Annotated in this window: 80 protein-coding genes, 1 tRNA gene and 1 riboswitch (1 of these 82 only partly in view); of the genes, 33 read left to right on the top strand and 48 right to left on the bottom strand. The window is 72.6% G+C overall.

Annotated elements, in window-relative coordinates:
• Positions 1–337 precede the first annotated feature (337 nt).
• From proC to EV284_RS26520, 6 genes are all read right to left on the bottom strand, one after another.
• The gene (proC, locus tag EV284_RS26545; RefSeq protein ID WP_130338395.1) at positions 338–1,150 is read right to left on the bottom strand and encodes a pyrroline-5-carboxylate reductase; all 813 of its coding nucleotides are present in this window, start codon (positions 1,148–1,150) and stop codon (positions 338–340) included.
• Between the two features lie 63 nt (positions 1,151–1,213).
• Entirely contained in the window at positions 1,214–1,987 is a 774-nt protein-coding gene (locus tag EV284_RS26540; RefSeq protein WP_130338393.1) for an ABC transporter permease, read from the bottom strand.
• Positions 1,984–2,772, bottom strand: coding sequence for an ABC transporter ATP-binding protein (locus EV284_RS26535; RefSeq protein ID WP_130338391.1), 789 nt, complete (start codon positions 2,770–2,772; stop codon positions 1,984–1,986). The genes EV284_RS26540 and EV284_RS26535 overlap by 4 nt, the downstream gene beginning before the upstream one ends.
• 128 nt (positions 2,773–2,900) lie before the next feature.
• A complete protein-coding gene (locus EV284_RS26530) occupies positions 2,901–3,698 on the bottom strand; it encodes a class I SAM-dependent methyltransferase (protein ID WP_242625828.1) in 798 nt (265 codons plus the stop codon).
• Positions 3,699–3,773: 75 nt separating this feature from the next.
• Positions 3,774–4,286, bottom strand: a complete 513-nt coding sequence (locus tag EV284_RS26525) for an EamA/RhaT family transporter (protein WP_130338387.1) — start codon at positions 4,284–4,286, stop codon at positions 3,774–3,776.
• Positions 4,287–4,331: 45 nt separating this feature from the next.
• A complete protein-coding gene (locus tag EV284_RS26520; RefSeq protein WP_130338385.1) occupies positions 4,332–4,643 on the bottom strand; it encodes an SH3 domain-containing protein in 312 nt (103 codons plus the stop codon).
• A 205-nt stretch (positions 4,644–4,848) separates the two neighbouring features.
• Here EV284_RS26520 and EV284_RS26515 point away from each other — a divergent pair, with 205 nt between their 5' ends.
• Positions 4,849–7,008, top strand: a complete 2,160-nt coding sequence (locus EV284_RS26515) for a serine/threonine-protein kinase (RefSeq protein WP_130338383.1) — start codon at positions 4,849–4,851, stop codon at positions 7,006–7,008.
• A 37-nt stretch (positions 7,009–7,045) separates the two neighbouring features.
• Here EV284_RS26515 and ilvD read toward each other — a convergent pair whose 3' ends face one another.
• The 4 genes from ilvD to EV284_RS26495 all read right to left on the bottom strand — a co-directional run bounded on the left by ilvD (position 7,046) and on the right by EV284_RS26495 (position 11,507).
• Positions 7,046–8,899, bottom strand: a complete 1,854-nt coding sequence (gene ilvD, locus EV284_RS26510; RefSeq protein ID WP_130338381.1) for a dihydroxy-acid dehydratase — start codon at positions 8,897–8,899, stop codon at positions 7,046–7,048.
• A gap of 175 nt (positions 8,900–9,074) precedes the next feature.
• Complete coding sequence (locus tag EV284_RS26505; RefSeq protein ID WP_130338379.1) at positions 9,075–9,680, bottom strand: TetR family transcriptional regulator; 606 nt, start codon at positions 9,678–9,680, stop codon at positions 9,075–9,077.
• On the bottom strand, positions 9,677–10,489 hold the full coding sequence (locus EV284_RS26500; RefSeq protein ID WP_130338377.1) for a sugar phosphate isomerase/epimerase: 813 nt from the start codon (positions 10,487–10,489) through the stop codon (positions 9,677–9,679). Before EV284_RS26500 ends, EV284_RS26505 begins: the two co-directional genes overlap by 4 nt.
• An 85-nt stretch (positions 10,490–10,574) precedes the next feature.
• A complete protein-coding gene (locus EV284_RS26495; protein ID WP_130338375.1) occupies positions 10,575–11,507 on the bottom strand; it encodes a Ppx/GppA phosphatase family protein in 933 nt (310 codons plus the stop codon).
• A 71-nt stretch (positions 11,508–11,578) separates the two neighbouring features.
• Between EV284_RS26495 and EV284_RS26490 the strand changes: the two genes are divergently transcribed.
• Entirely contained in the window at positions 11,579–12,403 is an 825-nt protein-coding gene (locus tag EV284_RS26490; protein ID WP_130338373.1) for a hypothetical protein, read from the top strand.
• Between the two features lie 77 nt (positions 12,404–12,480).
• Here EV284_RS26490 and EV284_RS26485 read toward each other — a convergent pair whose 3' ends face one another.
• Positions 12,481–14,193, bottom strand: coding sequence for a sigma-70 family RNA polymerase sigma factor (locus EV284_RS26485; protein WP_130338371.1), 1,713 nt, complete (start codon positions 14,191–14,193; stop codon positions 12,481–12,483).
• Between the two features lie 242 nt (positions 14,194–14,435).
• Between EV284_RS26485 and radA the strand changes: the two genes are divergently transcribed.
• A complete protein-coding gene (gene radA, locus EV284_RS26480) occupies positions 14,436–15,845 on the top strand; it encodes a DNA repair protein RadA (RefSeq protein ID WP_086694091.1) in 1,410 nt (469 codons plus the stop codon).
• Positions 15,846–15,925: 80 nt separating this feature from the next.
• Entirely contained in the window at positions 15,926–17,050 is a 1,125-nt protein-coding gene (disA, locus tag EV284_RS26475) for a DNA integrity scanning diadenylate cyclase DisA (RefSeq protein ID WP_086694090.1), read from the top strand.
• Between the two features lie 101 nt (positions 17,051–17,151).
• Here disA and EV284_RS26470 read toward each other — a convergent pair whose 3' ends face one another.
• Positions 17,152–17,988: a hypothetical protein gene (locus EV284_RS26470; RefSeq protein WP_207229137.1), complete on the bottom strand. Its 837-nt coding sequence runs from the start codon at positions 17,986–17,988 to the stop codon at positions 17,152–17,154.
• A gap of 181 nt (positions 17,989–18,169) precedes the next feature.
• Between EV284_RS26470 and EV284_RS26465 the strand changes: the two genes are divergently transcribed.
• From EV284_RS26465 to cseC, 5 genes are all read left to right on the top strand, one after another.
• The gene (locus EV284_RS26465; RefSeq protein ID WP_130338369.1) at positions 18,170–19,045 is read left to right on the top strand and encodes an A/G-specific adenine glycosylase; all 876 of its coding nucleotides are present in this window, start codon (positions 18,170–18,172) and stop codon (positions 19,043–19,045) included.
• A gap of 271 nt (positions 19,046–19,316) precedes the next feature.
• Positions 19,317–19,856, top strand: coding sequence for a SigE family RNA polymerase sigma factor (locus tag EV284_RS26460; RefSeq protein WP_030811200.1), 540 nt, complete (start codon positions 19,317–19,319; stop codon positions 19,854–19,856).
• Positions 19,857–19,891: 35 nt separating this feature from the next.
• On the top strand, positions 19,892–20,497 hold the full coding sequence (locus EV284_RS26455) for a hypothetical protein (RefSeq protein ID WP_130338367.1): 606 nt from the start codon (positions 19,892–19,894) through the stop codon (positions 20,495–20,497).
• A 36-nt stretch (positions 20,498–20,533) separates the two neighbouring features.
• Entirely contained in the window at positions 20,534–21,238 is a 705-nt protein-coding gene (cseB, locus tag EV284_RS26450; protein WP_130338365.1) for a two-component system response regulator CseB, read from the top strand.
• Between the two features lie 8 nt (positions 21,239–21,246).
• Entirely contained in the window at positions 21,247–22,578 is a 1,332-nt protein-coding gene (cseC, locus tag EV284_RS26445; protein ID WP_130338363.1) for a two-component system sensor histidine kinase CseC, read from the top strand.
• 49 nt (positions 22,579–22,627) lie between these two features.
• Here the strand turns inward: cseC and EV284_RS26440 are convergent, their stop codons facing one another.
• Complete coding sequence (locus EV284_RS26440) at positions 22,628–24,220, bottom strand: MDR family MFS transporter (RefSeq protein ID WP_130338361.1); 1,593 nt, start codon at positions 24,218–24,220, stop codon at positions 22,628–22,630.
• Positions 24,221–24,342: 122 nt separating this feature from the next.
• Here EV284_RS26440 and EV284_RS26435 point away from each other — a divergent pair, with 122 nt between their 5' ends.
• Complete coding sequence (locus EV284_RS26435; RefSeq protein ID WP_130338359.1) at positions 24,343–24,942, top strand: TetR/AcrR family transcriptional regulator; 600 nt, start codon at positions 24,343–24,345, stop codon at positions 24,940–24,942.
• Positions 24,943–25,009: 67 nt separating this feature from the next.
• On the opposite strand, the gene EV284_RS26430 is transcribed toward EV284_RS26435, so the two are convergent.
• A complete protein-coding gene (locus tag EV284_RS26430) occupies positions 25,010–25,555 on the bottom strand; it encodes a M23 family metallopeptidase (RefSeq protein WP_130338356.1) in 546 nt (181 codons plus the stop codon).
• 441 nt (positions 25,556–25,996) lie between these two features.
• Here EV284_RS26430 and EV284_RS26425 point away from each other — a divergent pair, with 441 nt between their 5' ends.
• Entirely contained in the window at positions 25,997–26,599 is a 603-nt protein-coding gene (locus EV284_RS26425; protein ID WP_130338354.1) for an HAD family acid phosphatase, read from the top strand.
• A 50-nt stretch (positions 26,600–26,649) separates the two neighbouring features.
• A complete protein-coding gene (locus EV284_RS26420) occupies positions 26,650–29,739 on the top strand; it encodes an NACHT domain-containing protein (RefSeq protein WP_130338352.1) in 3,090 nt (1,029 codons plus the stop codon).
• A 69-nt stretch (positions 29,740–29,808) separates the two neighbouring features.
• Here the strand turns inward: EV284_RS26420 and EV284_RS26415 are convergent, their stop codons facing one another.
• Positions 29,809–32,331, bottom strand: coding sequence for an ATP-dependent Clp protease ATP-binding subunit (locus EV284_RS26415; RefSeq protein ID WP_130338350.1), 2,523 nt, complete (start codon positions 32,329–32,331; stop codon positions 29,809–29,811).
• 441 nt (positions 32,332–32,772) lie between these two features.
• Here EV284_RS26415 and EV284_RS26405 point away from each other — a divergent pair, with 441 nt between their 5' ends.
• Positions 32,773–33,423 carry an SCO3374 family protein gene (locus EV284_RS26405; protein WP_242625827.1) on the top strand — a complete coding sequence of 217 codons (651 nt, stop codon included), beginning with the start codon at positions 32,773–32,775 and terminating at the stop codon, positions 33,421–33,423.
• Here EV284_RS26405 and EV284_RS26400 read toward each other — a convergent pair.
• The 10 genes from EV284_RS26400 to EV284_RS26360 form a co-directional block, all read right to left on the bottom strand.
• The gene (locus EV284_RS26400; protein WP_130338348.1) at positions 33,402–33,737 is read right to left on the bottom strand and encodes an Lsr2 family protein; all 336 of its coding nucleotides are present in this window, start codon (positions 33,735–33,737) and stop codon (positions 33,402–33,404) included. The two genes, EV284_RS26405 and EV284_RS26400, sit on opposite strands and share 22 nt — an antisense overlap.
• A gap of 203 nt (positions 33,738–33,940) precedes the next feature.
• Positions 33,941–34,474 carry an amino-acid N-acetyltransferase gene (locus EV284_RS26395; RefSeq protein WP_086694982.1) on the bottom strand — a complete coding sequence of 178 codons (534 nt, stop codon included), beginning with the start codon at positions 34,472–34,474 and terminating at the stop codon, positions 33,941–33,943.
• Between the two features lie 9 nt (positions 34,475–34,483).
• A complete protein-coding gene (locus tag EV284_RS26390; protein WP_267881272.1) occupies positions 34,484–34,891 on the bottom strand; it encodes a BlaI/MecI/CopY family transcriptional regulator in 408 nt (135 codons plus the stop codon).
• Positions 34,892–34,944: 53 nt separating this feature from the next.
• Complete coding sequence (locus EV284_RS32840; RefSeq protein ID WP_165425646.1) at positions 34,945–35,121, bottom strand: hypothetical protein; 177 nt, start codon at positions 35,119–35,121, stop codon at positions 34,945–34,947.
• Between the two features lie 86 nt (positions 35,122–35,207).
• Positions 35,208–35,867: a hypothetical protein gene (locus tag EV284_RS26385; RefSeq protein WP_130338497.1), complete on the bottom strand. Its 660-nt coding sequence runs from the start codon at positions 35,865–35,867 to the stop codon at positions 35,208–35,210.
• A 137-nt stretch (positions 35,868–36,004) separates the two neighbouring features.
• Positions 36,005–36,802 carry a type III pantothenate kinase gene (locus EV284_RS26380; protein ID WP_030811239.1) on the bottom strand — a complete coding sequence of 266 codons (798 nt, stop codon included), beginning with the start codon at positions 36,800–36,802 and terminating at the stop codon, positions 36,005–36,007.
• Positions 36,803–36,807: 5 nt separating this feature from the next.
• Positions 36,808–37,788 (bottom strand): carboxylating nicotinate-nucleotide diphosphorylase, encoded by a 981-nt coding sequence (gene nadC / locus EV284_RS26375; RefSeq protein ID WP_130338346.1) that lies wholly within the window; start codon positions 37,786–37,788, stop codon positions 36,808–36,810.
• Positions 37,789–37,836: 48 nt separating this feature from the next.
• Positions 37,837–39,534, bottom strand: coding sequence for an L-aspartate oxidase (locus EV284_RS26370; RefSeq protein WP_130338344.1), 1,698 nt, complete (start codon positions 39,532–39,534; stop codon positions 37,837–37,839).
• Positions 39,531–40,532: a pantoate--beta-alanine ligase gene (panC, locus tag EV284_RS26365; RefSeq protein WP_130338342.1), complete on the bottom strand. Its 1,002-nt coding sequence runs from the start codon at positions 40,530–40,532 to the stop codon at positions 39,531–39,533. Before panC ends, EV284_RS26370 begins: the two co-directional genes overlap by 4 nt.
• The gene (locus tag EV284_RS26360; protein ID WP_130338340.1) at positions 40,529–41,524 is read right to left on the bottom strand and encodes a DUF2520 domain-containing protein; all 996 of its coding nucleotides are present in this window, start codon (positions 41,522–41,524) and stop codon (positions 40,529–40,531) included. The genes panC and EV284_RS26360 overlap by 4 nt, the downstream gene beginning before the upstream one ends.
• 166 nt (positions 41,525–41,690) lie before the next feature.
• On the opposite strand from EV284_RS26360, the gene EV284_RS26355 reads away from it, so the two are divergent.
• Both EV284_RS26355 and EV284_RS26350 read left to right on the top strand, forming a co-directional pair.
• A complete protein-coding gene (locus EV284_RS26355) occupies positions 41,691–42,842 on the top strand; it encodes a beta-eliminating lyase-related protein (protein WP_242625826.1) in 1,152 nt (383 codons plus the stop codon).
• Positions 42,843–42,925: 83 nt separating this feature from the next.
• A complete protein-coding gene (locus tag EV284_RS26350; protein WP_130338336.1) occupies positions 42,926–44,029 on the top strand; it encodes a DUF5937 family protein in 1,104 nt (367 codons plus the stop codon).
• A 25-nt stretch (positions 44,030–44,054) separates the two neighbouring features.
• Here the strand turns inward: EV284_RS26350 and EV284_RS26345 are convergent, their stop codons facing one another.
• Positions 44,055–44,726: a response regulator transcription factor gene (locus EV284_RS26345; protein WP_130338334.1), complete on the bottom strand. Its 672-nt coding sequence runs from the start codon at positions 44,724–44,726 to the stop codon at positions 44,055–44,057.
• 85 nt (positions 44,727–44,811) lie between these two features.
• Positions 44,812–46,017: a sensor histidine kinase gene (locus EV284_RS26340; RefSeq protein WP_130338332.1), complete on the bottom strand. Its 1,206-nt coding sequence runs from the start codon at positions 46,015–46,017 to the stop codon at positions 44,812–44,814.
• A gap of 151 nt (positions 46,018–46,168) precedes the next feature.
• On the opposite strand from EV284_RS26340, the gene EV284_RS26335 reads away from it, so the two are divergent.
• On the top strand, positions 46,169–47,155 hold the full coding sequence (locus tag EV284_RS26335; RefSeq protein ID WP_130338495.1) for an SAM-dependent methyltransferase: 987 nt from the start codon (positions 46,169–46,171) through the stop codon (positions 47,153–47,155).
• Position 47,156: 1 nt separating this feature from the next.
• Here the strand turns inward: EV284_RS26335 and EV284_RS26330 are convergent, their stop codons facing one another.
• The 3 genes from EV284_RS26330 to EV284_RS26320 form a co-directional block, all read right to left on the bottom strand.
• Positions 47,157–48,305, bottom strand: a complete 1,149-nt coding sequence (locus EV284_RS26330) for an NADH-quinone oxidoreductase subunit D (protein WP_086693747.1) — start codon at positions 48,303–48,305, stop codon at positions 47,157–47,159.
• A 52-nt stretch (positions 48,306–48,357) separates the two neighbouring features.
• Positions 48,358–49,536, bottom strand: coding sequence for a hypothetical protein (locus EV284_RS26325; protein WP_130338330.1), 1,179 nt, complete (start codon positions 49,534–49,536; stop codon positions 48,358–48,360).
• 94 nt (positions 49,537–49,630) lie between these two features.
• On the bottom strand, positions 49,631–50,761 hold the full coding sequence (locus EV284_RS26320) for an alpha/beta hydrolase-fold protein (RefSeq protein ID WP_130338328.1): 1,131 nt from the start codon (positions 50,759–50,761) through the stop codon (positions 49,631–49,633).
• Positions 50,762–50,982: 221 nt separating this feature from the next.
• Here EV284_RS26320 and EV284_RS26315 point away from each other — a divergent pair, with 221 nt between their 5' ends.
• From EV284_RS26315 to EV284_RS26290, 6 genes are all read left to right on the top strand, one after another.
• On the top strand, positions 50,983–52,797 hold the full coding sequence (locus EV284_RS26315) for a phosphatidylglycerol lysyltransferase domain-containing protein (RefSeq protein WP_130338326.1): 1,815 nt from the start codon (positions 50,983–50,985) through the stop codon (positions 52,795–52,797).
• A 138-nt stretch (positions 52,798–52,935) separates the two neighbouring features.
• A complete protein-coding gene (gene folP / locus EV284_RS26310; protein WP_130338324.1) occupies positions 52,936–53,796 on the top strand; it encodes a dihydropteroate synthase in 861 nt (286 codons plus the stop codon).
• Positions 53,793–54,335: a nuclear transport factor 2 family protein gene (locus EV284_RS26305; protein WP_130338322.1), complete on the top strand. Its 543-nt coding sequence runs from the start codon at positions 53,793–53,795 to the stop codon at positions 54,333–54,335. Before folP ends, EV284_RS26305 begins: the two co-directional genes overlap by 4 nt.
• A gap of 235 nt (positions 54,336–54,570) precedes the next feature.
• Complete coding sequence (gene folB, locus EV284_RS26300; RefSeq protein WP_030811277.1) at positions 54,571–54,930, top strand: dihydroneopterin aldolase; 360 nt, start codon at positions 54,571–54,573, stop codon at positions 54,928–54,930.
• A complete protein-coding gene (folK, locus tag EV284_RS26295; RefSeq protein WP_030811279.1) occupies positions 54,927–55,538 on the top strand; it encodes a 2-amino-4-hydroxy-6-hydroxymethyldihydropteridine diphosphokinase in 612 nt (203 codons plus the stop codon). The genes folB and folK overlap by 4 nt, the downstream gene beginning before the upstream one ends.
• A 60-nt stretch (positions 55,539–55,598) precedes the next feature.
• Positions 55,599–56,087: a DUF3180 domain-containing protein gene (locus EV284_RS26290; protein ID WP_086695539.1), complete on the top strand. Its 489-nt coding sequence runs from the start codon at positions 55,599–55,601 to the stop codon at positions 56,085–56,087.
• 46 nt (positions 56,088–56,133) lie between these two features.
• Here the strand turns inward: EV284_RS26290 and folE are convergent, their stop codons facing one another.
• The 6 genes from folE to dacB all read right to left on the bottom strand — a co-directional run bounded on the left by folE (position 56,134) and on the right by dacB (position 63,959).
• Positions 56,134–56,739 (bottom strand): GTP cyclohydrolase I FolE, encoded by a 606-nt coding sequence (folE, locus tag EV284_RS26285; RefSeq protein ID WP_130338320.1) that lies wholly within the window; start codon positions 56,737–56,739, stop codon positions 56,134–56,136.
• A gap of 111 nt (positions 56,740–56,850) precedes the next feature.
• Complete coding sequence (gene ftsH / locus EV284_RS26280; RefSeq protein WP_130338318.1) at positions 56,851–58,890, bottom strand: ATP-dependent zinc metalloprotease FtsH; 2,040 nt, start codon at positions 58,888–58,890, stop codon at positions 56,851–56,853.
• A gap of 194 nt (positions 58,891–59,084) precedes the next feature.
• Complete coding sequence (gene hpt, locus EV284_RS26275; RefSeq protein WP_130338316.1) at positions 59,085–59,645, bottom strand: hypoxanthine phosphoribosyltransferase; 561 nt, start codon at positions 59,643–59,645, stop codon at positions 59,085–59,087.
• Between the two features lie 86 nt (positions 59,646–59,731).
• Positions 59,732–60,835, bottom strand: a complete 1,104-nt coding sequence (gene tilS, locus EV284_RS26270; RefSeq protein WP_130338314.1) for a tRNA lysidine(34) synthetase TilS — start codon at positions 60,833–60,835, stop codon at positions 59,732–59,734.
• Positions 60,836–61,003: 168 nt separating this feature from the next.
• Positions 61,004–62,110 carry a zinc-dependent metalloprotease gene (locus EV284_RS26265; RefSeq protein WP_165425654.1) on the bottom strand — a complete coding sequence of 369 codons (1,107 nt, stop codon included), beginning with the start codon at positions 62,108–62,110 and terminating at the stop codon, positions 61,004–61,006.
• A 253-nt stretch (positions 62,111–62,363) separates the two neighbouring features.
• On the bottom strand, positions 62,364–63,959 hold the full coding sequence (dacB, locus tag EV284_RS26260) for a D-alanyl-D-alanine carboxypeptidase/D-alanyl-D-alanine-endopeptidase (RefSeq protein ID WP_207229136.1): 1,596 nt from the start codon (positions 63,957–63,959) through the stop codon (positions 62,364–62,366).
• 79 nt (positions 63,960–64,038) lie between these two features.
• Here dacB and EV284_RS26255 point away from each other — a divergent pair, with 79 nt between their 5' ends.
• Together EV284_RS26255 and EV284_RS26250 are read left to right on the top strand one after the other, a co-directional pair.
• Positions 64,039–64,530 (top strand): inorganic diphosphatase, encoded by a 492-nt coding sequence (locus EV284_RS26255; RefSeq protein ID WP_030811306.1) that lies wholly within the window; start codon positions 64,039–64,041, stop codon positions 64,528–64,530.
• A gap of 117 nt (positions 64,531–64,647) precedes the next feature.
• Positions 64,648–66,303 carry a threonine/serine exporter family protein gene (locus EV284_RS26250; RefSeq protein ID WP_130338310.1) on the top strand — a complete coding sequence of 552 codons (1,656 nt, stop codon included), beginning with the start codon at positions 64,648–64,650 and terminating at the stop codon, positions 66,301–66,303.
• On the opposite strand, the gene EV284_RS26245 is transcribed toward EV284_RS26250, so the two are convergent.
• Complete coding sequence (locus tag EV284_RS26245) at positions 66,300–67,385, bottom strand: VTT domain-containing protein (RefSeq protein WP_130338308.1); 1,086 nt, start codon at positions 67,383–67,385, stop codon at positions 66,300–66,302. The genes EV284_RS26250 and EV284_RS26245 overlap by 4 nt on opposite strands.
• A gap of 143 nt (positions 67,386–67,528) precedes the next feature.
• On the opposite strand from EV284_RS26245, the gene EV284_RS26240 reads away from it, so the two are divergent.
• Positions 67,529–67,894 carry a YbjQ family protein gene (locus EV284_RS26240; protein WP_130338306.1) on the top strand — a complete coding sequence of 122 codons (366 nt, stop codon included), beginning with the start codon at positions 67,529–67,531 and terminating at the stop codon, positions 67,892–67,894.
• 16 nt (positions 67,895–67,910) lie between these two features.
• On the opposite strand, the gene EV284_RS26235 is transcribed toward EV284_RS26240, so the two are convergent.
• Positions 67,911–68,672, bottom strand: coding sequence for a MerR family transcriptional regulator (locus EV284_RS26235; RefSeq protein WP_130338304.1), 762 nt, complete (start codon positions 68,670–68,672; stop codon positions 67,911–67,913).
• A 145-nt stretch (positions 68,673–68,817) separates the two neighbouring features.
• Between EV284_RS26235 and EV284_RS26230 the strand changes: the two genes are divergently transcribed.
• On the top strand, positions 68,818–70,104 hold the full coding sequence (locus EV284_RS26230) for an ion channel protein (protein ID WP_130338302.1): 1,287 nt from the start codon (positions 68,818–68,820) through the stop codon (positions 70,102–70,104).
• Positions 70,105–70,157: 53 nt separating this feature from the next.
• Here the strand turns inward: EV284_RS26230 and EV284_RS26225 are convergent, their stop codons facing one another.
• The 3 genes from EV284_RS26225 to EV284_RS26215 all read right to left on the bottom strand — a co-directional run bounded on the left by EV284_RS26225 (position 70,158) and on the right by EV284_RS26215 (position 73,228).
• A complete protein-coding gene (locus EV284_RS26225) occupies positions 70,158–70,706 on the bottom strand; it encodes a DinB family protein (protein WP_130338300.1) in 549 nt (182 codons plus the stop codon).
• A 122-nt stretch (positions 70,707–70,828) separates the two neighbouring features.
• Positions 70,829–72,289 carry an aldehyde dehydrogenase family protein gene (locus tag EV284_RS26220; protein WP_130338298.1) on the bottom strand — a complete coding sequence of 487 codons (1,461 nt, stop codon included), beginning with the start codon at positions 72,287–72,289 and terminating at the stop codon, positions 70,829–70,831.
• 114 nt (positions 72,290–72,403) lie between these two features.
• Positions 72,404–73,228 (bottom strand): helix-turn-helix transcriptional regulator, encoded by an 825-nt coding sequence (locus EV284_RS26215; protein ID WP_130338491.1) that lies wholly within the window; start codon positions 73,226–73,228, stop codon positions 72,404–72,406.
• Positions 73,229–73,561: 333 nt separating this feature from the next.
• Between EV284_RS26215 and EV284_RS26210 the strand changes: the two genes are divergently transcribed.
• A complete protein-coding gene (locus EV284_RS26210) occupies positions 73,562–74,083 on the top strand; it encodes an ATP-binding protein (protein WP_207229135.1) in 522 nt (173 codons plus the stop codon).
• A 100-nt stretch (positions 74,084–74,183) separates the two neighbouring features.
• On the opposite strand, the gene EV284_RS26205 is transcribed toward EV284_RS26210, so the two are convergent.
• The gene (locus tag EV284_RS26205) at positions 74,184–74,402 is read right to left on the bottom strand and encodes a DUF397 domain-containing protein (RefSeq protein WP_202440822.1); all 219 of its coding nucleotides are present in this window, start codon (positions 74,400–74,402) and stop codon (positions 74,184–74,186) included.
• Between the two features lie 456 nt (positions 74,403–74,858).
• Here EV284_RS26205 and EV284_RS26200 point away from each other — a divergent pair, with 456 nt between their 5' ends.
• Both EV284_RS26200 and EV284_RS26195 read left to right on the top strand, forming a co-directional pair.
• Positions 74,859–75,341 (top strand): hypothetical protein, encoded by a 483-nt coding sequence (locus EV284_RS26200; protein ID WP_130338294.1) that lies wholly within the window; start codon positions 74,859–74,861, stop codon positions 75,339–75,341.
• A gap of 98 nt (positions 75,342–75,439) precedes the next feature.
• Positions 75,440–75,967: a DUF4232 domain-containing protein gene (locus EV284_RS26195; protein WP_130338292.1), complete on the top strand. Its 528-nt coding sequence runs from the start codon at positions 75,440–75,442 to the stop codon at positions 75,965–75,967.
• 521 nt (positions 75,968–76,488) lie between these two features.
• On the opposite strand, the gene EV284_RS26190 is transcribed toward EV284_RS26195, so the two are convergent.
• Complete coding sequence (locus EV284_RS26190; RefSeq protein WP_242625825.1) at positions 76,489–77,598, bottom strand: DUF2786 domain-containing protein; 1,110 nt, start codon at positions 77,596–77,598, stop codon at positions 76,489–76,491.
• 134 nt (positions 77,599–77,732) lie between these two features.
• On the opposite strand from EV284_RS26190, the gene EV284_RS26185 reads away from it, so the two are divergent.
• From EV284_RS26185 to EV284_RS33435, 4 genes are all read left to right on the top strand, one after another.
• Entirely contained in the window at positions 77,733–78,512 is a 780-nt protein-coding gene (locus EV284_RS26185) for a Clp protease N-terminal domain-containing protein (RefSeq protein WP_130338290.1), read from the top strand.
• Positions 78,513–78,572: 60 nt separating this feature from the next.
• Positions 78,573–80,231, top strand: coding sequence for a bifunctional 3'-5' exonuclease/DNA polymerase (locus EV284_RS26180; RefSeq protein WP_130338288.1), 1,659 nt, complete (start codon positions 78,573–78,575; stop codon positions 80,229–80,231).
• A 28-nt stretch (positions 80,232–80,259) separates the two neighbouring features.
• Positions 80,260–80,323: riboswitch (guanidine-III (ykkC-III) riboswitch) on the top strand.
• 10 nt (positions 80,324–80,333) lie between these two features.
• Positions 80,334–80,648 carry a multidrug efflux SMR transporter gene (locus tag EV284_RS26175; protein ID WP_086696515.1) on the top strand — a complete coding sequence of 105 codons (315 nt, stop codon included), beginning with the start codon at positions 80,334–80,336 and terminating at the stop codon, positions 80,646–80,648.
• Between the two features lie 115 nt (positions 80,649–80,763).
• On the top strand, positions 80,764–82,440 hold the full coding sequence (locus EV284_RS33435; RefSeq protein ID WP_242625824.1) for a DUF4157 domain-containing protein: 1,677 nt from the start codon (positions 80,764–80,766) through the stop codon (positions 82,438–82,440).
• Positions 82,441–82,503: 63 nt separating this feature from the next.
• Here EV284_RS33435 and EV284_RS26165 read toward each other — a convergent pair.
• The 5 genes from EV284_RS26165 to topA form a co-directional block, all read right to left on the bottom strand.
• Positions 82,504–82,577, bottom strand: a tRNA-Thr gene (locus EV284_RS26165).
• Between the two features lie 105 nt (positions 82,578–82,682).
• On the bottom strand, positions 82,683–84,221 hold the full coding sequence (locus tag EV284_RS26160) for an alpha/beta hydrolase (protein ID WP_242625835.1): 1,539 nt from the start codon (positions 84,219–84,221) through the stop codon (positions 82,683–82,685).
• A gap of 154 nt (positions 84,222–84,375) precedes the next feature.
• The gene (locus tag EV284_RS26155) at positions 84,376–85,581 is read right to left on the bottom strand and encodes a DNA polymerase III subunit delta' (protein WP_130338284.1); all 1,206 of its coding nucleotides are present in this window, start codon (positions 85,579–85,581) and stop codon (positions 84,376–84,378) included.
• 142 nt (positions 85,582–85,723) lie between these two features.
• Positions 85,724–88,810 carry a dTMP kinase gene (gene tmk, locus EV284_RS26150; RefSeq protein ID WP_130338282.1) on the bottom strand — a complete coding sequence of 1,029 codons (3,087 nt, stop codon included), beginning with the start codon at positions 88,808–88,810 and terminating at the stop codon, positions 85,724–85,726.
• A gap of 162 nt (positions 88,811–88,972) precedes the next feature.
• Positions 88,973–89,276, bottom strand: the final stretch of a protein-coding gene (gene topA / locus EV284_RS26145) for a type I DNA topoisomerase (protein WP_130338280.1). The gene runs 2,528 nt beyond the window's last position; only the last 304 of its 2,832 coding nucleotides appear in the window; the start codon falls outside the window, past its right edge; it ends in the stop codon at positions 88,973–88,975.

Below are 89,276 nucleotides of genomic sequence, written 5' to 3'. Positions count from 1 at the left end.
TCCCTTTCCGGCGGTTCCGACTCTATCAGATCCTTTCGGCGTCTGATTCCCAGTCAGAGGGGGTTGTCTTCCCGGCCCGCTGGGCCGTTCCGACGAGTGAGACTTTAGCGGATTCCCGGCTCCCGAGCTAATCGAGGGCCGCGTCCTTTCGAACGCGGATTCCTCATTTCGCAAATGCGCACACGAGCATGCGACAGCAAGTGTCGATGAGAAGTGGGCCTTGCGAGATGGCTGTCCGGGGACCGACCGGAGTCGGCGCTCACGTCGGACAGCTCGGAGTACATTACGCATCCGGGGAGGGGGTGTCAACCCCCCCTCCCCACAGATCTTGCCGGAGTCAGTCCTTCTTGCCGGAGGCCAGCTCGCGGCTGCGGTCGCGGGCCGCCTCGAGGGCCGCGATCAGGGCGGCCCGTACCCCGTGGTTCTCCAGCTCGCGGATGGCGTTGATGGTCGTACCGGCCGGCGAGGTGACGTTCTCGCGGAGCTTGACCGGGTGCTCGCCGCTGTCGCGGAGCATCGTGGCGGCGCCGATCGCGGACTGCACGATCAGTTCATGGGCCTTGTCGCGGGGCAGGCCGAGCAGGATGCCGGCGTCCGTCATGGCCTCGACCAGATAGAAGAAGTACGCCGGGCCCGAACCGGAGAGCGCGGTGCAGGCGTCCTGCTGGCCTTCGGGAACACGGAGGGTCTGGCCCACGGCGCCGAAGATCTCCTCGGCGGTCGCGACGTGCTCCTCGGTCGCGTGGCTGCCCGGCGAGATGACGGACATGGCCTCGTCCACCAGGGCCGGCGTGTTCGTCATGACCCGGACGACCGGGGTGCCTTCGGCGAGCCGCTCCTCGAAGAACGAGGTGGGGATGCCCGCGGCGCCGCTGATGATCAGACGGTCGGCGGGGACATGGGGGGCGAGTTCGTCCAGGAGGGCGCCCATGTCTTGCGGCTTGACCGTGAGGATCAGGGTGTCGGCCCCCTTGGCGGCCTCCGTGTTGCTGACCGGGGTGACTCCGTGGCGGGCACGGAGTTCCTCGGCTCGCTCCGGGCGGCGGGCGGTGACCAGGAGGTCGGCGGGCGCCCAGCCGCCCCGGATCATCCCGCTGAGCAGGGCTTCGCCGATCTTGCCGGTGCCGAGGACTGCGACTTTCTGGCTCATGCGGTTCATCCTCGCACCGGCGATATGGCGAGTGGGGCGTTCGTCCGGTGGGCGGACGCGGCCTCAGTCGGTGCGGCGGCGCAGGGTGGCCGCGCCGAGGGCGAGGACCAGGAGGGCGCATCCGGCGACGATCAGTACGTCCCGTAGGAAGACAGAGGTCAGCTCGGTGTGGTGGAGGACCTCGTTCATGCCGTCGACCGCGTAGGACATGGGCAGTACGTCGGAGACGGCCTCCAGGAGGGGGTGCATGTCCGCGCGGGGCGTGAAGAGGCCGCACAGGAGGAGCTGGGGAAAGATGACCGCCGGCATGAACTGGACCGCCTGGAACTCCGACGCGGCGAAGGCCGAGACGAAGAGCCCGAGGGCGGTGCCGAGCAGGGCGTCCAGGAGGGCGACCAGCAGGAGAAGCCAGGGTGAGCCGGTGACGTCCAGGCCGAGGAGCCAGACGGCGAGGCCGGTGGCGAGGGCGGACTGGACGACGGCCACGGCGCCGAAGGCGAGCGCGTAGCCGGCGATGAGGTCGGCCTTGCCGAGGGGCATCGCGAGGAGGCGTTCCAGGGTACCCGAGGTGCGTTCGCGCAGGGTGGCGATGGAGGTCACCAGGAACATCGTGATCAGCGGGAAGATGCCGAGCAGTGAGGCGCCGATGCTGTCGAAGGTGCGCGGGCTGGCGTCGAAGACGTAGCGCAGCAGGACCAGCATCAGGCAGGGGACCAGGAGCATCAGGGCGATGGTCCGGGGGTCGTGGCGAAGCTGGCGCAGGACGCGGGCCGCGGTGGCGGTGGTGCGGGCGGTGCTGAACGGGGCGGTGGGGGCGGCCGGGGTCGTCGTGCTCATCGGGTCGGCTCCTTGGTGCGGTCGTCCGCTTCGTCGACGAGGCGCAGGAAGGCGGCCTCCACGGTGTCGGTGGCGGTACGGGTGCGCAGGTTCTCGGGGGTGTCGTCGGCGAGGACGTGTCCTTCGCGCATGAGGAGGAGGCGGTGGCAGCGCTCGGCCTCGTCCATGACGTGGGAGGAGACGAGGAGGGTGGTGCCACGGTCGGCGAGTTCGTGGAAGAGGTTCCAGAGGTCGCGGCGGAGTACGGGGTCGAGGCCGACGGTCGGTTCGTCGAGGACGAGCAGGTCGGGGGTGCCGAGAAGGGCGACGGCGAGGGAGACGCGGCTGCGCTGGCCGCCGGAGAGGTTGCCGGCCAGGGCACTCGCGTGGGTGGTGAGGTCGACGTCGGCGATGGCCCGGGTGACGTGTTCGCGGCGGCGGTCCGCGGCGGCGCGGCCGGGGTCGAGGATCGCGGCGAAGTAGTCGAGGTTCTGCTCGACGGTGAGGTCGTCGTAGACCGAGGGGGCCTGGGTGACGTAGCCGATGCGGCTGCGCAGGGTGGGGTGGCCCGCGGGGCTGCCGAGGACGTCGAGGGTGCCGGTGACCTTGGCCTGGGTGCCGGTGATGGCGCGGATCAGCGTGGACTTGCCGCAGCCGGAGGGGCCGAGCAGGCCGGTGATCCGTCCTCGGGGGACGGTGAAGCGGAGGTCGTTCAGGACGGTTCGGGTGCCGCGTACGACGGTGAGGCCGGCGGCGCGGACGGCATCGGGTGCCGGCGACTGGGGCGGCTCGGGCACATTATTCATCACCTGATGAATAATGTGCCCGAGCCGGGGTGTCGTCAAGGGGTGTCGTCGAGGGGTGCTGTCAACCGGCCGTGCCAGGGTCGGGCCGTTTCCGCCCAGGGGCGCGTAAGGGTCGGCTCCGGGGCTGGTCAGGGGCGGGTCGGGGGTTCCGGGGTGGTGGCGACGAGCAGAACCACCTCGTACGTCTCCTCGACCAGGCGGTCGGGGAAGACCTTGATCAGGTGGGCGCGCTCGGCTTCGAGGAATTCGGTGCGGGCGGGCTCGGGGGTGAGGAGGAAAGCGGAATGACTGCCGATGTTGGCCAGGTGGGTGTCGAGTGGCACGTGACGGCTCCAGCGGACCGAGCGCCGGGTGAAGTCGAGCCGGCCGCTGGGATCGGCGGCGGCGGCCCGGTCGGCGGCCTTGCGCTGCTCGGTGTGCGCGGGCAGACCGAGGAAGCGGGCGGCGCGCGCGGCGGCCGCGGCGATCCAGTCGACGTCCGTGGCGTCGGTGTTCCACCACAGCGCGAGCGCGCCGCCCGGCCGCAGCACGCGCAGTGCCTCCGGCACCGAGCGGTCCGGGTCGGTCCAGTGCCATGCCTGGGCGTAGGTGACGAGCTCGGCGTGGGCGTCGGCCACGGGGAGGGCGTCGCCGCTGCCCCGGACCAGCGGGATGTGCGGGTTCCGGCGGCGGAACTCGGCGGCCATGCCCGCGCCCGGCTCGACGGCGAGCACGTCGGCGCCCCGCCGGTGCAGCAGCTCGCTGGCGATGCCCGTGCCCGCGCCCACGTCCACGGTTCGGGCGCCGGTCAGGGGGCGGCCGGTGAGTTCCTCGACGGTGTCGAAGAGCGCGGGCGGATAGGAGGGGCGGTTCTCGGCGTACTGCGCGGCGGCCGTGTTGAAGGAGTGGGCGCGGGCGCGGGCGGTGGGGGCCTCTGGTGCGGTCATGCCGCCCATGGTGCGCGGCTCGGGGCCGGTGGGGACAGTGGTCCCGGGCCGGTCGCCCCTGCGTTGCCGCCGGGGTCAGGCGCGGCGCTTCTTGCGGGCCTTCGCGGGGTTGCCGGTGCGCCGGGACTGGGTGCGCTCGTACTCGGCGCGGGCCGTGTCGTACTCGGCGCGGTGCAGTTTCTCGCCAGGCGCCTCGGTGAGGGAGCGGGCGGACCAGGCGAGGAGGGTGCCGACGAAGCCGACGGCGAGCAGGCCGCGCAGGCGGGCCTGGCGCTCGGGGTCGGGGCGGCGCCCGAAGTTGTCCCAGGTGGTGCGGAAGGCGAGCGCGCTGCACACCGCGAACATGACGATGACCAGGACGGTCACGAAGGAACCGGTACCGGCGATCTGGAGGCCCTGGTAGGCGAGACGCAGGATCAGGCAGGAGAGGGCCGCCGCGGCGAGGGCACCGAGGGCGACGGCGGCACGGCGGGCCGCGTAACCGCCGGTGTGGTCCACCCAGGTCGTGCCGAAGAAGCGCAGGGGTTCGGGGCGGGGGCCGCCCGGGGAGCCCGCCGGGGTGGCATCGGTGCCGGTCTCGTCGCTCACGCGTCGATTATGGCTCCGCCGTCCGACGGGCTCCGGGGCGGGGCGTCAGCCGCAGCGGCCGGTCACGTAGCCGTCGCTGCCGGTGTGCACATAGGCGTCGGACACGTACTCGCCGGAGCCGATGTTGTCCCAGATCTTGGAGGTGCCGTACGGGCCGGTCACCGTGGTGCCGGGCGTCTGGCAGTAGATGGTGACGGTGGAGCCGGCGGGCAGCGTGCGGACGATGCCGTAGCCGGTGCCGGGGCCGCTGCGGACGTTCAGGGCGGCGCCCGGTGCGATCGGGAAGCGGGGCGCGGTGGCCGTGGCGGTGGCCGCCGCCGGTTCGGCCAGGATCGTGGGCGCGTGGTCGTCGGACATGAGATACCTCCCCCGTGACACCCCGTGACGGCCACGGGGTGGTGACGCCGCTCGCCGGGCATCGCGTACGGGTGCCGGACGGGCGGGCGGGCCACGGCTGCGCCGCGACTCGCAGGCGGAGGTTAGCAAGCCGCCTCGGTGTCGTACGGGCAATCGAATAGGCTCCTTTCGTCGCGCGCGCGGCCGATGAGCACGGGGGTGGTCCATGGCGCCACGGCACAGCACCGGAGCCGGCGCGGAAGCGGAACTTCCGGAGTACGCCGGCCACTACCGGCTGGAGTCGCGGCTCGGTTCCGGCGGGATGGGCGTGGTGCATCTGGCCCGCAGCGCCTCCGGGATGCGGGTGGCGGTGAAGGTGGTGCACGCGGAGTTCGCGCGGGACCCCGAGTTCAGGGGGCGGTTCCGGCAGGAGGTGGCGGCCGCGCGGCGGGTGAGCGGTGCGTTCACCGCGCCGGTGGTGGACGCGGACCCGGAGGCGGCGCGGCCGTGGATGGCGACGCTGTTCATCCCCGGGCCGACGCTGTCGCAGGAGGTGAAGCGGAACGGTCCGATGGAGCCGGCGCAGGTGCGGCGGCTGATGGCCGGGCTCGCCGAGGCGCTGCGGGACATCCACCGGGTCGGTGTGGTGCACCGGGATCTCAAGCCGGGGAACGTGCTGCTGGCCGAGGACGGGCCGAAGGTCATCGACTTCGGGATCTCCCGGCCGAAGGACAGCGAACTGCGCACCGAGACGGGGAAGTTGATCGGTACTCCGCCGTTCATGGCGCCGGAGCAGTTCCGGCGGCCCCGGGAGGTGGGGCCGGCGGCGGACGTGTTCGCGCTCGGTTCGGTGATCGTGCACGCGGCGACCGGGCGGGGGCCGTTCGACTCGGACAGTCCGTATGTCGTGGCCTATCAGGTGGTGCACGACGAGCCGGAGCTGGCCGGGGTGCCGCAGGGGCTCACAGCTCTGGTGCGGCGGTGTCTGGCGAAGGAGCCGGAGGACCGGCCGACTCCGGACGAGCTGATGCTGGCGCTGCGTTCGGTGGCGGCGTCGTACGACACGCAGGCGTTCATACCGGCGCAGCGGGAGGCGGTGGCGGACGGGGATGAGGCAGCCCCGTCGAAGGAGGAGCCCGGTCTCCCGCCCGAGTCGGCATCGACCGAGTCGGCATCGCCCGAGTCCGCCCCGCCCGAGTCGGCATCGCCCGAGCGGCGCCGGTGGCGTGGGCGGGTGGTGCTGGCGGCGACCGCCGCGGTGCTGGCCGTCGGCGGGGTGGTGGCCTCGGTGCAGTGGGCCGGGGCCGGACAGGGGGTGCGGCAGGGGGCGGCTCCGGCGGTGACGGCGGCCGGGTTCGACGGGTGGCGGTCCGAAGCGGTGGCCGGGGTGCCCGGTGCGCCCCGGTGCGTGCTCGGCGCGGGCAGGTTGCTGTGCACGGCGGACGGGGCGGTCTTCGCGCTGGACCCGGTGAAGGGGTCCGTGGTGTGGCGGCGGGCGTTCGCGGGGGCGTTGTGGAGTGATCCGCCGGTGCTGTCGGGCGGCGCGCTGCGGCTGCGGAACCAGAGCGGGCGGCTCACGGCGCTCGATCCGGGCACGGGGCTTACGCGTGGGGAGCGGGAGCTGACCGGGGACACCGGGACGCGGTACATCGGGGACACGCTGGTGACCACCCGCGCGGACGGGTTGGTCATGGGGGCGGAGAGCGGTTCGGGGAAGGAGAAGTGGCGGCTGCCGTTGCCGGACGCAACCCGGCCGCGGATCGACGCCTTCGGCGCCGGGAGCGACGGGTACGCGACGGTGACCTCGGCGGACGGGCGGAGCACGCGGGTCACGGCGTTCGACCCGGTGTCCGGTGACGTGCGCTGGAGCGAGCGGCTGTCCGGGATGGTCGAACCGGTGGGCGCGGAGGGCGGGTTCGTGTACTTCCTCGACGAGGACCCGGTGTACGGGGACACCAAGGGGCTGGTGCGGTACGAGGAGAAGTCGGGCTCGACGCGCCGGATTCCGCTGCTGGGGCCGCGGACGGACGCCCAGGCCACCGTGCGGGACGGGGTGGTGTACCTGCTCGCGGCCAACGGGGGGCTGGACGCGGTGGACATGGCGGCCGGCAAGCCGTCGTGGCACCTGGAGACGACGGTGAGCCGGGGTTCGGCGCCGGTGACGGACGGGCGGCGGGTGTACTTCTCGGCTGCCGACGGGCGGCTGCTCGCGGTGGACGCCCGCCGGGGCACCCTCGCGGGCCAGACCCGTCCCCGGCTCGGCGCGCGGGCGGACCGGGTGACGGCGGGGCTGCCGACGCCGGTGCTGGCGTCGGGCCATGTGTACGCGGGGGCGCCGGACGGGTCGGTGTTCGCGGTGAACACGGGGGATCCGGCGGCCTGGTGAGCGGTGAGCGCACCGGCCGCCGGAAGGCCCGAGGGGGTCAGCCCAGGAGGGAGACGTCGCGGACGGCGCCCCGGTCGGCGCTGGTGGCCATGGCCGCGTAGGCGCGCAGGGCGGCGGAGACCTTGCGGGTGCGGTTGGCGGGGGCGTAGACGCCGTTCAACTCGGCTTCGCGGCGGGCGAGTTCGGCGTCGTCCACCAGGAGGTCGATGGTGCGGCCCGGGATGTCGATGCGGATGCGGTCGCCGTCCTGGACCAAGGCGATGGTGCCGCCGGAGGCCGCCTCGGGCGAGGCGTGGCCGATGGAGAGGCCCGAGGTGCCGCCGGAGAAGCGGCCGTCGGTGATCAGGGCGCAGGTCTTCCCGAGGCCACGGCCCTTGAGGTACGAGGTCGGGTAGAGCATCTCCTGCATGCCGGGGCCGCCCTTGGGGCCCTCGTAGCGGATGACGACCACGTCGCCGTCCTTGACCTCCTGGGTCAGGATGCGCTGGACGGCCTCCTCCTGGGACTCGCAGACCACGGCGGGTCCCTCGAAGGTCCACACCGACTCGTCGACGCCCGCGGTCTTCACCACGCAGCCGTCGACGGCGAGGTTGCCCTTGAGGACGGCGAGGCCGCCGTCCTTGGAGTAGGCGTGCTCGGCGGAGCGGATGCAGCCGCCCTCGGCGTCGTCGTCCAGGGAGTCCCAGCGCTCGGACTGGGAGAAGGCCTCGGCGGAGCGGACGCAGCCGGGGGCCGCGTGCCACAGCTCGACGGCCTCGGCGGACGGGGAGCCGCCGCGCACGTCCCAGGTCTTCAGCCAGTCGGCCAGCGACGGGCTGTGGACGGAGGTCACGTCCTCGTTGAGGAGCCCCGCGCGGTGCAGTTCGCCGAGGAGGGCGGGGATGCCGCCGGCGCGGTGCACGTCCTCCATGTAGTACGTGCGGTTCTTCGCCACGTTGGGCGCGACCTTGGCCAGGCACGGGACGCGGCGGGAGACGGCGTCGATCTCCGGGAGGCCGAAGGGGACGCCCGCCTCCTGGGCGGCGGCCAGCAGGTGCAGGATCGTGTTGGTGGAGCCGCCCATGGCGATGTCCAGCGCCATCGCGTTCTCGAAGGCCGCGAAGGTGGCGATGGAGCGGGGCAGGACGGTCTCGTCGTCCTGCTCGTAGTACCGGCGGGTGATGTCCATGACCGTGCGGGCGGCGTCCTCGTAGAGGGCGCGGCGGGCGGTGTGGGTGGCGAGGACCGAGCCGTTGCCGGGCAGGGAGAGGCCGATGGCCTCGGTGAGGCAGTTCATCGAGTTGGCGGTGAACATGCCGGAACAGCTGCCGCAGGTCGGGCAGGCGTTCTCCTCGATGCGGAGGATGTCCTCGTCGGAGATCTTGTCGTTGACCGCGTCGGAGATCGCGTCGACCAGGTCCAGCGTGCGCACGGTGCCGTCGACCAGGGTGGCGCGGCCGGACTCCATGGGCCCGCCGGAGACGAACACGGTCGGGATGTTCAGCCGCAGCGCGGCCATCAGCATGCCCGGCGTGATCTTGTCGCAGTTGGAGATGCAGACCAGGGCGTCGGCACAGTGGGCCTCCACCATGTACTCCACCGAGTCCGCGATCAGGTCGCGGGAGGGCAGGGAGTAGAGCATGCCGCCATGGCCCATGGCGATGCCGTCGTCCACGGCGATGGTGTTGAACTCGCGCGGGATGCCACCCGCGGCCGTGATCGCCTCGCTGACGATGCGGCCGACCGGCTGGAGGTGGGTGTGGCCCGGGACGAACTCGGTGAAGGAGTTGGCGACCGCGATGACGGGCTTGCGGCCGATGTCCGCACCGGGTACACCCGAGGCACGCATAAGGGCGCGGGCGCCCGCCATGTTGCGGCCGTGGGTGACTGTGCGGGACCTCAGCTCGGGCATCGTCGCTCGCTCCTTCGTGAGAAGTCGGGTCAGAGAGACTTCTGACTGATGCCGAGCGTACGCCGGTCATCCACGTGGCGGGACGAGGTGTCCGGAATGCGGGACGGATGTCTTGGCGGCCGAGCTGCGCCGCGCCCCGCGTCGCCCTCCCGCACCGCTCTGCCCCGCGCCCCCCTCACTCCCCCGTGAGATGCCCCTGCACCACCGGTGCCAGCCGGGCCACGATCCGCTCCAGGTCGGCCGAGGCCAGCGGCTCCACCTTGATCACGTATCGCAGCATGGCCGTACCGACCAGCTGCGCGGCGGCCAGCTCGACCCGCAGCTCGGCGTCCGGCGCGTCCAGGCGCCCGGCGACGCGCCGGAGCAGCTGGGCGGAGATCAGGCGGCGGAAGACGGCGGCCGCGGTGTCGTTGTTGACGGCGGAGCGGATGATGGCCAGCAGCGGCGTACGGGTGGCGGGGTTCTCCCACAGGCCCAGCACGAACCGGGTCAGCCGCTCCCCCACGGCGTCCAGCGGGCCCTCGGCGATGGCGTCCGGCGCCGCCAGGGCGGGCGCGAAGGCGACCGAGACGGCGGCCTCGAAGACCTGCTCCTTGGTGCCGAAGTAGTGGTGGACCAGCGCGGAGTCGACCCCGGCGGCCTTGGCGATGCCGCGTACGGAGGTCTTCTCGTAGCCGCGTTCGGAGAACTCCTCGCGGGCGGCGCCGAGGATGCGGTCGCGGGTGTCGCCGGACTCGGCGCGCGGGGGCCGGCCCCGGCGCCGCGCGGTGGGCTCGCTCACGGCCGGGGCACCCGCGCGCCGGCCGCGAGGTGGCGGCGGGTGAAGGCGAGGGCCTCGGCGAGGTCGGCCTCGCGTTCGGCGCTGGACATGGCCCGGCGGGTGTTGACCTCGATGACGACATGGCCGTCGAAGCCGGTGCGGGTGAGGCGGTCCAGCAGCTCGGCACACGGCTGGGTGCCGCGGCCGGGCACCAGGTGCTCGTCCTTGGCGGAGCCCCGGCCGTCGGCGAGGTGGACGTGGCCGAGCCGGTCGCCCATGCGGTCGATCATCCCGAGGGCGTCGGTGCGGGCGGTCGCGGTGTGGCTGAGGTCGATCGTGAAGTGCCGGTAGTCGTCCTTGGTGACGTCCCACTCGGGGGCGTAGGCGAGCAGTTCGCGGTCGCGGTAGCGCCAGGGGTACATGTTCTCCACGGCGAACCGCACGTCGGTCTCGTCGGCCATGCGCCAGATGCCGTCGACGAACTCGCGGGCGTACTGCCGCTGCCAGCGGAAGGGCGGGTGGACGACGACGGTGGAGGCGCCCAGCTTCTCGGCGGCCGACCGCGCGCGGCGCAGCTTGGTCCAGGGGTCCGTGGACCAGACCCGCTGGGTGATCAGCAGGCAGGGCGCGTGCACGGCGAGGATCGGCACGCCGTGGTCGTCGGAGAGGCGGCGCAGCGCGTCGATGTCCTGGCTGACGGGGTCGGTCCACACCATGACCTCGACGCCGTCGTAGCCGAGGCGCGCGGCGATCTCGAAGGCCGTCGCCGTCGACTCCGGGTAGACCGAGGCCGTCGACAGGGCGACCTTTACGTCCCTTGGTTCAGCCACGGACACACCTTACGGGGTGGGGTACCGGGGACGAGGGGTGTCCCCGGGCCGGTGTGAGCTTCGCCATCGCGGGCCCGCGTACGGCTCACACCGGGCCCATGTGGTCCAGGCGCCGCAGGATCACGCCCTCGCGCAGCGCCCACGGGCAGATCTCCAGGCTCTCCACGCCGAACAGGTCCATGGCGCCCTCGGCGACCAGCGCGCCGGCGAGGATCTGCCCGGCCCGCCCCTCGGAGACGCCGGGCAGCTCGGCGCGCTGGGCCGCGGACATCGCGGCGAGCCGGGGCACCCACGCCTCCAGCGACTCCCGCTTCAGCTCGCGCTGGACGTAGAGGCCGTCGGCGTCCCGCGCGGCCCCCGCTATCCGGGCGAGCTGCTTGAAGGTCTTGGAGGTGGCGACGACATGGTCCGGGGCGCCGAACCGGCTGAACTCGCCGACGGTACGGGCGATCTCCGCGCGCGCGTGGCGGCGCAGCGCGCGCACCTCGTCCGTCGTCGGCGGGTCCTGGCGCAGCCAGCCCGCGGTGAGGCGCCCGGCGCCGAGCGGCAGGGAGGCGGCCGCGTCGGGCTCCTCGTCGATGCCGTAGGCGATCTCCAGCGAGCCGCCGCCGATGTCGAGGACGAGCAGCTTGCCCGCGGACCAGCCGAACCAGCGGCGGACGGCGAGGAAGGTGAGCCGGGCCTCCTCGGCGCCGCTGAGCACCTGGAGGCGGACGCCGGTCTCGTCGGCGACGCGCGCGAGGACCTCGTCGGCGTTGCGGGCCTCGCGCACGGCGGAGGTGGCGAACGGCAGGAGGTCCTCGACGCCCTTGTCCTCGGCGGCCTGGAGGGCGTCCCGGACGACGGCGACGAGGCGCTCGATGCCCGCGTCGCCGATCGCGCCGTCCTCGTCGAGGAGTTGGGCGAGCCGCAGGTCGGCCTTGTGGGAGTGGGCGGGCAGCGGGCGGGCGCCGGGGTGGGCGTCCACCACCAGCAGATGCACCGTGTTCGAGCCCACGTCCAGGACACCGAGTCTCATGGACGAAACGCTACTGCCAGAAGCCCCCTCCGCGGTGCCCGTACGGCCCTGAGGCGACTTACCCTGGACGGGTGCCAAAGACGAAAAAGGCAAAGGTCGACAAGACCGACAAGCCGACCAGGTCACGCAAAGCCGACAAGGCCCTCAAGGGCGACGAGAAGGGCCTCGACTTCGCGCGCGCGTGGGTGGAGTTCCCGGACCCCGCCGACGACGAGCAGGTCTTCCGCTGCGACCTGACCTGGCTCACCTCCCGCTGGACCTGCATCTTCGGTCAGGGCTGCCAGGGCATCCAGGCGGGCCGCGCGGCCGACGGCTGCTGCACGCTGGGCGCGCACTTCTCCGACGAGGACGACGAGAAGCGGGTCGCCGAGCACGTGGCCCGGCTCACCCCGGAGATCTGGCAGCACCGTGAGGAGGGGCTGGCGGGCGGCTGGGTCTCGGAGGACGAGGAGGGCTCGCGGCAGACACGCCCCTTCGAGGGCTCCTGCATCTTCCAGAACCGGCCCGGCTTCGCGGGCGGCGCGGGCTGCTCGCTGCACATCCTGGCGCTCAAGGAGGGCCGGGAACCGCTGGAGACCAAGCCGGACGTGTGCTGGCAGCTGCCGATCCGCCGCACCTACGACTGGATCGACCGCCCCGATGACACCCGCGTCCTCCAGGTCTCCATCGGCGAGTACGACCGCCGCGGCTGGGGTCCCGGCGGTCACGACCTGCACTGGTGGTGCACCTCGGCCACCTCCGCGCACGGCGCGGGCGACCCGGTCTACGTCTCCTACCGGGCGGAGCTGACCGAGCTGATGGGCAAGGCGGGCTACGACCGCCTGGTCGAGCTGTGCGAACAGCGGCTGGCGTCCCAGCTGCCGCTGGTGGCCCCCCACCCGGCGGACCCCGCCTAGAGCCCTTCTTCAGGATCTTGCCGGGGTCGCCCCGTACGCGCCGGCGGCCCGGGCCGGCCTGATCCGGACAGAAGGCCCTAGCTGTCGGCCGGACTCGGGGTGTCCTCGGCGTCGCTCGGCGGCGGGGACGACTCCGGCGGGCCGGACGGGGACGGGTCGGACGGGTCGGGGTCCGGGCTCGGCGGGGTGCTGGACGGCGGCGGGGACTGGCTGGGCGGGTCGGAAGAGGGCGACGAGGGCGGGCTCGTCGGCGGCGTCGGGTCCGGGCTCGGGGAGCCGGGCTGCGGGTGCGGGGGCGTGGGCACCGGGCCGTGGCCGTCGATGGTGACGACCGCGCCGGCCGGGGCGACGGCCACGCGGGCCCGCCAGTGGCCCGACGGCTCGCGCAGGTGGTCGACGTACACCTTGACCGTGACCGAGTCGCCGGGGTCGAGGGTGCCGGCGGACCGGCTGAGGTAGAGCCAGGGGGCGGAGGTGGACGCGGACCAGCGCACCGGGGTGTCACCGGAGGCGCTGAGGGTGATCAGCGTGGTGTCGCCGTGGTGGGCGGCGGCGACCGCGAGCCGCCCGGCGCCCCGGTCCCCGGCGCCGTTGACGCTGACGACCTCCACGGAGACGTCCGACTCGCCCTTCCCGGTGGGCCGGGTGCCGGGCTTCACGCTGGCGTTGCCCGCGTTCTGGTAGCCGCCCGCCGGGTCTCCGCCGAGCACGCCGGGGCCGTCCGCCTCGCGCGCGGCGCCGGGGCTGTCGTCGCCGCCGAGCGTGGGGGCTCCCCGGTAGGCGGCCCACAGGGCGAGCACGGGGGCGGCGACCACGGTGGCGACGACGGTCGTGGTGACGGCACGCGCACGGAGCTTGTCGCGGCGGGCCGCGCGGTCCTTGGGGTCCATCGGGAAGCCGCGCCGGTCGAACCGCGGCGCGGCGGCGGACCGGGCGCGCGGCGGGTGCGCGAGCGCGGAGTGCAGGGCGGCGCGGGGCGCCGGGAGCACGGGCAGCTCGGCGGGGGTGATCGCGGCGCCGGGCCAGCGGCCGGGGACGGCGCGCTCCGCGGTGCGGCGGCAGCGCGGGCAGTCGTCGACGTGCCGGACCAGCTCGCGGCGCAGGGCCGCGCTCAGCATCAACTGGCTGTCGCCGGTGAGGTGGGCCACACTCGGGCAGCCCCCGGTCTCCACCACGGCGAGGGCGGCGCGGGTGCGTTCGACCTCGCAGGCGGCGGAGGCCAGCAGTTCACGGGCGGCGGCGGGCTCCAGGCCGAGTACGGCGGCGACCTCGGGGGCGGTGAGCTTGTGCCGGACGGCCAGCTCCAGCGCCTCGCGCTGCTCGGGCGTGGTCCCGGCCGCCTCCGGCCAGGCCAGCAGGGCGAGTTCGCGGCGGCGCAGCTCCAGCACCTCGGCGGGCGGCGCGGGTTCGGGCGCCGGGGCGGCGGGGACCGCGCGGCCGGCGGCGTGGGTGGCCTGGCGTCTGCGGCGGGCCTCGGCGAGGCCGCGCAGACAGGCCCAGCGGGCCAGGGCGTAGAGCCAGGCCCGGCGGTCGCCGGGGGTCTGGGGGTCGCGGCGGCCGCGCCGGTCGGCGATGACGAGGACCTCGCTCAGGGCGGCGGTGGCCGCGTCGTGGTCGCACAGCACCGACAGGCAGTAGGTGAACAGCCCGTCCAGATACGCCTCGTGGCGCGACGACGCCCGCTGGGCGATGTTCCGCGCCGCGGATCGGTCGCGCGCCTCCCGATGCGCCCGTTGCGCCCGGTGTGCGCCGGTGGTGCGGGTCGTGGTCTCCGGAGTGCTGCTCATCACCCGTGCGACCGTAGGCGTCGACGGAGTGCCCCTTCTTGCACCTTGAGCACTTTTAATCCGTACGGGTGAAACGATCCCTCATAAGGGGACACCGGCCTCCGGTGAGCGGGCGCGCGGCCGGTGGGCGGCATCCGGAACCATCCGCTCCGTGTGCGCCCCGATACCCCGGCGTGCGCCCCCGCTCGCGCGCCGTCGAAGGGCGGGCGGCGGGCGCTGTCAGTGGCGGGGGCTACGGTTTCCGCATGGCCACCCGTACCAAGTCCGCCAAGGAGCGTCCGTCCTACCGCTGCACCGAGTGCGGCTGGCAGACGGCCAAGTGGCTCGGCCGCTGCCCCGAGTGCCAGGCGTGGGGCACGGTCGAGGAGTACGGCGCGCCCGCGGTCCGTACGACGGCGCCGGGCCGCGTCACCAGCTCCGCGCTGCCCATCGGCCAGGTCGACGGCCGCCAGGCCACCGCCCGCACCACCGGCGTCCCCGAGCTGGACCGGGTGCTCGGCGGCGGACTCGTGCCCGGCGCGGTGGTGCTGCTGGCGGGCGAGCCGGGCGTCGGCAAGTCCACGCTGCTGCTCGACGTGGCGGCCAAGTCGGCGAGCGAGGAGCACAAGACCCTCTACGTCACCGGTGAGGAGTCCGCGAGCCAGGTCCGCATGCGCGCCGACCGCATCAAGGCCCTGGACGACCACCTCTATCTCGCCGCCGAGACCGATCTGGCCGCCGTGCTCGGCCACTTGGACGCGGTCAAGCCCTCCCTGCTGATCCTCGACTCGGTGCAGACGGTCGCCTCCCCCGAGATCGACGGCGCCCCCGGCGGCATGGCCCAGGTCCGCGAGGTCGCCGGCGCCCTGATCCGCGCCTCCAAGGAGCGCGGCATGTCCACCCTGCTGGTGGGCCACGTCACCAAGGACGGCGCCATCGCGGGCCCCCGCCTGCTGGAGCACCTGGTGGACGTCGTCCTGAGCTTCGAGGGCGACCGGCACGCCCGCCTCCGCCTGGTCCGCGGCGTGAAGAACCGGTACGGGGCGACGGACGAGGTCGGCTGCTTCGAGCTGCACGACGAGGGCATCACCGGCCTCGCCGACCCCAGCGGCCTCTTCCTCACCCGGCGCGCCGAGCCGGTGCCCGGCACCTGTCTGACCGTGACCCTGGAGGGGCGCCGCCCGCTGGTGGCCGAGGTGCAGGCTCTCACCGTCGACTCCCAGATCCCCTCCCCCCGCCGCACCACCTCCGGCCTGGAGACCTCCCGCGTCTCGATGATGCTGGCGGTGCTGGAGCAGCGCGGCCGGATCAGCGCGCTCGGCAAGCGGGACATCTACTCCGCGACCGTCGGCGGGGTGAAGCTGTCCGAGCCCGCCGCCGACCTGGCCATCGCGCTGGCGCTCGCCTCGGCGGCCAGCGACACCCCGCTGCCGAAGAACCTGGTCGCCATCGGTGAGGTGGGTCTCGCGGGTGAGGTCAGACGCGTCACAGGCGTGCAGCGCAGGCTCGCCGAGGCGGCCCGGCTGGGCTTCACGCACGCGCTCGTACCGGGCGATCCGGGCAAGGTACCGGCCGGGATGAAGGTCGTGGAGGTGGCCGACATGGGGGACGCGCTGCGGGTGCTGCCCCGCTCCCGTCGCCGAGAGGCCCCGCGGGAGGCGGAGGACCGCCGGTAGACTTTGCGCAGGTCTCGCCCGTCCGTGCGAAACGCGTGCCGTGACGGAAGCGCGTCAGAACCTGCGACCGGAGGAGTGCAGTGGCAGCCAACGACCGGGCAGCAGCTCCCGGAAAGTCCGGTGGGAGTGCCGGTGCCGATGGCCTGATGCGCGCCTCGCTGAGCGCCGTTGCCCCGGGCACGGCCCTGCGCGACGGTCTGGAGCGGGTCCTGCGCGGCAACACCGGCGGCCTGATCCTGCTGGGCTGGGACAAGACGGTCGAGGCGATGTGCACCGGCGGTTTCGTGCTGGACGTGGAGTTCACCGCGACCCGGCTGCGCGAGCTGTGCAAGCTGGACGGCGGCATCGTCCTCTCCTCGGACCTGTCGAAGATCCTGCGCGCCGGCGTGCAGCTCCTCCCGGACCCCACGATCCCCACCGAGGAGACCGGCACCCGGCACCGCACCGCCGACCGCGTCTCCAAGCAGGTCGGCTTCCCCGTGGTCTCGGTGTCCCAGTCGATGCGGCTGATCGCGCTGTACGTCGACGGGCAGCGCCGGGTCCTGGAGGACTCGGCGGCGATCCTCTCCCGCGCCAACCAGGCGCTGGCCACGCTGGAGCGGTACAAGCTCCGCCTCGACGAGGTCGCGGGCACGCTGTCCGCGCTGGAGATCGAGGACCTGGTGACGGTCCGGGACGTCTCCGCGGTCGCGCAGCGGCTGGAGATGGTCCGGCGCATCGCCACCGAGATCGCGGAGTACGTGGTCGAGCTGGGCACGGACGGCCGCCTGCTGGCGCTCCAGCTGGAGGAGCTGATCGCCGGGGTCGAGCCCGACCGTGAGCTGGTCGTCCGGGACTACGTCCCCGAGCCGACGGCGAAGCGGTCGCGCACGGTGGAGGAGGCGCTGTTCGAGCTGGACAGGCTGAGCCATGCCGAGCTGCTCGAACTGGGCACGGTGGCGCGGGGGCTGGGGTACACCGCGTCTCCCGAGTCGCTGGACTCGGCGGTCTCGCCCCGCGGGTTCCGGTTGCTGGCGAAGGTTCCCCGGCTGCCGGGCGCGATCATCGACCGGCTGGTGGAGCACTTCGGCGGCTTGCAGAAGCTGCTCGCCGCGAGCGTGGACGATCTGCAGGCTGTCGACGGGGTCGGAGAAGCTCGGGCTCGTAGTGTGCGGGAGGGGCTTTCGCGGCTGGCGGAGTCCTCCATCCTGGAGCGGTACGTCTAGTTCTCGGGTGCGGGTCCGCCGTGGCTGTCGCGCAGTTCCCCGCTTCTAAAGGCACGACCCCTTACGCCCTCCGCAAAGCACCGGTGCCTCCAGGGCCTGTCCTAGTCGGCCGACAGGACGAAGGACGTCTGGGACTTCGTGAAGCCCGGTGCCTTCGCCTCCAGGAGGTAGGTACCCGGCTTGGCCTTGCCCGCGGGCGGGGTGGCGCACTTGGCGGCGCTCGGGTGGCGGTCCCACTTCACCGTGTAGGTGATGCTCTCGTCGGCCGGGACCCGGAACATCAGGCTCTTGGCGCCCTCGGGGCAGTCGTCGGAGGCCCAGTAGGGGTCGTCGCCGTCGGCCGGGGTGATCGCCAGGACCGTGTGCTCGGGGCCGAGGTCCACCTTGCAGTCGCCGGACGAGCCGTTGCGGACGGTGAGTTCGAAGGTGGGGGTCTCGTCGGGCGAGAAGGAGTTGTGCTTGCTGCGCAGGCTCACCGTGACCTTGCCGGGGGCGCACACCGGGAGCGGGGAGGACGCGGCCAGCGCGTCGCCCGCGCCGACACCGCCGCCGCCCGTGCCGGACGCCGAGCCCGAACCGCCCGTACCGGAGCCGGAGTCGCCGTCACCGGAGCCGCCGCCCGAGCCGGAGCCGTCTGCCGATCCGTCGCCCGAGCCGGAGCCCGACCCGCCGTCGTCCGAGCCGCCGCCGCCCGACTCGTCGCGCCCGCCGGGGTGTTGGCTGATCGCGGGACCGGAGGACGTGGGACCCGGCGTGATCGTGGACGCGGGGTTCTTGCCGTCGGGGCCGTTGGCACCGTTCTTGCCTCCCCCGCCGCCGGACACGACGATCCAGGTGACCACGAGCGCCAACAGGGCGACCACGGACACGATGACGACCCTCCGTCGCCAGTAGATGGAGGAGGGAAGCGGCCCGACCGGATTGCGCAGAGATCCCACGCGGAAACTGTACGAGAGATCATGCCCACGACTCGCGTCCCCCGCCGCCCTCTCATCAACTTTTCCGGATCATCATCCCGGTAACTTCCCTCACGCAGGGGCATCTTGTGCCGAGCGCGACGCTCCGTGCGCGGGCGGTGACCCCCACGGTCCGCGTGCGGCGTGGCAGGATCGGAACGCCATGACTGAGAAGCTTCACGCCCCCGTGATCGACTGGTTCGACTCCCATGCCCGCGACCTCCCCTGGCGCCGCCCGGAGGCGGGGCCGTGGGGCGTGATGGTCAGTGAGTTCATGCTCCAGCAGACCCCGGTCAGCCGGGTGCTGCCGGTCTACGAGCAGTGGCTCGCCCGCTGGCCCCGCCCGGCCGACCTGGCCAAGGAGCCGCCGGGCGAGGCGGTGCGCGCCTGGGGCCGGCTCGGCTACCCGCGCCGCGCGCTCCGGCTGCACGGCGCGGCCGTCGCCATAACGGAGCGGCACGGCGGGGACGTACCCGCAGACCACGCCCAGCTGCTGGCGCTGCCCGGTATCGGGGAGTACACGGCCGCCGCCGTGGCCTCCTTCGCCTACGGGCAGCGGCACCCGGTGCTGGACACCAACGTGCGCCGGGTCTTCGCCCGTGCGGTGACCGGGGTGCGCTACCCGCCGAACGCCACCACGGCCGCCGAGCGCCGGCTCGCCCGTGAGCTGCTGCCCGACGAGGACGGCACGGCCGCGCGCTGGGCGGCCGCCTCCATGGAGCTGGGCGCGCTGGTGTGCACGGCGAAGAACGAGGAGTGCCACCGCTGCCCGATCGCCGCGCAGTGCGCCTGGCGGCTCGCGGGCAAGCCGGAGCACGAGGGTCCGCCCCGGCGCGGGCAGACGTACGCGGGCACCGACCGCCAGGTGCGCGGGAAGCTGCTCGCGGTGCTGCGGGACGCGCACGTGCCGGTGCCGCAGACGGCGCTGGACCGGGTGTGGCACGAGCCGGTGCAGCGGGCCCGCGCGCTCGACGGCCTCGTCACGGACGGTCTGGTGGAGCCGCTCCCCGGCGGCATGTACCGGCTGCCGGTCGGCTGACCCACAGGAAGGTCACAGCCATGGGCCGCCCGTCACACCCCGGCCGGCCCGACAAGGTACCCCGCAACGGGACATAGTGGGCGCCTTCCTTACCCCCGGCTCACGGCTGTTACACAACCGACGGACAGCCGAGTGCCGGTCGCGGGCTTCCTCGGACAACGCCGTGACAACCGCTCCGTAGCTTCGTTCCGTGCCCGGCGGACCACCGGGCCTGCGGAAGAAGGCCCCGGCGTGGACCGGGGCGACGGGGAACACGGAAGGTGGTCGGGTCATGGCGCAGGGCGAGGTGCTCGAGTTCGAGGAGTACGTACGGACCCGGCAGGACGCGCTGCTGCGCAGTGCCCGCCGCCTGGTGCCGGACCCGGTGGACGCGCAGGACCTGCTCCAGACCGCGCTGGCCCGCACCTACGGGCGCTGGGACGGCATCGCCGACAAGCGGCTGGCCGACGCCTATCTGCGCCGCGTCATGATCAACACCCGTACGGAGTGGTGGCGGGCGCGCAAGCTGGAGGAGGTGCCGACCGAGCAGCTCCCCGAGGGCCCGGTCGCGGACTCCACCGAGCAGCACGCCGACCGCGCCCTGCTGATGGACATCCTGAAGGTGCTGGCTCCCAAGCAGCGCAGTGTCGTGGTGCTGCGACACTGGGAGCAGATGTCCACGGAAGAGACGGCCGCGGCCCTCGGTATGTCCGCGGGCACGGTCAAGAGCACGCTGCACCGGGCGCTCGCCCGGCTCCGCGAGGAGCTGGAGGCCCGCGATCTGGATGCACGCGCGCTGGAGCGTGAGGAGCGGGAGCGTTGCGCGGCCTGACCGGGGGGCCCAGGCGTGTCCGAGGCGTACGCGCGGTGATCCTGGCGGTGGCCGGGATCGCCGCCGTCGGCCTTTCCGCGACCGCCTGCGGCGCCGGGGGCACCGGCGCGCGGGACGAGGGACCGGCCCACGCCTCCGCCGTGGCCGGCGCGGCACCCGCCTCCCCCTCCCCCAGCCCGGCGGCCGGCTACCACCGCGTCGACGCGGTGAGCCTGCTCAAGCGGGACCCGGGGGTCTCGGCGGCCGTCAAACACGAGCTGAAGCCGTGCGGCAGCGGCGACGACTACCCCGTCGACGTCTCCTACGGCGACCTGACCGACGCGGACCGCTCCGATGTCGTGGTCAACGTGCTGACCTGCGCGGACGCGGTCGGTATCGGCGCGTATGTGTACCGGGAGAGCGGGGGCTCGTACCGGAACGTGTTCAAGGCCGAGGAGTCGCCGGTCTACGCGGAGATCGACCAGGGCGCGCTGACCGTGACCAAGCAGGTGTACAGCAGGGGCGACCCCATCTCCAGCCCCTCCGGCGAGGACGTCGTCCCCTATACCTGGAAGGCGGGCCGGTTCGTGGCGGGCAAGCCCGTGCACACGGACTACAGCGGGGCGGTGGGCCACGAGCCGACGCCCGTGCCCGGCGACTGACGCGCCGCCCTACATCACGAGGACTGAGAGCACCGGATGCCAGAGCACACGCACGTCCTGTTCGTGGAGGACGACGACGTCATCCGTGAGGCCACCCAGCTCGCCCTGGAGCGGGACGGCTTCGCGGTCACCGCCATGCCCGACGGGCTGTCGGGTCTTGAGGCGTTCCGCGCCGACCGGCCCGACATCGCGCTGCTGGACGTGATGGTGCCGGGGCTGGACGGGGTGAGCCTGTGCCGCCGCATCCGGGACGAGTCGACGGTGCCGGTGATCATGCTGTCGGCGCGGGCGGACTCCATCGACGTGGTGCTGGGCCTGGAGGCGGGCGCCGACGACTACGTGACCAAGCCGTTCGACGGCGCGGTGCTGGTCGCCCGCATCCGGGCGGTGCTGCGCCGCTTCGGGCACGCCGGGCACCCCGCCGGGGCCGGGGCGGACGGCGCGGCGGACAGCGACGGGGTGCTGACCTTCGGCGAGCTGGAGGTGGACACCGAGGGCATGGAGGTGCGGCGGGCCGGGCAGCCGGTGGCGCTCACCCCGACCGAGATGCGGCTGCTGCTGGAGTTCTCCGGCGCGCCGGGCACCGTGCTCTCCCGCGACAAGCTGCTGGAGCGGGTCTGGGACTACGGCTGGGGCGGGGACACCCGCGTGGTCGACGTCCATGTGCAGCGGCTGCGGCAGAAGATCGGTCAGGACCGGATCGAGACGGTCCGCGGCTTCGGCTACAAGCTGCGGGGCTGAGGGCGGTCATGCGGAGTCTCTTCGGACGTCCGGTGCGGCGGGTGGCGGGCGTGGGCCTGCGCACCGGGCTGCGGTGGAAGCTGAGCGCGGCCATCGCGCTGGTCGCGGGGCTGGTGGCCATCGCGCTGAGCCTGGTCGTGCACAACGCGGCCCGGGTCTCCATGCTGGACAACGCCCGTGACCTGGCCAACCAGCGGGTCCAGCTCGCCCAGCGCAACTACGAGCTCGCCGGGCGGCCCAACTTCCCCAGCATCAAGATCGACGACCCTGCCCTCCCGGCCGAGCTGCGGGCCAAGGTGGAGGAGGGGCGCCGGGCCAGTTACGTCAGCGACACGGGCAGCGGCGAGCCGGACATCTGGGCCGCGGTGCCGGTCAAGAACGGGCATGTGCTCTCGCTGCACGGCGCCTTCCCGGACAAGTCCGCGGACGTGCTGGCCGACCTCGACCAGGCGCTGCTCATCGGCTCCATCGCGGTGGTCCTCGGCGGCAGCGCGCTCGGCGTGGTGATCGGCGGCCAGCTCTCCCGGCGCCTGCGCAAGGCGGCCGCCGCCGCGAACCGGCTGGCGACCGGCGAGACCGACGTACGGGTACGGGAGGCCATCGGCGGAGTCGTACGGGACGAGGCCGACGACCTCGCCCGCGCGGTCGACGCGATGGCGGACGCGCTGCGGCAGCGGCTGGAGGCGGAGCGGCGGGTCACGGCCGACATCGCGCACGAGCTGCGCACCCCGGTGACCGGGCTGCTCACGGCGGCCGAGCTGCTGCCTCCGGGCCGGCCCACCGAGCTGGTGCTGGACCGGGCCAAGGCGATGCGCACGCTGGTGGAGGACGTGCTGGAGGTGGCCCGGCTGGACGGTGCCTCCGAGCGGGCCGAGCTGCAGGACATCATGCTGGGCGAGTTCGTCGCCCGGCGCGTGGCCGCGAAGGACCCGGACATCGTGGTGCGGGTGGTGCACGAGTCCGAGGTCACCACCGACCCGCGCCGGCTGGAGCGGGTGCTGCTCAACCTGCTCACCAACGCCGCCCGGCACGGCGAGCCGCCCATCGAGGTGACCGTCGAGGGCCGGGTGATCCGGATACGCGACCACGGCCCCGGCTTCCCCGAGGCGCTCCTCGCCGAGGGCCCGCTCCGTTTCCGCACCGGCAGCGAGGACCGCGCGGGCCAGGGCCACGGCCTCGGCCTCACCATCGCCGCCGGCCAGGCCCGCGTCCTCGGCGCCCGTCTCACCTTCCGCAACATCCGCCCCCACGGCGAGGGCGCGGTGGCCGTCCTCTGGCTCCCCGAACACGCCCCCACGGCGACGGGCAGCTACCCGGTGCCACCGACCCTGCGGAGCTGAACGCGAGAGGCCCCCCGACCAGCGGTCGGGGGGCCTCTTCAGTGCGGGGTCAGACCGCTTCGATCACCGGGGCCGGGATCGCGTCCGTGGGCTCGGTGGACGGCTTCTGGGGGCCGCCGCGCAGCGGGACCTCCTTGACGAAGACGGCCGCGACGAGGACCACGACGGCGATGGCGGCGCCGAGGAGGAAGGCGGAGTGGGTGCCCGCGGACACCGCGTGCTGGTACGCCTCCCGCGCCGCGGCCGGCAGCTTGGCGAGGCTGGCCGCGTCGAGCTGGGCGGACTTCTCGGTGATGCCCTTGCCCAGCGCACCGGCGCGCTCGGTCATCACGTCCTGCACCCGGTTGTTGAACAGGGCGCCCATGACGGCCACACCGAACGAGGAGCCGAGGGTACGGAACAGGGTGGCGGAGGAGGACGCGACGCCCATGTCCTTCATCTCCACGCTGTTCTGCGCGACCAGCATGGTCACCTGCATCAGGCAGCCCATGCCCGCGCCGACCACGGCCATGTAGATCCCGGAGGTCAGCCGGGTGGTGCCGGTGTCCATCGTGGACATCAGGTACAGCCCGACGATCATCAGCGCACCGCCGGCGATCGGGAAGACCTTGTACCGGCCGCTGTTCGTGGTGACCCGGCCCGCGACCATCGAGGTGACCAGCATCGCGCCGAGCATCGGCAGGAGCAGCAGCCCGGAGTTGGTGGCGGAGGCGCCCTGCACGGCCTGCTGGTACAGCGGCAGGAAGAGCGTCGCGCCGAACATCACGAAGCCGGTGACGAAGCCGATGAGGGACATCAGGGTGAAGTTCAGGCTCTTGAAGATGTGCAGCGGCAGCACCGGCTCGGCGGCCTTGGTCTGCCAGAACACGAACCCGACCAGCGAGACCACACCGAGGGCGGTCAGCTCCATGATCCGCGCGGAGGTCCAGGCGTACTCGGTACCGCCCCACGTGGTGACCAGCACGATCGCGGTGATGCCGACGGTCAGCAGGGCCACGCCGAGGTAGTCGATCCCCGCCTTGGCCCGCTTCTTCGGCAGGTGCAGCACCGCCGAGACCAGCGCCAGCGCGACCGCGCCGAGCGGCAGGTTGATGTAGAAGGTCCAGCGCCAGCCCCAGTTGTCGGTGATGGTGCCACCGACCAGCGGGCCGCCGATCATCGCCAGCGCCATGACGCCGGCCATCATGCCCTGGTACTTGCCCCGCTCACGCGGCGGGATGAGGTCGCCGATGATGGCCATGACGCCGACCATCAGGCCACCGGCGCCCAGACCCTGGACGGCCCGGAACGCGATCAGCTCGCCCATGCCCTGGGCCATACCGCTCAGCGCGGAGCCGATCAGGAAGATCACGATCGAGCCGAGGAAGGCGCCCTTGCGCCCGTACATGTCACCGATCTTGCCCCAGACCGGGGTCGAGGCCGCGGTGGCGAGGGTGTACCCCGTCACGACCCAGGACAGGTGCTCGAGCCCGCCCAGGTCACCCACGATGGTGGGCATCGCGGTGCCCACGATCATGTTGTCCAGCATCGCCAGCATCATGGCGATCATGAGCGCGAGCAGGACCACTCGTACGCTCTTCGGCTTCTTCTCCGGCTGCTCGGGCTCCGCCTGGCCCGCCTTGGCCGTCTGCGTGTCCGCCATTTCTCCCACTCCCCCTGGCGGCTGCTACTTACTTGCCGCCCGGCTAGTTCACTACACTGGAAGGTAGCCTGCTACTAGCCGGGCGTCAAGTAAGTTTCCGCGGAAGCGGGAGGAGTACGAGGATGGGCGACACCATGGACGGCACCAAGCAGCAGCGCCGCGGGAACACCCGCCAGCGCATCCAGGACGTCGCGCTCGAGCTCTTCGCGGAACAGGGCTATGAGAAGACCTCGCTGCGCGAGATCGCGGAGCACCTCGATGTCACCAAGGCGGCCCTCTACTACCACTTCAAGACCAAGGAAGAGATCATCGTCAGTCTCTTCGCGGATCTGACGCAGCCGATCGAGGACCTGATCGAGTGGGGCCGCAGCCAGCCGCACACCCTTCAGACCAAGCAGGAGATCGTACGGCGCTACAGCGCGGCACTGGCCGGGGCGCAGCCGCTCTTCCGGTTCATGCAGGAGAACCAGGCGACGGTGCGGGAGCTGCGCATCGGGGACACGTTCAAGGAACGCATGAAGGGCCTCAGGGAGATCATCATCGATCCCGAGGCCGAGCTGGTGGACCAGGTCCGCTCGATCAGCGCGCTGTTCACCCTGCACGCCGGCATGTTCGTGATGGCGGACCTGGAAGGCGACCCCGAGAAGAAGCGCGAAGCGGTTCTCGAAGTCGCCGTGGATCTGGTGACGCAGGCGCACGAGGGCGCCCGCGGCAGGAGGTAGTCCGGACATCCGTGGTCCGGACTACCGGCGGTGGCCGGTGAGGGCCGGGGGGGTGGTGACCCAGGGCTCAGACGTGGACGCCGTGGGACCGCAGGAAGCTGACCGGGTTGACGGCCGAGCCGTAGTTCGGCGTCTTGCGGATCTCGAAGTGCAGGTGCGGGCCGGTGGAGTTACCGGTGCTGCCCGACAGGGCTATGTGCTGGCCGGTCTTGACGATCTGGCCGACCTTGATGTCGACACGCGACAGGTGGGCGTACTGCGAGTACAGACCGTTGCCGTGCTTGATGACGATGGCGTTGCCGTAGGCGGGGCCGTCACCGGCGCCGTTCGGGCCGGCCTTGACGACGGTGCCGCCGTGGGCCGCGAGGACCTCGGTGCCGGTGGGCACCGCGAAGTCCTGACCGCTGTGCTTGTGCGCCCAGTGGCTGCCGCCCTGGTCGAAGCTGGCGGAGAGGGTGTACTTCTTCACCGGGTCGACCCAGGAGGTCGCGGAGGCGGAGGCGGCGCTGGCAACCCCGCCACCCAGCACGGCCGCGGCGCCGACACCGGCGGCCAGAACGGCCACGCGAGTGCGGAGCGCGGACGTACGGACAGACGTGGAACGCTTGAACATCGATACCTCGTGAACTCGGAGACAGAGAGCCACCCGGCGTACGGATGTTTCACCGTGTGCCGGGCGGGACTCCACATTGGTAACCCCTCACCCCAGCTCGGTTCAAAGGGCCCATCTACGGCACGAGGTAGTAGAAGTGTCCGGAATCGGTCATCTCTTGACAGGCCGGACGCCCCGGCGGGACCAGGCGGTACGGCCTGCCGGTATCACTCTGGGTTTCGGCGCGTACGTCCAGCTTTGCCCTGGTTTGGAATACCACTATCCCGGCTAGTACCGGACATTTCGCCTGTGCGGCATGTCACCGGCGGGCCGGGTCCGGCATCCCATAAATGTGACGCGCGCCTCTAGCAACCTACCGTTCGGTAACCCTACGGTTCCTCTCGCGCCACCCGCTCCGCAGAGCATGCAGTGCACCGCACGGACGCGAGAGGACCCCCCTTCATGACCAGACGCCCCCTGCCGCGCCGGATGGCCGCCGTCGCCGTCTCCACCGCCGCGCTCACCACGCTCGCCGCCCCCGCCGAGGCCGCCACCACGGCCACCACCGCCGCCGCCGTCGACTACGCCACCTGGCAGCAGGACTGCGGGCGGGTGATGGACGAGGCCCTCCCCTACATCCAGAGCCGCGCGGCCGCCGGCGCCGGCGAGAAGCAGGCCATCGTCCTGGACGTGGACAACACCACCCTGGAGACCGACTTCGGCTTCCAGTTCCCCCAGCCCGCCAACCGCCCGGTCCTGAAGGTCGCCCGGTACGCCCAGGACCACGGCGTCGCCCTGATCTTCGTCACCGCCCGCCCCGGCCTCCTGCACTGGCCCACGTCCTACAACCTCGAACACGACGGCTACCGGGTCACCGACCTCCGGGTGCGCGGCCTCATCGACCTCTTCAAGGACGTCGCCGCCTACAAGACCGCCCAGCGGGCCGACATCGAGCGCCAGGGCTACACGATCACCGCCAACATCGGCAACAGCACGTCCGACCTGAGCGGCGGCCACGCGGAGCGGACCTTCAAACTCCCGGACTACGACGGGCAGTTGTCCTGACCTGACCCCATATCCCTGGCTAGGCTCCCTCCTGACGACGGGGGTGAGGGATGGAGCCGACGGCCATCGGTGGCAAGGTGGCCTCCGGGCTGCTGGCCTCGCTGCTGAAGAAGGTGTTCCCGGCGGACGGACCCGGTGCCGGGCTGGCCCCGAACCCCGTACGGCTGGGCGCCCGGGTCTCCCTCGGCGGGGAGAAGCGGCAGCTGGGCGAGCGGGAGCTGCGCCGGCTCGCCACGCGCCTGGTCGAGGACGCCCTCGCCACACCGGGCGAGCCGCCCTTCGCCGACGACGAGCGGACGGCGGTCACGGATGCCCTGACCCGCAGGCTGCTCGCGCTCGGCGAGATCGACATGGACGCGGTGCAGTCCGCGCGGCTCGACGAGCGCGAGCTTACCGGTCGACTGACCGCCGTCGCTAAGCGACTTGACGGCCTCTCCGGTGACGCCGAACTGTTCCTGGAACGGGCCACCGGGTGGGCCTGCGCCCAGATCCTCGAGTACTTCAGCCGCCGCTCCACCTTCGTGGCCCGGACGGTCGTGGAACAGAGCCGTGCGCAGGCCCGTACGGCCGCCGGGGTGGAGGAACTGCTGGTCCGGACCCGCAGGCCCGATACGCGGGACCGCGACTTCGAGACGCGGTACCTGGCCCACCTGGCGAAGAAGCACGGCCGGCTCACGATCTACGGCATCGACCTCACCAATTCACCGGGGCGCTGGCCGCTGGACGCCGCGTATCTGAGCCTGGAGGCAGTACGGCACGACGGCGAGCCCCTCGGGCCGGCGTTCGGCGCCACCCCCGCCAAGCCGGTCCGCGTCCCCGCCGACGAGGCGCTGGCCGGGCACGACCGGGTACTGCTGCGGGGGGTCGCGGGGTCGGGGAAGACCACGCTGGTCCAGTGGCTGGCGGTGTCGGCGGCGAGCGGGGCGACCGGGCGGATGGCGCATCTCGCGGGGCGGGTTCCGTTCGTCCTCCCCCTGCGCACACTCACCCGCCACGGTGAACAACTCCCGTCCCCCACACGCTTCCTGACGGCCGTCGGCTGCCCGCTCGACGGGGCTCAGCCGGACGGCTGGGAGTACCGGGTCCTGGCCTCCGGACGGGCCATGGTGCTGATCGACGGCCTTGACGAGGTGCCGGAACGCGAGCGGGAGCGGGCCCGCGCGTGGCTACGGGACCTGGCGGACGCGTTCCCCGGCAACCGCTGGCTCATCACCTCCCGCCCCTCCGCCGTGGACGACGAGTGGCTCGCCGACGACGGCTTCACGGAGCTGGTCCTGTCCGCGATGAGCCCCTCGGATGTCGCCTCCTTCATCCACCGCTGGCACGGGGCCGCGTCGACAGGGGTTCCGGAGGAGGACGAGCTACTGGCCTCGTACTGCGCCCAGCTGCTCGACGCGGTCCGCACGAAGCCGGACTTGGGCCGCCTGGCCACCAACCCCCTGATGTGCGGCCTCATCTGCGCCCTGCACCGGGACCGGCGGGGGTATCTCCCGCACGGCCGCAAGGAGTTGTACGAGTCGGCCCTCTCCATGCTCCTGACCCGCCGCGACCGAGAACGGGACATGGCCGTACCGGAGTTGAGCGAGGAACCCCAACTCCAGCTCCTCCAACGCCTGGCGTACTGGCTGATCCGCAACGGCCGCACGGAGTTGGACCGCGACCGAGCGGAATCCATCATCGCGGAGGGCCTCCCGTCGGTCCCGGCCGCGTCCGTCCTCGGAGACGCGCCGGCCGTCCTCTCCCACTTCCTGATCCGCACCGGCCTCCTCCTCACCCCCTCCCCCGACACCCTCCACTTCGTCCACCGCACCTTCCAGGACTACCTGGGCGCGCGAGCGGCCGTGGAAGCCGGCGACTTCGGCCTGCTGGCCGAGCACGCGTGCGACGACCAGTGGTCGGACGTGATCCGCATGGCGGTGGCCCAAGCCCGCCCCAGGGAGCGGGCGGAGCTGTTGGGTCTACTGGCATCCAACCCCGACAAGCGCGCCCACCTCTTGGCGATGGCCTGCTTGGAGCATGCGACGGAACTGGAACCTGCGGTGCGCCTGGAGATCCAGAACCTGGCCAGGAAGCTGCTGCCGCCCCGAACGGTGGACGAAGCCGAAGAGCTGGCCCTCGCCGGCCCACTCGTGTTGGAGTTGCTACCGGGCCCCGACGGCCTGTCGGACAAGGAGGCCGAGGCGGTGACGGCCACGGCGGCACTAGTGGGCACGGATGCGGCGATCCCGCTACTGAAGCGCTACGTCGACCATCCCTACCCTTGGGTGCGATACCACCTGCTGAGAGCCTGGGGTCGCTTCGACCCCGCCGGATATGCCGACGAAGTGCTTGCTCAACTGGACGCCCAGAAATTTTTCATCAGGGTGTCCTCTCCGGAAACCTTAAGCGCTCTGCACCGAATCGCTTTGCGGAACCGACTGGTATTCGAGGGCCCGCACCGTCTTACGGACATCATTCGAGCGCTTCCGGTGGGGGCCCGCGAGATCAACGTGGTGGACAACCCGTTGCTTCAAGACCTGCGCCCGCTCGCTGCGCTGGGCTCCCTCGACACCGTCAGCTTGGCGGCCTGTCCAGGAGTGGAGGACCTATCGGCCCTGACGGAGCTCGAACTCACTGCGCTGCATGTGCAGGGCAGCGGAGGAATCTCCGGACTGGATCGCCTCACCACCTTGCGGGACCTCACGGTGCCGACCGACCTGATGGCAGGTCTGCGAGACCTGCCTCGCGGTGCTCAACTCACCGGGCTGAACCTCACCGGCAATGCGTTGCCGACAGGCGGTCTCCGGGGACTGGCCGAATGGCCGACCCTGGAGCGTCTCCAGTTGCACTGCGAGATCAAGCTGCTCGATTCGGAAGACTGGTCCGAACTTGCCTCGCATCCGTCTCTCACCACGCTCGTTGTCTCCGCGCAAGCGGCTCGTCAGTGCGGGGACGCGCCTGAGCTGTCCAACATCAAGACTCTTTGCATAGACGGAGTCCGAGGCGATGAGGATCTGTCCCCGCTGGCCAGGCTGTGCCCGAATCTGAGTGCTGTGGAGCTCGCTTCGTCGCGCGCCGTAAACCTAGATCACAGCGCATACGACCAGGACTTCCCAGGCATCGCGGTAACGTCCTCACGACCCCATACCGTTGCTTTCTGACAAACGCCGAAAGGGGGCCGTGCCATAAAGCACCGGCCCCCTTTCGGACCTACGCGAACCCCCGGAGGGCTACGCGTCCTTGCTCAGGTTCGGGCCCCCGCCGGCCGCCTGCTCGATCGGCGGGGCGTCCGGCAGGGCGGCCTTTTCCTCGCCGCGGAAGGTGAAGGTCTGGTTGTCGCCCTCGCCCTCCGTGTCGACGACCACGATGTGACCCGGACGCAGCTCGCCGAAGAGGATCTTCTCCGAGAGGGTGTCCTCGACCTCGCGCTGGATCGTGCGACGCAGCGGACGCGCGCCCAGCACCGGGTCGTAACCCTTCTTGGAGAGCAGCTCCTTGGCGGACTGGGAGAGCTCGAGGCCCATGTCCCGGTCCTTGAGGCGCTCGTCCACCTTGCCGACCATCAGGTCGACGATCCGGAGGATGTCCGCCTGAGTGAGCTGCGGGAAGACGACCACGTCGTCGACGCGGTTGAGGAACTCGGGACGGAAGTGCTGCTTCAGCTCGTCCGACACCTTGTTCTTCATGCGCTCGTAGTTGGTCTTCGTGTCGCCGGAGGCGGCGAAGCCCAGGTTGAAGCCCTTGGAGATGTCCCGCGTGCCGAGGTTGGTCGTCATGATGATGACCGTGTTCTTGAAGTCCACGACCCGGCCCTGGGAGTCGGTCAGGCGACCGTCCTCCAGGATCTGCAGCAGCGAGTTGAAGATGTCCGGGTGGGCCTTCTCGACCTCGTCGAAGAGGACGACGGAGAACGGCTTGCGGCGCACCTTCTCGGTGAGCTGGCCGCCCTCCTCGTAACCCACGTAACCGGGGGGCGAGCCGAAGAGCCGCGAGACCGTGTGCTTCTCGCTGAACTCCGACATGTCGAGGGAGATCAGCGCGTCCTCGTCACCGAAGAGGAACTCGGCGAGCGCCTTGGACAGCTCGGTCTTACCGACACCGGACGGACCGGCGAAGATGAACGAGCCACCGGGACGCTTCGGGTCCTTCAGACCGGCACGGGTACGGCGGATCGCCTTGGACAGCGCCTTGACGGCGTCGACCTGGCCGATGACCCGCTTGTGCAGCTCCTCCTCCATGCGGAGCAGGCGGCTGGACTCCTCCTCGGTCAGCTTGAAGACCGGGATGCCCGTGGCCGTGGCGAGGACCTCGGCGATCAGCTCGCCGTCGACCTCGGCGACGACGTCCATGTCGCCGGCCTTCCACTCCTTCTCCCGCTTGGCCTTGGCGGCCAGGAGCTGCTTCTCCTTGTCGCGCAGGGAGGCGGCCTTCTCGAAGTCCTGCGAGTCGATCGCGGACTCCTTGTCCCGGCGGACACCGGCGATCTTCTCGTCGAACTCGCGGAGGTCCGGCGGCGCGGTCATCCGGCGGATGCGCATCCGGGAGCCGGCCTCGTCGATCAGGTCGATCGCCTTGTCCGGCAGGAAGCGGTCCGAGATGTACCGGTCGGCCAGAGTGGCGGCCTGGACCAGCGCCTCGTCGGTGATGGAGACGCGGTGGTGCGCCTCGTACCGGTCGCGCAGACCCTTGAGGATCTCGATCGTGTGCGGCAGCGACGGCTCCGCGACCTGGATGGGCTGGAAGCGGCGCTCGAGGGCCGCGTCCTTCTCCAGGTGCTTGCGGTACTCGTCCAGCGTGGTGGCACCGATGGTCTGGAGCTCACCGCGGGCCAGCATCGGCTTGAGGATGGAGGCGGCGTCGATCGCGCCCTCGGCGGCGCCCGCACCGACCAGCGTGTGCAGCTCGTCGATGAACAGGATGATGTCGCCGCGGGTGCGGATCTCCTTGAGCACCTTCTTCAGGCGCTCCTCGAAGTCACCGCGGTAGCGGGAGCCGGCGACCAGGGCACCGAGGTCGAGGGTGTAGAGGTGCTTGTCCTTGAGGGTCTCGGGCACCTCGCCCTTGACGATGGCCTGGGCGAGGCCCTCGACGACGGCGGTCTTGCCGACGCCGGGCTCACCGATCAGCACCGGGTTGTTCTTCGTACGGCGGGACAGCACCTGCATGACCCGCTCGATCTCCTTCTCGCGCCCGATGACCGGGTCGAGCTTGGTTTCACGAGCGGCCTGGGTGAGGTTCCGGCCGAACTGGTCCAGGACGAGGGAGGTCGAGGGGGTGCCCTCGGCCGGGCCGCCTGCGGCCGCGGTCTCCTTGCCCTGGTAACCGGAGAGCAACTGGATGACCTGCTGGCGCACCCGGTTCAGGTCTGCGCCCAGCTTGACCAGGACCTGGGCGGCGACGCCCTCGCCCTCACGGATCAGGCCGAGCAGGATGTGCTCGGTGCCGATGTAGTTGTGGCCGAGCTGAAGGGCCTCGCGGAGCGACAGCTCCAGGACCTTCTTGGCACGGGGGGTGAAGGGGATGTGGCCGGACGGGGCCTGCTGGCCCTGACCGATGATCTCCTCCACCTGCTGACGGACCGCCTCAAGCGAAATGCCGAGGCTCTCCAGGGCCTTAGCGGCGACACCTTCACCCTCGTGGATGAGACCCAGGAGGATGTGCTCGGTGCCGATGTAGTTGTGGTTGAGCATCCGGGCTTCTTCCTGAGCCAGGACGACAACCCGCCGCGCGCGGTCGGTGAACCTCTCGAACATCGTTAATCGCTCCTCAGAGCGGTCAGGCAGTGGGGGGAACTTCCCCTCCCTGTCCTTCCGCAGCTTAGTCCCGCAAGCGGGGACCGCTCATTCCAACTGCCGACACCGTGATGGCCTCCTGACCCCGAACGCCGACATCTGCTCCAACTCGATGGTGCGAGACGATGTTCCCGCAGGCCAGGCAGTTACCCCACTCGCCGTTCCGCCGATGGCGAACGTGAGACGGCCTTTCCTGCGTGTCGCCCCCTCCCACTAGGCATGTCTTACCCGCGGTGACGGGCGGTCCATGCCGCGCGCACCGTTTCCCTCCGCTATGGGCGAACAACCTCACGACTCCGGGTGCGCCCATGCGCTCCCCCCGGTCGCACACATCGTGACCGTCCGGACGCTCAGCGTAACCCTCGGGCGTCTTCGCCGGTTGCACCTGGCATGGCTGGCTCAATGTCCGCGGCATCCGCGGAGCCCTTCCCGGCGTCACCGGCGCCGCCCTTCCCGCGCCCGAGGCGCCCGCACGGCGGGGCCCCCGAGGCGGCGGCCCGGCACTGGTACGAGGGCGTGCTGGGCTGGGCGACGGCGCCGGGGGCGCCGCTGCGGCTGGTGACGGGGGTGCGCTTCGACGTGCTGGACGTCCCGGCCGAGGCGGGGGCGGTGGCGCTCAGGCATCTGGCGCCCGCCTCCCCGGTGGCCCTCGTGGGCGGCCGGATGCGGCTGCTGGTGGCCGCGGGGAGCGCGGAGGAGCTGCCGGGGCTGCTCGACTGGCTGGAGTGGAGCGCGCTGGCGCTGGACCTGCGGGCGCTGGGCGCCGGTGGCCTGACGGAGGCACCGGCGCCGCACGAGCGGGTCGCGGGCGCGGCGGCGCCGCGGCCGGGCGCCGGAGCCTTGCAGGGGGCCGCCGTATGGCTGCGGCCCCCCGAGCCGGGGCGTGAGGTGGAGGCGGTGCTGCCCGCGCTGCCGTCCTTCGAGGGCGTCACGGGTGCCCCCGATCTCGTACGGCTGGTGGACACCGTGGCGGCGCAGTGCCACCGGGTCCGGCTGCGGCGGGGCACCGGGCCCCGTTCGCGGGGGCGTGATCAGCCGTTGGCCTTCTCGTAGGCCTCGCGGATGGAGGCGGGGACGCGGCCGCGGTCGTTCACGTCGTAGCCGTTCTCCTTGGCCCAGGCGCGGATGGCCGCGGTGTCCTGGTTGCCACCGGAGGCGGCGCGGGCCTTGCCGCGGCCACCGGAGGAACGGCCACCGGTACGCCGGCCACCCTTCACGTACGCGTCGAGAAGTCCGCGCAGCTTGTCCGCGTTGGCGGTCGTGAGGTCGATCTCGTACGTCTTGCCGTCCAACGCGAACGTCACGGTCTCGTCAGCCTCGCCGCCGTCGAGGTCGTCGACAAGAAGGACCTGAACCTTCTGTGCCACGGGATTTCCTTTCATCGAAAACGTGAGGGCGGGGAGGTCCGCGGCGTACGCCGTTTAGCCGCCCCTGTTATATGCAGTGCAGCAGTACGCCGGAAAGCAAACCGCTTTTGCCGGAAAAACACAAACCCTCGGGGAGAGGCCCCACGCCCTCTCGCGTCCGGAAACGTGCGCGTTTCGGACATAGGGAACCGGGGCATTGGCGATCACAGATGCAGAAGCATCCGGCTGTTGCCCAAGGTGTTGGGTTTCACTCGTTCGAGACCGAGGAACTCCGCGACACCCTCGTCATAGGAGCGCAACAGCTCCGCGTACACATCGGCGTCGACCGGTGTCTCACCGATCTCCACGAAGCCGTGCTTGGTGAAGAAGTCGACTTCGAAGGTCAGACAGAAAACCCGGCGAACGCCGAGCCGGCGTGCGGTGTCGAGCAACTTCCCCAGCAGCCGGTGGCCCACTCCGGCGCCCTTGAGTGCCGGGTTCACCGCGAGAGTGCGGACTTCCGCGAGGTCTTCCCACATGACGTGCAAGGCGCCGCAGCCGACGACCTCGGCGTTGTCGTCGCGTTCCGCGACCCAGAACTCCTGGATGTCCTCGTAAAGGGTGACCGTGGCTTTGTCGAGCAGGATGCGGTCGCGCGAGTAGGCGTCGAGGAGTCGTCGGACGGCGGGAACATCGCTGGTCCGGGCGCGCCGGACGGTGATGGCATTCGCGGAGACTTCGGGGCTCTTCGCTGACATGGGCGGACGCTATCGCCCGCCGGTCTCCTCCGCCGAACCGGGGTTCTCGCGCGTTTGCGGCCCTTGGACGATACGGATGGCGTCGCTGAGGGCCTGGCGCTGTTCCTCGCTCATCATCCCGAAGAACGCGACGAGAGCGGCGGCGGGGTTGTCGCTCTGCGACCAGGCGTCGTTCATGAGCGCGGCGGCGTAGGCGGCTCTGGTGGAGACGGCCTCATATCGATAGGCACGCCCTTCCGCCTCACGGCGGACCCAGCCCTTCTGATGGAGATTGTCCAAAACCGTCATGACGGTGGTGTACGCGATCGAGCGTTCCTGCTGGATGTCTTCCAGGACTTCCCGGACGGTCACCGGGCGGTTCCACTTCCACACCCGTGACATGACGGCGTCTTCGAGATCTCCCAAGGGGCGAGGCACAAAACAAACAATAGGCGGAGATCCGGTCAAACCGGCGCCGACGTGCGGGTGGCTCAGGCGTCGCCGCGGGCGGCCTGGCGGGCGTCCTCCGCGCGCGCGAGGGCGGCGTCGACGGCCGCGTCCTCCTTGCCCTTGGCCGCTCCGCCCTGGGTCTTCACGATCACCCGGACCACCCCGATGAAGAGGGCGGCCATGACGAAGGGGGGCACCAGCGCGGAGACGTAGTCCATGGCTCCAGGGTAGCCACGCGGGGCGGCCGGGCCGGGGCGGGGTGGGCCGTATGTCCTCCCCGCCCCATAGGGCCAGGTCAGTCGGGTCAGCCCGCGACGAGGTGGCGGGCGCCGTCCTGTCCGGCGGGCGGGGACTGCGGTTTGCGGCGCGGGAAGACCTCGCCGGGGGTGGGGACGGGGCGCTTGGGGGCGGCCGGCGGAGCGGGGCGCTCGCCGGGGCGCGGGGACGGGGGCCGGGCGGGCTCCTCGGCGGGCTTCTGGGCGGCTTTCCCGGACTCGTCGGCCCCGGTGGGCCCGGAGCCCTCCGCGCCGCCCGGAAGGGCCAGCAGGCGGGCGCGTGAGGGCGGTGCGGCGGGCGCGGGGACGGTGGGCGCGCCGCCGGTGAAGCGGGCGCGGACGCTGCGCTCGACCAGGCCCTGGCAGTGGGCCAGCAGGGCGGCGGCCACCGGGTTGCCGCGCAGGGCGCGCAGCGCGGCGAGGTCGTCCGGCGCGGGCCGGTGCCCGGCGCCGAGCGCCTCCTGGAGCAGGGCGAGGTAACCGGCCGCGGTGCCGGGCAGGGCGGCTCGGTAGCGGCCCAGGTCGGCCAGGAGGAAGGCGCGCAGGCGAGCCGCTTCGTCCAGTGCCTCGTCGACCGAGTCGGCGAGGCGGAAGCAGTCCTGCACGTCCTCGGCGGAGGCCGTGCCGGGGTGGAGGGCGAGGGCGAGGGCGCGGCGGAGCACACGCAGCTCCTCCGCGCCGAACGCCATGCCGCCGCGAGTTCCGTATGGCGTGGGCATGCGGCGACGCTACCGCTAATCGGACAAAAGTTACGGAATCGGACGCTTTGTCACGCGTGTCGGACTCAGGGTTCCCCCGCTCGGCCCTGAGTCCCCCACGGGCCCGCCTACCTGCGCGGCACGTTGCGCTCGTAGACCAGGCGCAGGCCGATCAGGGTGAGCCAGGGCTGGTGCTCGTCGATCACCGAGGACTCGCCCAGCACCATCGGCGCCAGACCGCCGGTGGCGATCACGGTGACGTCGTCGGGGTCGTCGGCCAGCTCGCGCGCCATCCGGCCGACCACGCCGTCCACCTGGCCGGCGAAGCCGTAGACGATGCCGGACTGCATGGCCTCGACGGTGCTCTTGCCGATCACGTTGCGCGGGCGGGCCACCTCGATCTTGCGGAGCTGCGCGGCCTTCACGCCGAGCGCCTCCACCGAGATCTCGATGCCGGGCGCGATGACCCCGCCGACGTACTCCCCGCGCGCGGAGATCGCGTCGAAGGTGGTCGCGGTGCCGAAGTCGACCACGATCGCCGGGCCGCCGTACAGCTCGTTGGCGGCGACCGTGTTGATGATGCGGTCGGCGCCGACCTCCTTGGGGTTGTCGAACTGCACCGGCACCCCGGTCTTGACGCCGGGCTCGACCAGCACCGCGGGCACGTCGCCGTAGTAGCGCCGGGTGACCTCGCGCAGCTCGTGCAGCACCGAGGGCACCGTGGCGCAGATGGCGATGCCGTGGATGCCGTCGCCCAGTTCCTCGCCGAGCAGCGGGTGCGTGCCCATCAGGCCCTGGAGCAGCACCGCCAGCTCGTCGGCCGTGCGGCGCGGGTCGGTGGACACGCGCCAGTGCTCGACGATGTCCTCGCCGTCGAAGAGACCGAGGACGGTGTGGGTGTTGCCGACGTCGATCGTGAGCAGCATCCGGGTCACTCCGCCGGGCGCAGGTCCAGGCCGATGTCGAGCACCGGCGAGGAGTGGGTGAGGGCGCCGACGGCCAGGAAGTCCACGCCGGTGTCGGCGTAGGCGCGGGCGTTCTCCAGGGTGAGCCGCCCGGACGCCTCCAGCTCGGCGCGGCCGGCCGTGAGGGTGACGGCCTCGGCGCACTCGCCGGGGGTGAAGTTGTCCAGCAGGATCAGGTCGGCTCCGGCCTCGACGGCCTCGTGGAGCTGGTGCAGGGTGTCGACCTCGACCTCGACGGGGAGGTCCGGGAAGGTCTCCCGTACGGCCCTGAACGCCTCGGCCACGCCGCCGGCGGCCAGGACGTGGTTGTCCTTGACCAGGGCGGCGTCGGACAGCGACATGCGGTGGTTGACGCCGCCGCCGCAGCGCACCGCGTACTTCTCCAGCGAGCGCAGGCCGGGGGTGGTCTTGCGGGTGTCGCGCACGCGGGTGCGGCTGCCCTCCAGCACGTCGGCCCACGCGCGCGTGGCGGACGCGATGCCGGACATGCGGCCCAGGATGTTCAGGGCGCTGCGCTCGGCGGTGAGCAGATCACGGGTGCGGGTGGTGACCGACAGCAGGCGCTGGCCGGCCTCGATCAGGTCGCCGTCCTCGACGTGCCGCTCGACCTCGAACTCGTCCTCGCAGACCACGGAGAGCACGGCCTCGGCGACCCGGAGGCCCGCGACCACGCCGGCTTCGCGGGCGACGAAGTCGGCGGTGGCCACGGCGTCCTCGGGGATGGTCGCCACGGTGGTCACGTCGACGCCGCCGGCCAGGTCCTCCTGGACGGTGACGTTGGCGATGTCCTCGATCTCCACGGGGTCGAGCCCGGACTCGGCCAGCAGCGCGGCCAGCGCGGGGTCGAGACCGCACTCCAGTTGCTCTGCGCCCTCCTCGTCCGCGCCACAGGCGCAGCCGTCGCCGCAGCCGCCGGTCGGGGCGAGGGGAAGGTCGTCGGTGCTCACGTTCGTCACTGCTCCTGGGGACGCTGGTTCACCCGGTGGACCGAGATGTCACCGGGTAGGGGGGAAGTCTGCGCTCTCGGTGGTGCGTACGGCCAGCGAGCGGTCCGCGCGCAGGGTCACCACCAGGTGGCGGCGCCAGTGCGGGTCGTCGCGGTCGGCGTGGTCCTCGCGCCAGTGGCAGCCGCGGGTCTCCTCGCGCAGCGCGGCGGCGGCGACCAGGACGCGGGCCACGTCCAGGAGGTTGGTGGCCTCCCAGGTGTCGACGCCGGGCTCGGCGGTCTTGCCCTCGCCGTCCAGGGTGTCACTGGCGCGGGAGTGCAGCTCCGCGAGGCGCCGCGCGGCCCGCTCCAGAGAGGCGGCCGAGCGCAGGACGCCCGCCCCCTCGGACATGATCCGCTGCACGGCGAGCCGGTCCTCCGGGGCCAGCAGGGGATGCGCGGGCGTGCCGTGGTGCGGTACGGGCGCCGGCACGCGCGCGTGCGGGCCGTTCGCGGTGTGCCCGGCCGCGATGTCGGCGGCGATGCGCTCGGCGTAGACGAGCCCTTCGAGCAGGGAGTTGGAGGCGAGCCGGTTGGCGCCGTGCACCCCGGTGCAGGCGACCTCGCCGCACGCGTACAGACCGGCGACGGTCGTACGGCCCCGGTCGTCGGTGCGGACGCCGCCGGAGGCGTAGTGGGCGGCCGGGGCGACCGGGATCGGCTCGGTGACCGGGTCGATGCCGTGGGCGCGGCAGGCGGCCAGGATGGTCGGGAAGCGCTGCTCCCACATCTCGGCGCCGAAGTGCCTGCCGTCGAGGTACATGTGCTCGGCGCCCAGCTCCTGCATCCGCCGCGTGATGCCCTTGGCCACGATGTCGCGCGGGGCCAGCTCGGCCAGCTCGTGCTGCCCGACCATGAAGCGCGTGCCGTCCGCGTCGACCAGGTGGGCGCCCTCGCCGCGCACCGCCTCGGAGACCAGCGGCTGCTGCCCCTCGGCGTCGGGGCCGAGGAAGAGCACGGTCGGGTGGAACTGCACGAACTCCAGGTCGCTGACCTCGGCGCCCGCGCGCAGCGCCAGGGCCACGCCGTCGCCGGTGGAGACCGAGGGGTTGGTGGTCGCGGAGAACACCTGGCCCATGCCACCGGTGGCGAGCACCACGGCGGGCGCGTGCACCGCGCCCACGCCGTCGTGCTGGCCCTCGCCCATCACGTGCAGGGTGACGCCCGCCGTGCGGCCCTCGGCGTCCGTGAGCAGGTCCAGGACGAGCGCGTTCTCGATGGTGCGCAGGCCCCGCGCGCGGACGGCGTCGACCAGCGCGCGGGAGATCTCCGCGCCGGTGGCGTCCCCGCCCGCGTGCGCGATACGGCGCCGGTGGTGGCCGCCCTCGCGGGTGAGCTGGATCGAACCCGCGTCGTCGGTGTCGAACCGGGCGCCGGTGTCGATCAGCCGCCGTACGGCGTCCGGGCCCTCGGTGACCAGGAGGCGTACGGCGTCCTCGTCGCACAGGCCCGCGCCCGCCACCAGGGTGTCGTCCAGGTGCTGTCCGGGGGTGTCGCCGTCGCCCAGGGCGGCCGCGATGCCGCCCTGCGCCCAGCGGGTGGAGCCGTCGTCCAGGCGGGCCTTGGTGACGACGACCGTCGTCAGGCCGGCCGCCTCGCAGCGCAGCGCGGCGGTCAGGCCGGCCACGCCGGAGCCGACCACCACGACGTCGGCCGGGATGGACCAGCCGGGGGCGGGCGCGTGCAGTCGTATGCCGGTGCTGGTCACAGGGCGGCTCCAGGGCTGCCGAAGGTGAGCGGGATGTTGTCGATCAGCCGGGTCGGGCCGACCCGCGCGGCGACCGCGAGGACCGCGACGCCGGTGAAGTCGTCGGCGATCTCGGTGAAGTCGGCCGGATCGACCAGGGCGAGATAGTCCAGGTCGAGCGGCGGGTCGTAGCGGGCTGCCTCGTCCAGGACCTGGCGGGCGGCCGCGCGGACGGCCGCCGGGCCGCCGGGCGCGGCGGTGGCCACGGCGTGCGCGTCGGCCGCCGCCCGCGACTCGCCTATGGCGCTCAGCGCCTCGGCACGCGCGTGCGTGGACGGCACTTCGAGGGCCCGCGCGCGCAGGGCCTCCTGGGCCGCGTGCCGGTCGCGGCCGGCGAACAGCGCGCGGGACAGGGTGAGGGCGGTGGCGCGCTCCTCGGGGGCGAGGTAGCGGTTGCGGCTGGACAGGGCGAGCCCGTCCTCCTCGCGGACCGTGGGCACGCCGACGATCTCCACGCCGAAGTTGAGGTCCCGCACCATGCGCCGGATGAGCGCCAGCTGCTGGGCGTCCTTCTGCCCGTACAGCGCCACGTCGGGCCGGGTGAGGTGCAGCAGCTTGGCGACGACGGTGAGCATGCCGTCGAAGTGGCCGGGGCGGGTGGCGCCCTCCAGCCGGCCGCCCATGGGGCCCGCGGTGACGCGCACCTGGGGCTCGCCGCCCGGGTAGACCTCCTCCACCGACGGGGCGAACACCGCGTCGGCACCCGCGCGTCCGGCGAGCCGGAGGTCGGCCTCCAGGGTGCGCGGGTAGCGGTCGAGGTCCTCACCGGCGCCGAACTGGAGCGGGTTGACGAAGACGGTGACGACGACCTCGCCGTCCGGCCCGGCGATCTCCCGGGCGGTGCGGATCAGCGTGGCGTGGCCCTCGTGCAGGGCGCCCATGGTCATCACGACGGCACGGCGGCCGTGGCGCACGCGGGCGTGCAGCTCGTCGGCGGTGCTCAGCAGGGCGGTGGTCATCGGTCGTTCCCCTCGGGGCCGTTCTCGTCGTCGTCCGCGTCGGTGCCGGTGGCGGTGCCGGGCGCGCCGCCGGTGCCGGTCTCCTGGTCGGCGAGCACGCCGAGGAGGTCCTCGGCCAGCTCGGCCTTGAGCAGGCCGTGGGCGAGGGCGCGGTCGGCGGTGGCACGCGCCATCGCCACGTACCCGGCGACGGTCTGCGGGGAGTGCTCGCGCAGCTCGGCGATGTGCGCGGCGACCGTGCCCGCGTCCCCGCGCGCGACCGGGCCGGTGAGGGCCGCGTCACCGGAGCGCAGGGCGTTGTCCAGGGCGGCGCCCAGCAGCGGGCCCAGCATCCGGTCGGGGGCGCCGACCCCGGCCGTGCGCAGCAGCTCCATGGACTGGGCGACCAGGGTGATCAGGTGGTTGGAGCCCAGGGCGAGGGCCGCGTGGTAGAGCGGGCGGCTCTCCTCGCTGATCCACTCCGGCTCGCCGCCCATCTCGATGACCAGGGCCTCGGCCGCGAGCCGCAGCTCCTCGGGCGCGGTGACGCCGAAGGAGCAGCCGGCGAGGCGCTGGACGTCGACGGGACTGCCGGTGAAGGTCATCGCCGGGTGCAGCGCCAGCGGGAGCGCGCCCGCGCGCAGGGCCGGGTCGAGCACGGAGACGCCGTACCGGCCCGAGGTGTGCACGAGGAGCTGGCCGGGGCGGACGGCGCCGGTCTCGGCGAGGCCGGTGACCAGGCCCGGCAGGGCGTCGTCGGGGACGGTGAGCAGCACCAGGTCGGCGCGCTGGAGGACCTCGGCGGGCGGCATCAGGGGCACGCCTGGCAGCATCTTCTCGGCGCGCCTGCGGGAGGCGTCGGAGACACCGGAGACGGCCACCGGGCGGTGTCCGGCGAGCTGGAGGGACGCGGCCAGGGCGGGGCCCACGCGTCCGGCGCCGACGACGCCGACGGTGAGCCGCGCGGGGCGGTCCTGGGTGCCTGTGCTGTCTGGGGGGTGGACTGTACTCACGCGACCGTGGCCTTCCCGTTCCAGTCCGCTCTGGGTACCGGACGATTTCTCGTCATGTTAACGCTATCCGGCGACCGGCCCCCGTTGTCCACAGGCTGTGGGCGGTCGCACCGGCCGGCCCGAAAACCGGGTGCCCGCTCGGGGCTCGCGCGGCATGATCCCCCGCATGAGCGACACGACCGAGGACGACCAGCGGCCTTCGACACGGGAGCGGCGCCGGACCGCGATACGCACCGCCCCGCGCGTGCTGTCGCGCGGCGGCTGGCGCGGCACCCTCCGCGAGCGCCTGACCGAGCTGACGGAGGCGGCCCCCGGGGTGTACGACCTGGACGAACCCGCCGACATCTACGGCGACGGCGTGGTGGCCGCCCTGGAGCGCCGGGTCGCGGATCTGCTCGGCACCGAGGCCGCCGTGTTCTTCCCGACCGGCACCATGGCCCAGCAGATCGCCCTGCGCTGCTGGGCCGCGCGTACCGGCGACCCGGCGGTCGCCCTGCACGCCCTGTCCCACCCCGAGGTGCACGAACGCCATGCGTTCAGCCAGGTCAGCGGGTTGCGCCCGGTCATCGTGAGCCAGGAGCCGCGCCCGGTGACGGCGGCCGACGTACACGGCCTGGACGAGCCCGTCGGCGCCCTCATGCTGGAACTCCCGCTGCGGGACGCCGGGTTCCTGCTGCCCTCCTGGGAGGAGCTGACCGGGGCGGTCGACGCCGCCCGGGAGCGCGAGGCGGTGGTGCACTTCGACGGCGCCCGCCTCTGGGAGGCCACGGAGCACTTCGGCCGCCCCCTGGAGGAGATCGCGGCTCTGGCCGACAGCGTCTACGTCTCGTTCTACAAGTCCCTCGGCGGCCTGGGCGGCGCCGCCCTCGCCGGCCCCGCGAGTCTCGTCGAGGAGGCGCGCACCTGGCGGCACCGGTACGGGGGCATGGTCTTCCAGCAGTTCCCCACCGCGCTCTCCGCCCTCGTCGGCCTGGACCGGGAGCTGCCGAGGCTTCCGGAGTACGTCCGGCACGCGCGCGTGGTCGCCGCCGCCCTGCGCGAGGGGTTCGCCGCGGCCGGGCTGCCCTGGGCGCGGGTCCACCCCGAGGTGCCGCACACCCACGACTTCCAGGTCTGGCTGCCGTTCGACCCCGAGGTCCTCGCGGAGGCGGCGGTACGGCAGGCCGAGGAGACCGGCACCCTGCTCTTCGCCGGCGGCTGGGACTCCTGCGGCCCCGGCCTGTCCCGCACGGAGACCGGGGTCCGCGCGGCGGGCCTTGAGTGGACGGCCCGGGACGTACGGGACGCGGCGGTGGACTTCGCCGGGCGGCTGGGCTGAGACACCGGCCCCTGACGGCCCGTCGATTGACGGCGGCCGTCAATCCGGGGGGCGTTGTCAGTGGCGGGGGGCACCATGGGCACATGAGCGTGACCATCGACGTCAAGGGGCTCCCGGCGGAGCGGATCTCCGTGGTGCCCTCACCGCTGGCCGAGCTGGGGATGGCCCTGCACGCGCTCAGCGAGCCCGGTCACCATCCGGACCTCCAGGGCTGGGCGACGGCCGTGACCGGCCGGCTGGACCCGTGCCTGGCGGACCGGCTCTGCGAGGCGGACTTCCTGTGGCGCACCACGTTCTCCGACGTGTTCGCCCCCTTCGCCGGACTCCCCGGCCGGCGCGAGCTGCCCGGCGGCACGCTCGCCGAGGAACTCGACCTGCTGGACAAGCTGACGGACGAGCAGTTCGTCGACGCGGCGCTGGAGTTCACCTGCCACTCCCAGTACTCCCGGCAGAGCCTCGGCCCGCTGGGCGACCCGGAGCTGCGCCGCCGCGCCCTGGACCTGGCCGCCGCGCGCGGTGCCGTCCAGGAGCGGTTCGCCCGGCGCCTGCTGGCGGACCCGCCGACGGTGCGCGCCTGGTTCCGCCAACTGGTGCTCGACTGCGACGAGGCGTTCTTCGCCGACACCTGGGCCCGGCTGCAGCCCGGACTCGCCGCCGACGCCCGGCACAAGACCGAGCTGCTGCGCCGCAGGGGTCCCGCCGAGGCCCTCTCCTCACTCTCCGCCGCGGTGTCGCTGGACGAGGAGGCGGGGCTCGTCACGATCGACAAGCTCCTGGCGGGCCGGGGCACCACCGGTGACGGCGGGCTCGTCCTGGTGCCGACCAGCCTCGGCTGGCCGCACGTGATGGTGCTGCACCGGTACGGCTGGCAGCCCGTCATCACCTATCCCGTCAAGGCCACCCGTCCCAAGGCGCCCACCGTCGAGCAGCTCACCCTGCGCATGGAGGCCCTCGCCCACCCCGCGCGCCTGCGCCTGTGCCGCCACCTCGCCCGCAGCCCGCACAGCACCAGCGAACTCGCCGACGCGCACGGCATGTCCGCACCCGAGGTGTCCCGCCACCTGGCCGTGCTCAAGAAGGCGGGCCTGATCACCAGCTGCCGCCAGGGCCGGTACGTCCAGCACCAGTTGGACCTGGCCGCCGTCTCGCGGCTGGGCAGCGACTTCATCGAGGGCGTACTGCGCTGAGCCCTGGGGCCGCCCGCCCGGAGCCCTACGGCTGCCCGCCCGCGCGGACCAGCCCCGTCTCGTAGGCGAGGACGACCACCTGGACCCGGTCGCGCAGCCCCAGCTTGGTGAGGATGCGGCCCACATGGGTCTTCACCGTGGCCTCGGAGAGGACCAGCCGGGCGGCGATCTCGCCGTTGGAGAGCCCCTGGGCGACCAGCACCATGACCTCGCGCTCGCGCTCGGTGAGCCGGGACAGCTCCGCGTGCCGGGGCTCCTCGACGGCCGAGGGCAGCATCGGGGCGAACCGGTCGAGCAGCCGGCGCGTGGTGGAGGGCGCCACGACCGCGTCCCCGCTGTGCACCGCGCGGATCGCGCTGAGCAGCTCCCCCGGCGGCACGTCCTTGAGCATGAAGCCGGAGGCGCCCGCCTTCAGCCCGGAGAACGCGTACTCGTCCAGGTCGAACGTGGTCAGGATGAGCACCTTGGGCGGCTCGGGCTCGGAGCAGATGCGCCGGGTGGTCTCCACCCCGTCCAGCTTGGGCATGCGCACGTCCATCAGGACCACGTCGACCGGGGTGGTCCGCAGCACCTGGAGCGCCTCCACCCCGTCGCCCGCCTCCGCGACGACCTCCATGTCCGGCTGGGCGGCGAGCACCATCCGGAAACCGGTGCGCAGCAGCACCTGATCGTCGACGAGCATCACGCGGATCGCCATCGGGGTCCTCTTCCGTGTCCTTCTCGGGGTGTGCGGGCTTGGGGCGTGCTTGCTTCGGGTGTGCGCGGCGCACGCGTGACAGGTGTCAGTGCGCCGGTTTCAGCGGGAGCAGCGCGCTGATGCGGAAGCCGCCGCCGGGGCGAGGACCGGCGTCCAGGGTGCCGCCGACCATGCCGACCCGCTCGCGCATGCCGATCAGGCCGTGTCCCTGGCCGTCCGCCCCGCCCTCCTCGTACAGCTCGTGCGGGGCGCCCTTGCCGTCGTCCTCGACCAGCAGGCCGAGCCCGTCGTCGAAGTACACCAGCCGCACGCTGGCGCCCGCCTCGGGTCCGCCGTGCTTGCGGGTGTTGGTGAGCGCCTCCTGCACGATCCGGTAGGCGGTCAGCTCCACCCCGCTGGGCAGCGGGCGCGGGGTGCCCTCGACCTTGAAGTCCACCGGCAGCCCGGCGTCGCGGCACTGCTCGATCAGGTCGTCAATCTGCTCCACGTCGGGCTGCGGGACGTACTCCCCGCCCTCCTGGTGCTCGCCGGTGCGCAGGACGCCCAGCAGGCGGCGCATCTCGGCCAGCGCCTGCCGGCCGGTGGAGGAGATCGTCTCCAGCGCCTGGCGGGCCTGGTCGGGGGCCGCGTCCAGGACGTAGGCGGCGCCGTCGGCCTGCACCACCATGACCGAGACGTTGTGCGCGACCACGTCGTGCAGCTCGCGGGCGATCCGGGCGCGCTCGGCGGCGACGGCGACCTTGGCCTGCGCCTCGCGCTCCTTCTCCAGCCGGGCGGCGCGCTCCTCGAGCTGGGCGAAGTAGGCGCGGCGGGTGCGCATGGAGTCGCCGAGCACCCAGGCCAGCGCGAACGGCACCGTCTGGAACACCGCGAGCGCGATCTGGCCGAGCCCGCTGACCTGCTCGTTCGGCCAGCGCAGTTGCGCCAGCGAGGCCGCGACCAGACTGGTGGCGAGCGCCAGCCTCGAGGCCCACAGGGCGCCGGTCGCGGCGACCGTGTAGACGACCACCAGCATGGTGAAGTCGGCGACGAGCGGCTCGACGTCCAGGATGAGCTGCGCCAGTCCGGTGGCCAGCACCGCGACCAGCATCAGCTCCGGCAGGCGGCGGCGCAGGGCCAGGATCACGCACAGCACGGTGGAGATCGTCCAGGCCGCGGCGAAGGAGCCGTGGTGGTGCGGGGCGCCGTCCATGTTCACCACGCTCACGCCGGAGAGCCCGAGCAGGACGACGGCCCAGAAGCAGTCGACCCCTGTGGGGTGGCGGCGGAGGAAGTCATAGAGGCGCTGCACGTCATCAGCGTAAGGAAACCCGGAGCGCGCACGGGTCAGCCGGAGGGGCGATCCGTGCCCGGCACACGTACGCCGCAGGGTGGATGCCCCGGTCCTCTGTACGCATAGGCCGACCCGGTGGGTGTGCGCCTAGGCTGACCCGGTGCGGGAGATGTCGGAGCAGGGCTGGCGGGACGCCACCGAGGCGGCGCTGTACGGCCCACGGGGCTTCTACCGGCGTCCCGAGGGACCCGCGGGTCACTTCCGTACCTCCGTGCACGCCTCGCCGCTGTTCGCCGCCGCCGTGGCCCGGCTGCTGTGCCGGGTGGACGGGGCGCTGGGACGGCCCGAGGTGCTGGACTTCGTCGATCTCGGCGCGGGGCGCGGGGAGCTGGTCCAGGGCGTGCTGGCCGCGCTGCCGGACGAGGTGGCGGCGCGCACGCGGGCGTACGCCGTGGAGGTCGCGGACCGGCCCCCGGGGCTGGACGAGCGGATCGCGTGGCGGGCCGAGGTGCCCGAGGCGGTCACCGGGCTGCTGTTCGCCAACGAGTGGCTGGACAACGTGCCCGTGGACGTGGCCGAGACCGACGGCGCGGGGATCCCCCGGCTGGTGCTGGTCGCGCCGGACGGCACCGAGCGGCTCGGGGAGCCCGTGACGGGCGCGGCGGCGGAGTGGCTGGCCCGCTGGTGGCCGCCGGCCGCCGAGGAGGGGCTGCGGGCGGAGATCGGGCTGCCGAGGGACCGGGCCTGGGCGGCAGCCGTCGGCCGGGTGGAGCGCGGGCTCGCGGTGGCCGTGGACTACGCCCACACCCTCGGCACCCGCCCGCCCTACGGCACGCTCACCGCGTTCCGGGCGGGCCGGGAGACGGCACCCGTGCCCGACGGGACCTGCGACATCACCGCGCACGTCGCCCTGGACGCCTGCGCGGCGGCCGGGAGCGGCCGCGGCACCCCTCGCCTGCTCACCCAGCGAGAGGCCCTGCGCGCGCTGGACGTCACCGGCGCGCGCCCCCCGCTCACGCTGGCCGCCACCGACCCCGCCGCCTACGTACGCGCCCTCGCCGGCGCCGGAGCCGCCGCGGAACTCACCGCACCGGGCGGCCTCGGCGACTTCGGCTGGCTCCTCCAGCCGGCCGGGCTGCCCGAGGCTCCTCTGTGACCTACTTGTCGATGTCGCCCACGACGAAGAACAGCGACCCCAGGATCGCCACCATGTCGGAGACCAGCGTCCCCGGCAGCAGCTCGCCCAGCACCTGGATGTTGTTGTACGACGCCGACCGCAGCTTCAGCCGGTACGGCGTCTTCTCACCCTTGCTGACGAGGTAGTAGCCGTTGATGCCCAGCGGGTTCTCGGTCCAGGCGTAGGTGTGCCCCTCGGGCGCCTTCAGCACCTTGGGCAGCCGCTGGTTGACCGGACCGGGCGGCAGCTCCGCGAGCCGGTCCAGGCAGGCGTCCGCGAGGTCGAGCGCGTTGTGGGTCTGCTCCAGCAGCACCTCGAACCGGGCCAGGCAGTCGCCCTCGGTCCGGGTGACGACCTTCAGGGTGTCCTGGAGGTCCCCGTAGGCGAGGTACGGCTCGTCGCGGCGCAGGTCGAAGTCGACGCCCGAGGCGCGGGCGATGGGCCCGCTCACCCCGTACGCGTGCACGGCCTGGGGGGTGAGCGCACCCACGCCCCGCGTGCGCCCCCGGAAGATCTCGTTGCCGAGGACCAGGTCGTCGAAGACGTCCATGCGGGAGCGGACGGCGGCCACCGCGTCCCGCGCGCGCCCGGTCCAGCCGTCGGTCAGGTCCTCCTTGAGGCCGCCGACCCGGTTGAACATGTAGTGCATGCGGCCGCCGGAGACCTCCTCCATCACGTTCTGGAGCACCTCGCGCTCGCGGAACGCGTAGAAGACCGGCGTGATCCCGCCCAGCTCCAGCGGATAGGAGCCGAGGAACATCAGGTGGTTGAGCACCCGGTTCAGCTCGGCGAGCAGGGTCCGGGTCCACACCGCGCGCTCGGGCACCTCCATGCCGAGCATCCGCTCGACGGCGATGACCACGCCCAGCTCGTTGGAGAACGCCGAGAGCCAGTCGTGGCGGTTGGCCAGCATGATGATCTGCCGGTAGTCACGGGCCTCGAACAGCTTCTCCGCGCCCCGGTGCATATAGCCGATCACCGGCTCGGCGCGCTCGATGCGCTCGCCGTCCAGCACAAGGCGCAGCCGGAGCACGCCGTGCGTGGAAGGGTGCTGCGGGCCGATGTTGAGCACCATGTCGGTGCTCTCGGCGGCACCGCCGATCCCGACCGTGGTCTCCGTGGCAGTCATGCGTCCCAGTCTCCCCTACGCGCGCGTGCGCGGCGGAAACGGGCGGTGCGGGTCAGGACGCCGCGCTGCGCAGCCCCTCCACGTCGATGTGCTCGGTCTCGTCGTGCGCGGTCAGGTCGATGACCTGGCCCACGTCGTAGGTGCCGGCGGGCTTGTACGCCGTCCCGGCGTCCGCCTTGTGCAGGGCGAGGGCCTCCTGTCCGACCACGTCGGCCAGGTCCTCGTTGCGCACGTCCAGCGCCGCCGAGGTGTCCTTCTGCGTACCGAAGAAGTCGAACCCGCCCTCGACGAGCGGGCGCCGGGAGGGCGCGGCCGGCACGACGGCGACGGCGGTCGGCACGGTGAAGTGCCCGGCGGGCCGCTGGCCGGTGGACCGGGCGGGCACCACGGCCGTTCCGGGGGTGTGCGCCTGTGCCTCCTCCGGGGTCTCTTCGGCGGTGGTGTGCGCCTCGGTCACTTCGCCTTCGGCGTCCACGGGTCCCAGACCCTCGGCGGCGGTGTGGTCGCCGGTGTCGCCGGCCCCGGTGCCCGCACTGTCCGGATCTCCTTTGGCGACGGCTTCCACCTCGGCCCCCGCCTCGGCCTCGGGCTCGGGCTTGTCCTCGGCCTCGGCCTCGGGCTCCTCCGCCGACCGCTCCAGCCGCGCCAGGGCGGTCGCGGCCTTCAGGTACAGCTCCTTGGCCGGGACGGGCTCCGCGGCCCGGGGGGCCTCGGTGGTGTCCACCCCGGCCTCCGCGCTCGGGCCGGCCGTCAGCGCGAGCGCGCCGGACTCCGGCACCGCCTCGATCTCCAGCAGCCGCCGCCCCTCCAGCGCGCTGGCCCGCTCGGTCTCCGCGGTCGCGTACCGGCGCAGCAGGGAGGCGTGTTCGTTGCGCAGCCCGGCCAGTTCGGCGCGCTTGGCCCGCAGGCGCCGCTCCAGCTTGGCGCGCAGCTCGCGCGACTCCTCCAGGTCGGTCTCCAGTTCGGCGACCCGTTCGTCGTACCGCCACTCGTCGCTGACCCGCGCGCGGGTCAGCTCGGCGACCTGCTTGCCCGCCTGCGCGTCCCACTGGCGCATCACGACAGCGCCGCCGACCGCCGTGAGCGCGGCGACGCCGGCCAGGGCGCGCACCACCCCGAGGGAGGTGAACACCCAGGGCGTCAGCGCGCAGACGACGGCGACACCGGCGATCGCGGAGGGAGGCAACAGCCGGTGCAGAGGCGGTGAATGGCGGTGGCGTCCACGTGGCATGGCCAGAAACTTACCGCGCGTAGGCACCTCATGGGCCCCCGAGGCCCAAAAATCCGGCCACGGCAAGGGCTTCACGGGGTTTCGGCACCCCGGCTCAACGGTCGCTGAGCTGCCCGCTGAGCCACTGGAGGGCGGGCGGGACCTCGCGCCGCCAGGTGTTGAAGTTGTGCCCGCCGCTCTCCAGGATGATGGAGGAGATCCTGGTCCGGCCGGTGGCGCGCACCTCCTTCACGAACCTGAGCGTGTCCCGGTAGTTGTGTTCGCCGATCTTGCTGCTGGTGACGAGCAGGGAGGTGTCGGGGGCCGGTTCGTGCGCGAGCAGCCAGTGCAGATCGGCGTGATCACGCAGGCTGCGGTCGCCGTGGAAGAGGTCGCCGGTGGTGGGGTCGACGGGCGCGGTGTAGTAGGCCGACAGGCCGGCGCCGGCCGCGTAGACGTCCGGGTGGCGCATGGCGACCTTCAGGGAGCAGTAGCCGCCGGTGGAGTCGCCGATGATGCCCCAGCTTCCGGGGCGGGCACCGGCCCGGTAGTGCGCGAGGACGGCCTCGGGGAGGTCCTTGGCGAAGAAGGTCTCGGTCTGCGGGCCCTGGGGGATGTCCACGCACTCGGTGTCACGCGGGGGCGCCACGGTGGGCCGCATCATCACCAGGATCATGGGCTGCGCCCGCCCGTCCTTGGCCAGACTCCGTGCGACGGCCGGGTACTTGAGCTTGGTGACGAGCGCCTGCGCGGTGCCGGGGTAACCGGTCAGCACCACCGAGACCGGGAACGTACGGGTACGGAACCGGGGCTGGAAGTACTCCGGGGGCAGATAGACGTAGGCCGGGGTGGCGATGCGGGAGATCCGGCCGACGATGTCGACCTTCTGGACCTGGCCCACCGCCGAGGCCCGCGAACCGCCGTCGCCCGGAGGGGACTTGATGCTCACCACCCGGAGCGGGCCACCCGCGCCGGTGTTCGTCGCCGACTGGTCGACCAGGACGCCCTGTTCGGTCTCCCGGCCCAGCAGGTCGTCCCAGCCCGCGTAGAAGCCGAAGCTCTGGTTGGCGGCCACCCCGAGGGAGCAGATGAGTGCCAGCTGGGTGGCGAGCAGCAGGCCGATCCGGCCGCCCAGGGCAGCCCAGCTCCGCCGGGCCAGGCGCGGCCACAGCCACAGCGTGGCCCCGAACAGCACCACGGCGACCGCCACCGCCAGCACCAGAAGTGAGTTGCTCGTGAGACCCATGGCTTTTCCTGCCTGCGCTTTCCGCCTCGGACACCGTGCCGTGACACGGACTTGCCCCAGGCTTTCCTTGACCTTTGACCCGACTTTCCGGAGCGGGAGGAACCTGTCTCCCCAAGACACCGTCCTAGAGGGCGCAATGTCACCGGATGCCCGATCGGCACCGGGTTTCAAGGTCTCTCGCAGAGCTACGGGATGCGATGTCTGTCAGGATAGATGGGGAATTGTCAGGCGGGGTTCCGCGGGGTTCGAACCGGGCGCGGCGCATACTGCGCGGCCCGCGCGCCGAGGCCGTCCCCACCGTGATCGGCCGGGCGTGCGCCCTCGTCGGCCTGATCGACATCGCGGCGGGCGTGTTCCCGCGCTTCCGTCACAGCCGTATGCACGCCATCGCGGAGGCGCTGCCCGGCTCCTTCGGGCCGTTCGCCGCGGCCCTCTCGCTCAGCGCGGGCGTGCTGCTGCTCCTGCTCGCGCACGGGCTCAAACGCCGCAAGCGGCGCGCCTGGCGGGCCGCCGTCGTGCTGCTGCCGGCCGGCGCGGTCGCCGAGTTCGTGTACCGGCACTCGGTGCTCGGGGTGCTCATCTCCCTCGCGCTCCTGGTCCCGCTGCTGCGCCACCGCGCCGAGTTCGCCGCCCTGCCCGACCCGCGCAGCCGCTGGCGGGCGCTGGCCAACTTCGTCCTCATGAGCGCCGGTTCCCTCGTCCTCGGACTGGTCATCGTCAGCGTCCACCCCAACCGGACGCTCGGCGACCCGAGCCTGGCCGATCGGCTGACCCACGTCGTCTACGGCCTGTTCGGCTTCGAGGGCCCCGTCGACTACCAGGGCAGCACCTCCTGGACCGTCGCCATCTCCCTCGGCGCCCTCGGCTGGCTCACCGCCGTCACCACCAGCTACTTCGCCTTCCGGCCCGAACACCCCGCCGCCCGCCTGACCGAGGAGGACGAGGCGCGCCTCAGGGACCTGCTGCGGCGGCACGGCCGCCGCGACTCCCTCGGCCACTTCGCGCTGCGCCGGGACAAGGCCGTCGTCTTCTCCCCCAGCGGCAAGGCCGCCGTCACCTACCGGGTCGTCTCCGGCGTGATGCTGGCCAGCGGCGACCCCATCGGGGACGTCGAGGCGTGGCCCGGCGCCATCGAGCGCTTCATGGACGAGGCCAAGGCCCACTCCTGGACCCCCGCCGTCATGGGCTGCTCGGAGACGGGCGGCGAGGTGTGGACCCGGGAGACCGGCCTGGACGCCCTGGAGCTGGGCGACGAGGCGGTGGTCGACGTCGCGGATTTCTCCCTCGCCGGACGCGCGATGCGCAACGTGCGCCAGATGGTCAAGCGCATCGAGCGGGCCGGCTACGAGACCCGCGTCCGGCGCGTCCGTGACCTCTCCGACGGCGAGCTGGAGCGCGTACGGCTGGCCGCCGAGGCATGGCGGGGCACCGACAACGAGCGGGGCTTCTCCATGGCGCTGGGCCGCATCGGCGACCCCGCCGACGGCGACTGCCTGATCGCCACCGCCCACAAGCAGGACGACACACCCGGCCCGTACGGCGATCTGAAGGCGGTCCTGCACTTCGTGCCGTGGGGCGAGGACGGCGCGTCGCTGGACCTGATGCGCCGTGACCGGCTGGCCGACCCCGGCATGAACGAGCTGCTCATCGTCGCCGCCCTCCAGGCCGCGCCGAAGCTCGGCATCACCCGGGTCTCGCTCAACTTCGCCATGTTCCGCTCCGCCCTCGCGCGCGGCGAGAAGATCGGCGCCGGGCCGGTGCTGCGGGCCTGGCGGGGGCTGCTGGTGTTCCTCTCCCGCTGGTTCCAGATCGAGTCGCTGTACAAGTTCAACGCCAAGTTCCAGCCCCGCTGGGAGCCCCGCTTCGTGGTCTACCGGGCCTCGGCCGACCTGCCCCGCATCGGCTTCGCCGCGATGCAGGCGGAGGGCTTCGTGGACCTCGCGCTGCCACTGCCCCGCTTCCTGCGGCGCCGCCGGAACGCCGCCGCCCGACCCTGCGCGCACCGCTCCCACGAGCACGGCGTACGGGCCGCCTGACCCGGCCGGACCAATCCCGCCGAGCTCGCGCCAAGGCCCGCGAAGGCCCCGGACCGCCTTGCCGAGGCGGTCCGGAAGAGGCCGTTCCGTACCGACCCGCGCACCTTCGCCGTGCACCTCGGGGCCTACGCTGAACGTATGAAGAACCTCAGCGGGCGCGGCGAAGTGGCGGGTCTTCCGACGTGGGACCGCTGCGCGGTCATGGGCGTCGTCAACGTCACCCCCGACTCCTTCTCCGACGGCGGCCGCTGGTTCGACACCACGGCCGCCGTCAAGCACGGGCTCGACCTCGCGGCCGAGGGCGCCGACCTGGTCGACGTCGGCGGCGAGTCCACCCGGCCCGGCGCGACCCGCGTCGACGAGGCCGAGGAGCTGCGCCGCGTGGTCCCCGTCGTGCGCGGGCTGGCCGCCGAGGGCGTGACGGTCTCCGTGGACACCATGCGCGCGGCCGTCGCCGAGCAGGCGCTCGCGGCGGGCGCCGTCCTCGTCAACGACGTCAGCGGCGGCCTCGCCGACCCCGCGATGCTGCCCGTGGTCGCCCGGACCGGCGCCCCCTTCGTGGTCATGCACTGGCGCGGCCTCCTGGAGGGCGGCAACGTCCGGGGCGACTACGAGGACGTCGTCACCGAGGTCTGCGACGAGCTCCACGCGCGCGTGGAGGCCGTCCTCGCGGCGGGCGTCGCCCCGGAGCGCATCGTCGTCGACCCCGGCCTCGGCTTCTCCAAGGAGGCGGAGCACGACCTCGCCCTCCTCGCCCACCTGGACCGGCTCCGCGCGCTGGGCCACCCCCTCCTGGTGGCCGCCTCACGCAAACGCTTCCTCGGCCGCGTCCTGGCAGGACCCGGGGGCCCCACCCCGCCGGCCCGCGAACGCGACGCCGCCACCGCCGCCGTCTCCGCCCTCGCCGCCCACGCCGGCGCCTGGGCCGTCCGCGTCCACGAGGTACGCGCCACGGCCGACGCGGTCCGCGTGGCCCGCGCGGTGGAGGGGGCCCGGTGAGCGCCGCGGACGTGGACGTCGAAGAGGTGTCCGCAGCCAACACCTCCTTCTACGAGGCGATGGAGCGCGGCGACTTCGAGGAGGTGGCCGGGCTCTGGCTGGCCCCCGCCGACCTGGGCGTCGACGAGGAGTACCACGACCCCGCCGACACCGGGGTCGTCTCCTGTGTCCACCCCGGCTGGCCGGTGCTCACCGGGCGCGGCGAGGTGCTCAGGTCGTACGCGCTGATCATGGCGAACACCGACTACATCCAGTTCTTCCTCACCGACGTGCATGTCTCCGTCACCGGGAACACCGCGATCGTGAGCTGCACCGAGAACATCCTCAGCGGCGGGCCCGCGCCCGAGGAGGGCGAGGAGCTGGGGCCGCTGGTCGGGCAGCTCGTCGTCGCCACCAACGTGTTCCGGCGCACCCCCGAGGGCTGGAAGCTGTGGTCCCACCACGCCTCCCCGGTCCTCGCCACGTCCGAGGACGACGAGGAGGACGAGGAGGACGGCGGCGACCAGGGCGTCGGGCCGGACGACGGCACGCTGGCCTGAAGCCGTGGTTGGAATCACGTTCACCGGGGTAGGTGCGGCTACCACCGACGGCACGAACGGCTCCCCCTGGGCGGACACCCGGGCAAACGCTCGGTGAACCCTTCCGGTACCGGAGCCGGGCCACACCCCCGTGGCCCGGCCTTGTCCGTGCGCGCAGGTAGATTCGTCCAGGGCCGGTGTGCCGCCCGAGCGCGGCAGCGACCGGCCGTTCCCGACGATTGCAGGAGTGATTCGCGTGGATCGTGTCGCGCTGCGGGGCCTGAAGGCCCGTGGGCACCACGGGGTGTTCCCCAAGGAACGCGAGGAGGGCCAGACCTTCATCGTGGACCTCGTCCTGGGTCTGGACACCCGCCCGGCCGCGGCCGACGACGACCTCACCAAGACCGTGCACTACGGCATCGTGGCCGAGGAGGCCGTCGCCGTGGTCGAGGGCGAGCCGGTCAACCTGATCGAGACCCTCGCCGAGCGGATCGCGCAGACCTGCCTGAAGCACGAAGGGGTCCAGGAGATCGAGGTCTGCGTCCACAAGCCGGACGCCCCGATCACCGTCCCCTTCGACGACGTGACCGTCACCATCCTCCGGAGCCGAGCATGACCCGCCCCTTCAGCAAGGGTCACAGCGACCCCACCGTCCAGCCGGTGCCCGCGTCCGTCGTCCAGCAGGTCGACGACGCCGACTCCACCCTGCACAACCCCCAGCGGGCCGTCCTCTCCCTCGGCTCCAACCTCGGCAACCGCCTGGAGACCCTCCAGGGCGCCGTGGACGCGCTGGAGGACACCCCCGGCGTCCGCGTCAAGGCCGTCTCCCCGGTCTACGAGACCGAGCCGTGGGGCGTCGAGCCCGGCAGCCAGCCCTCGTACCTGAACGCGGTCGTGGTCCTGAAGACCACCCTGCCGCCGTCCTCGCTGCTGGAGCGGGCGCAGGCGGTCGAGGAGGCGTTCCACCGGGTCCGCGACGAGCAGTGGGGCCCGCGCACGCTGGACGTCGACATCGTGTCCTACGCCGACGTCACCTCCGCCGACCCCCGGCTCACCCTCCCCCACCCGCGCGCCCACCAGCGGGCCTTCGTCCTCGCCCCCTGGCACGACGTGGACCCCGCCGCCGAGCTGCCCGGCCAGGGCGCGGTCGCCGGTCTGCTGTCCGCCGTCACCCGCGAGGGAGTCGCGCCCCGCGCGGATCTGGAACTCCGACTGCCCGAGTAGTCGTTAAGGTCGACAACGACCACGGGCCCGGCACGGTCCGGGGGGACCTGAAGGGACACCGTGAAACAGCTTCGCATCAGGGTGCTGGCAGGCGTGTTCGTCGTCGCCGGAGTCCTGTCCTGGGCCGGCGCGCGCCTCTGGAACTCGCTCGGCACCCTGCCCGGCGTACCGGTGGCCGCGCCCATCGTGCTCGCGCTGATCGCCGTGGTCCTGTTCGCCACGGCGCTCTCCCTGCGCGCCCGCCTCAAGGCCCAGCGCGAGCGCCGCCCCGACGCCAAGGGCGTCGACCCGATGATGGCCGCCCGCGCGGTCGTCTTCGCCCACGCCAGCGCACTGGTCGCCGCCCTGGTCAGCGGCGTCTACGGAGGCACCGGCGTCCTCCTGCTGGAACTCCTCGACATCCCCGCCCGCCGTGACCAGGCCATCTACGCCGGCTTCTCCGTCCTCGCCGGCTTCGCGGTCATAGCGGCCGCCCTCCTCCTCGAACGCGTCTGCCGCCTCCCCGAGGACGACGACACCCCACCCACCGGCACGGAACCGGCGGCCTGAGGGGCCGCCGGTCCGCCGGATCGAGTGGGGTGCGGTGGGGCGCTGTTCAGCGCGCCATGATGAGGCTCATCGCCTCGTTGCGGGTCGTCGCGTCCCGGAGCTGGCCGCGCACCGCCGAGGTGATGGTCTTCGCGCCCGGCTTGCGGATGCCGCGCATGGACATGCACATGTGCTCGCACTCGATCACGACGATCACTCCGCGCGGCTCGAGTATCTCCATCAACGAGTCGGCGATCTGCGTGGTGAGCCGCTCCTGCACCTGCGGGCGGCGCGCGTACACGTCCACCAGCCGGGCGAGCTTCGACAGGCCCGTGATCTTCCCCGTGACCGACGGGATGTAGCCCACGTGGGCCACGCCCCGGAAGGGGACCAGATGGTGCTCACAGGTGCTGTAGACCTCGATGTCCTTCACCAGGACCATCTCGTCGTGTCCGAGGTCGAACGTCGTGGTGAGCACGTCCTCCGGACGCTGCCGAAGCCCGGAGAAGATCTCCCGGTACGCCCGTGCCACCCGTGCCGGGGTTTCCAGGAGGCCCTCGCGGTCGGGGTCCTCGCCGACGGCTATCAGGAGCTCGCGCACGGCGTTCTCGGCGCGTTTCTCGTCGAACTCGCCGATGGTGCCGTCTCCGGCCAGCGTCACGGGGTCGGTCATGTGGTGCCTCGTTCCTGTGCGTCCAGCGCGCGGACATGGTGAAATGCCGCGCCCCCCAGGCTAGAACCCGGGGGGCGCGGCATACATTCCGGCCAGTGGCCGAAGGGGGTGTCAGCTCTCGGGGCGGTCCTCGGGGGACGGCTCCGGGACCGGACCGTGCTCGGTCGTCGTGGACTTGACCGTGCTGATCGCGGGCGTCGAGCCGTTCGCACCGTTGGTCAGTGCCAGCTCCCGGGGGGAGAGCACCGGCGGGCGGGTGGACGGCGTACGCCGCGAGGAGCCGGTCCAGGCCGGACGCGGCGGGCGCTTGTGGATCGACGCGAACACCTCGGCGATCTCCTCCTTGCCCAGGGTCTCCTTCTCCAGGAGCGCCAGGACCAGGTTGTCGAGCACGTCCCGGTTCTCGACCAGGATCTCCCACGCCTCGTTGTGCGCGGTCTCGATGAGCTTCTTGACCTCTTCGTCGACCAGCCCGGCGACCTCTTCCGAGTAGTCGCGCTGGTGCGACATCTCACGGCCGAGGAAGGGCTCGGAGTTGTCGCCGCCGAACTTGATGGCGCCGAGCCGCTCGGTCATGCCGTACTGGGTGACCATCGCGCGGGCCACGTTGGTGGCCTTCTCGATGTCGTTCGCGGCGCCGGTGGTCGGGTCGTGGAAGACCAGTTCCTCCGCCGCGCGTCCGCCCAGCATGTAGGCGAGCTGGTCGAGCATCTCGTTGCGCGTGGTCGAGTACTTGTCCTCGTCCGGGAGCACCATCGTGTAGCCCAGGGCACGGCCGCGGGACAGGATGGTGATCTTGTGGACGGGGTCGGAGTTCGGTGAGGCCGCCGCGACCAGGGCGTGTCCGCCCTCGTGGTACGCGGTGATCTTCTTCTCCTTGTCCGACATGATCCGGGTCCGCTTCTGCGGGCCCGCGACCACACGGTCGATCGCCTCGTCCAGCGCCTTGTTGTCGATCAGCTTCTGGTCGCTGCGCGCGGTGAGCAGCGCGGCCTCGTTGAGCACGTTGGCCAGGTCGGCGCCGGTCATGCCGGGGGTCCGGCGGGCGACGGCGGCCAGGTCGACGTCGGGCGCGACCGGCTTGCCCTTCTGGTGGACCTTGAGGATCTCCAGGCGGCCCTGGAGGTCCGGCGGGTCGACCGCGATCTGCCGGTCGAATCGACCGGGACGCAGCAGGGCCGGGTCCAGGATGTCGGGCCGGTTCGTGGCGGCGATCAGGATGACGCCGCCCTTCACGTCGAAGCCGTCCATCTCGACCAGGAGCTGGTTCAGGGTCTGCTCGCGCTCGTCGTGACCGCCGCCGAGTCCGGCACCACGGTGCCGGCCGACCGCGTCGATCTCGTCGACGAAGACGATCGCCGGGGCGTTCGCCTTGGCCTGCTCGAACAGGTCACGTACCCGGGAGGCACCAACACCGACGAACATCTCGACGAAGTCGGAACCGGAGATCGAGTAGAACGGGACCCCGGCCTCGCCCGCGACGGCACGCGCCAGCAGGGTCTTGCCGGTACCCGGGCGGCCGTACAGCAGCACGCCCTTGGGGATCTTGGCGCCGACGGCCTGGAACTTGGCCGGCTCCTGGAGGAACTCCTTGATCTCGTGGAGCTCCTCGACGGCCTCGTCACAGCCGGCGACGTCGGAGAAGGTGGTCTTCGGCGTGTCCTTGGTGATGAGCTTCGCCTTGGACTTGCCGAAGTTCATGACCCGCGAACCACCGCCCTGCATCTGGTTCATCAGGAACAGGAACACGACCACGATCAGGACGAAGGGCAGCAGGGTGAGCAGCACGCCGACGAACGGGCTCTGCTTCGAGGGGGAGACGGTGTATCCCTCGGTGATCTGCTTGTCCTGGTACTTGTTCTGCAGGGTCTGCGCCAGTGCCACGCCCTGGTCGCCGATGTAGCTCGCCTGGATCTTCGAGCTGTCCTTGACCTTGACGCCGTCCTTGAGCGTGACCTTGATGGTCTGCTCGTCACCGGTGGTCAGCTTGGCCGACTTGATCTTGTTGTCGTTGATCGCCGCCACGACCTGGCCGGTGTCCACCGTCTTGTAGCCGCCGGAATCGCCGACGACCTGCATCAACACGACCACGGCAAGGACGGCCAGCACGATCCACATGACCGGCCCACGGAAGTATCGCTTCACGTCCATCCACACGGAGCGGTGACGCCCCGTCCCTCCTGCCATAGTGAGTTTGATAAGACAGTTCTTCTGACGGTACCCCAGCCTCGTCGTCCGCAGCCGCACTCGGCGGGCCGGACGGACCACGGCCCGTCTTCCAATGCTCCAACGTCACGGAGCCCGCCGGGGTTCCCGATCTTCCCCGGCGGTGTGCGCCGCCCGGGTCAGCCGCCGTAGACGTGGGGCGCGAGCGTACCGACGAACGGGAGGTTCCGGTACTTCTCGGCGTAGTCCAGGCCGTAGCCGACCACGAACTCGTTCGGGATGTCGAAGCCGGCCCACTCCACGTCGATGGCGACCTTGGCGGCGTCCGGCTTGCGCAGCAGCGTGCACACCTTCAGGGAGGCGGGCTCGCGCGAGCCGAGGTTGTTGATCAGCCAGGACAGGGTCAGCCCGGAGTCGATGATGTCCTCGACGATCAGGACGTGCCGCCCCTTGATGTCGGTGTCGAGGTCCTTGAGGATGCGGACGACACCGGAGGACTGGGTGCCCGCGCCGTAGGAGGACACGGCCATCCAGTCCATGGTGACGGGGGTGGACAGCGCGCGCGCCAGGTCCGCCATGACCATGACGGCGCCCTTGAGGACTCCGACGATCAGCAGGTCCTTGCCCGCGTACTCCGCGTCGATCTTGGCGGCCAGCTCGGCCAGCTTCGCGTCGATCTCTTCCTTGGTGATGAGCACCCGCTGGAGGTCGGCACCCATGTCTTTCGCGTCCACCCGCATCACTTTCGGTCGTCCCGCATTTATGGCCGCGCCGGCGGCCACCGGCAGGCCCGGCCCGTCGGAGTCGGGCTCCGGGGGTCGGGATTTCAGCCTTGCCGAATCACCAGTCTGCCACCCTGCCGCCGGGCGACGACCTTGCCCGGCAGATTGATGGCCCCCTGGCCGCGCCAGCCGGTGATCAGGCGGTCCATCTCCTCGACGTGCCGGGCGAAGAGCGAACCGGCGGGGGCGCCCGCCTCGATGGCGGCCCGGCGCAGCACCCGGCGGCGCACCGCGGGGGGCAGCGCGTAGAGCTTGGCGCACTCCAGCATGCCCTCGGCGTCCCGTACGGAGGACTCGGCCTGGCCGGCCCAGGCGTCCAGGGCGTCGGCGTCGTCGCGGGAGAGCTGGGCGGTGCGGGCGAGCGCCTCCACGACGCCCTTGCCGAGCGCCTTCTCCAGCGCGGGCAGACCCTCGTGGCGCAGCCGGGAGCGGGTGTAGGCCGGGTCGGTGTTGTGCGGGTCGTCCCAGACGGGCAGCGACTGGACCAGGCACGCCTTGCGGGCGGTCTGCCGGTCGAGCTGGAGGAACGGGCGCCGGTAACGGCCGTCGGCCCCCGAGACCGCGGCCATGCCGGACAGGGAGCGGATGCCGGAGCCGCGGGCGAGGCCGAGCAGGACGGTCTCGGCCTGGTCGTCGCGGGTGTGGCCGAGCAGGACGGCGGCGGCGCCGTGACGTTCGGCGGCGGCGTCCAGGGCGGCGTACCGGGCGTCCCTCGCGGCTGCCTCGGGGCCGCCGTCCCGGCCCACGGTGACCGTGACGGACTCGACGGGGGCGAGGCCGAGCTCGCGCAGTCTGAGGGCGACCTCCTCGGCGCGCAGGGCGGAGCCGGGCTGGAGGCCGTGGTCGACGGTGACGCCGCCGGCGCGCAGGCCGAGGCGGGGTGCCTCGAAGGCGAGGGCGGAGGCGAGCGCCATGGAGTCGGCGCCGCCGGAGCAGGCGACGAGGACGAGCGGCGCGGTGGCGGGGGCGGGGCCCCGGTGGCGCTGCGCGGTGCTCGGGCCGCCGGTTCGGTGGGCGACGGCGACGGCGCCGTGGCCGCTGCCGCCGTGGGCGGTGCTGCCGTGCTCGGCGGCCTGGCCGGTGGCGATGTCGTGGAGGACGCGGCGGACCGCCAGGCGTATCGCCGCGACCGCGGGATGGGGACCCATGTCCGGTTCCCTTCATGAAGTTTCGGGGGACGAGCCCGAATTCCGGTCACTCAGAGTGCGTCGATGGTGACAGAAGCGGGCCCTTCCCCGAGCATTGCACGCCTACGCATGGCTGACGGTCCCTCGGACGGGTGATTGGAGGGGCGTTTCCCTGCCGTCCGCCCGCTCTCAGGGTTCAGTCGTGCGGTGCACGCGCGCGACCCAGCCGGCCGGGTCGGAGATCTCGGCCTTGGTGGGCAGCGTGTTGGGCGAGGTCCACACCCGGTTGAAGCCGTCCATGCCGACCTCGTCCACGACCGCGCGGACGAAGCGCTCGCCGTCGCGGTACTGGCGCAGCTTGGCGTCGAGTCCGAGGAGCTTGCGCAGCGCGAGGTCGAGGCGGGAGGCGCCCTTGGCGCGGCGCTGCTGGAACTTCTCGCGGATCTCGGCGACGCTCGGCACGACCTCGGGGCCGACGCCGTCCATGACGAAGTCGGCGTGCCCCTCCAGCAGGGACATGACGGCGGTGAGGCGCCCGAGGATCTCCCGCTGGGCGGGGCTCTGGACCAGCTCCACCAGCGAGCGTCCGCCGTCCTCCTGCTCGCCCTCGGGGCGGCCTCCGGCGAGCGACTGGGCGGCCTCCCGGATGCGCTCGAGGAACGTCATCGGGTCGACGTCGGTCTCCGCGAGGAACGCCTGGATCTCGCCCTCCAGGTGGTCGCGGAGCCAGGGCACGGCGGTGAACTGGGTGCGGTGGGTCTCCTCGTGCAGGCACACCCAGAGCCGGAAGTCGTGGGGGTCCACGTCGAGTTCGCGCTCCACGTGGACGATGTTCGGGGCGACGAGCAGCAGCCGGCCGCCTCCGCCGGGCGCGGTGCCCGCGGGCAGGTCGGGGGCGGTGGGGGCGAAGGTCTCGTACTGGCCGAGGACGCGGGAGGACAGGAACGACAGCAGCATGCCGAGTTCCACGCCGGTCACCTTGCCGCCGACGGCACCGAGGACGGCGTTGCCCGCGCCGGGGCCGCGCCGCTCCTGCATCTTGTCGAGCAGCGGCCTCAGCAGCTCCCGGAACCCGGCGACGTTGGCCCGTACCCAGCCGGGCCGGTCGACGACCAGTACGGGGGTGTCGTGGACGTCCTCGGTCCCCATGCGAGTGAAGGCGCGGACGTGTTCCTCGGAGACCTTGGCGTGCCGGCGCAGCTCCGCCACCACCGCCCTGGCCTCGTCCCTGGTGATCTCCGGCCCCGGCCGCACGAGCCGCGTCGCGGTCGCCACCGCGAGGTTCCAGTCGACCATCCCCTGAGAAGCGGTGCCACCGAAGCTCGTCATGCGTCAACCGTACGTGAGCCCCCGCCGTCGGGGCAGTCCGCGAACCGGGCCGGGCGGGGCCCCGGTGGGCGGCGTTCGGCGGTGCAGGGACCGGCGGAGACGGGTGCGGATGCCCCTGCCTCGGGACGAGCAGCCCGCACCGCGCCGGGCGTCCCGCCGAGGGGGGGGCGCCCGGCGGGCCGTGTCCCGCCCGGCCGGACCCCCGTCGAGCCGCCGGAGGCTAGCCGCAGCCGCAGTTGGCCAGGGTGGTCGCCGTGTGGTCCAGCGCGGACTGGGCGGACTGGGGGTCGGTGGTGCCCGAGGTGAGGAAGGCGAAGGTGAGGAGGCGGCCGTCCTTGGTGACGACCGTGCCGGCGAGGGAGTTGACGCCGGTCAGGGTGCCGGTCTTGGCGCGGATGAGGCCGGCCGCGCCGCCGTCGGCGTAGCGCTCGGCGAGGGTGCCGGTGAAACCGCCGACGGGCAGGCCGGTGAGGACGGGGCGCAGGCCGGGCCGGGCGGGGTCGGCGGCGGTGGCGAGCAGCGAGGTCAGGAGGTCGGCGGTGAGCCGGTCGTCGCGGTCGAGCCCGCTGCCGTCGTGGAAGGAGGCACCGCGCATCGGCAGCCCGAGCTTGGTCAGCCGGGCGGCGACGGCCTTGGCGCCGCCCGCGAAGCTGCCGGGCTGCCCGGAGGCTAGGGCGGTCTGCCGGGCCAGCGCCTCGGCGATGTCGTTGTCGCTGTTGGTCAGCATCCGTTCGACCACGTCGGACAGCGGGGGCGAGGACACGGAGGCGAGGGTCGTCGCGCGGGAGGTGGTCTTGGAGGGGCCGGGCGGGGTCGCCTTGATCCCCGCCTCCTTCAGCAGCCCGGCGAAGGTGCGGGCGGCCTCGGCGGCCGGGTCGGCCACGCGGGTCACCGGCCCGCTGCCGGAGTCGTCCGTGCGGCCCTCGTCCGCGGTGAGGGCGGTGACCTCGGCGAGGTTGTCGTTGACGCCGATGGGGTGCCGCGAGGGACCGGAGTAGAGCGTCGTGTCGTAGGACAGCGTGACCTTCTCGACGCCCCGCTTCCTCAGCGCCGCGGCGGTGCCGGCGGCCAGGGTGCGCAGGCTCGCCCAGCCGCCGCTCGCCTTGTGCGCGGTGAGGGTGGGGTCGCCGCCGCCGACGAGGACCAGTTCGCCGGTGTCGGGGTCGAGCGCGGTCCGGGTGGTCAGCCGGTGGTCGGGGCCGAGCGCGGAGAGCGCGGCCACCGCGGTGGCGATCTTGGTGGTGGAGGCGGGGGTGAACGCCTGGTCGGAGTGGGTCCCGTAGAGACGGCTCCCGGTGGCCACGTCCACGACGGCCGCGGCCTGACCCTCGCCGAGGGCGGGGTCGGCCAGCAGGGGGCCCAGGACGCCCGCGACACCGCTCGCCGGCACCTTCCCGGACTTCGCGGGCTCCGCCGCCCCGCCGAGCGCGCGCAGCACGGGCGGGGCGCTCGGTACGGCCTCGGGACCGCCCTCCCGCACGCCGCCGCCCTCGTGATCTGCGCCACGTGCGAGCGTGAGGGCGACCGCGCGGTCCCGCTCGGCCGTACGCTGACCCGCGCCGTCGAAGGGGCCGGCCACGGCCACTGCGCCGGCGGCCAGTGCCAGTCCGGCGGTGGCCGCCGAGGCGGTGAAGTACCAGGTCCGAGAGGGCCTGGGACCGGACCGGCCGGGTCCGGGACGCAGGGTGGACGTCAACCGGGCGAGACGCGGTTTCACGACGGACGCGGTGTGCGCCAGACTCGGTCGTAGGGCGTCCGCGAGCCGCTTCACACGCGGTCCCACGGACCGCAAAGGTCCCAGCTCCGGCACGACCACCAGCCCCTTTCGCGATCACACTCCTGCGTGAGGGACACTTAATCACCAGAACTATGCGCTGATCATGGAGGAGCCACCGGTGGAGTTCGACGTCACGATCGAGATCCCGAAGGGTTCGCGGAACAAGTACGAGGTGGACCACGAGACCGGTCGGATCCGCCTGGACCGTCGCCTCTTCACCTCGACCGCCTACCCGACCGACTACGGATTCGTCGAGAACACGCTCGGCGAGGACGGCGACCCGCTGGACGCGCTCGTCATCCTGGACGAGCCCACGTTCCCGGGCTGCCTGATCCGCTGCCGCGCGATCGGCATGTTCCGCATGACCGACGAGGCCGGCGGCGACGACAAGCTGCTGTGCGTCCCGTCGACGGACCCGCGTGTGGAGCACCTGCGCGACATCCACCACGTGTCGGAGTTCGACCGCCTGGAGATCCAGCACTTCTTCGAGGTCTACAAGGACCTGGAGCCCGGCAAGTCGGTCGAGGGCGCCAACTGGGTGGGCCGCCAGGAGGCCGAGGCGGAGATCGAGCGCTCGTACAAGCGCCTGGAGGAGCAGGGCGGTCACTGACCTGCCCTTCCGCGACGAGCGGGCCGCACCGCCCCGGTGGGGGCGGTGCGGCCCGCTCGTGCGTTCACGCGCATACTGAGGCGTAATCGGAAGGTGCCATTCAGGGAGCGGTGCGAGGTGTCGGAGGCGGAGGACCGCAAGCCCCGGTCGGACGAGGCGCGGGCCACGTTCGACCCGGAGATCACGTCCGAGTTCGCCATTCCCGAGGGGCTCGCGGTCGCCAGGGGAAGCGGCGAATCGGAGACGACGTCCGAGTTCGCCGTGCCCAAGGGGCTGGAGTCGGCGCAGGCGGAGACGGAGCCGGAGGGTTCGGCGTTCAACACGCCGCGCACGTACAGCGTCAAGGACGCGCCGCCCGCGTTCACCCCCGCGACGGGCGTTCCGATGATCACGCTGATCACGGACGCGCCCTGGCAGGATCGGATGCGCACCATGCTGCGTATGCCGGTGGCCGAGCGGCCGGCGCTGGAGCCGGTGGTGCGCTCCGAGGACGAGGGGCCCGCGGTCCCGCGTGTGCTCGACCTGACCCTCCGTATCGGCGAGCTGCTGCTCGCGGGCGGTGAGGGCGCCGAGGACGTGGAGGCCGCGATGTTCGCGGTGTGCCGGTCCTACGGGCTGGACCGCTGCGAGCCGACGGTGACCTTCACGCTGCTGTCGATCACCTATCAGCCCTCCCTGGTGGAGGACCCGGTGACGGCGTCCCGGACGGTCCGCAGGCGCGGCACCGACTACACCCGGCTGGCGGCCGTCTTCCGGCTGGTGGACGACCTGACCGACCCCGAGACGCACCTCTCTTTGGAGGAGGCGTACGGCCGGCTGGCGGAGATGCGGCGCAACCGGCACCCCTATCCCGGCTGGGCGCTGACCATGGCCAGCGGGGGGCTGGCGGGCGCGGCCTCGGTGCTGGTCGGCGGTGACGCGATCGTGTTCGTCGCGGCCGCGGTGGGCGCGATGCTCGGCGACCGGCTGGCCTGGCTGCTGGCCGGGCGCGGGCTGCCGGAGTTCTACCAGTTCACGGTGGCCGCGATGCCGCCCGCCGCGATCGGCGTGGCGTTCGCGCTGGCGGACGTGGACGTGAAGGCGTCCGCGGTGGTCACCGGTGGGCTCTTCGCGCTGCTGCCCGGACGGGCGCTGGTGGCGGGCGTGCAGGACGGGCTGACGGGCTTCTACATCACCGCGTCGGCGCGGCTGCTTGAGGTCATGTACTTCTTCGTCGCCATCGTGATCGGCGTGCTGACGGTGCTGTACTTCGGCGTGCAGGTGGGCGGCGAGCTGAACCCGGACGCGGTGCTGAACATCCAGTCCCGGCCGGTGCTGCAGATCCTGGCCTCCATGGTGCTGTCGCTGACCTTCGCGGTGCTGCTCCAGCAGGAGCGCTCCACCGTGCTGTGGGTGACGCTCAACGGCGGTGTCGCCTGGTCGGTGTACGGCGCGCTGCACACGGCGAACTTCTCGCCGGTGGCGTCCACGGCGGTGGCGGCCGGTCTGGTGGGCCTCTTCGGGCAGTTGCTGGCGCGCTATCAGTTCGCGTCCGCGCTGCCGTTCACCACGGCGGCGATCGGCCCGCTGCTGCCCGGTTCGGCCACGTACTTCGGTCTGCTGTCCATCGCGCAGAGCCATGTGGACAAGGGACTGGTGTCACTGGCCAAGGCAGTCTCCCTGGCCATGGCCATCGCCATCGGGGTGAACCTGGGTGCGGAGATCTCCCGGCTCACCCTGCGGATCGGCTCCCCCGGCAAGCGCCGGGCGGCCAAGCGGACCAGGGGCTTCTAGGGCCTTTCCCTACTGGGGCGGTGCCCGCCCTGGTCGTACCCGTAGGGGTAGGGCTGCTGGGGGTGCTGAGGCTGCTGGGGGTGCTGAGGCTGCTGGGGGTGCTGAGGCTGCTGGGGGCGTCCGTAGCCGTCGTACTGCGGCTGCTGCTGAGGCTGCTGTCCGTAGTACGGGTCCTGCTGCCGGCCGTAGCCGCCCTGCCCCTGCCCCTGACCCTGACCGTGCCCCTGGCCCTGAGCATGTCCCTGGCCCTGACCCGGGTAGCCCTGGCCGCTCCCGGGCTGGTGGCCGTAGCCCTGCTGCCAGTGCTGGGGGGCCGCCTGCTGCTCGTACGGGCGCCCGTAGGGGTCCTCATAGGGCTGGTCGGGCTCGATGCGGCGGAGCTGGGTCGTGGAGTCGTCCATGACCGGGGCCTGCGGCTGCTGCTGGGGGGCCGGCTGCCCGGGGGCCTGCTGCTCGGCGCGCTTGTTCTTGCCGCGGGCGCGCAGGAACTCGATGGCGATCGGGATCACCGAGATGAGGACGATGAGGATGAGCATCGCCTCGATGTTGTCCTTGACGATGCCGATGTTGCCGAGCCAGGAGCCGAGGAGCGTCACCCCGGCGCCCCACAGCACACCGCCGATGACGTTGAAGGTCAGGAACGAGCGGTACCGCATCCCGCTGACGCCCGCGATGATCGGCGTGAAGGTGCGCACGATGGGCACGAAGCGCGCCAGGACCAGGGACTTGGGGCCGTACTTCTCGAAGAACTCGTGCGCCTTGGTGACGTTCTCCTGCTTGAACAGGCGCGAGTCGGGCCGGTTGAACAGCGACGGGCCGACCTTCTTGCCGAACATGTAGCCCGCCTGGTCGCCCAGGATCGCGGCGGCGCAGATCAGCGCGATCGCCCCCCACAGCGGGAAGTCGAGCTCGCCGGAGGTGATCAGCAGGCCGGCGGTGAACAGCAGCGAGTCGCCCGGTAGGAAGAAGCCGATGAGCAGGCCGGACTCGGCGAAGACGATGAGCAGCAGACCCCAGATGCTGTAGGTGTTCAGCAGGTGGTTGGGATCGAGCCAGCTCGGGCCGAGGGCGAGTGTCATCACGGGTCCGGGCTCCTGAGGGGGGAAGAGGGCGGCTGCGGCGTCCAGGTGCGGCCGCCCAAAGCTATCAACGCGTCGCGGCCGGCCCAGGTTCCACCGGCCGTCCCAGAATGCACGGTGCGGCGAGCGGCGCAAAGCTGTGCGTCATGGGACTCGAAGACTACGGCGGCGGCCAGGGGCCCGAGCCGGACGTACTGGTGGTGACGGCGAACGACGTGCCCGGACGGCGGGTGGAGCGGGTGCTCGGCGAGGTCTTCGGCCTCACCGTGCGCTCCCGGCATCTGGGCAGCCAGATCGGCGCCGGGCTGAAGTCGATGATCGGCGGCGAGCTGAAGGGGCTGACCAAGACCCTGGTGCAGACCCGCAACCAGGCCATGGAGCGCCTGGTGGAACAGGCACGCGCGCGGGGCGCCAACGCCGTGGTCGCCTTCCGCTTCGACGTCACCGAGGCCGCCGACCTGGGCACCGAGGTCTGCGCCTACGGCACGGCGGTGGTCCTGGCCCGCGAGTGAGCCAGGACCGGTTTCCCTACCCCTCGTGCCGGTCCGCGTTGGCCGCGATGGCCGCGTTCAGGTGGGCGGCGACGCCGGGCCCGAGGGCGTCGTAGTACGCGGTGAAGCGGGCGTCGGCGACGTACATCTCACCCAGACAGCGGTGCATGGGGTGGCCGCATTCGTAGAACCAGCGGCCGATGTGGCGGCGGTGCTCCTCGGCGAGGTCCATCGCCGCCGGGTCGGCGGGCGGGACGCCGTCGGCCACCAGGGCGGCGTAACGGGCGTTCCAGTCGTCGGACTCGGCGCGCATCCGCTGCCAGTCGGCCTTGGTGTGGCGGGCGGTGCGGCGGCGGGACTCGGCGTACGCCTCGGTGTCGCCCCAGCGGTGCGCGGTCTCCTCGGCGTAGGTCTCGGGGTCGTGGTCCCCGAAGACCTCGAAGCGTTCCTCCGGGGTGAGGTCGATGCCCATCGTGCGTGCCTCCATGGCGTGTTCCACGGCCGCCGCCATCCTCTTCAGCCGCTCGATCCGGGCCGTCAGCAGCTCGTGCTGCCGGCGCAGACGGGCGCGGGGGTCCGCGCCGGGATCGTCGAGCAGGGCGGCGACCTCGTCGAGCGGGAAGCCGAGCTCGCGGTAGAACAGGATCTGCTGGAGCCGGTCGAGGTCGGCGTCGGCGTAGCGCCGGTGCCCGGCGCGCGTGCGCCCGCTGGGCACCAGCAGCCCGATCTCGTCGTAGTGGTGCAGGGTGCGCACCGTGATCCCGGCGAACCCCGCGACCTGTCCCACGGAGTAACTCAACGTCCCTCGCTCCTTGTCGTCGGCTCGTGCCGTCGGCGGCGCCCGGTGCGCCGCCCGGTACACGCTCGGTCCTCACGCCGGGTGAGGTGCAAGGGGGAAACCTGTTCGGGATGTTGTGTCGGCTCTGTCCACTTATGGTGAGCCCGTGGCCCAGGACACCGCGCGGCAGCCGCCCCCGACCGCTCCCACGGCCCCGGCGCGTGCGCTGCTGCCGCTGATCCTGCCCTCCGTGACGGTGGGGATCGTGACCAGCCTCGTCTTCGTCGGGGTGAGCGCGGCGGCCGAGAAGCTCCAGCACGTGCTGTGGGGGCCGCTGCCGGACGCCCTGGGTGTGGGCCGGTACTCGGTGCTCTGGATGTTCGTGGTGCTGTTCGCCACCGGTGTCGCGGTCGGCCTGGTGGTGTGGAAGGTCCCCGGTCACGCCGGGCCCGACCCGGCCACCCTCGGCCTGGACGCGCCGGTGCTGCCGCCGAGGGTGCTGCCGGGACTGCTGATCGCGGTGGGGCTGATGCTGGCGGGCGGTCCGAGCCTCGGCCCGGAGAACCCGATCATCGCGGTCAACGTCGGGCTCGCCATGTGGCTCGGGCAGAAGCTGGTCCCCCGGACACCGGACGCGCTGTGGCCGGTGCTGGCGGAGGCGGGGACCATCGGGGCGCTGTTCGGCACCCCGGTCGCGGCCGCGCTGGTGATCTCCGAGTCGCTGGCCGGACGCCCGCTGCGGGGGCGGCTCTGGGACAACCTGTTCGCCCCGCTGACCGCCGCCGCCTGCGGCGCCATCACCACCACCCTGATCGCCCGCCCCACCTTCGACCTGGGCCTGCCGCCCTTCGGCCATCCCCGCTGGAGCGACGTGGTGGCCGCCCTGGTGATCGCCGCGGCGGCCGCGCTGCTCGGCATGTGCGCGGTCTACCTTTTCCCCTACGTGCACGCCGTCTTCCGCCGGCTGCGGCACCCGATGCTGATGCTCCCGGCCGGCGGGCTCGTACTGGGCGCCCTGGCGGCGGTGGGCGGGCATCTGACGCTGTTCAAGGGACTCACCGAGATGGGGGAGCTGGCGCGGGACCCCGGCGGCTGGTCGGCGGGCCAGTTCGCGGCGATGGCGGTCGTGAAGCTGGCCGCGCTGGTGGTGGCGGCCTCCTGCGGGTTCCGGGGCGGGCGGATCTTCCCGGCCGTGTTCATCGGCGCCGCGCTGGGCCTGTGCGCGCACGCGCTGGTCCCGGCCGTGCATCCCGCGGTCGCGGTGGCCACGGGCGTGCTGGGCATGCTGCTGGCGATCACCCGGCAGGGCTGGGTGAGTCTCTTCACGGCCGCCGCGCTGGTCGCCTCCCCCGCCGTGCTCGCCCTGCTGTGCATCGCCTCGCTGCCCGCCTGGCTGCTGGTGACCGGGCGCCCGCAGATGCAGTTGCACGCCGACGGAAGCCCGATCCGGTGAACCTTCCCTGATCTTCCCCTGTGGAGGCCGTCACCGGTCTCCACCGCCGGGCCCTAGGAAGCGGACCGCTGCTCCTCCAGCGCGACCAGCTCGAAGGCCGTCTTGCCGTCCAGGGACTCGCGGATGATGTCGGCGTGTCCGGCGTGCCGGGCCGTCTCGCGGATCAGGTGGAGACAGAGCCAGCGCAGCGAGACCGCGCCGTCCGGGGGGAACCAGGGGGCGGAAGGCAGCGGGAAGGTGTCGTCCAGGCTGGGCGCGGAGCGGATCAGCTTCTCCGTCCCCGCGGCCACCTCCGCCCAGTACGCGAGCTGCTGCGCGACCGTCTCGTCGTCGGTGAGCCGGAAGCACTCGTGCCAGTTCGACTGGTCCCGCTCCACCGCCGGCGCCTCCTGCCGGGCGCGGGCCTGCCACGCCTGCTCGACCTCGGCGACGTGCTTCAGCAGCCCGCCCAGCGACAGTTCGCTCGCGCTGGGCCGGGTGCGCGCCTGCTCCTCCGTCAGGCCCAGCAGGGCCCGGCGGATGCCTCCCCGCTGCTCCTCCAGGAACGCCAGCAGTGCCCCGCGCTCGTCGCCCGGCGCCTCGGCTCCCACATGAGTGACCATGACCGTCCGCCTCTTCCTCGGCTCCCGCCGGGGCCGTCCGCCCCGACACCGACGAAGCTACGGGGCATCGAGGTCAGATCCTGTCCTCATTGGCCCGTGACGGCGAAGTTTCTCGCGGCGGCTCAGAAGGGGAAGTCGCTGCGCCCGTGCTGCACCGAGATCCACTTGGTGGTGGTGAACGCCTCCAGGGTCGTCTCGCCGTTCAGCCTGCCGGTGCCGGAGTGCTTCTCACCGCCGAAGGGCACGATCGGCTCGTCGTGCACGGTGCCGTCGTTCACATGGAACATCCCGGTGTCGATCCGCCGTGCGAAGGCCACCCCGCGCTCGATGTCACCGGTGTGGACGGCTCCGCTGAGCCCGTAGGGGGTGTCGTTGACGATCCGGACCGCCTCCTCCTCACCGTCGAACGGAACGAGGAAGACGACCGGCCCGAAGACCTCCTGCCGCAGCAGCTCCGACCCCTCGGGCACGTCGGTCAGCACGCTGGGCGCGACCAGGTTCCCCTCCACCGAACCCTGCACCAGGGCGGTGGCCCCCTCCGCCAGCGCCTGCTCGACCACGGCCGAAAGGGCGTTCGCCTGCGTGGAGTTGATGACGGGACCGATGACCGTGGCCGGGTCGCGCGGGTCGCCCACCGGCAGCGAGCGCACCTTGGCGACGAACTTCTCGGTGAACTCCTCCGCCACCGAACGGTCCACCAGCACCCGGTTGGCGGCCATGCAGGCCTGCCCCTGGTGCACGAACCGGCTGAAGACGGCCGCGTCCACCGCGTAGTCGAGGTCGGCGTCGTCCAGCACCACCAGGGCGCTGTTGCCGCCGAGTTCGAGCACCACCCGCTTGAAGTTCGCGGCGCACACGGTGGCGACGTGGCGGCCGGTGCCGTCGGAGCCGGTGAAGGAGATGACCCGCGGCACCGGGTGCTCGATGAAGGCGTCCCCGATCTCCGCGATGTCGGTGACGACCACGTTGAGCAGCCCCCCGGGCAGGCCCGCCTCCTCGAAGAGCCGGCCGATCAGGGTGCCGCCCGCGATCGGGGTGTTCTGGTGCGGCTTGAGCACCACGCCGTTGCCGAGCGCGAGCGCCGGGGCGACCGACTTCAGCGACAGCAGGAAGGGGAAGTTGAAGGGGCTGATCACACCCACCACGCCGACCGGGACCCGGTAGAGGCGGTTCTCCTTGCCCTCCAGCGGCGAGGGCAGGATGCGGCCCTCGGGGGACAGCGCCAGGTGCACCGCCTCGCGCAGGAACTCCTTGGCCAGGTGCAGCTCGAAGCCGGCCTTCACGCGGGTGCCGCCCAGCTCGGTGACGATCAGCTCGGCGATCTCCTCCTCGCGCTCCTCCAGCAGGGCGAGGGCCCGCTCGAAGACCGCGCGACGCGCGTAGGGGCTGGTGAGCGCCCATTCCTTCTGGACGCGCTCGGCGGCCCGGTACGCCTGGTCGACCTCGTCGGCCGAGGCCACGGTGATCGAGGCCAGCTTCTCGTCGTCGTACGGGTTGAAGTCGATGACGTCCCAGGAGCCGGTGCCCGGCCGCCATTCGCCGTCGATGTACTGCTGGGCCAGGTCGCTGAAAAAGGCCGCCATGTGATCCCTCAATCGTGAGCGTACGGCTGAGTCACGCCAGGTGCTGATCACGGGCCATCGTACTGGTGCGCTACGGAGAGCGAGGAGTACGCGACTCCTCAACTCCCTTGTATGTCACACCTGTTCGGCGAGCCTTCGGATGAGGTCGCGGCTCTCCTCAGGACCCGGACTGTCCTGCTGGAGTTCCTTCAGGGCGTGCTCGTACTGGGCGACGTCCTCGCGCTTGTCCAGGTAGAGCGCGCTGGTGAGCTGCTCCAGGTAGACCACGTCGGAGAGGTCCGACTCGGGGAAGCTGAGCAGGGTGAAGGCGCCGCTCTCCCCGGAGTGTCCGCCGAAGGCGAAGGGCATGACCTGAAGGCGCACGTTGGGCCGCTCGGAGACCTCGATCAGGTGCCTGAGCTGGCCGCGCATGACGTCGCGGTCGCCGTAGGGGCGGTGCAGGGCGGCCTCGTCGAGCACGATGTGGAACTCGGGCGCGTGGTCGCCGAGCAGATGCTTCTGCCGCTCCAGGCGCAGCGCCACCCGCCGCTCCACGTCCGCCGCGCTCGCGCCCCGCATGCCGCGCCGGACCACCGCGCGGGCGTAGTCCTCGGTCTGGAGCAGGCCGTGCACGAACTGCACCTCGTAGACCCGGATGAGGTGCGCGGCGCCCTCCAGGCCCACATAGGTGGGAAACCAGCTCGGCAGCACGTCGGAGTAACTGTGCCACCAGCCCGCCACGTTGGCCTCCCGCGCGAGGGAGAGCAGGGACTCGCGCTCCGCCTCGTCGTCGATGCCGTAGAGCGTCAACAGGTCTTCGACGTCCCTGGTCTTGAAGCTCACCCGGCCCAGTTCCATCCGGCTGATCTTCGATTCGGAGGCGCGGATCGAGTAACCCGCTGCCTCGCGTGTGATCCCCCGCGCTTCACGCAGCCGCCTGAGTTGCGAGCCGAGCAGCATCCGCCGCACCACCGATCCGGGCTCTCCCGCGCTCACGTACGTCGCCTCCCCAACCATCCGCAAGTGCCTGAGTCTGCCACTAAAACACTTCAAGCAGTACTCGTACGGTTACGGAAACGGAAAGAGGCGAACCGTTTCTGCTCGCCAGAGGTCACGACCACTGGCGCCGGAACACGCCCCGATGGCGGAAAAAATGGCCAAGAAGCGGTACGCGCAGGGCGATTTCGGCCGCGTGCACGTGCATCTGCCCTTGCATCTGCTGTGCGCATCCGAAACCATGGGTGCCGCGCCACCGCTGCCTCGCAACGACCGCGAATCCCGGGAGTGCCTCGCATGGGGACGAATGGATCGACCATGCTCAAGCCGTTACGGCAGGGCCTTCCTCCGCTGGACCCCTCGGCCGTGTCCGACGCCGCCTCCTGCGCGCTGCCGGCCCGCTACGAGGCCGTCCGCGAGGCGCGGAACTTCACCCGCTCCACCCTCCGCGGGTGGGATGTCGGCGACCGCTTCGACGACGTCGCCCTGATCGTCTCCGAACTCGTCACCAACGCGCTGCGCCATGCCATGCCCGCCGAACTCCCGCCCGGTGCCGGGCAGTCGGCGCCCGTCCGGCTGCATCTGCTGCACTGGACCGGACGCCTCGTGTGCGCGGTACGCGACCCGAGCGGCGAGAGCCCGGTGCCGCGCGAGACCGAGGACGACTTCTCCGCCGAGTCCGGGCGCGGGCTGCTGCTGGTGGAGTCCTTCGCGGACGGCTGGGGCTGGCACCCGGTACTGGGCGACGGCGGGGGCAAGCTGGTGTGGGCGCTGTTCCGGCTCGGGAAGGACGAGCTCGGGCAGGGCGACCTCGGTTAGGGGACCTCGGTCAGGGCGCTCGACGCCCGACTCCCCTGCTGGTCAGGCATGTTGACATCGTTGCCGTACCGGCTGCCGCCCGGGGCCGCCGACGGCGGGGTCAGCCGGCGATGAGGTGGTCGAACTCGCCGTCCTTGATGCCGAGCAGCATCGCCTCGATCTCCGCGCGGGTGTAGACCAGCGCGGGACCGTCCGGGAAGCGCGAGTTGCGCACCGCGACCTCGCCGCCGGGCAGCCGCGCGAACTCCACGCAGGAACCCTGGGAGTTGCTGTGGCGGCTCTTCTGCCAGGCCACGCCGTCCAACTGCGTGGCAGCCATGCCGTTGTACACGTCGTACCCCCCGTACACGCCGTCAACGTAGCGGTCCACAGGTCGCTCCCCGCTGTGCACTGTCTGATGTGGCCATGGTCGATCGACCCGGATCATAACCTTGTTCATGTGCAGATGAATGGGCAGATGCACGTGCACGGCGGGTGTTCCCGCGGTTACAGCTTTGACGTCCGCTTTACCCGAGCCGCCTGGGGCAGGTGGTGTTGACGCGTCTGCCCGAAAGCGGCTCCGGGCATGCGCGAGCGGGCGCCGCGCCCGCGCTTCCGCGCCAGGTAGTCCAGAACGGAACGTCCCGCCTCCGGGGGAGACGCGCGCCGGGCCCTTGTTGTTGCCCGGTGTCCCGGATTCCCCCGGGTAACGGCTGGTAACTTGCTGCGGACCTCCGGCTCTGGGGGGCCTCGCGCACGGCCGGCGGGGCGACCGGCTACTGGTTGGGAGCTTGACGTGACGACGGCGAAGGTACGGGCCGCTGCGGCGGCGGGACTGGTGGGCGCTCTCGCGCTGACCGTGACGGCGTGCGGCGGGGACGGCTCCCCGGACGACTCCCCCGCCACGAGCAGCGCGGCCCCGGCCCCCTCCGGTTCGGACGGCTCCGGCGGCGCGGGGGCCTCGGACCGGCTCCAGGGCAGTTGGATCACCACCGGCGGCGGCAAGATCGTGGCGCTGGTCATCACCGGCAGGCAGGCCGGGCTCTTCGTCACCGGCGGCACGGTGTGCAGCGGTACGGCGGGTGAGCAGGCGGGCCATGGCGTGATCCGGCTCACCTGCCAGAGCGGGGACGACAGCCGGGCCGAGGGCACGGTCGACTCCGTCGACGGCAAGGCGCTGAAGGTGACCTGGAAGGGCAGTGCCGGGTCGGAGTCGTACACCAGGGCGGAGGGCGGCAAGCTGCCCACCGGGCTCCCGACGAGTCTCCAGCCCTCGTAGGGGTCCTCGTCCTGGTGAATCGGCGGGGGTGCGTGCTCGGCCCCCGTGCCGAGGCGCCATGATGCGGGGAGACGTCACGACCTCGATGGGACCAGTACATGCGCCGCGTCATTCCGCTCACCCTCACCGCTCTCGCCGCCGCCCTCGCCCTGACCGCCTGCGACGACGGCGGCAGTGGCGGCGCGGACGGCGCCAAGAGCAAGGCCGGATCGGGCTGCGCGACCGGCGCGGTGGCCCTGGAGGTCGGCTCCGCGAGCGTCGCGCCCGCCGCCGGGGACACCGGCGAGGTGCCGGTCAGCATCACCAACCAGAGCGCCCCCTGCACCCTGGACCACTTCCCCGGCGTCGTCCTGCGCCAGGGCGACCGCTCGGTGAAGCTGCCGGTCAGCGAGGGCGCCCAGGCCCAGACCCTGAAGCTGGCCAAGGGCGCCTCGGCGACCTTCACCGTCTCCTACACCCGCGGCGCGGACGGCGACGCGAAGGCGCTCGACGCCGGCACCATGGAGGTCACCCTGCCGGGCGGCGGCGACGCGAAGAGCTTCCCCTGGAAGTTCGGCCCGGTGGCGGCCAAGGGCACGGACTCGGCGAACGCCTCGGTGAGCGCGTTCCAGCAGGTCGGCGACTAGGGCTCCGCCCGGGGGCGGGGGCTCGGCGGGCCGGGGTCCCACAGCCTGCGGCCGGCCCCGCCAGCCCGTGGCGGCCGGGCGCCTGCCCGCGGCCGGCTTCCGCGCGGTCACTCCACCTCAGGGGCGGCCCATGTCCGGGAAGCGATCACGGACCGGGCCCGACCGACCTCGGCTCGGCAGCCTGGCGACCCGACGGCCTGCGGCCGATGCGGCCGGGCTCATGGCGGCCGGGTGGGACCCCGCGACCGGATGCCGCGCGGCCACGCCCCCCCTAGGGGCGACCGGACATCGTCCGCGAAACGGTCACGGAGCGGGTCCCGCCGGCCTCGGTATGGCCGCCCGGAGCCCGACAGCCTGCGGCCGGCCCGGCCGGCCCAATGACGGCCGGGCGCCTGCCTGCGGCCACTCCGTCGTGAACACGCCTTCTTAGGGCGGACGGAGCGTCGCCCGGGAAAGCGGCACCGGGCCTGGCCGGCCTCGGTGCGGTCACGCCACCGTCCCGCATGCGGTGGCGCCGGGTCTCACGGCAGTCTCGGGCGGGACCTCACCTGGGCCTTGTCCGCCGCCTTCGCTCCCTCCGTCCAGCCGGCCTCGTCGTTGATGCCGCGCAGGCGGGTGGTGGTCGTGCGGGGAAACATGGTTTCCAGGCGGTCGGTGACGGCGGTTTCGCGGGTGACCAGTACCGGGAGCAGGTCCTCGCTGACCTGGCTTTCGGCGGCGGCCGTGAGGCGGTCCCCGACGCGGTGGGCGTAGGCGGCGAGGAACGACTGGCGGAAGGTCTTGGTCCGCTTGCGGCCCCCGGCCCGCTGGGCGGCCTCGGCCTTGGCCATCGCGTGCGTGGCCTGCACCAGCAGCGAGGTGTACAGCAGCTCGACCGCCTCAAGGTCGGCCTCGAAACCGACGACCGTGGAGAAGGCGTACGGCTCGTTCCACACCGCGCGGCAGTGGTTGGCCCGGGCGACCGCGTCCAGCAGTACGGCCTTGGCCTGCTCGTACGGCGGCTCGACGCCTATCCGGCAGGCGCCGGGCGCGTCCGGCGCCGGGGCGGAGGCGGCGAGCAGCGCCTCGTCGACGCTGTGCCGGGCCATCAGCTCCTGCGCCTTGGCGGTGAGCGCCTCGGCCTCCTCCGGGTATCCGGTGCCCTCGGCCTTGGCGAGCAGGGCGCGGATACGGCCGAGCGTGCGGGACGCGCCGGGTCCGGCGGGCCGGCGGGGTTCCTCCAGCGCTTCCAGCGTGGGCAGGCGCAGCAACAGCCGGTACAGCTCCAGGACGGTGGTGGCGTGCGAGAAGCGGTCGGCGGGGCGGGTCTCGGGCTGCTCGGCGAGGGCGTCGAGCTGGGCGGTCCAGCGGGGCCCGCGAGGCCGGTCCTTCGGGGCCTGGGCGCGGATCAGCGCGGCGGCGAGGCCGAGATGGGCGTCCTCCAGCTCTCGCCGCACCAGCCGCGCCACGTCGGCGGGCTGCCACCCGCGCTGCCAGGCGGCCGCCATGAACTCCTCGCCGCGGCGGGCGAGTTCATCGTCGGCACCGGTGTCGGCGGCGAGCAGGGACGCGCCGGTGTCGAGTCCCGAGTCGGTGTCGTCGTAGAGAGCGGCCGCGAAGGCGCGTTCGACGGTGCTGGCAGTGCTGGTCACGTGGTCGATCGTGCCACGACGGGCCGACAGTCCGCCGACACTGTCCACAGCCTGTGGAAAACCTGCCGGACTCACCGGCATCCGACTGTCAACCACCGGTTGACACCCCACCACTGTCAACCTACGGTTGTCACATGGCGACCAACCCGAAAGTCACGGCATCCGTACGCCTCGACGACCTCATCGAGGCCATCAAGACCGCCCACGCCGAACCCCTCGAACAGCTCCAGGACGCGGTGATCGCCGCGGACCACCTGGGTGACGTGGCCGACCATCTGATCGGCCACTTCGTGGACCAGGCCCGCCGCTCCGGCGCGTCCTGGACGGACATCGGCAAGAGCATGGGTGTGACCCGGCAGGCGGCGCAGAAGCGGTTCGTCTCCAAGGAGTCGGCCGACCTCGACCCCAGCCAGGGCTTCAGCCGCTACACCCCGCGCGCCCGCAACGTCGTCATGGCCGCGCACAACGCCGCGGTGACCGCCCGCAACGCCGAGGGCCGTCCCGAGCACCTCGTCCTCGGCCTGCTGGCCGAACCGGAGGGCCTCGCGGTGAAGGCCATGGAGGCACAGGGAGTGGAGGCCGACGCCGTACGCCGGGCGGCGGCCGCCGCGCTCCCCCCGGCCACCGGCACCACCCCCGACCTGGTCCCCTACGGCCCCGAGGCCAAGAAGGCCCTGGAACTCACCTTCCGCGAGGCGCTCCGGCTCGGCCACAACTACATCGGCACCGAGCACATCCTGCTGGCCCTGCTGGAGCAGGAGAACGGCACCGGCGTCCTGGCCAGCCTCGGCATCACCAAGGAGGGCACGGAGGAGTACGTGAACCGGGTGCTGGCCCTGCTCCTGGAGCAGAAGAAGGCCGCCACCACGGCCCAGCAGGCGGCCACCCACCCGGACGACGGGCAGGACAGCTGACCCACACGGCCGAAGCGCAGCTCAGGCCGGTTGTCAGACCCCCCTGCCACACTCAAACGCATGACCGACCGGTGGGCGCTCGCACCGGCCGAGGACGGTGGCGTGGACGTCGCCCCCCTCGGCCGGGACGGGCTGCCCGCGGGTCCGGTCCGGCGCGAGAGCGATCTCGCCCAGGCGGTGCGGAGCCGCCCGGAGACCGGACGCTGGGTGTGGAGGTCGACCGCCGAGGTCTATCCGCGCCTGCTCGCCACGGGGGTGCGGGTAGAGCGGTGCTACGACGTCGAGGACGCCGAGACCCTGCTCCTGGGCCACGAGGGGCGGCACGGCGAACCACGCTCGGCCGCCGCCGCCCTGGCCCGCCTCCGGGGCGGTCCCGTACCGCCCGACCCACCGCAGCGCGCGGCCGAACCGGGCGCGCAGTCCTCACTGTTCGAACCGACCGGCACCCGGATGCCGCTGACCGACCTCCTGGAGGTCTACGCCGAGCAGCAGCGAAGACACGAGCGGACCGCCCACCCCGACCGGATGCGCCTGCTGACCAGCGCGGAGTCGGCGGGGATGCTGGTGGCCGCCGAGATGAACCGCGCGGGCCTGCCCTGGCGCGCGGACGTGCACCGCGCGCTGCTCACCGAGCTGCTGGGCGAGCGGTACGCGGGCGGCGGCGAACCGCGCCGGCTGGCCGAGCTGGCCGACGAGGTCTCCGCGGCCTTCGGCCACCGGGTCCGCCCCGACCTCCCGGCCGATGTGGTCAGGGCTTTCGCGCGGGCCGGGATCAAGGTCGGCTCCACCCGCCGCTGGGAGCTGCGCTCCGTGGACCACCCGGCCGTGGCCCCCCTGCTGGAGTACAAGCGGCTGTACCGCATCTGGGTGGCGCACGGCTGGTCCTGGCTGCGGGACTGGGTGCGCGAGGGGCGGTTCCGTCCGGAGTTCCACGCGGGCGGCACGGTCACCGGGCGCTGGGTCACCAACGGCGGGGGCGCGCTGCAGATCCCCAAGGTGATCCGCCGCGCGGTGGTGGCCGACCCCGGCTGGCGGCTGGTGGTGGCCGACGCGGCCCAGATGGAGCCCAGGGTGCTGGCGGCGATCTCCCGCGACCCCGGCCTGATGGAGGTGGCGGCCCGCGAGGGCGACCTCTACCAGGCGGTGTCCGACCGCTCCTTCTCCGGCGACCGCGACCAGGCCAAGCTGGCCGTCCTCGGCGCGGTCTACGGCCAGACCGCGGGTGACGGCCTGAAGAACCTGGCCGCGCTGCGCCGCCGCTACCCGAGGGCGGTGGCCTACGTGGACGAGGCGGCCCGCGCGGGCGAGGAGGGGCGCCTGGTCCGCACCTGGCTGGGCCGCACCTGCCCGCCCGCGGCCGGGACGGGCGCGGACGTGGCGGAGGAGGCGGGCATTCCGCTGGGCGACGAGCGCGGGGACACGGCCGCCGACCGGGGCCGCGGCCGGTTCGCCCGCAACTTCGTCGTCCAGGGCAGCGCGGCCGACTGGGCGCTGCTGCTCCTCGCCGCTCTGCGGCGCGCCTGCGCGGGCCTCGCCGCCGAGCTGGTCTTCTTCCAGCACGACGAGGTGATCGTGCACTGCCCCGCCGAGGAGGCCGAGCAGGTCGCCGAGGCCATCAGGGAAGCCTCCGCCCTGGCGGCCCGCCTCACCTTCGGCGACACCCCGGTCCGCTTCCCCTTCAGCACCGCCGTGGTGGAGTGCTACGCCGACGCCAAGTGAGCGCGCGCCACCTGTGCGACCATGGCCGGCAGAGCTCGAACGCGGCTCCTGGACGAGTGCGCCGTACCCAGCCCACGACAAGACGGCGCGTGGGAGTTCGACATGGGATGGATCGCGCTCGTGATCTCCGGAATGCTGGAAGCGGTATGGGCGACGGCCCTCGGCAAGTCACAGGGCTTCAGCCGCCCGGTCCCGTCCATCGTGTTCGTCCTGGGCCTGCTGCTGAGCATGTCCGGTCTCGCCTTCGCCCTCCGCACGGTCCCGGTCAGCACCGGCTACGCGGTCTGGGTCGGCATCGGAGCGGCCCTCACGGCGGCCTACGCGATGCTCTTCGGCGGTGAGCCGGCCAGTACGGTCAAGATCCTGCTGCTGCTCGGGATCATCGCGTGCGTGGCGGGACTGAAGCTGACGCACTGAGCGGTTGTCCGGGCGGCCGGACGTGCCCCCGAGACTGCCCTTCGGGTCCTTCCGGGACCGAGGTGGGCGCGGGGACACTGCGCGGGAACGTGTCATCCCCTGCCGAAGGAGCAGCGTGCGCAAGCACGAGGAGCCCGACACCGCACCGGCCCGGTCCCGCCGCCCGGCCGCCCGCCCCGCCGTTGCCGTTCCGGCGCGGGCCCCGGCCTCGCTGCGCGCACTGCAGCGCAGCGTGGGGAACGCGACGGTGGCCCGCATGCTCTCCCCGCGCGACGAGGAGGCCGGCGGCCCCTTCGTCCAGCGGCGGTCCAGTGTCCACGACGTGCTGCGCTCCGCCGGCCGGCCCCTGGAACCCGGGGTCCGCGCCGAGATGGAGGGCCGGTTCGGCGGCGCCGACTTCGGTGACGTACGTGTGCACAAGGACCCGGCGGCGCAGCGCTCGGCGGCGGAGATCGGCGCCCGCGCCTACACCTCCGGGCGGCACATCGTCATCGGCGAGAACGGCGCGGACAAGCACACGCTGGCCCACGAGCTGACCCATGTCGTCCAGCAGCGCTCGGGCCCGGTCGCCGGGACGGACACCGGCCAGGGCCTGCGCCTCAGCGACCCCTCCGACCGGTTCGAACGGGAGGCGGAGGCCAACGCCCACCGGGTCATGTCGGGTGGCGGCCACAGCCACCCGGCGCCGGCCGGCCCGGCCCCCGAGGGCGGACGGGCGCCCGTCCAGCGCTACGTCGAGATCTCGCCCGGTGACGCCAACTACCCTTCCAAGCACCGTCGTTCGTCCATCGGCTCCAACAAGAGCGCCGAGAGCGACGACCACTTCTTCCCCAGCCAGCAGGAGGCGAGCGGCAGTTACTTCTCGGACGCGCAATCCCGTACGGCCAACATCAGCTTCAACGGAAGTGCCCCGCTGCGCCTCTCGGACAGCTTCGACCTGGCGATCGAGCAGGGGCCCGGCGAGTCGAAGGTCTTCTTCGCCACCGAGAACCACATCCGCGCCGCCAACGAGGCGCTCGCCGGCCGGGTGCGGCTGCGTCAGGGTTCCCGCTTCCTGAAGGTGACGGGCGAGTCCGGTGAGCTGCGGCTCTACCAGGTCAAGCCGATGGTGGAGACGAAGCGGACCGGCGCGGCCGGGGCGCTGGGCATGACGAGGAAGGCCACCGGTCTCTCCGTACTCACCCCGCAACGCTGCAACGAGATGGCGGAGTTCGTCACCGGCAAGAAGGGCCTGTCCTCGCAGGGCATCGGCGCCTGGGAGAACTTCCTGGCCCGAGTCCTCGACCTCGTCGACGGCGGCGGCAGCGCGTACCTGGACGGCGTCAAGGAGGCGTTCCAGAAGGGTGTCGCCGGGGACAAGGACGCGTATCTGTCCTACTCCCAGACGATGAGCCGCACCTTCCAGAGCCTGAAGACGGCGAACTCGCCGGAACTCGACGCCGCCCTGCGCGAGCTGGGCCTCAACGAGTTCCTGCCGCCCCCGCCGCCCGGCTCCGCCCTGGTGACGGTCGGCTACGGCGACGCGGCCCAGGAGGAGTCCCGCGACCGCGACAACACCTTCGAGTACCACTTCGGCGCCACCGTGGCGACCAGCGGCAACGACTACGTGACCATGGAGAACTACGCCCGCCGCGACCCCGGCGTGGGCAACGCCACCGCCTCCAGCGGCGACCCCTTGTTCTACTTCAAGATGTACGGCACCCGCCCCGACGCCGGCGACACCTGGCACGGCACCCAAGTCGCCACCGGCGGCTTCATCGGCGCGATCCTCTCGATCACCCTGGAGGGCTGACCGCCCGGGCACCGCGCGGACAACAGAAAACCCCAGGCCGTCCGACCTGGGGTTTCTCAGCGGAGCCGCTTTCGGGATTCGAACCCGAGACCTACGCATTACGAGTGCGTTGCTCTGGCCATCTGAGCTAAAGCGGCGTGTTGGACGCACCGGGGTGCGATCGGCAACGTCGGTAAGTCTACACAGGTTCGAGGGGTGGTTCGCACCGGGCCCCGGCCCGCGGGGGCCCGGTGCGGCGAAGGTCAGGTGCAGCGTTTGCCGGGGGCGGGCGGGGTGCCGTGGAGGAGGTAGGCGTTGATCGCGGAGTCGACGCAGGCGCTGCCGCGGCCGTAGGCGGTGTGGCCGTCGCCCTCGTAGGTGAGGAGGCGGCCGGAGGAGAGCTGGCGGGAGAGGGACTGGGCCCAGCGGTACGGGGTGGCCGGGTCGCGGGTGGTACCGACGACCACGATGGGCCCCGCGCCCTTCGCCTCGACGCGGTGCGGCTCGCCGGTCGCCTTGACCGGCCAGTACGTGCAGTTCAGGGCGGACCAGGCGAGGTTGGGCCCGAACACCGGGGACGCCTTCTCGAACTGCGGCAGCGCCTGCTCCACCTGCTCCGGGCTCTCGAAGGCGGGCGGCAGGTCGAGGCAGTTCACGGCCGCGTTGGCCATCATCAGGTTGCTGTAGTGACCGCGGGAGTCACGCTCGTAGTAGCTGTCGGACAGGGTCAGCAGGCCCGCACCGTCGTTCTCGTCCATCGCGGAGTTAAGCGCCTCGCGGAGCTGTTCCCACATGTTCTGGTCGTACATCGCGGCGATCACGCCGATGGTCGCCAGCGACTCGGTCAGGCGGCGGCCGTCCGCGTCGCCGGCCGGGATCGGGTGGGCGTCGAGCGCCCGGAAGAACTTCTCCAGGCGCTCGCCGACCTGCGCGGGAGTCGCGTCCTTGCCGTCCAGCGGGCAGTCGGCATGCTTGACGCAGTCCGCCGAGAACGCCCGGAACGCTGTCTCGAAGCCCGCCGTCTGGTCCAGGTTGATCTGCCGGGCATCGAGCGAGGGGTCCATCGCGCCGTCCAGCACCACCCGGCCGGTACGGCGCGGGAACAGCCCGGCGTAGGTCGCGCCGAGGAACGTGCCGTACGAGGCGCCCACGTAGTTCAGCTTCTTGTCGCCGAGCAGTTCGCGCAGGACGTCCATGTCGCGGGCCGCCTCGACGGTGGAGACGTGCCGGAGCAGCTTCGCGGAGTGCTCCCCGCAGGCCTCGGCGAACTTCCGGTCGGCGCCGACCAGGGCGTCCGTCTCCCTGGCGTCGTCCGGGGTCATGTCCGTCTGGGTGAACGCGTCCATCTCGCGGCCGTCCAGGCACTCCACGGGCTCGCTGCGGGCCACCCCGCGCGGGTCGACGGCGACCATGTCGTACCGGGCCCGGACCTCGGCGGGGTAGCCGATGCCCGCGTAACTCTGGAGGTACGCGATCGCGGAGCCGCCGGGACCGCCCGGATTGACCAATAGCGAGCCGAGCGGCTTGCCCTTGCCCGTGGCCTTCTTGCGGGCGACGGCCAGCTTGATGTCGCCGGAGGCGGGCTTGTCGTAGTCGAGCGGCACCTTCATCGTGGCGCACTCGAAGCCGGGGGCGCCGCACTCCCGCCAGCTCAGCCTCTGCGTGTAGTACGGCGCCAGCGCCGAGGGCGTCGACATCGGCAGCGCGGCCAGCGCCGCACCCACCGTGCCGTCCGAGCCCGTACCGCTCGCGCCGCAGCCGGACACGAGCAGCGCGGACGCCGCGAGCAGGGCCGCCGCCATCCGGACCGTGGCGCGGGAGGCGGCCAGGGGCAGGAGCGAGCGGCGCGCCAGGGGCGGCCGGGCGGGCGGGGGCGACGGGGAGGGCCTGGTGTCCATCAGGCGAGCGTAACGTTGTGCGACGCCTCGTGTGCTCTGCGTCCGGGTTGTGGCGTGCTCACCCTGCCCGCAGGGCCATCGTCATCGCCTCCACCGCCAGCAGCGGGGCCACATTGCGGTCCAGGGCGTCGCGGCAGGCGGCGATGGCCTCGATGCGGCGCAGCGTGGACTCCGGGGAGCCCGCCCCGGCGATGCGCTGGAGGGCGTCCTCGGCGTCCTCGTTGGCGATGGCCACGCGGGAGCCGAGCTGGAGGGCGAGCACGTCACGGTAGAAGCCGGTGAGGTCGCCCAGGGCGACGTCGAGGCTGTCGCGCTGGGTGCGGGTGCGGCGCCGCTTCTGCATGTCCTCCAGGTCCTTCATCACCCCGGCCGTGCCACGCGGCAGCCTGCCGCCCTGGGCGGCACCGAGCGCGGCCTTCAGCTCGTCGGTCTCCTTGCCGTCCATCTCCTCGGCGAGCTGCTTGGCGTCCTCGGCGGCGGCGTCGACCAGCTCCTGGGCGGCCTTGAGGCAGCCGCCCACCTCCTCGACACGCAGCGGCAGCTTCAGCACCGAGGCGCGCCGACGGCGGGCCTCGGGGTCGGTGGCCAGGCGCCGGGCGCGGTCGACGTGCCCCTGGGTGGCACGGGCGGCGGCCGCGGCGACCTCGGGCTCGACGCCGTCGCGGCGCACCAGCATGTCGGCGACGGCCGCGACCGGCGGGGTGCGCAGGTTCAGGTGGCGGCAGCGGGAGCGGATGGTCGGCAGCACGTCCTCGATGGAGGGCGCGCACAGCAGCCAGACCGTGCGCGGGGCGGGCTCCTCGACGGCCTTGAGGACCGCGTTGGCCGACTTCTCGTTCAGCCGCTCGGCGTCCTCGACCAGGATGATCTGCCAGCGGCCGTTCGCCGGGCTGGTGTACGACTTGCGGACCGTGTCCCGCATGTCCCTGACCAGGATCTCCGCGCCCACGGCCGCGACCGAGGACACGTCCGCGTGGGTGCCCAGCAGCGCGGTGTGGCAGCCGTCGCAGAAGCCGCAGCCGGGGGTGCCGCCGAGGGCGCGGTCGGGGCTCACGCACTGGAGGGCGGCGGCGAAGGCGCGCGCCGCCTGGTTGCGGCCCGCACCGGGCGGCCCGGTGAACAGCCAGGCGTGGGTCATCTTCGACGCCTCGGGCGGCGGCTGGTCGGCCGCGGCGGCCGTGACGAGCGCGTCGGCGTCCCGCGCGGCCGCCTCCAGCGCCGCGCTCACCTTCTCCTGCCCGACGAGGTCGTCCCAGACGCTCATGGGTCACGCCGCCCTTTCCGTCACTTCGTGTTCCGTCCTCCATTGTGCGGGGGGCCACCGACAGTGCCGCCCGCACGGCGAAGGGCGGCGCCCTCCGCCGCGCCGAAGCGCCCGGTGGACACCGCCCTCCGCTTCCGTCCGGTCAGCCGCGCCGGCCCCGGCCGCGTCGGCCGCCGTCGTCGTGCCGGTCCCGCTCGTCGTGCTCGTCGTAGGACCCGAGCAGTTCGTCCGCGAGCGACGGCAGGTCGTCCAGCGGGGTCTCCTCGGCCCAGTCGGGGCGCGGGCGCCGGGGCTTGCCGTCGGCACCGAGCTGCGGGATCTCGCGGGTGCGGTCCTCCGCGTCGTCGCGGACCGGCGGCAGGACGGCCGTCTCCTCGGCGGGGCTCACCGGGGGCAGTACGGCGGTCTCGTCGGCGTCCCGGTCGGAGAACTTCGGCAGCAGCGCCGTCTCGTCGGCCGCGCCCTGCGGGGCGGGCGGCTGCGGCAGCTCGGCCGTCACCTCGGCCTCGGAGCCGCCGTCGCGCACCGGGCGCAGCACGGCCGTGTCGTCACCCGCGCGGTTCGCCGGGGCGTCCGGCACCGCACGCTCGGGCTCGGACGGCTTGCGGGCCGCGGTGTCGGCCGCCGCGGCGGCCTCCGCCGCGCGCCTGCGGGCCTCCTCGGCGCGCAGCAGGGCGTCCTCGGCCTTGCGCTGCTTCTCCAGGCGCAGGGCCTCGGCCTCGGCGCGCTGCCGGGCCTCCTCCTCGGCCTGCTTGCGGCGCCGCTCCTCCTCGGCCCTGCGGCGGGCCTCCTCCTCGGCGCGGGCCCTCTCCTCGGCGAGGAGCCGCTGGCGCTCCTCCTCGGCACGGCGGTGCGCCTCCTCGGCGCGGCGCCGGGCCTCCTCCTCCTGCCGCTCGGCCTCGCGGCGCTGCGCCTCCTCCAGCTCGCGGCGCTTGCGCTCCTCCTCCTCGGCACGCAGCCGGGCGAGCTGCTCGGCGCGCTCGCGCGCCACCCGCTCCTCCTCGGCCTTGCGGGCGGCCTCGGCCTCGGCCTTGCGGCGGGCCTCCTCCTCGGCCTTCTTCCGCGCCTCCTCCTGGGCCTTGATCTCGGCCTCGGAGAGCGGCAGCACGGTGTCGAGCCGGTGCCGGATCACACTGGTGACGCCCTCGGGCTCCTGGCCGGCGTCCACGACCAGGTAGCGGCCGGGGTCGGCGGCGGCGAGGGTGAGGAAACCGGCCCGCACGCGCGCGTGGAACTCGGCCGGCTCCGACTCCAGCCGGTCCGGCGCCTCGGTGAAGCGCTCCCGCGCGATCTCCGGCGGCACGTCCAGCAGGACGGTCAGATGCGGGACGAGACCACCGGTGGCCCAGCGGTTGATACGGGCGATCTCGGTGGGCGACAGATCCCGGCCGGCGCCCTGGTAGGCGACGGAGGAGTCGATGTACCGGTCCGAGATGACGACCGCGCCGCGCTCCAGGGCGGGGCGTACGACGGTGTCGACGTGCTCGGCGCGGTCGGCCGCGTACAGCAGCGCCTCCGCGCGGTGCGACAGGCCGGCCTCCGACACGTCCAGCAGGATCGAGCGGAGCCGCTTGCCCACCGGGGTGGCACCGGGCTCGCGGGTGAGGACGACCTCGTGGCCCTTGGCCCTGATCCACTCGGCGAGGGCCTCGGCCTGGGTGGACTTGCCCGCGCCGTCGCCGCCCTCCAGGGAGATGAAGAAACCGTTCCCCGCGGGGGCGGTGACCGGGTCGTCGCCGCCGAGCAGGGCGTCCTTGATGTCCTGGCGCAGCGGGATGCCGGAGCGGTCGTCGACCTTGGCGAGGACCAGCACGGCCACCGGGAGCAGCAGCGCGCCGACCAGCATCAGGGTGAAGGAGGCACCGCCGTGCGCGAAGACGAAGCGGCCGTTCTCCAGCCGGTGGCGGCCGATGAGCCCGGCGACGACCGGGGCGATCAGGGCGCCGAGCGCCATGAAGACCCGGACGACCGCGTGCAGGTGCTCGGTGATCCGGGTGCGGCGGGAGTCCTCGGTCTCCTGGTCCAGCAGGGCGTGCCCGGTGTTGGCGGAGATGCCCGCGCCGACGCCGGCCAGGGTGAGGATCAGCAGGACGGTGGTGACGTCCGGGACGAGTCCGGCGGCCAGCAGGGCGATGCCGGTGAGCGCGATGGCCAGGGCGAGCAGCCGGCGCCGGGACAGCGAGGGCAGCAGCGCGGGCGCGGTACGGATGCCGACACCGACGCCGCCGGTCAGGCCCAGCACCAGGAGGCCGTAGAGCACCGGGCCGCCGCCCAGGTCGGAGGCGTGCAGCACGCACACCGCGACGGCGGCGGAGATGGCCCCGGCCACGGCCGCGCAGGCGATGACCAGCAGCAGCACGGCGCCGGTACGGCCCTTGTCGACGCCCGAGCCGGAACGCGGGCGGCGCAGGCCCTCCAGCGGGGAGCGCGGGCGCGGGGTGCGCGTGCCGGGCAGCTTCAGGGCGGTCAGCACGGACACCGAGGCGGCGAACAGGCCGGCCGCGACATAGGCGGCGAGGGCCGCGTGGTGCTGGTCGAACCAGGCGATGCCGGTGGCCAGCAGGTTGTTGAAGAGGGAGGCGGTGACCAGGACGGCGGCGGCCAGCGGCAGCGCCACGAAGCCGGTGCGCAGCGACAGGCGGCGCAGCGCGTCCAGGTGGTCCGGCAGGGGCCGCACCGACGCGCCCTCGGGGGGCGGGGCGGGCAGCAGCGCGGGGGCCGCGCTCTCCCGGCACACCGTCCACAGCCGCTCGGCGATGCCGGTGACGAAGGCGGTGGCCAGCAGGACGGTCAGGGCGTTGCCCGGCGTCCAGTCGATCCACAGCGGCGCCACGATCAGCAGCGCGGCCCGCACGCCGTCGGCGCCGACCATGGTCCAGCGCCGGTCGAGGGGGCCGTCCGGGGCGGTGAGCGTGGTCAGCGGGCCGAGCAGGACGGCACCGAAGAGCACGGTGGCCAGCACCCGGGCCCCGAAGACCGTCGCCACTGCGAACGCCGCGCCCCGGTAGCCCCCGCCGAGGGAGCCCTGGGCGACGGCCGCCTGGAGGACGAGCACCACCAGCACGAGCAGCGCGAGGGCGTCACCGACGCCGCTCACGAGCTGCGCGCTCCAGAGGCGGCGCAGGTCGGGTCGGCGCAGCAGTGAACGGACGGCGCGCTCGCGGGAATCCGCGACAAGGGCGTCGTCCGGTGCTGGTTGGGGGGCCGTTGGCTGCTCGGCTCGCGTCATGCGTTCAGCCTATCCGCAGCCACCCACCCCCATGCCCCCCTTGTCCCCACCCCTTCCCCGTCCCTCACTCCTTGATCCCGTAAGGGGCGCACGCCGGAGCGCGGAACACCCCGGTACCGAGGCCGGTACCGGGGTGTTCGCGAACGCGGAAGCGGGTGAGGGTCAGTCCTCCGAGCCGGAGCCCGTCGCCTTGGCCGCCGTCGTCTTCTTGGCGGTCGCCTTCTTCGCCGTGGTCTTCTTGGCGGCCGCCGTCGTCTTCTTGGCCGCCGTCTTCTTGGCGGCGGTCTTCTTCGCCGGGGCCGTCTTCTTGGCCGTGGCCTTCTTCGCCGTCTTCTTGGCCGGTGCCTTGGCCCGCTTCTCGGCGAGCAGCTCGTAGCCGCGCTCGGGGGTGATCTCCTCCACACTGTCGCCGGAGCGCAGCGTGGCGTTGGTCTCCCCGTCGGTCACGTACGGACCGAAGCGGCCG

Origin of the sequence: Streptomyces sp. BK022, assembly GCF_004217355.1 — a bacterium.
GTDB lineage: Bacteria > Actinomycetota > Actinomycetes > Streptomycetales > Streptomycetaceae > Streptomyces > Streptomyces griseoluteus.
Note: the sequence above shows the minus strand (reverse complement) of the source record. Positions and strands in the feature narration are given on the sequence as shown.

Bases quoted from the DNA above. Each gene is read 5' to 3' on its own strand.
- proC (WP_130338395.1), bottom strand. From the start codon at position 1,150: ATGAGCCAGAAAGTCGCAGTCCTCGGCACCGGCAAGATCGGCGAAGCC.
- EV284_RS26540 (WP_130338393.1), bottom strand. From the start codon at position 1,987: ATGAGCACGACGACCCCGGCCGCCCCCACCGCCCCGTTCAGCACCGCC.
- EV284_RS26535 (WP_130338391.1), bottom strand. From the start codon at position 2,772: ATGAATAATGTGCCCGAGCCGCCCCAGTCGCCGGCACCCGATGCCGTC.
- EV284_RS26530 (WP_242625828.1), bottom strand. From the start codon at position 3,698: ATGACCGCACCAGAGGCCCCCACCGCCCGCGCCCGCGCCCACTCCTTC.
- EV284_RS26520 (WP_130338385.1), bottom strand. From the start codon at position 4,643: ATGTCCGACGACCACGCGCCCACGATCCTGGCCGAACCGGCGGCGGCC.
- EV284_RS26515 (WP_130338383.1), top strand. From the start codon at position 4,849: ATGGCGCCACGGCACAGCACCGGAGCCGGCGCGGAAGCGGAACTTCCG.
- ilvD (WP_130338381.1), bottom strand. From the start codon at position 8,899: ATGCCCGAGCTGAGGTCCCGCACAGTCACCCACGGCCGCAACATGGCG.
- EV284_RS26495 (WP_130338375.1), bottom strand. From the start codon at position 11,507: ATGAGACTCGGTGTCCTGGACGTGGGCTCGAACACGGTGCATCTGCTG.
- radA (WP_086694091.1), top strand. From the start codon at position 14,436: ATGGCCACCCGTACCAAGTCCGCCAAGGAGCGTCCGTCCTACCGCTGC.
- EV284_RS26465 (WP_130338369.1), top strand. From the start codon at position 18,170: ATGACTGAGAAGCTTCACGCCCCCGTGATCGACTGGTTCGACTCCCAT.
- EV284_RS26460 (WP_030811200.1), top strand. From the start codon at position 19,317: ATGGCGCAGGGCGAGGTGCTCGAGTTCGAGGAGTACGTACGGACCCGG.
- cseB (WP_130338365.1), top strand. From the start codon at position 20,534: ATGCCAGAGCACACGCACGTCCTGTTCGTGGAGGACGACGACGTCATC.
- cseC (WP_130338363.1), top strand. From the start codon at position 21,247: ATGCGGAGTCTCTTCGGACGTCCGGTGCGGCGGGTGGCGGGCGTGGGC.
- EV284_RS26440 (WP_130338361.1), bottom strand. From the start codon at position 24,220: ATGGCGGACACGCAGACGGCCAAGGCGGGCCAGGCGGAGCCCGAGCAG.
- EV284_RS26435 (WP_130338359.1), top strand. From the start codon at position 24,343: ATGGGCGACACCATGGACGGCACCAAGCAGCAGCGCCGCGGGAACACC.
- EV284_RS26430 (WP_130338356.1), bottom strand. From the start codon at position 25,555: ATGTTCAAGCGTTCCACGTCTGTCCGTACGTCCGCGCTCCGCACTCGC.
- EV284_RS26425 (WP_130338354.1), top strand. From the start codon at position 25,997: ATGACCAGACGCCCCCTGCCGCGCCGGATGGCCGCCGTCGCCGTCTCC.
- EV284_RS26420 (WP_130338352.1), top strand. From the start codon at position 26,650: ATGGAGCCGACGGCCATCGGTGGCAAGGTGGCCTCCGGGCTGCTGGCC.
- EV284_RS26415 (WP_130338350.1), bottom strand. From the start codon at position 32,331: ATGTTCGAGAGGTTCACCGACCGCGCGCGGCGGGTTGTCGTCCTGGCT.
- EV284_RS26405 (WP_242625827.1), top strand. From the start codon at position 32,773: ATGTCCGCGGCATCCGCGGAGCCCTTCCCGGCGTCACCGGCGCCGCCC.
- EV284_RS26395 (WP_086694982.1), bottom strand. From the start codon at position 34,474: ATGTCAGCGAAGAGCCCCGAAGTCTCCGCGAATGCCATCACCGTCCGG.
- EV284_RS32840 (WP_165425646.1), bottom strand. From the start codon at position 35,121: ATGGACTACGTCTCCGCGCTGGTGCCCCCCTTCGTCATGGCCGCCCTC.
- EV284_RS26385 (WP_130338497.1), bottom strand. From the start codon at position 35,867: ATGGCGTTCGGCGCGGAGGAGCTGCGTGTGCTCCGCCGCGCCCTCGCC.
- EV284_RS26380 (WP_030811239.1), bottom strand. From the start codon at position 36,802: ATGCTGCTCACGATCGACGTCGGCAACACCCACACCGTCCTCGGTCTC.
- panC (WP_130338342.1), bottom strand. From the start codon at position 40,532: ATGACCACCGCCCTGCTGAGCACCGCCGACGAGCTGCACGCCCGCGTG.
- EV284_RS26355 (WP_242625826.1), top strand. From the start codon at position 41,691: ATGAGCGACACGACCGAGGACGACCAGCGGCCTTCGACACGGGAGCGG.
- EV284_RS26350 (WP_130338336.1), top strand. From the start codon at position 42,926: ATGAGCGTGACCATCGACGTCAAGGGGCTCCCGGCGGAGCGGATCTCC.
- EV284_RS26345 (WP_130338334.1), bottom strand. From the start codon at position 44,726: ATGGCGATCCGCGTGATGCTCGTCGACGATCAGGTGCTGCTGCGCACC.
- EV284_RS26335 (WP_130338495.1), top strand. From the start codon at position 46,169: ATGTCGGAGCAGGGCTGGCGGGACGCCACCGAGGCGGCGCTGTACGGC.
- EV284_RS26330 (WP_086693747.1), bottom strand. From the start codon at position 48,305: ATGACTGCCACGGAGACCACGGTCGGGATCGGCGGTGCCGCCGAGAGC.
- EV284_RS26325 (WP_130338330.1), bottom strand. From the start codon at position 49,536: ATGCCACGTGGACGCCACCGCCATTCACCGCCTCTGCACCGGCTGTTG.
- EV284_RS26320 (WP_130338328.1), bottom strand. From the start codon at position 50,761: ATGGGTCTCACGAGCAACTCACTTCTGGTGCTGGCGGTGGCGGTCGCC.
- folP (WP_130338324.1), top strand. From the start codon at position 52,936: ATGAAGAACCTCAGCGGGCGCGGCGAAGTGGCGGGTCTTCCGACGTGG.
- folK (WP_030811279.1), top strand. From the start codon at position 54,927: ATGACCCGCCCCTTCAGCAAGGGTCACAGCGACCCCACCGTCCAGCCG.
- folE (WP_130338320.1), bottom strand. From the start codon at position 56,739: ATGACCGACCCCGTGACGCTGGCCGGAGACGGCACCATCGGCGAGTTC.
- ftsH (WP_130338318.1), bottom strand. From the start codon at position 58,890: ATGGACGTGAAGCGATACTTCCGTGGGCCGGTCATGTGGATCGTGCTG.
- hpt (WP_130338316.1), bottom strand. From the start codon at position 59,645: ATGCGGGTGGACGCGAAAGACATGGGTGCCGACCTCCAGCGGGTGCTC.
- tilS (WP_130338314.1), bottom strand. From the start codon at position 60,835: ATGGGTCCCCATCCCGCGGTCGCGGCGATACGCCTGGCGGTCCGCCGC.
- EV284_RS26265 (WP_165425654.1), bottom strand. From the start codon at position 62,110: ATGGTCGACTGGAACCTCGCGGTGGCGACCGCGACGCGGCTCGTGCGG.
- EV284_RS26240 (WP_130338306.1), top strand. From the start codon at position 67,529: ATGGGACTCGAAGACTACGGCGGCGGCCAGGGGCCCGAGCCGGACGTA.
- EV284_RS26225 (WP_130338300.1), bottom strand. From the start codon at position 70,706: ATGGTCACTCATGTGGGAGCCGAGGCGCCGGGCGACGAGCGCGGGGCA.
- EV284_RS26220 (WP_130338298.1), bottom strand. From the start codon at position 72,289: ATGGCGGCCTTTTTCAGCGACCTGGCCCAGCAGTACATCGACGGCGAA.
- EV284_RS26215 (WP_130338491.1), bottom strand. From the start codon at position 73,228: ATGCTGCTCGGCTCGCAACTCAGGCGGCTGCGTGAAGCGCGGGGGATC.
- EV284_RS26210 (WP_207229135.1), top strand. From the start codon at position 73,562: ATGGGGACGAATGGATCGACCATGCTCAAGCCGTTACGGCAGGGCCTT.
- EV284_RS26205 (WP_202440822.1), bottom strand. From the start codon at position 74,402: ATGGCTGCCACGCAGTTGGACGGCGTGGCCTGGCAGAAGAGCCGCCAC.
- EV284_RS26195 (WP_130338292.1), top strand. From the start codon at position 75,440: ATGCGCCGCGTCATTCCGCTCACCCTCACCGCTCTCGCCGCCGCCCTC.
- EV284_RS26185 (WP_130338290.1), top strand. From the start codon at position 77,733: ATGGCGACCAACCCGAAAGTCACGGCATCCGTACGCCTCGACGACCTC.
- EV284_RS26180 (WP_130338288.1), top strand. From the start codon at position 78,573: ATGACCGACCGGTGGGCGCTCGCACCGGCCGAGGACGGTGGCGTGGAC.
- EV284_RS26175 (WP_086696515.1), top strand. From the start codon at position 80,334: ATGGGATGGATCGCGCTCGTGATCTCCGGAATGCTGGAAGCGGTATGG.
- EV284_RS26160 (WP_242625835.1), bottom strand. From the start codon at position 84,221: ATGGCGGCGGCCCTGCTCGCGGCGTCCGCGCTGCTCGTGTCCGGCTGC.
- EV284_RS26155 (WP_130338284.1), bottom strand. From the start codon at position 85,581: ATGAGCGTCTGGGACGACCTCGTCGGGCAGGAGAAGGTGAGCGCGGCG.
- tmk (WP_130338282.1), bottom strand. From the start codon at position 88,810: ATGACGCGAGCCGAGCAGCCAACGGCCCCCCAACCAGCACCGGACGAC.